Annotated in this window: 58 protein-coding genes and 5 pseudogenes; 27 read left to right on the forward strand and 36 right to left on the reverse strand. The window is 70.9% G+C overall.

The features are described 5' to 3' along the window. From EST54_RS07850 to EST54_RS07865, 4 genes and pseudogenes are all read left to right on the forward strand, one after another. Positions 1–269 (forward strand): annotated as a pseudogene (locus tag EST54_RS07850) (IS630 family transposase); the annotation flags it as partial. A 79-nt stretch (positions 270–348) separates the two neighbouring features. Further along, positions 349–1593 (forward strand): MFS transporter, encoded by a 1245-nt coding sequence (locus EST54_RS07855; protein WP_129246429.1) that lies wholly within the window; start codon positions 349–351, stop codon positions 1591–1593. Positions 1594–1759: 166 nt separating this feature from the next. Next, the gene (locus EST54_RS07860; protein ID WP_129246431.1) at positions 1760–2680 is read left to right on the forward strand and encodes an alpha/beta fold hydrolase; all 921 of its coding nucleotides are present in this window, start codon (positions 1760–1762) and stop codon (positions 2678–2680) included. Next, complete coding sequence (locus EST54_RS07865; protein ID WP_129246433.1) at positions 2674–3873, forward strand: cytochrome P450 family protein; 1200 nt, start codon at positions 2674–2676, stop codon at positions 3871–3873. Before EST54_RS07860 ends, EST54_RS07865 begins: the two co-directional genes overlap by 7 nt. A 481-nt stretch (positions 3874–4354) precedes the next feature. On the opposite strand, the gene EST54_RS07870 is transcribed toward EST54_RS07865, so the two are convergent. Further along, on the reverse strand, positions 4355–5545 hold the full coding sequence (locus tag EST54_RS07870; RefSeq protein WP_129246435.1) for a 3-deoxy-7-phosphoheptulonate synthase: 1191 nt from the start codon (positions 5543–5545) through the stop codon (positions 4355–4357). 1084 nt (positions 5546–6629) lie between these two features. Between EST54_RS07870 and EST54_RS07875 the strand changes: the two genes are divergently transcribed. Together EST54_RS07875 and EST54_RS07880 are read left to right on the forward strand one after the other, a co-directional pair. Then, entirely contained in the window at positions 6630–7088 is a 459-nt protein-coding gene (locus EST54_RS07875) for a BTAD domain-containing putative transcriptional regulator (protein ID WP_275416140.1), read from the forward strand. Between the two features lie 502 nt (positions 7089–7590). Next, positions 7591–10254, forward strand: a complete 2664-nt coding sequence (locus tag EST54_RS07880) for a LuxR family transcriptional regulator (protein ID WP_244942465.1) — start codon at positions 7591–7593, stop codon at positions 10252–10254. Between the two features lie 68 nt (positions 10255–10322). On the opposite strand, the gene EST54_RS07885 is transcribed toward EST54_RS07880, so the two are convergent. The 6 genes from EST54_RS07885 to EST54_RS07910 form a co-directional block, all read right to left on the reverse strand. Continuing rightward, a complete protein-coding gene (locus EST54_RS07885) occupies positions 10323–12362 on the reverse strand; it encodes an oxidoreductase (protein WP_239013661.1) in 2040 nt (679 codons plus the stop codon). Between the two features lie 58 nt (positions 12363–12420). Beyond that, on the reverse strand, positions 12421–13263 hold the full coding sequence (gene chcA, locus EST54_RS07890; RefSeq protein WP_129246439.1) for a 1-cyclohexenylcarbonyl-CoA reductase: 843 nt from the start codon (positions 13261–13263) through the stop codon (positions 12421–12423). Next, positions 13260–14426: an acyl-CoA dehydrogenase family protein gene (locus EST54_RS07895; RefSeq protein ID WP_129246516.1), complete on the reverse strand. Its 1167-nt coding sequence runs from the start codon at positions 14424–14426 to the stop codon at positions 13260–13262. Before EST54_RS07895 ends, chcA begins: the two co-directional genes overlap by 4 nt. Positions 14427–14449: 23 nt before the next feature. Further along, positions 14450–17461 carry a 3-phosphoshikimate 1-carboxyvinyltransferase gene (aroA, locus tag EST54_RS07900; RefSeq protein ID WP_129246441.1) on the reverse strand — a complete coding sequence of 1004 codons (3012 nt, stop codon included), beginning with the start codon at positions 17459–17461 and terminating at the stop codon, positions 14450–14452. A 129-nt stretch (positions 17462–17590) separates the two neighbouring features. Further along, a complete protein-coding gene (locus EST54_RS07905; protein WP_129246443.1) occupies positions 17591–27649 on the reverse strand; it encodes a type I polyketide synthase in 10059 nt (3352 codons plus the stop codon). Positions 27650–27764: 115 nt separating this feature from the next. Continuing rightward, positions 27765–35195: a type I polyketide synthase gene (locus tag EST54_RS07910; RefSeq protein ID WP_244942466.1), complete on the reverse strand. Its 7431-nt coding sequence runs from the start codon at positions 35193–35195 to the stop codon at positions 27765–27767. A gap of 465 nt (positions 35196–35660) precedes the next feature. Between EST54_RS07910 and EST54_RS07915 the strand changes: the two genes are divergently transcribed. Beyond that, positions 35661–36743 (forward strand): histidinol-phosphate transaminase, encoded by a 1083-nt coding sequence (locus EST54_RS07915; RefSeq protein WP_129246445.1) that lies wholly within the window; start codon positions 35661–35663, stop codon positions 36741–36743. Between the two features lie 95 nt (positions 36744–36838). On the opposite strand, the gene EST54_RS07920 is transcribed toward EST54_RS07915, so the two are convergent. From EST54_RS07920 to EST54_RS07970, 12 genes are all read right to left on the reverse strand, one after another. Continuing rightward, positions 36839–37486 (reverse strand): NAD(P)-dependent oxidoreductase, encoded by a 648-nt coding sequence (locus tag EST54_RS07920; protein ID WP_129246447.1) that lies wholly within the window; start codon positions 37484–37486, stop codon positions 36839–36841. A gap of 5 nt (positions 37487–37491) precedes the next feature. Further along, positions 37492–37659 carry a hypothetical protein gene (locus EST54_RS34010; protein ID WP_154074009.1) on the reverse strand — a complete coding sequence of 56 codons (168 nt, stop codon included), beginning with the start codon at positions 37657–37659 and terminating at the stop codon, positions 37492–37494. A gap of 45 nt (positions 37660–37704) precedes the next feature. Beyond that, positions 37705–38916 (reverse strand): MFS transporter, encoded by a 1212-nt coding sequence (locus EST54_RS07925; RefSeq protein WP_129246449.1) that lies wholly within the window; start codon positions 38914–38916, stop codon positions 37705–37707. Positions 38917–39129: 213 nt separating this feature from the next. After that, the gene (locus tag EST54_RS07930; RefSeq protein ID WP_129246458.1) at positions 39130–40341 is read right to left on the reverse strand and encodes a cytochrome P450; all 1212 of its coding nucleotides are present in this window, start codon (positions 40339–40341) and stop codon (positions 39130–39132) included. A 58-nt stretch (positions 40342–40399) separates the two neighbouring features. Next, positions 40400–41356, reverse strand: a complete 957-nt coding sequence (locus tag EST54_RS07935) for a phosphotransferase enzyme family protein (protein ID WP_129246460.1) — start codon at positions 41354–41356, stop codon at positions 40400–40402. Between the two features lie 193 nt (positions 41357–41549). Next, complete coding sequence (locus EST54_RS07940) at positions 41550–41783, reverse strand: ferredoxin (RefSeq protein ID WP_129246462.1); 234 nt, start codon at positions 41781–41783, stop codon at positions 41550–41552. Positions 41784–41827: 44 nt separating this feature from the next. Then, complete coding sequence (gene ccrA, locus EST54_RS07945) at positions 41828–43174, reverse strand: crotonyl-CoA carboxylase/reductase (protein WP_129246464.1); 1347 nt, start codon at positions 43172–43174, stop codon at positions 41828–41830. Between the two features lie 64 nt (positions 43175–43238). Next, entirely contained in the window at positions 43239–44954 is a 1716-nt protein-coding gene (locus tag EST54_RS07950; protein WP_129246466.1) for a 3-hydroxyacyl-CoA dehydrogenase family protein, read from the reverse strand. A gap of 483 nt (positions 44955–45437) precedes the next feature. Beyond that, entirely contained in the window at positions 45438–50885 is a 5448-nt protein-coding gene (locus tag EST54_RS35830) for a type I polyketide synthase (protein ID WP_307825526.1), read from the reverse strand. Between the two features lie 64 nt (positions 50886–50949). Next, on the reverse strand, positions 50950–55911 hold the full coding sequence (locus EST54_RS07960; protein ID WP_129246468.1) for a type I polyketide synthase: 4962 nt from the start codon (positions 55909–55911) through the stop codon (positions 50950–50952). A gap of 68 nt (positions 55912–55979) precedes the next feature. Continuing rightward, positions 55980–61559, reverse strand: a complete 5580-nt coding sequence (locus tag EST54_RS07965) for a type I polyketide synthase (RefSeq protein ID WP_244942468.1) — start codon at positions 61557–61559, stop codon at positions 55980–55982. A gap of 52 nt (positions 61560–61611) precedes the next feature. Next, positions 61612–66561, reverse strand: coding sequence for a type I polyketide synthase (locus EST54_RS07970; protein WP_372448270.1), 4950 nt, complete (start codon positions 66559–66561; stop codon positions 61612–61614). A gap of 238 nt (positions 66562–66799) precedes the next feature. Between EST54_RS07970 and EST54_RS07980 the strand changes: the two genes are divergently transcribed. Continuing rightward, positions 66800–67570: a thioesterase II family protein gene (locus EST54_RS07980; RefSeq protein ID WP_129246472.1), complete on the forward strand. Its 771-nt coding sequence runs from the start codon at positions 66800–66802 to the stop codon at positions 67568–67570. Between the two features lie 571 nt (positions 67571–68141). Here EST54_RS07980 and EST54_RS07985 read toward each other — a convergent pair. Further along, on the reverse strand, positions 68142–68783 hold the full coding sequence (locus tag EST54_RS07985) for a helix-turn-helix transcriptional regulator (protein WP_129246474.1): 642 nt from the start codon (positions 68781–68783) through the stop codon (positions 68142–68144). Between the two features lie 256 nt (positions 68784–69039). Continuing rightward, complete coding sequence (locus EST54_RS07990) at positions 69040–71964, reverse strand: AAA family ATPase (RefSeq protein WP_129246475.1); 2925 nt, start codon at positions 71962–71964, stop codon at positions 69040–69042. 166 nt (positions 71965–72130) lie between these two features. On the opposite strand from EST54_RS07990, the gene EST54_RS07995 reads away from it, so the two are divergent. Further along, complete coding sequence (locus EST54_RS07995; protein WP_244942469.1) at positions 72131–74956, forward strand: AAA family ATPase; 2826 nt, start codon at positions 72131–72133, stop codon at positions 74954–74956. Between the two features lie 112 nt (positions 74957–75068). On the opposite strand, the gene EST54_RS35835 is transcribed toward EST54_RS07995, so the two are convergent. From EST54_RS35835 to EST54_RS08005, 3 genes and pseudogenes are all read right to left on the reverse strand, one after another. Further along, positions 75069–75191 carry a hypothetical protein gene (locus tag EST54_RS35835; RefSeq protein ID WP_275416138.1) on the reverse strand — a complete coding sequence of 41 codons (123 nt, stop codon included), beginning with the start codon at positions 75189–75191 and terminating at the stop codon, positions 75069–75071. A gap of 81 nt (positions 75192–75272) precedes the next feature. Further along, a pseudogene (locus EST54_RS36125) lies at positions 75273–75455 on the reverse strand (NUDIX domain-containing protein); the annotation flags it as partial. Positions 75456–75702: 247 nt separating this feature from the next. After that, the gene (locus EST54_RS08005) at positions 75703–76299 is read right to left on the reverse strand and encodes a TetR/AcrR family transcriptional regulator (RefSeq protein WP_129246481.1); all 597 of its coding nucleotides are present in this window, start codon (positions 76297–76299) and stop codon (positions 75703–75705) included. 167 nt (positions 76300–76466) lie between these two features. Between EST54_RS08005 and EST54_RS08010 the strand changes: the two genes are divergently transcribed. The 3 genes from EST54_RS08010 to EST54_RS34020 all read left to right on the forward strand — a co-directional run bounded on the left by EST54_RS08010 (position 76467) and on the right by EST54_RS34020 (position 78474). Further along, a complete protein-coding gene (locus EST54_RS08010) occupies positions 76467–77426 on the forward strand; it encodes an alpha/beta hydrolase family protein (protein ID WP_129246483.1) in 960 nt (319 codons plus the stop codon). A gap of 204 nt (positions 77427–77630) precedes the next feature. Further along, positions 77631–78158: a GNAT family N-acetyltransferase gene (locus EST54_RS08015; RefSeq protein WP_239013666.1), complete on the forward strand. Its 528-nt coding sequence runs from the start codon at positions 77631–77633 to the stop codon at positions 78156–78158. A gap of 160 nt (positions 78159–78318) precedes the next feature. Next, complete coding sequence (locus tag EST54_RS34020) at positions 78319–78474, forward strand: hypothetical protein (protein WP_154074011.1); 156 nt, start codon at positions 78319–78321, stop codon at positions 78472–78474. 264 nt (positions 78475–78738) lie between these two features. Here EST54_RS34020 and ku read toward each other — a convergent pair whose 3' ends face one another. The 3 genes from ku to EST54_RS36015 all read right to left on the reverse strand — a co-directional run bounded on the left by ku (position 78739) and on the right by EST54_RS36015 (position 80544). Beyond that, positions 78739–79560, reverse strand: a complete 822-nt coding sequence (ku, locus tag EST54_RS08025; RefSeq protein ID WP_129246485.1) for a non-homologous end joining protein Ku — start codon at positions 79558–79560, stop codon at positions 78739–78741. A 118-nt stretch (positions 79561–79678) separates the two neighbouring features. Further along, positions 79679–79900, reverse strand: coding sequence for a DUF7489 domain-containing protein (locus EST54_RS34400; protein ID WP_129246487.1), 222 nt, complete (start codon positions 79898–79900; stop codon positions 79679–79681). A 335-nt stretch (positions 79901–80235) separates the two neighbouring features. Next, a complete protein-coding gene (locus EST54_RS36015; protein WP_307825530.1) occupies positions 80236–80544 on the reverse strand; it encodes a DUF6233 domain-containing protein in 309 nt (102 codons plus the stop codon). Here EST54_RS36015 and EST54_RS08035 point away from each other — a divergent pair. Then, a pseudogene (locus EST54_RS08035) lies at positions 80545–81375 on the forward strand (hypothetical protein); the annotation flags it as partial. A gap of 13 nt (positions 81376–81388) precedes the next feature. Here EST54_RS08035 and EST54_RS34405 read toward each other — a convergent pair. Then, on the reverse strand, positions 81389–81604 hold the full coding sequence (locus EST54_RS34405; protein ID WP_162606731.1) for a hypothetical protein: 216 nt from the start codon (positions 81602–81604) through the stop codon (positions 81389–81391). 296 nt (positions 81605–81900) lie between these two features. On the opposite strand from EST54_RS34405, the gene EST54_RS08040 reads away from it, so the two are divergent. Continuing rightward, entirely contained in the window at positions 81901–82308 is a 408-nt protein-coding gene (locus tag EST54_RS08040) for a RidA family protein (RefSeq protein ID WP_129246489.1), read from the forward strand. Between the two features lie 661 nt (positions 82309–82969). Here EST54_RS08040 and EST54_RS08045 read toward each other — a convergent pair. Continuing rightward, positions 82970–84532, reverse strand: a complete 1563-nt coding sequence (locus EST54_RS08045) for an alkaline phosphatase D family protein (RefSeq protein ID WP_129246490.1) — start codon at positions 84530–84532, stop codon at positions 82970–82972. 390 nt (positions 84533–84922) lie between these two features. Between EST54_RS08045 and EST54_RS08055 the strand changes: the two genes are divergently transcribed. Then, complete coding sequence (locus EST54_RS08055; protein WP_129246492.1) at positions 84923–85186, forward strand: hypothetical protein; 264 nt, start codon at positions 84923–84925, stop codon at positions 85184–85186. Positions 85187–85393: 207 nt separating this feature from the next. Here the strand turns inward: EST54_RS08055 and EST54_RS08060 are convergent, their stop codons facing one another. The 3 genes from EST54_RS08060 to EST54_RS08075 all read right to left on the reverse strand — a co-directional run bounded on the left by EST54_RS08060 (position 85394) and on the right by EST54_RS08075 (position 90356). Continuing rightward, positions 85394–86074: a hypothetical protein gene (locus tag EST54_RS08060; RefSeq protein WP_129246494.1), complete on the reverse strand. Its 681-nt coding sequence runs from the start codon at positions 86072–86074 to the stop codon at positions 85394–85396. 1201 nt (positions 86075–87275) lie between these two features. Beyond that, positions 87276–89246 (reverse strand): helicase associated domain-containing protein, encoded by a 1971-nt coding sequence (locus tag EST54_RS08070; protein ID WP_244942470.1) that lies wholly within the window; start codon positions 89244–89246, stop codon positions 87276–87278. Positions 89247–89432: 186 nt separating this feature from the next. Further along, positions 89433–90356, reverse strand: coding sequence for a transposase family protein (locus EST54_RS08075; RefSeq protein WP_129246526.1), 924 nt, complete (start codon positions 90354–90356; stop codon positions 89433–89435). A gap of 83 nt (positions 90357–90439) precedes the next feature. Here EST54_RS08075 and EST54_RS08080 point away from each other — a divergent pair, with 83 nt between their 5' ends. After that, positions 90440–90895, forward strand: a complete 456-nt coding sequence (locus EST54_RS08080; RefSeq protein ID WP_161989263.1) for an ASCH domain-containing protein — start codon at positions 90440–90442, stop codon at positions 90893–90895. Here EST54_RS08080 and EST54_RS08085 read toward each other — a convergent pair. Next, positions 90870–91337 carry a DEAD/DEAH box helicase family protein gene (locus tag EST54_RS08085; protein ID WP_392567419.1) on the reverse strand — a complete coding sequence of 156 codons (468 nt, stop codon included), beginning with the start codon at positions 91335–91337 and terminating at the stop codon, positions 90870–90872. The two genes, EST54_RS08080 and EST54_RS08085, sit on opposite strands and share 26 nt — an antisense overlap. Positions 91338–91540: 203 nt before the next feature. On the opposite strand from EST54_RS08085, the gene EST54_RS08090 reads away from it, so the two are divergent. Together EST54_RS08090 and EST54_RS08095 are read left to right on the forward strand one after the other, a co-directional pair. Beyond that, entirely contained in the window at positions 91541–91975 is a 435-nt protein-coding gene (locus EST54_RS08090) for a hypothetical protein (RefSeq protein ID WP_244942471.1), read from the forward strand. A 941-nt stretch (positions 91976–92916) separates the two neighbouring features. After that, a complete protein-coding gene (locus EST54_RS08095; protein ID WP_129246497.1) occupies positions 92917–95442 on the forward strand; it encodes a DEAD/DEAH box helicase in 2526 nt (841 codons plus the stop codon). A 381-nt stretch (positions 95443–95823) separates the two neighbouring features. Here the strand turns inward: EST54_RS08095 and EST54_RS08100 are convergent, their stop codons facing one another. Beyond that, positions 95824–99198 (reverse strand): pyruvate carboxylase, encoded by a 3375-nt coding sequence (locus EST54_RS08100; protein ID WP_129246499.1) that lies wholly within the window; start codon positions 99196–99198, stop codon positions 95824–95826. A gap of 733 nt (positions 99199–99931) precedes the next feature. Between EST54_RS08100 and EST54_RS08105 the strand changes: the two are divergent. From EST54_RS08105 to EST54_RS08115, 3 genes and pseudogenes are all read left to right on the forward strand, one after another. After that, positions 99932–100294, forward strand: a pseudogene (locus tag EST54_RS08105) (IclR family transcriptional regulator); the annotation flags it as partial. A gap of 7 nt (positions 100295–100301) precedes the next feature. Continuing rightward, positions 100302–100448 (forward strand): annotated as a pseudogene (locus EST54_RS08110) (ATP-binding protein); the annotation flags it as partial. A 272-nt stretch (positions 100449–100720) separates the two neighbouring features. Beyond that, complete coding sequence (locus tag EST54_RS08115) at positions 100721–101170, forward strand: SRPBCC family protein (RefSeq protein WP_129246501.1); 450 nt, start codon at positions 100721–100723, stop codon at positions 101168–101170. Between the two features lie 360 nt (positions 101171–101530). Here the strand turns inward: EST54_RS08115 and EST54_RS08120 are convergent, their stop codons facing one another. Further along, positions 101531–103789 carry a SpoIIE family protein phosphatase gene (locus EST54_RS08120; RefSeq protein WP_129246503.1) on the reverse strand — a complete coding sequence of 753 codons (2259 nt, stop codon included), beginning with the start codon at positions 103787–103789 and terminating at the stop codon, positions 101531–101533. 505 nt (positions 103790–104294) lie between these two features. Between EST54_RS08120 and EST54_RS08125 the strand changes: the two genes are divergently transcribed. Together EST54_RS08125 and EST54_RS08130 are read left to right on the forward strand one after the other, a co-directional pair. Then, entirely contained in the window at positions 104295–104468 is a 174-nt protein-coding gene (locus EST54_RS08125; RefSeq protein WP_203525501.1) for a hypothetical protein, read from the forward strand. 139 nt (positions 104469–104607) lie between these two features. Continuing rightward, positions 104608–105234: a PadR family transcriptional regulator gene (locus EST54_RS08130; RefSeq protein WP_129246505.1), complete on the forward strand. Its 627-nt coding sequence runs from the start codon at positions 104608–104610 to the stop codon at positions 105232–105234. Positions 105235–105358: 124 nt separating this feature from the next. Here the strand turns inward: EST54_RS08130 and EST54_RS08135 are convergent, their stop codons facing one another. Further along, complete coding sequence (locus EST54_RS08135; protein ID WP_244942472.1) at positions 105359–105973, reverse strand: hypothetical protein; 615 nt, start codon at positions 105971–105973, stop codon at positions 105359–105361. Between the two features lie 152 nt (positions 105974–106125). Between EST54_RS08135 and EST54_RS35840 the strand changes: the two genes are divergently transcribed. The 4 genes from EST54_RS35840 (at position 106126) to EST54_RS08150 (ending at position 107793) form a co-directional block, all read left to right on the forward strand. Beyond that, positions 106126–106257: a hypothetical protein gene (locus tag EST54_RS35840; protein ID WP_275416134.1), complete on the forward strand. Its 132-nt coding sequence runs from the start codon at positions 106126–106128 to the stop codon at positions 106255–106257. 131 nt (positions 106258–106388) lie between these two features. Beyond that, the gene (locus EST54_RS08140) at positions 106389–106568 is read left to right on the forward strand and encodes a ribbon-helix-helix domain-containing protein (protein ID WP_129246509.1); all 180 of its coding nucleotides are present in this window, start codon (positions 106389–106391) and stop codon (positions 106566–106568) included. Position 106569: 1 nt separating this feature from the next. After that, entirely contained in the window at positions 106570–106914 is a 345-nt protein-coding gene (locus tag EST54_RS08145; RefSeq protein WP_129246511.1) for a VOC family protein, read from the forward strand. A 21-nt stretch (positions 106915–106935) separates the two neighbouring features. Beyond that, positions 106936–107793 carry a class I SAM-dependent methyltransferase gene (locus EST54_RS08150; protein WP_129246513.1) on the forward strand — a complete coding sequence of 286 codons (858 nt, stop codon included), beginning with the start codon at positions 106936–106938 and terminating at the stop codon, positions 107791–107793. Positions 107794–107866 lie beyond the last annotated feature (73 nt).

A 107866-nucleotide genomic window follows, 5' to 3' on the forward strand; every position in this document is an offset into this window, starting at 1 on the left:
GGCTGCTGGCACATCCCCGATTCCACCTGCACTTCACACCGACGAGTTCGTCCTGGCTGAACCTGGTGGAGCGGTGGTTCGCCGAACTCACGCAGAAGAAGCTCAAACGTGGCGTCCACCGCTCCGTCCAGGCCCTCGAACGCGACATCCGCACCTGGCTCGCCGACTGGAACGAACACCCGAGGCCCTTCGCCTGGACGAAGACCGCCGACGAGATCCTCGACAAAGTCGCTGCATACTGCCGACGAATCTCCGACTCAGGTCACTAGGGGCTCGTAGGGGTTTGGGCCCGTCGCCGGCTCTGGTTGAGTCAGGGGCCCCACGTCGACCCTCCAGGAAGGACTCCACGTGGCTCAACCGATGAGTGGCGTCAAGGGCCTGATGAGGGTTCCCGGTCTGCCCCAGCTGTTCCTCTGGTCGATGCTGGGCCGGCTCAACGTGTCGGCTCTACCGATCGCGCTGTCGCTGATGCTGGTGCGCTGGAGCAACTCGTACGTCGTCGTCGGCCTGGTCGGCTGCGCACTGACCCTGGGACAGGGCGCGGCCGGGCCCCTGCGCGGACGGGCGGCGGACCGCGGTTCGACCGTCCGGCTGCTGGTGATCACGGGCGTCGGCTACACGACGGGCTTGGCCGTGATCGTGACGCTCGCGGCGAGGGCGCCCGCGTCATCGTGGCCGGTGGTCGTGGTCGTCGCGCTGGTGACCGGGCTCAGTGCCGTGCCGGTGTCACAGATCAGCCGGGCGGTGTGGCCCAAGATCGTCGGCTCGGAGCTGACCTCCACGCTCTACACGGCTGAGGCGACCGCGTCGGAGGTGATCACCACCACCGGGCCGCTGCTCGCCTCCCTGGTCATCGCCGTCGCCGGGCCGTACTGGGCGGTCGGTGTCACGGCGCTGCTGGCCCTGGTCTCGGCCCTCGTCTTCGCCGCCGCGCTCGGCCGCGCCGGCGTGGGCGGCGAGCCGTTGCCGCAGCGCGGCGAGCGGCTCGCCCAGCGGTCCCTGCTGACCGAGGGGCCCTTCGTCCGGGTGGTCGCCATCTCGATGCTGGTCACGGCCGCGATCTTCGCCGTCAACCTGTCGGTGGTGGCCTGGACGCAGAACATCGGCCGCCCCGCCTTGGCCGGGGTGCTGACCGCCTGTTGGACGGCCGGCTCGCTGGCCGGCGGGTTCGCACTGAGCACCTTTGCCCGGGAACTGCCCCGGGCGCTGCGGGTGGCCGGGATGGCTGTCGGGATGGCCGCTCTCGCTGTCCTGCTCCCGCCGGTTCTGGGCACGGTGCCCCTCTGGCTGGTCGTCGTGGTGCTGTTCCTCGGCGGGACGGCCATCGCGCCGACTCTGGCGGCTACTTACGAGCAGATCGCCGAGGCGTCCCCGGAGGACCGCAGGGCGGAGGCGTTCGGCTGGATGGCGACGGCAACCGCGGGCGGCGGCGCGCTGAGTGCGGCACTGACCGGGGTGCTGCTCGACTTCTCCGGGCCTGCGCTGCCCGTCGCCGCCGGCGCGGCGCTCGTCTTCGTCGCACTGGTGCTGACCGTATTCGGCCGCAAACCGCGCGCACCGTCGGCCGAAACTGTCGAAGAAGTCACCGCATGATCCGGCCTCGCCCCCCATCACCCCGTATTCCACCGGCCGGCCGGCATCCGCTGGTCCACCTGCCGACGTACGCCCGGAAGACGGTCGAGCAGGTTGGCGTGGACCCGCCCGCGGGCCGGCAATTCCCTCACCGTGCCGGGTCACCGGCGGATCGGAGAACGCAACCATGGCCGACAGCATTGCGGCCGAACAGGTCAGGCAACTCTCGTACCAGGGCTACGAATTCGCCTGCCGGATCCTTGAGTGCCCGGCACCGGTCACCGAGCCGATCGTCGTCATGTGCGCGGCGTTCCAGAACATCCGCAGCTACCACCGCTACGACAAGTACTGGCGCGACTCGGCCACCGTCATCTGCATGGAGCCGCCGGGCTCGTACTCGCCCGATCCGGTGCCGCGGACCGTCGGTTACGACTTCGACGCCGGCGCGCTGGCCTATCTGCTCGACGAACTGGATCTTCCCCGCATCAACCTGCTCGGCATCAGCCTGGGTGCCGCGCCCACGCACCGGTTCGCCCAGGAGTACCCGGAGCGGATCGCGCGGCTGATGCTCACCGGCGCGGCGTTGGGCGACACCGCACGTCGCGGGGCCGTCGAACTCGAACACTGGCTGAGGCTGCGCCGGGCGGACGCATTCGGGCGCAAGATGGTGGAACTGTGCGTGAACGGGGACCCGACCCGGACCGTACGCAATCGGGAGGCCGTCCGGCGCGCTCTGCTCGACCATCTGAGCACGGCGTCGGAGGCTGAACTGGTACGGTACCTCGCCGTCGCCCAGCGGTTGGTCGACCACCCGGCGACGCTGCCGGGCCGGATCTCCGGGATACCCGCCCTGTGCGTGACCGGGGAGCACGACGAGCTCGCTCCCCCTGACCTGACGCGGACGATGGCCGCCGGCATCGACGGCGCGGCGTTCACGACCATGCGCGAGACGTGCCACGTGTCCTTCCTGGAACGGCATGCCGACTGGGCCGACCTGGTGCTGCGGTTCTTCACCGACCAGCCGCTGGCCGGCCTCGACTACCTGACCGGCCTGGAACATCCGGCCGGCCGCCCCGAGCACGACGAGTCGGCGTCCTCCGTATGGTGACCGTCGACCTGAGCGCGTACGGCCCCGGTTTCTTCACCGACCCGTACCCCTACTACGCCCGGCTGCGCGAGGCCGGGCCGGTGCACGAGATCGTCTTGGCCGATGGGGACCGGTTCTGGCTGATCGTCGGATACGAAGAGGCCCGGGCGGCCCTGTCCGATCCACGTCTGGCCAAGTCCCTCGACCCGCCGAGCGAGGACGAGCGGCACGTCCTGATCACCGATCCGCCGGACCACACGCGGCTGAGACGGCTCGTCTCGCGGGAGTTCACCGCGCGCCGGGTGGAGGCGATGCGCCCGCGCGTCCAGGAGATCACCGACGGTCTCCTCGATGAGATGGTGGCCGGGCGGCGGCGAGCCGACCTGGTCTCGGCGCTGGGGTCCCCGCTGCCGATCACCGTGCTCTGCGAACTGCTCGGGGTCCCGTTCGCCGACCGGGAGGACTTCCGCGGCTGGACGGAGCGGGTTCTGGTGCCGGCCGAACCGGACACCATAGCCTGGTGGAAGAGCCGGGGATTCGCGCAGGCCGGGATGGCCTTGACGGACTACCTGAAGAACCTGATCGAGGACAAGCGCCGTTCTACGCCGACCGGCGACCTGATCTCCTCACTGTTGCGGACAACCGCGGAGGACAGCGACCGCCTGTCGGCCGCCGAGCTGCACTCGATGGTGTTCATCCTGATCGTTGCGGGCCACGAGACCACGGCCAACCTGATCACCAACGGCGTACGCGCGCTCCTGGCACACCCCGAACAACTGGCGGCGCTGCGTACCGACCCGGAGGGACTGATCGACCAGGCGGTCGAGGAGATGCTGCGCTACGACGGCCCGGTGGAGACGTCGACCAAGCGGTTCACCCGCGAGGCCGTCAGCTACGGCGCCACGACGATCCCGCCAGGGGAGACGGTTCTGGTCAGCATCGCGGCGGCGGGGCGTGACCCTGCGCAGTTCCAGCGACCCGACACGTTCGACATCCACCGCGGAACGACCGGCACCCGCAGTGGCCACGTCGCCTTCGGCCACGGCATCCACTTCTGCCTGGGTGCCGGGCTGGCACGGATGGAGAGCCGGGTCGCGATCCTGACCCTGCTGCGCCGCTGTCCCGACCTGGCGCTCGACATCGATCCGGCCGGTCTCGACTGGCTGCCGGGCATCAGAGTCAGGGGTGTACGCAGTCTGCCGGTGCGCTGGTGAGCGTTCCCGCACGCTGAACCGGCCCGGTCGTCCGGGTGGGCGACGGGGACGGTGCACAAGCGGGCGGTCGACCTCGGCTCCGCGCGTAAAGCGGGCGATCCGCCGATGCTGAGGGCCTCGGTTCGTCACGGCTGTTCGTGCGAAGGAAACCAGGCGCCCCGTCACGGCGGCCCCGGGCATGCCCGACCCACCGCAGACGGAACCTCGCCCGTGACCGCCGCCGACATCGCCCCCGCCTCGCTTTTGCCGAGCAGGGCACCGCCGTGGGATCAGCGGGGTATGAAGAACTCGCCGTCGCACGCCCATCCGCACGCCTGGGCTTCCGCCCCGCCGACACAGCAGCCTTCCGATCGCCAACCAACCCGCGCGATCGCGCATCAGACGCGGATTCCAGCGTTTCCGCAGAAACCACTGCTCACGACCGAGCGGCACCTACGGTCCCGGGGCTCGGCAAGGTGAAGGCCTTGCCCGCCGTACGTGTTCACCGGTCCTGGCGCCACCGGGAGACGAGTGAGACGGCCTGTTCAGGGTTGAGGCGGGGGTCGCACAGGGTGGTACGGCGGACGGTGGGGGAGTCGAGGGCGCGGAAGTCGGGGGCGCATTCGGTGACGTCGTCGGGTGTGGCCTCCAGGTGGAGTCCGCCGGCGATGCCACCGGCGAAGGTGACGGCCCAGCAGAAGGCCTGCATTTCCTCCGCCATGGTGGGCAGCAAGCGGGTCTTGTGGCCGTCGGGGGCGGTGACGGTGTTGCCGTGCATGGGGTCGCACAGCCAGATCACCGGGTGGCCGGCACGGTGGACGGTCCGGACGAGCCGGGCGAGGCATGAGCGTGCAGCATCGGCCCCCATGCGGGCGATGAGCGTGAGGCGGCCCGGACGGCGCTGTGGGTCGAGGCGGGCACACAGCGCGGTGAGGTCGGCCGGGGTTGTCGTGGGACCGACCTTCACCGCAACGGGGTTGAGCACCTCGGAGATCAGGTCGATATGGGCACCGTCGAGCTGATGGGTGCGCTTGCCGATCCAGGGCCAATGGGTGGAGCCGAGGAGACGTTGTCCGTCGTCCAGGTCACGGACCAGGGGGAATTCGTAGTCCAGGACAAGCGCTTCGTGGCTGGTCCAGGTCGGAATGGAGGTACCGGTACCGGGGTGGTGTGAGTCGCCGGCGGGGCCGCGCCAGCCGAGATGCTCCATGACATCGTGGGCCGCCCGGTAGGCCATCAGCATCCGCAGGGGGTCGTGGCGGCGGCCGGCGAGGTCGCGAGTGGGGGCGTTGACCATGTGTCCGCGATAGACGGGCAGGTCGACACCATCGACCGGTTCGACCCGGTGCGAGCGGGGCTTGGCGAACTGGCCGGCGATGCGCCCCACGCGCACAACCGGTTTGCCGGTTGCGGCCTGCAGGGTGTCGCCGAGCAGGTGAAGCAGGGCGGACTTGCGCGAGACATGTTCCGCCGTGCATTCGTCGGGGTGCTCCGCGCAGTCACCGGCCTGGAGGACGTGGGCCTCTCCTCGCGCCACCCCCGCCAACTGGTCACCGAGTCCGCGGACGTCCTCAGCCCTCACCAGAGGAGGCCGCTCGGCGAGGATCGTCCGTACCCGCTCTGCCTGGAAGGGGTCGGCCCATTCGGGCTGCTGCCTGGCGGGATTGCGTGTCTGCGTGACGGAGCTACCCACCACAGCCTCCAGAGTGTCGGGAAGGGAACGTAGGGAATGCAGAGAAACGGGCGAAGCGGCCTCGACGGTTAACCAGCCGGCACTCGCCTCGAAGAACATCCCGAAGTGCCATGAATCAGCCCTGCTCCCGGAATGCCTGATGGGGAACACCGGTACAGGCTGACTTGACTATAATCAGCCCGCGAATTGCGCACATCGCGCGCTGGCGAAACAGGGGGGTGGTGCGGGGAAATAGGGGGGAATCGTAAATATTAGGGGTGAGTAAGCCGGGCCTTCGAAATGACTGGGGGTGTGCCTTCCGTAGGCTCCGCCGAGTGGTTTCATGGTGGGAGCGCAGGCGCTCTTCGGCCTGCCGGCCTGTCTGGATCTGCCGTCCGTAGGTCCCCATCCGGTCCAACTCGGCATGGAGGGGGGTGGGTTAGTCTTCGGTGAGGTCTTCCTTGTTGCGACGTAGGAATTTCCCGGGTACACCCGGGTCCTGGCCGCCGCCCTGGCGCGGGCCTTCCGGCCGCCCGGGCGCTCGCCGCTCAGGCCCGCGGGGCGACACTACGGTCGTCCGCTGCCGCCTGCCGTGCCTCTCCCTCGCGGGGAGCGCCGGCATGTTCAAAAGGGCAAAGATCTTCTGGGAAGCTGGACTCCGGACCGGGCATCCATGCAATGTGACAGAGCGAGATCCGCCGAACCCGTCCGTCCGGTCCATTCCGGATCCGAGGAAGTCAGTCATCCACAGAAGTTCGGATGCCGCCACGTATCCGCACATCCTTTCTTTCCGAGTCCTCCGTGGCGACGCAGATCTCCAGAATTCCAGCCGAATCCGTAGCGATGAGCAGAGGGGGATGGAGAGTGGGCGTGCTGACACTGGGCTCAGCGTGGATCCGTTCCCGTCACCGCCGCACCCACGGTGAATTCTCGCCACCGCTTGCGTGGTGATGTCTCCGCGGTCGACCGGCCGTCAGGAACGATAAAAGGCGGGGGAAGAGGGAAATGAGGTTGACGTGCACTTACGCGTACAGGGCACTCCTCGGACAGGCGTGGACGGCGCGATGTCGCCGCTCGGTGGCCGGAGAGAACGCCGGCTGCTCACCTGTCTTCCGCTGAACGCCGACCGGGCCGTGGCCACCTCCACGCTGCTCGCCGGCCGGCGGGCAGCGAGCCGCACCGGCCGGGAAGGGGTGCTTTGGAGAGTGAGCGGCTGGGCCTGGAAGAGTGCTTCGGTGTCGGACCGGCGGTCGGCCACCACCGGCGGGCTCCGGGCGCGCTGCAGGAGGCCGTCGCCGAGTGCCCGCTGGGTGAGCGGCTGAACGGTCGGCTGATGCCGGCGCTCCACCGGTGCGGCCGGCGGACCGACGTGCTGTCAGTCTTCGGGCACCTCGGGGGCGAACTGGTGGAGCGGTTCGGACCGGAGCCGTCGGGGGAGCCGCTCGTCCGGAACGCGCCATCCTCGACACGCTCCCGGACCTGGAGGTGCCGACGGCCGGGTCCGCGGGGGAGAGTCGAAGGGCGCAAGAGCGGGCCGGGGTGCCGCCACCTCCTCGCACCGTAGGCGCCATGTCGGCCGGACGCCTCCGACGCCCGTGACGCTCCGTCCGTGAGCCGTGTGCCGGCGCGGGTCGGCAAGGGTCACAGGTGCGGGCACCGGGTGGTGTCCGACCGGGTGGAGGGCGGCGAACGGCAGAGTACGAACCACAGGTTGACGGCTCGGGGGAGGGGCGACATTTCCGAACTCGACCTCGGTATCCAGCCATTGAGGCATTCCAGGGGCGACAGGTCGGTTGATACGGTCCGTCGTCAATGTCGGATGTTCATTCCTCGATGCGCATACATCATCACGCGCATCCAAGCCAATAGTGCGCTGCTGACTTGCAGTTGTGTCTTGCGAGAGGACCCCCGTGAGCGACATCCTTAAAGTAGTCCTGTCGAAACATGCGACCCCGGAGTTCAGTAACTGGCAGAAAAATGGGGGACTCCTCTTCCTTCGTGGGCCGAAGTGCGCAGGGAAGACCACCACGCTCAACCGGATCTGCGCATCGGAAGCAGACTCCGGAGTGCTGAGCCTGTGGGCGACGGGCTGGCTGAACGAGTACGGTTCCCCGTTCGGGGTCCTGCAGCAGATCCTGGACCAGTTGGACGCCGCCGAGGAGGGCGGGGAGCAGCCGAACGGCGCCGGCCCCTCGTCGTCCCTCACGGATGGTCTACGGAACCCGTCCGGCCTGACCTTTGAGTGGGTGTACGCCCGACTGTTGAAGGTCGCGGCGAGACGTCCCCTGCTCATAGTCGTCGACGACATCAACTACGTCGACGGCCCTTCGCAGTTGTTCCTGCGCTTCGTGGCGCGACGGCTGAAGGGGACGTCCATCCGGCTGGCCATGGCCGAGCGAACAGGATGTGCCCTCTCGTTCTGCGACGACCTGCGCACCGACATCCTGCGACTGCCGTACACCAGCCTGGTCCGGATGCGGCTGCTGGGACGCAAGCAGATCGCCCGGTCCCTCACCGAGCACATCCCGGACTTCCGCGCGTCCTTCGCGGGCTCGGCAGCGAACGGCATGGCCGATGACATCCACGACCTGACCGGCGGCAACCTGCTCCTCGTCGACGTGCTGCTGCGGACATGGCTCACGTCGGCCGACCCGAACCCGAAGGAACTGACCGTCGACACGGCCTTCCACGACTGCGTCCGGGGCATGATCAGCGACACGGACATGCCCGGCATGGTCAGCGGCGCCCATGCGGTGGCCGTTCTCGGCGACTTCGCCTCCCTGCCACGGCTGGCCCGACTGCTCGGGATCGACATCACCAGGGCCAGCAGGATCTTCGGTGCGCTCAACGACCTCGGCATGCTGGCCGGCGACTGCCTGCGGCCCGACATGCGCCGGGCGCTGCTCCAGGACGAGAGCTTCACCGCGCGCGGAGAGCTGCATCTGCGGGCAGCACATGTCCTCTTCGAGGACAGCGCGCCCCTGACGCAGGTCGTGGAGCATCTCACCGCGGTGGGGAGGATCGGCGCGCCGTGGGATCTGCCACTTGTCCTGGGCCTCGTCAACCAGGCCCTGAAGAGCGGCAGCACGGAGGTGGCCGGCGGGTTGCTCAAGCTGGCCAAGATCTCCGCCGTCGGCCCCGAAGAGCGCTCCGCCGTGGAGATGATGCTGCTGCGCACCACCTGGCTGACCGACCCCGGGCTGGTGGCCTCCCTGCTGCCGACGCTGGGCCGCGCTGCCTTCCGCGGTGTCCTGAACGCGACGGACCTGGCGTTCCTGGTGCGAGCGGCGCTGTGGCACGGTTTGACGGAGCTGGCCGCAGAGCTGATGCCCCTGATGCGTGAGAAGGCTCCGCGGGCCCCCTATCCGGCCGAGGTCGGTCTCGCGGAAGCCCTCTACAGCCTGTGGAGCGGCACGCCGATGAACTGGGCGACGCTGGAACTGTCCTGTTCGAGTGAGGCCGACGAGCGCTATGCGCCGGGTGCCGACGTTCATTCGCTGCTCACCGGTCTGCGCAAGATCCATGACCCGGCGAACGAGGGAGACCGGGCCCAGGCGATCTTCTGGGCCGAGCAGGTGCTCCAGGGCATCCGGGTCCAGTCCTCGGCGGTGGAAACCCTGCTGTTCGCCTCCACCGTGCTGGAGAGCATGGGCTCACTGCCCGCCGCGCGGCCGTGGTTCACCCAGCTGTCGGAGGCGCTCGAAGCGCATCCGTCGCCGTTGTGGGAGGCCCTGGTGTCGGTCGTGGAGGCGAAGGTCTCGTTGGAGCTCGGTGACCTCGGCTCCGCGTACCGGCTGATCCGGAAGGCGCTCGCGCGCAAGCCCTGGCACGAATGGGGTGCGCCGATCGCCGGTATCGCCGCGCTGCTGGTCCAGACTCTGACGGAGATGGGCAGGCCGCAGGAGGCCGCGGAGGTGCTCGACCGGCCCATTCCCCCGGCGGCGTACCAGGGATGCGGCGGTCTGAAGTACGTACACGCCCGTGGCAGGTATCACCTGGCGACCAATCGGCTGCACGCGGCGCTGGCCGACTTCGAGTCGTGCAGGGACATGAGTGCCTCCCCGTGGATCGGGACGCCCGCGCGCGCCGACCAGAGCCATCTGATGGTGCCCTGGCGCTGCGGGATGGCGGAGGCGTATCTGGCACTCGGGGACGTGGCGGGCGCCCGGGACGTTCTCCGGCAACAGCTGCAGCAGCTGCCCGAGGAGGAGACGTCCGTCCACGGGACCACGCTGCGCCTCCTCGCCAAGACCACCAAGGACGACGCCCGGCGGCTCTCCCTGCTGAAGAGCTCCGCGGACACACTGGAACGCGACGGAAGCAGGCTGCAGCTCGCCTACACGCTGACCGAACTCGCCGCCGCGTACCGGGAGACCTCGCGACTGAACCTCGCCCGGACCACGTCGAAGCGGGCCCGGCGCATGGCCGAGCAGTGCGAGGCGGGCCGGCTGCTCGCTCTCGTCACCGCGGACGCCCACGGGCCGACACGGGACAAACAGCCGGTCTGCCACCACCCGGAGCTCGCCGAACTGAGCTCCGCCGAACGGCGCGTGGCGGTCCTGGCGATCCTGGGACACACGAATCGGGAGATCTCCGGGAAACTGTTCATCACCGCCAGCACGGTGGAGCAGCACCTGACGCGCATCTACCGCAAGCTCCGCGTGCAGCATCGCGAGGACCTGCTGGACAAGTTCTCCACGGTGTTCATGGCCCTCGAACAGAGCGGCTGAGTCCGACCCGTCCGGGAGTGTGGGGGAGCGGAGTCCGCTCCGTTCGCGTGCCCCACTCCCGCACGTTCTCACCCCACGGCGACGCGGGATATCCGGTGCGCAGCGCGCAGGCCTTCCGCTGTGGCCCGTACGGCGTTGAGCCCGTCCGTTCCCGCGGCGCCGCCCGCGGTGACGACGGGGACACCCGCCTCGCGCAGCAGCGGGGCCAGCTCGTCCACCGGGACCTGGCCAACGGCGAGCACGACATGGTCGGCGTCGAGGGAGCGCTCGCGGCCTTCCGCGTCGGTGAGGAGGACGCCGGTGGGTGTGATCTCCCGGTAGGTCACGCCGGTGAGCATCCGTACACCGGCGGCCCTCAGATTCCGCATGACGACCCAGCGGGTGCTGGGGCCGATGCCCGCCCCGATCCGCCGGCCACGCCGCAGCAGCGTCACCTCGCGCGGCGCGTCACGGACGGCGGGTTCCCTCCCGGAGTGCGGAGTGCTCCCGGCCACGGCGTGCCGGGCCAGGAACTCCTCCGGCGTCACCTCGGCATCCGGGTCGGTGGTCAGGGTGTGCGCCAGATCGATGGCGATGCCACCCCCGCCGATGATGACGATCCGGCCGCCGAGCCCTTCGGGGTCGGCGAACGCCTGCGCGTAGTTGCGGACATGGGGCAGCTCCGCGCCGGAGAGGGACAACCCGGCGGGGAGCACACCGGTGGCCAGCACCACACCGTCGAACGACCGCAGCTCCGGGACGTCCGCGCCGCCGATGCGACGGCCCAGGTGCAACGGCACACCGGCATCCCGCAGTTCCCGTACGTGGTGGTGGATGGTCCCGGCGAATTCCGCCTTTCCCGGCACCTGGGAGGCCAGCCGGAACTGACCGCCGGCGTGGGCCGCGGCTTCGTACACCTCGACACGGTGGCCGAGGCCGGCCAGCGTGCGGGCGGCCTCCAGTCCGGCGATGCCCGCGCCGATCACGGCGTAGCGGCCGAACGGCCCACTGCGCTGGCGGGCCGGCTGCGGAGGGGGGAACTGCCTTTCGTGTCCGGCTCTGGGGTTGACGAGGCAGGAGACCCTTTCGGTGCCGAAGGAGCGGTCGATGCACGCCTCGTTGCAGGCGATGCAGGCATTTACCCGGTCGGGGCGGCCGGCGGCCGACTTGGCGACGAGCTGAGGGTCGGCCAGGAACGGCCGCGCCATGGCCACGAAGTCCACCTCACCACCGGACAGGGCTTCGTCGGCCTGCGCGAGGTGCGGGAAGCGGTTGGCGGCGATCACCGCGACATCCGTGTGGCCGGCGGCCAGCAGCGTGCGTTTGAGTGCCTTGGCGCAGGCCGCCCAGGTACCGGCGGGGACCTCGGACTGCACGGTGGGCACCGGTGACTCGTGCCAGCCCACGCCGACGGAGAGCGCGTCGGCCCCGGCCCCGGCGAGCGCCACCGTGAGCGCGGTCACCTCGTCCGGCGGAGTGCCCCCGGCCACCAAGTCGTTCCCGGAGATGCGGAAGAGCACCGGGAAGTCCCGGCCCACGGCTGCGCGGACCCCGCGCAGCACCTCCAGCGGAAACCGGCGCCGCCGTTCGGCGTCACCGCCCCACGCGTCGTCGCGCAGGTTGGTCAGCGGTGCCGTGAACTGGTTGATCAGATAGCCCTCGGAGCCCATCACCTCCACGGCATCGAATCCGAGGGCGCGTGCGGCGCGCGCTCCCTCGGCGAAGTCGTCGATCGTGGTGGTGATGTCCCCGGGGGACATCACCCGGGGGGTGCAGCGGGCGAAGGCGCTGTGCACCGGCGACGGGGCGACGGGATGCCCGGCTCCCTCGCGGGCGCCGGGCCGAGCGTACCGCCCGGCGTGAAAGAGCTGCAGAGCGATCCGCCCACCGCGCTCGTGCACCGCACGCACCGCCGCCGAGAGGGCCGCCCTGTCCCGGGAGTCGCCGATCACCCCGTACCCCGGGCCGCCCGCGCCCACGGGGTTGACCGCCACGCCTCCGGTGACGATGAGTGCCGCGCCCGCGGCCGCGCGCTCGGCGTAGAACGCGGCCAAGGCCGCGCCGTCATCGTCCCCGGTCTCCAGATTGAGGTGCATCGCGCCCATGACGATGCGATGCGGAAGCCTCATGGTGCCGATGGAGCCGGCCCGGAAGACATGGTCGTACACGTCGCACGGCCCTCGTCTCTCAGGATTCCCGTGTCGGGCGGGGCGGCAGACGCAGTGCCTCGCCGGCGTCCGTGAAGAACGGCGGGGCGACCACGCTCAGGCCCCCGTCGACGACCAGGGTCTGGCCCGTGATGTAGCCGGCGCCCTCACCCAGCAGGAAGGCGACGGTGTCGGCCATCTCCTGCACCGTGCCGGGCCGCCCGGCGGGGATGCGGTCCAGGACACCGCGCATGTCGGGCATGCCCTCGATGCCGTAGAAGTAGGCGAGCGAGTCGGAATCGATCAGGCCGCCGTTCACCGCATTGACGTTGATGCCGTACGGCGCGAACTCGACCGCCATGTAACGCACCCACGCCTCGATCGCCGCCTTCATCCCGCCGAGCGCGGCGTACGTCGGGTAGGCGCGGACCGACCCGTAGGACGACAGCGCGACGATCCGGCCGCCGTCGTCCATGAGCTTGACCGCCTGCTGGGCGCCGAGCACGAAGGGGCGCAGGTTCATGGCGTAGGAGCGGTCCAGGTGGTGCTGGCCGAGGTCGAGGATGTTCTTGAAGACGCTGGCGGCGGCGTTGGAGACGAAGTGGTCCAGCCGTCCGTAGCGTCGTCCGACCTCGTCGAACAGTGCCGTGACGCCTTCCGTCGTCTCGACGTCGGCCTGGACGGCGACGCCCCGGCCGCCGGCCTCCTCGACGTCGGCGACGGTCTTCTCGGCCAGTTCGGCGTTCTTCTTGTAGTTGACGACCACGGTGCCGCCCTGGCGGGCCAGGGTGAGGGCGAGGGCGCGTCCGATGCCGCGCGAAGCGCCCGTGATGAGGGAGATCTTGGTGCCGCCGGCCGCGTCGTCGTGTCGGATGTCGTTCATCGCGCGCCTCCCGCGGTGACGGTCTGGGCCTGCCGCAGCAGTTCGCGGAAGACCACGGCCTTCTGTACCTCGTTGGGGCCCTCCTCGAAGCGCTGGGCGCGGGCGTCACGGTAGACGCGCTCGATCTTCTGGGACTTCCAGTAGCCGAGCCCGCCGTGGACCTGCAGCGCCTTGTCGGTGACGGTGGTCAGCATCGTCACCGCGTGCATCTTGGCCATCGAGGACTGCATGGACGCGTCGTCGGCGCCCTCCTCGAAGCGGCGCGCGGCGTGCAGCACGAGCTGTCGGGCCGCCTCGATGTCCGCCGCGTTCTCGGCGAGCATGAACTGAATGGCCTGACGCTCCGTCAGTGACTTGCCGAAGGTCACCCGGGAGCGGGCGTAGTCGACGGCGAGCTGCTGGGCGCGTTGGGCGAGGCCGACGCAGCTCATCGCGACGGAGATCCGCGACGGGGTGAGGAATCCGCCGAGGAACACCTCCAGCCCCTGGCCCTCCTCGCCGAGCCGGTGGTCCACGGGCACGGGGGTGCGGTCGAAGACGATCGAGGCGTGGTCGGTGCCGGTGACGCCCATGGTGTGGGAGGTGTCCTCGGCGCTCACTCCGGGCGCGTCCCGCGGCACCAGCAGGGCGACGGTGCCCTCGTGCCCCGTGGAGCCCGCGACGCGCGCCGCCAGGAGGTAGTGGTCACAGCGCATCCCGAACGTGATCAGGTGCTTGCGGCCCGACAGGTAGTAGGTGTCGCCCTCGCGGACCGCCGAGGTCGTGATGTCCGCTCCGGTGCCGTTGCCCGGCTCGGTCAGGGCGAACGCGATCTTGATCTCGCCCAGGACGGCCGGCACCACGAACCGCTTGCGCTGTTCGTCGGAGGCGTGACCGTCCATCGACCGCCAGATGCCGTTGACGACGTGCACGATCATGCGCAGGGACCCGTGGGAGCGGGAGAAGATCTCCATCAGCTCCATCCACTGGGTGAACCCGAGGCCCTGGCCGCCGTACTCCAACGGGGCGGCGAGCCGCAGGAACCCGAGCTCGTTGAGCTCGCTCCACACCGCCTCGGGCACCTCCCCGGTCTCCTCGATGCGTTCGGCCCAGCGCTCGCCCGGGCCCTCCACCCACCGCTCGACCACGTCACGGACTTCTGCGAACCGCTGCTCGTCCATCATCTTTCGCACTCCGTCTTCTCCTGTCACTGCATGTGGGGGCGCAGGTGGCGCGCCCTGGCCCGCAGTTCGAACTTCTGGACCTTGCCGATCGGGTTGCGCGGGAGATCCGCGACGAGCTGGAGCCGCTCCGGCCAGTACTGCTTGGCTGCCTGGTGCCCGTCCAGGTAGCGGCACATCTCCTCGAAGCCGAGCAGCGCGCCGTCCTTGAGCACCACGAACGCGCAGGCACGCTCGCCGAGACGCTCGTCGGGCATGGCCACGATGGCCACGTCGTCGACGGCGGGGTGACGGAACAGCAGCTGCTCCATCTCGCCGACGGGGATCTTCTCGCCGCCGCGGTTGATCACGTCCTTGACCCGGCCGGTGATACGGACATAGCCCGACTCGTCGAGCACCGCGAGGTCGCCGGTGCGGAACCAGCCGTCCGGGGTGAAGGCCTCGGCGGTCAGGTCGGGGCGGTCGAGATAGCCCTCGAAGGTCGTCTGCGAGAGGATCTCGAAGTTGCCCTCGGCGTCAGGTGCCAGCACCTCGCCCCGGTCGTCGGTGACCCGCAGCCGCACGCCCTCCAGGACGCGCCCGTCGGTGCCCCAGCGCCGCTCCGGGGCGTCGGTCGGCCTCGACAGCGCGCCGAGGCAGGTTTCGGTGGTGCCGAACGCGCCGCACACCTTCGTGCCCAGCACCTCGCTCGCGTGCTCGGCCAGCGAGCGCGGAACGGTGGCACCGGTGGCCACGAAGATCCGCAGATGCCGGGGCGCTTCGCCGAGCTCCTCGACCGCCTTCACCAGGTCGGCCAGGAACGGCGTGGCAGCCTGGACGAACGTCGCCCGGTGCGCGTTCAGCGAGACCAGGGCGCGCCGCGCGTCCCACTCGGACTGCAGGATCTGGGGCACACCCAGCACGGTCGCCAGCGTCATCCCGTACAGGAACCCGGTCTGGTGGGCGAGCGGAGAGGGCACCCAGACGGCGTCGTCGGGACCGAGGCCGAGATGCCGGATCTCCATCGACACGGCCCGGACCAGGTTCGAGGACGACTGCATGACCCCCTTGGGCTCGCCGGTCGTGCCCGAGGTGAACAACAGCTGCGCCGTCGCCCCGGCCGTCGGACGGATCGCGTCGAGGGCCGCCCGGTCGACCGTCGTCGCCTTCAGGGCGGTCTCCCAGTCGTGCAGGCGGACGCCGCCCGGGGGCGGCTGTGGCGGTCGGCTGCCGCCGCCCGACCGGGCCAGCACCACGACATGCTCCAGGTGCGCCGTGTCCGGGCCACCGGTGGCGGCGAGGGCGAGTGCCTCCTGCGCGGGGCGCCGGGACCGGTACTCGTCCATGACGACCAGGACGCGGGCCATCGAGCGGCGCAGGACGAAGCCGAGTTCGCGTGCCCGGAAGAACGGGATGACCGGGCAGCAGACGGCGCCGATCCGCAGCGCCGCCAGCGACAGCACCACGAACTCCAGGCGGTTGGGCAGCTGGTACGCCACGTTCTCGCCCGGCCGCACCCCGAGTTCGAGCAGCAGCGCGGCGGCCTTGTCCACCCGGCCGGCCAGGTCGCTCCAGGTGACGACGGAGTCGCCGTCCGGGCGTACGTCCACGAGGGCGGTGTCACCGGGGCGGGACGCGGCGTGCCGGGCCAGCCACTCCGGCAGGGTGACCTCGCAGGCGTGGTCCGGATCCGCGACGGACCGCACGGGTTCCCGGACGGTTTCGCGGGCACGGCTCCTGGCGGAGCGTGCGGGGCCCTTCTCCACGGAGGTCGGCACGCCGACGGTGTTCATCATGTCGAGGAAGCCCGGATACGAGATGCGGTAGGCGTGCGGGTACGACAGCGTGGAGTGGCCCCGGGCGCGCGAGGAGGCGACGGCCAGCGACATCAGCACCCGGTGGTCGTTGTACGAGGACAGCTCCGCGCCGACCAGAGAGTCCACCCCGGTCACCCGCAGGGTGTCGTCGGACAACTCCAGCTCGGCACCCATGGAGTTGAGCTGGAGCATCACGCCGGCCCGGTCGGACTCCTTCAGCCGCGTGTGCGCGACATTGCGGAACACCGACTCACCGTGCGCGAAGGTGGCGAGGGTGGTCAGGACGGGAAGCATGTCCGGCACGTCGCGGCAGTCGACGTCGACGGCCTTCAGCAGGGGGGCGTCCTGCTGGATCCGGACACCGCCGGCCACCGGGTCCAGTTCCATGGGGACGCCCATCGCGCGTGCGATGTCGAGGAAGTGGAACTCGGGGTGGTCGGCGGGGCCCCCGGTCAGGCTCGGCATACCGCGCAGGAGTACGTCGGAGGGGTGGAGCGCGGCGGTGGCGATGCCGAAGGCCGCGGAACCGATGTCGGGGGGCAGCGTCAGCTCGGTGGGCCGCACGCTCTGGTGCGGCGCCACGTCAAAGCGCCGCCAGTCGGGGGCCACGGTCACTTCCAGGCCGAACTGCCGCATCATCGCGACGGTCAGCTCCAGATAGGTGCGTTCGTTGAGCGCGCCCGTCACGGTGACGGTGGTGGGGCCGGTGGCGAACGGCGCGAGCAGCAGCAGTCCGGATATCCACTGGGACAAGGTGCCCGGAATGGTCACCTCGCCGCCTGTGGGCCGATGGCTGAGGACGTGAAGGGGCGGGCAGTCATTCGCCGACTCCAGACGTACGCCCATCTTTTCCAGTGCGCGCAGCAGCGGGCCCACGGGACGGTTCCGAAAGTATTTCTGCCCGGTGATCGTGACGGCGCGGTTCGACAGTGCAGCGAGCCCGGTCATGAAATAGAGGGTGGTGCCCGAGCTGCCGGCCGAGACGGTGTCCCGGACCGGCCGGTAGTGGCCGCCGAGCCCCCGCACCACGAAGGTGTCACCCTCGCGGACGATCTGTACGCCGAGGTCGCGCAGGAGCCGCACGGTGTACTCGACGTGCCGGGCGTCGGACAGGCCCTGGATCCGGCTCTCCCCGTCCGCGAGCGAGGCGAGGATCAGCGCACGGTGTGCATGATATTTGGAGTTCGGTACGAGGATTTCGCTGGAAATCCGGTGTTGAATTCCCTTGACGAGAAGATGCATGGGATCTGTTCACTCCTAGACATTTCGCAAATCCTCTTGATGAATGTTCTCCCGTATCGGATCGATTCACTATCCCCTAACGGCCCCTAAAGCTGCGGGGGTTGGCCCGCCATATGCGGGACCGGGGAACTAGTCGAAATGCTCCTCGACGAATGCGAGCAGTTCTTCGGCGGTCGCCGATTCGATGGCGTCCGCGGCCGGGTCCGACAGCCGGCTCTCGGGCGGGGCCGCCGTACGGTCGAGTCGGGCGAGCAGGGCATCGAGCCGGGAGCCGAACCGCGCGCGGGCGCCCTGGCTGTGCGCGGCGTCCAGCAGGGTGTTCTCCAGCCAGTCGAGCTTCTCCAGGATCTCGTGGGTGAGGGCGTCCCGGTCGGGTTCGAACCGGGCGCAGAGGAAGTCGGTCACCTCGGCGGGACTCGGGTGGTCGAAGACGAGGGTGGTCGGCAGCGCCAGGCCGCTGACCACGCCGAGCCGGGTGCGCAGTTCGACGGCCATGAGGGAGTCGAATCCCATGTCGCTGAAGGCGCGGTCCACGGCGACGGCCTGCGACGTGGCATGCCCCAGCACCCCCGCGACCTCCGCGCGCACCAGGTCCAGCACCGCGCCGCGCCGCGTCTCGGCGTCCAAAGCCGCGAGGCGCTCGGCCAGTTCCGTGCGGGCCGGGGCCTCGTCGGCAGGCGCGACGGGCTCCGTCAGGTGCCGGAGCAGGGGGCTGGGGCGGGTGCTGGCGAAGACGCGGGCGAAGCGGTCCCAGTCGATGTCGACGATCGTGACATCGGTGTCGTCGTGCTCCAGGGCCTGAGCGAGGGCGGCGGTGGCGCCGTGGGGCGGGAGGGCGCTGACACCGCGGCGCAGCATCTCCTCCTGGAAACGGTCGTCCGCCATGCCGCCCCCGCTCCAGGGACCCCAGGCGATGGCCGTGCCGACGGCGCCGCGGTCCCGGCGCCGCTCGACCAGTGCATCCAGGTGGGCGTTGGCGGCGGCGTACGGGCCGTTGCCGACGCTGCCCCAGGTGCCGGCGATGGAGGAGTAGACGACGAACGCCGCCAGGTCGTCCCCCAGCACGTCGTCGAGGATCTCCGCGGCCGTGACCTTCGCGTCGGTCACCGCCGAGAAGTCGACCCCGACGAGTTCCGTCAACGGCTGTTCGGCGGCCACACCCGCCGCGTGCACCACCGCGCGGACGGGGGTGCCCGCTGCGGCGAGACTCTCGGCCAGCCGGCCGACGGCCTCGCGGTCGGTCACGTCACAGGCCGTCAGGTCGACCGTCGCGCCGAGCGCCTCCAGTTCGGCGCGCAGCACCTCGGCGCCGGGAGCGTCGGGACCGCGACGGCTGACGAGGACCAGTCGGGACGCACCCTGCGAGGCGAGCATGCGGGCGGTGTGCGCACCGAGCGCTCCGGTACCGCCGGTGATCAGTACCGCCCCGTCCGTCCACCGGTACGCACCGGATGCATGGGCGTCGGCCCCCGGGGCGTCGTGCGTGCCGGCAGGGGTGAGGCGACGTGCGCGTGCGCCGTCCCCGCGCAGCGCCACCTGGTCCTCCCCGGCGGTCCCGGAAAGGACGGCGGCCAAGCCGGCCGGCTCCCCTTCGGCGGGGAGATCGATCAGACCGCCCCACAGCGCCGGGTGTTCGAGGGCGGCGACGCGACCCAGGCCCCAGACCTGGGCCTGCCAGGGGTCCGGTGCGGTGTCCGCCGGGCCGCTGCGTACCGCGCCCCGCGTCAGGGTCCACAGACGGGTCGGGATGTCCGCGTCGTGCAGGGCCTGCAGGAGCACCAGGGTGGCCAGGGCCCCGGCCGCGACGCCGCGGTGCCCGGTGTCCTCGCCGCCGGACTCCGCCAGCAGGGACACCGTCCCCGCCACCGTGCCGTCGGCTGCGGCACGTTCCTTGAGTTCCTTCGCCAGCGCCGCACGGTCCGTGCCGTGCGGATCGACGGTGAGGATGCGGGGGTTCGCACCTGCGGCCGCGAGCGCCTGCCGCACGGCGCCGGCCGTCGTCGTGTCGGCGGCATCCCTGGGGACGACGATCCACCAGGTGCCGTCGAGTGCGACGGCCGGGGCGTCCGTGGGCACCCGGTCCCAGGCGACGCGGTAGCGCCAGCCCGCGGCCCGGGCGAGCGTGGTGCTCGTACGGTGCCAGTCATGCAGCACCGGCAGCGCGGCCCGCAGGGACGTCTCCGCGTCGAGACCGAGGGTGCGGGTCAGGCCGTCGAGGTCCCGGTCCTCGACCACCTGCCAGAAGCGTGCCTTCGCCGGGTCGTCCATGGAGCCGGTGCCCTGGTCCGCCGCGGTCTCCTCGTCCAGCCAGTAGCGCTCGTGCTGGAAGGCGTATGTGGGGAGCCGGACCTGCCTGCCCGCCCCGAGCACCGCCGTCCAGTCGACGGATACGCCGTGGGCGTGCGCGGCGCCGAGCGCCGTGACCACGGTGCGTACCTCGGGGTGCTCGCGCCGCGCGGAGGGAAGAACCGGCCGGTCCGTCCCTGCCAGGGGCGCCAGCGCGGCGTCCGGGCCGAGTTCGACGAGCACGTCGGCGTCGTCCAGGGCGCCGAGGGCGTCGGCGAAGCGGACGGCGTGGCGGGCGTGGTCGAGCCAGTATCCGGCGGACGCGAAGGGCTGTGAGCTGTCGGCCGAGGGGCTGAGGGGGAGGGTCGGTTCGTGGAAGGTCAGCTCGGCGAGGAGGGCTGCGAAGTCGTCGAGCATCGGGTCCATCAGGGGTGAGTGGAAGGCGTGGCTGACCCGCAGCCGGGTCGTGCGGCGGCCCTGTTCACGCCAGTGGGCGTCGATCCGCAGCACGTCGGCCTCCGCCCCGGAGACGACGACGGCTTCGGGGCCGTTCACGGCGGCGATCGCCACGTCGGGTACGTCCGCGAGGCTCGCGGCCACCTCGTCCTCGCTCGCGGCGATCGCGACCATGGCGCCGCCCTCCGGCAGCGCCTGCATCAACCGGCCCCGCGCCACCACCATCCGCGCCGCGTCCGGCAACGACAGGACCCCCGCCACACACGCCGCGGCGATCTCCCCCACCGAATGCCCCGCCAGCACGGAGAACTCCACACCCCACGACTGCCACAACCGCGCCATCGCCACCTCGAACGCGAACAACGCCGGCTGCGCGAACTCCGTCCGCTCCAGCACCTCCGCGGGCCCCGACCACATCACCTCCCGCAACGATCGCCCCAACAACGGATCCACCACCGCACACACCTCGTCCAGCACGGCGGCGAACACCGGGAAACGCCCCGCCAACTCGCGCCCCATGCCCGGCCGCTGCGCACCCTGACCGGAGAAGAGACCCGCCACCCGCCCGGGGCCGCACGTCCCGGTGGACACCGCCCGGGGCGTCGTCGTCGCGGCCGGGTCCGCGAGTGCGGCGAGGGTGTCGAGCAACTCCTGCCGGTCCTCGGCCACCACGACCGCCCGATGGTCGTGAAGGGACCGGGTCGTGACCAACGAACGGGCCACCTCGGCCGGTTGGAGCACCGGGTGGTCGAGCAGGTGGGAGTGCAGGGCGCGGGCCTGTGCCGGGAGGCCGGCCGCGCTGCGGGCGGTCAGCACATACGGCAGCGGGGTCCGGGCCGCGGGGGAGTCCGGTGTGTCCGTGGGAGTGCCGCTCCCGACGGACCTGCCGTCCACCGGAGTTCCCCCGGCGGGCTCGCCGTCGAGGGGATCGCCCTCCGCCAGCACGATGTGCGCGTTCGTGCCGCTGATGCCGAACGACGACACGCCGGCCCGGCGCGGCCGGTCGCCCCGGGGCCAGGGGCGTTCCTCGGTGAGGAGTCGTACGGCCTGCGACGACCAGTCCACCTCGGGTGACGGCGTGTCGGCGTGCAGTGTGCGGGGCAGCAGTTCGTGCCGCAGCGCCTGCACCATTTTGATCACACCGCCGACCCCGGCCGCCGCCTGTGCGTGGCCGATGTTCGACTTCAGCGAACCGAGGTACAGCGGCCGCTCCGCCGCGCGCTCCCGGCCGTAGGCCGCGATCAGGGCATGGGCCTCGATCGGGTCGCCCAGCCGGGTGCCGGTTCCGTGCGCCTCGACGGCGTCGACCTCGGCGGCCGCGATGCCCGCCTGCGCGAGCGCGGCCTCCACGACACGCTGCTGGGCGGGACCGCTCGGGGCGGTCAGGCCGTTGGACGCACCGTCCTGGTTCACGGCGGAGCCATGGACCACGGCGAGGACCTCGTGTCCCAACCGGCGCGCGTCGGACAGCCGTTCCACGGCGAGCAGGCCGACGCCCTCCGACCAGCCGGTGCCGTCCGCGTCGGCGGAGAACGACTTGCACCGGCCGTCCGCGGCCAGCCCGCCCTGCCGGCTGAACTCGACGAAGATGTGCGGTGACGCCATCACGGTGGCTCCGCCCGCCAGCGCGAGATCACACTCGCCCCGGCGCAGCGCCTGGCAGGCGAGGTGCAGGGCGACCAGCGAGGACGAGCAGGCGGTGTCGAGCGTGACCGCCGGGCCCTGCAGCCCGAGAAGGTAGGAGATGCGCCCCGACATCACGCTGTTGCTGTTGGCTATGCCGATGATCCCCTCAAGGCTCGCCGGCGTGCTGCTCAGACGCGACAGGTAATCGTTGTACATGGTGCCGACGAACACACCGGTACGGCTGCCACGCAGCGTGCCGGGAGCGATCCCCGCATGCTCCACGGCCGCCCAGGACGCCTCCAGCAGCAGCCGCTGCTGCGGGTCCATGGCCAGCGCCTCACGGGGGGAGATGCCGAAGAAGTCCGCGTCGAATCCGGCGGGGTCGTCGAGGAATCCGCCCTCGCCGGTGCAGGTGGTACCGGCCCGGGAGCGGTCCGGGTGGCGGAGGCCCGCCAGGTCCCATCCCCGGTCGGTGGGGAAGTCGGTGACGGCGTCCCGGCCCTGCGCGACGAGCTGCCACAGATCCTCGGGGGACGCGACGCCGCCGGGGTAGCGGCAGGCCATCCCGACGATGGCGACGGGGTCGTCGGTGACGGTCGTTCCGGGGGTGGCGGGCCGCCGGGGGAGTGGCGACGGCTCGGTGGCCAGCGCGCTCTCCAGGTGCCGGGCGAGCGCGCCGGCGGTCGGATGGTCGAAGACCAGGGTCGCCGGCAGACGGACACCGGTCGCGGACGAAAGCCGGTTGCGCAGTCGCACGGACATGAGGGAGTCGAAACCGAACTCGCCCAGCGGGCGCTCCGCGTCGACCGCGCTCATGTCGTGGTGCCCGACCGCCGAGGCGATCTCGGCCCGTACGAGGTCGGACAGGGCCTTGCCGCGGTCCGCGGCCGGGAGGGCGGCCAGCTTCTCGGCCGTCGATCCGGGCGCGGCCGTCGCGGTGGACGCCGTCGTGCGGCGCGGCGCGGGACGCAGAGCCGTGAAGAGCGGGGCGGGCCGGGCGGCGGCGAACAGCGGCAGAAAACGCGGCCACGCCACGTCGGCCAGGACCCGGTTCTCGCCGAGGGACACCGCCGTCGACAGCGCCGCCATGGCGTCGTCGACCGGGAGCGGGACGAGGCCCTGGCGTCGCAGCCGTCGCTCCAGACCGGCGTCGACCATACCGCCGCCCGACCACGGACCCCAGGCGAGCGCCGTGCCGGCCAGACCGCGTGCCCGGCGCCGGGCGGCCAGCGCGTCCAGCACGGCGTTGCCCGCCCCGTAGGCGCTCTGCCCCGAGCCTCCCCAGATGCCGGAGACGGAGGAGAAGACGACGAAGGCGTCCAAGTCGGCTTCGCCGAGCACCTCGTCGAGGACCCGGGCACCGCCCGCCTTGCCCTCCAGGACGGCGTGGAACCGGTCGGGGGTGGTCTCCAGCAGCGGTGTCTCGTCGGCGACGCCCGCCGCGTGGAACACCGCGCGGACGGGGGCGCCCGACTCCGCCGCCTCGCGCACCAGCTCGGCCATGGCGGACCGGTCGGCGACATCGGCGGCGACGATCCGTACCGGGGTGCCGGTGGCGGTCAGCTCGGCCAGCAGTTCCTGCGCGCCGGGCGCCTTCGGACCCCGGCGGGAGACGAGCAGGAGGGAGCAGCCGCCCAGCCCCGCGACCCAGCGCGCGACATGACGGCCCAGCGCACCGGTGCCCCCGGTGATCACCACGGTGCCGGATGGCGTCCAGTCGGCGGGCGGTTGGACCGGCCGGTCCGGCTTGACCAGGCGGCGTACGGACACCCCGTCGGGCCGCAGGCGAAGGTGGTCCTCGCCGGTGTCCGCGGAGAGCAGCCCGGCCAGGCAGTCGAGCTGGGGCCGTACACCGGCCGGGGGCAGATCGACCAGGCCGCCCCAGCGGTCCGGGAGTTCCAGGGCCGCCGCCCGGCCCGCGCCCCACACGGCGGCCGTGTCAAGCGCGTCGTCGGACTCATGGGTCAGGCACCACACCGGGGCGTCCACACCGGCGTCGGTGAGCGCCTGCAGCGCGGTGACGAGGAGGTCCGGGTGGGCGGCGAAGAGCAGCACACCGTCCGGCTCGGTGGCGGTGTGTGTGACGTCGGTCAGCCGTGCTGCGAGACCGGGGCGGTCCAAGGTGGCGTCGAGGTTGACGTCGAGCGTGTGCGCGGCCAGGTCGCGGGTCCAGGAGACGTCCTTCGCCGGTGGCGCGAGGACGATCCAGGTGCCGGGGAGCCGGTCGGCACGCGGCGGGTCGGGCAGCGGCCGCCAGGTGACCTCGTAACCGAGGCGGTGGAGGTGTTCGTCCGCCCGTGCCGTCAGCAGGGTGGTGTCGGCCGCCCGCAGCACCAGTTCCCCGACAGTGAGGACCGGGTCCCCGGTGCTGGTGGCCGCGTCCAGGCGAAGGGTCTCGGTGCCGGTCCTCAGACGTACGCGCACTTCGCGGGCGCCGGGGGAGTGCACGGTGGCCCGGCCGAAGGCGAACGGCAGCCGGACCTGCTGACCGGAGTCGTCGGCGGCTGCCAGCGGGTGCAGGGCGGCGTCCAACAGCGCGGGATGGCAGCCGTAGCGGCCGTCGTGGGCCCGCTCGGGGAGGGCGACCTCGGCGTACAGCTCGTCGCCGGAGCGCCACAGCGCCCGCAGGCCGCGGAAGACCGGGCCGTAGCCGTAGCCACGGGCGGCGAGGGTGTCGTAGAGCTCCTCGACCGGCATCTCCTCGGCGCCCTGCGGCGGCCACTGTCCCGTGGCCCACTCGGCGTCGGTGGGCTCGGGGGGCTCTTCCGCGAGCCGTCCGGTGGCGTACTCCACCCAGTCGCCGTCGCCGCTCCGGCCCCGGATGACGAGCGCGCGCTCCGGCTCGCCCGGCGGTTCGACCCAGACCTGGATGTCGGTGCCCGCGGCGGGCAGCACGAGCGGGGTCTGCACGACGAGGTCGGCGACCTGGTGCCACCCCACCTGCCGGGCGGCCCGCAGGGCGAGTTCCAGGAAGCCGGTACCGGGGAAGAGCACGGCATCGGAGACCGCGTGGTCGGCGAGCCAGAGGTCCCGGTCGGGCGAGATCCTGCCGGTGAGCACCACGCCGCCCTGGCCCGGCAGTTCCACGATGCCGGACAGCAAAGGGTGGTCCAGCGCGTCGGCACCGTCACCCGTCAGGGCGGGGGGCGCGAGCCAGTAGCGTCGGTGCTGGAAGGGGTAGGGGGGCAGGTCGGCACGGGGAGCGGCCGGGAAGAGGGTCGTCCAGTCGACCTCGACGCCGTGAGCATGGGCCTCGCCGAGCGCGGTCAGCAGAGTCAGGGTCTCGTTCTGCTCACGGCGGCAACTCGGCAGCACCGTAAGACCGGTGTCGATCAGCGGTGCCAGGACCGCGTCGGGGCCGATCTCGACGACGACGTCCGCCTCCGCGAGTCCCGTGACCGCGTCGTGGAACCGCACCGCCCGACGGGCGTGGTCGACCCAGTAGGCCGCGGTGGCGAACGGATGCGTGGTCTCGGCCGACGCGCTCACCGGCAGCGTCGGCTCCCTCCGGCCCAGCTCGTCCGCCACCGCACGCAGCTCGTCCAGCACCGGTTCCATCAACGGCGAGTGGAACGCGTGGCTGACCCGCAGCCGACTCGTGCGCCGACCCCGCTCGCGCCATGTTCCGGCGACCCGCTCGACCTCCGCACGGGCACCGGAGACCACCACCGCCTCGGGGCCGTTGACCGCGGCGATGCCCACGAGCGCCGGGTCGCCCAGCGTCGCGGCGACCTCCTCCTCACCGGCGGCGACCGCCAGCATCGTTCCGCCCTCCGGCAACTGCTGCATCAGCCGGCCGCGCGCCACGGCCAACCGGGCCCCGTCGCCCAGGGACAGCGCCCCGGCCACCACCGCGGCGGCGATCTCCCCCACGGAGTGCCCGGCGAGCGCCGAGAACTCCACGCCCCAGGACTGCCACAGGCGCGCCATCGCCACCTCGAATGCGAACAGCGCGGGCTGCGCGAACTCCGTCCGCTCCAACTGCTCCGCGGGCCCCGACCACATCACCTCCCGCAACGACCGCCCCAACAACGGATCCACCACCGCGCACACCTCGTCCAGCGCCCCGGCGAACACCGGGAATTCCGCAGCCAGTTGACGGCCCATCCCGACGTGCTGAGCGCCTTGGCCGGAGAACACAGCCGCCACCCGGCCGCCGCCGGCGGCCACGGGAGTGACCTCGCCGAGCCCGGCCAGCACGGCCTCGCGGTCACCCGTGACCGCCGCACGGTGCTCGAACGCCGTCCGGTGCACCGCCGCCTCCCGCGCCGCCCGCACGAGGGACAGCTCCGGTCGGGCCTCCAGGTGCTCCCGCAGCGCCGCCGCCTGTGCCCGCACAGCCTCCGGCGTCCTGCCCGACAGCACCAGCGGTACCGAGGTCTGCGCCCACAGAGCCGGCGGCTCCGCCGCACTCTCCCCGGCGGGCTCGGGGACGAACTCCTCCACGATCACATGTGCGTTGGTGCCGCTCATCCCGAAGGAGGACACACCGGCCCGACGCGGTCGGTCCTCGACGCGCTCCCACGCCCGCTCTTGCGCCAGCAGCGCGACCGTCCCCGCGGACCAGTCGACCTCCGTCGACGGCTGCTCCGCATAGAGGCTCCGTGGAAGGACGCCGTGCCGCAGCGCCTGCACCATCTTGATCACGCCACCGACGCCCGCGGCCGCCTGGGTGTGCCCGATGTTGGACTTCAACGAACCGAGCCACAGCGGCCGTTGTGCCGAACGCCCCCGGCCGTACGTCGCCATCAAGGCCTGTGCCTCGATGGGATCGCCCAGCCGCGTTCCCGTCCCGTGCGCCTCCACCACGTCGATCTCGTCCGCGCTCAGACGCGCATTGCGCAGCGCCGAGTCGATGACGCGCTCCTGAGCGGGACCACTCGGCGCCGTCATCCCGTTCGAGGCACCGTCCTGGTTGACCGCGCTGCCCCGCACCACCGCCAGGACCTCGTGCCCCAGCCGCCGTGCGTCCGACAGCCGCTCCACCGCCAGCACGCCCACACCCTCGGACCAGCCGGTGCCGTCCCCGTCGTCGGCGAAGGAGTGGCAACGGCCGTCGGTGGACAGCACCCGCTGACGGCTGTACTCGACGAAGAAGGTGGGGCCGGCCATGATCGCGACACCGCCGGCCAGCGCAAGATCGCACTCGCCCGCACGGAGCGACTGGCATGCCAGGTGCAGGGAGACGAGCGAGGAAGAGCACGCCGTGTCGACAGTGACGGCGGGACCCTCCAGGCCGAAGTGGTAGGCGACCCTGCCGACGGCCATGCTGCCCGCGCTGCCCATGTGGACGTAGCCCTCGAACCCGTCGGGGGCCGTGGTGAAACGGCTGCCGTAGTCGTGGTGCATGACACCGGTGAACACGCCCGTGCGGCTGCCGCGCAGAGTGGCGGGGCGGATGCCCGCGCTCTCCAGCGCCTCCCAGGACGTCTCCAGCAGCAGCCGCTGCTGCGGGTCCATGGCCAGCGCTTCTCGTGGGCTGAGTCCGAAGAAGTCGGCGTCGAAGAGGTCGATGTCGGTGAGGAAGCCGCCTTCGCGGGTGTACGACTTCCCGACGGCGTCCGGGTCGGGGTCGTAGAGGCCGGCCACGTCCCAGCCGCGGTCCTGCGGGAAGCCGCTGATGGCGTCGCGCCCCTCCGTGACGAGCCGCCACAGGTCATCGGCACCGTGCACCCCGTCCGGGTAGCGGCAACCGATGCCCACGATCGCGATCGGCTCATGGTGCTTCGTTTCGGCGTCCCGCAGCCGCGATCGGGTCTTCTGCAGATCGGTGGTGACCTTGCGGAGGTATTCGACGAGCTGGCTGTCGTCAGTTGTCATGTCTAGCACCTATCGGCTTCGCGGCTGTCCGCCCGGAACAGGGCGCGACGGGAACAGGAGTGGTGGCAGAGGATCGGTGGCGGACCCGCCCGGGAGCCGGCGGGGCCGCCCGGCGTCAGATGTCCCCCAACTCGGTGTCGATGAACTGCATCAGCTCGGCGGCGCTGGCCGACGCGAGCCCGTCCGCCTCAGCGACCGGCCTGGCGTCGAGTGCGGCCAGCCGGTCCAGCAGCTCGGTGAGACGGCCGGCCAGGGCCTGGCGGGTGGCGGCATCGGTGAGCGGCGACAGGACCCGGTTCTGGAGGTCCTCGACCACCTCCAGCAGCGGCCGGTCGGCCGGTGCGGCGCCGGCCGCGCCGAAATCGAGGTGCCCCAGAAGATGCCGCGCCAGCGCGTTCGGCGTCGGATGGTCGAAGACCAGCGTGGCGGGCAGCTTGACGCCGATGAGACCGGCGAACCTGTTGCGCAGTTCCACGGACATCAGGGAGTCGAACCCGATCTCCTTGAGCGCACGGTCGGGACTGACCCGCTCGGGTCCGGACTCGCCGATGAGTGCCGCCACATTGGTCTGCACGACCTCGGTCAGGGCGGGGAGCCGCTCGGCGTCCGGCAGTGCGGCGAGCCGCTGTGTGAGGCCCTGCGTCTCACCCTCGGGACGCCGGCCGTCCGACGGTGCCTGGTGCTCAGGGGCGGCCTTCTCCTCGAACGAGCCGAGCAACGGACTGGGCCGGGAGGCGGTGAACGCGGGCAGGAAGCGCGACCAGGTGATGTCGGCCACCACCGGGTCTCCCGTGCGGTCCGACATGATGCCCTGCTCCATGGCCTGGAGGGCGGCGGGCACCAGGAGAGGGGTCAGACCACGCTTGCGCAGTTCCCGTTCGTCGTGCTCGGTCAGCATGCCGCCGCCCGCCCACGGACCCCAGGCGACGGAGACCGCGCGCTTGCCCTGCTCGCGGCGGCGCCGGGCGAGTGCGTCGAGGCAGGCGTTGCCGGCGGCGTACCCGGCCTGGCCCGCGGCGCCCCAGACGCCGGAGATGGAGGAGAACAGGACGAAGTCGTCGAGGTCCGGCAGTAGTTCGTCGAGCAGCAGGGCACCCTCGACCTTGGCCGCCATCTGGGCCGCCAGCTCCTCGGCCCCGGTCTCCGCGATCCGCACGTCCCGGACCACGCCCGCGGCATGGACCACGGTGCGTACCGGGGCTCCCTCCGCTGCCAGGGCGTCAATCAGGCCGCTCATCGCGGCACGATCCGTCACATCGACGGCGACGGCCTCCGCCGTGGCGCCGAACGCGCGGATGTTCTCAAGCAGTTCGGTGGCGCCGGGGGCCGCCGAACCCTGACGGGAGAGGAGGAGAATACGGTCGGCGCTGCCCTGCTCGGCGATCCGGCGGGCGACGTGCCCGCCGAGACCGCCGGTCCCGCCGGTGATCAGCACGGTGCCCTTGGGCGTCCAGGTACCGGTCTGCGGCGCGGGCGTGGTCACGAGCCTACGAGCCCACAGCTGTCCGTCGCGAACGGCGAGTTGGTCCTCGTCGTCCTGGTCGTCGGCGCCGTCGTCGGTGAGGATCCCGGCCAGCGCCCGCCGCGTTGCGTCGTCGATCCGCTCGGGCAGATCCACCAGTCCGCCCCAGCGGTCGGGCAGTTCCAGTCCGGCCACCCGGCCGAGCCCCCAGACACCCGCCGCCCGCACGTCGGCGGCGGGGTCGTCGACCGTCCCCACTCCGACGGCGGCGCTCGTGACGCACCAGACCGGGCCGGTCGGGTGCCCGGCGACCTCGTGCAGGGCGGCGAGCAGATCCTCCGCGGCTCCGGCGCCGACCAGCACCCCGTCCGGCGCGGTCGAGCGGTCCCAGGAAGCGGCGGTGAGCGGGTCTTCGAAGAGGGAGCCGAGCGCCGGGGGCACCTCGCCGAGCAGGAGCCAGTTCCCGGGCACCCGGTCGGCCGTGGCGGCCCGCCCCAGTTGCCGCCACGTCTCTGAGAACCACCCGGTGCGGCCGGTCGCCCCCGCCGCTTCCAGCTGTGCGCGCTCGATGGAGCGCAAGATGAGGCCCTCCATGGCGAGGACGGGGGACCCGGCGTCGTCCGCGATCCACACGGCGGCGGAGTCGGCGTCCGCCCGGATCCGCACACGCAGCCGCCGGGCATCCGAGGAGAACAGGGACACGCTGTTGAAGGAGAACGGCAGCCGGACCTCGCCGGCCTCGTAGAGGCTGCCGGTGATCGGCAGGGCATGCAGGGCGGCGTCCAGCAGTGCGGGGTGGATACCGAACCCGTGCGGCTGCCGCGCGGGGAGCATGACCTCCGCGAAGAGGTCGCCGGCACGCTCCCAGAGGGCCTTGGTGCCCCGGAAAGCCGGGCCGTACTCGTAGCCACGGGCCGCGAGCTCCTCGTAGAACGAGCGGCCGACGAGCTGCCGCGCACCGGCCGGGGGCCAGACCCCGCCGGTCCAGTCGCCGTCGCGGAAGCCTGCGGTGTCGGCGGTCCGCGCCGCGAGGAGACCGGTGGCGTGCAGCGTCCAGTCGCCGCCGGTCTCCCTGGTACGGATCTGCAGTTCACGCTCGGCGTCCTGGCCCGGCCCCACCCACACCTGGAGGTCGCGGGGCTTGCCCTCGGCGAACACCATCGGCGCGCGCAGGACGAGTTCGTCGACCGACCCGGCGCCGGCCGCGCGGGCCGCTTCGAGCGCGAGCTCGACGAAGCCCGTGCCGGGCAGCAGCACCGTGCCCATGACGACGTGATGCGACAGCCACGGATCGCTGCCGGGTGCCAGCCTGCCGGACAGCAGCAGGCCGCCGTCACCCGGCAGATCCGTGCGCGAGGTGAGCATCGGGTGCGGCTGCGGATCCGCTCCCGCGGCACCGGCGGTGGCGTCCGACGCGGAGTCCCAGTAGCGCTGCCGCTGGAAGGCGTACGTGGGCAGGTCGCCACGGGGAGCGGGCGGCAGGAGCGCGGCCCAGTCGACGTGGGCGCCATGGGCATGGGCCCGGCCCAGCGAGGTGAGGACGGTGTGCGTCTCGGACCGGTCGCGCCGGGTGCTGGCCAGGACGGTGTGACCGGTCTCGATCAGCGGGGCCAGGGCGGCGTCCGGGCCGACCTCGATCAGGATGTCGGCCTCGGCGAGCTGCCCTACGGCATCGCCGAACCGTACGGCGTTGCGCGCGTGGTCGACCCAGTAGGCGGCGGTGTCGACGGGGTAGGTGGTGTCGGCGGTGGCACGGAGCGGGACGGTCGGCGGCCGGAAGCGCAGCGCCTCCACCACCGAGCGGAACTCGTCGAGGATCGGCTCCATGAGCGGTGAGTGGAAGGCGTGGCTCACCCGGAGCTCGGCGACCCGCCGGCCGCGTGCACGCCAGATCTTGCCCACGCGTGCCACCTCGTCGCGGGCACCGGAGACGACGACCGCCTCGGGCCCGTTGACCGCGGCGATTCCGACGAGCGCGGAATCGCCCAGTGTGGCCGCCACCTCGTCCTCGCCCGCGGCGAGGGCGAGCATGGCGCCCCCGCCGGGCAGGGACTGCATCAGCCGGCCCCGGGCCACCACCAGCCGCGCCGCGTCCGGCACCGTCAGCACCCCGGCGACCACGGCGGCGGCGATCTCGCCCACCGAGTGACCCACGACAGCCGTGAACGACACGCCCCAGGACTGCCACAGCCGGGCCAGCGCCCACTCGAACGCGAACAGCGCGGGCTGTGCGAACTCCGTCCGGCCCAGTAGTTCCGGATCGTCGGACCACATCACTTCCCGCAGTCCACGTCCGAGCATCGGGTCGAGGTGGCCGCACACCTCCGTCAACGCCTCGTCGAACACCGGGAAGTCCGCGGCCAGTTGCCGGCCCATCCCCGCGCGCTGCGCGCCCTGGCCGGAGAACACGGCCGCCACCCTGCCGGACCCGGCGAGCACCGGGGAGACGTCGCCGAGACCGGCCCGGACCTCCTCCCGGTCGCCCGTGACCACGGCGCGGTGCTCGAACGCCGTACGGCGCGTGGCCAGCTCCCGGGCGACGTGCGCCAGCGGCAGCTCCGGGTGCGACGCGAGGTGCTCCCGCAGCGCCCGCGCCTGCTCGCGTACGGCGTCCGGAGTCTTGCCGGAGAGCACCAGCGGCATCGCCACGTCCGTCCAGGGGGCGCCGGACTCCGCGCCCCGGGAGGTCACAGGAGTCTGCGGCGCGCACTCCTCCAGGATGATGTGCGCGTTCGTCCCGCTGATCCCGAAGGCGGACACACCGGCCCGGCGCGGGCGACCGTCGGCACGATCCCACGCGCGCTCCTCGGCCAGCAGCTCGACCGTCTCCGACGACCACTCCACCTCCGTCGTCGGATGGTCCGCGTACAGGCTGCGCGGCATCACACCGTGCCGCAGCGCCTGCACCATCTTCACCACCCCGGCCACCCCGGCCGCCGCCTGCGCGTGCCCGATGTTCGACTTCAAGGAACCGACGTACAACGGCCGTTCGGCGGGGCGGTCGCTCCCGTACGTCGCGATCAGCGCCTGTGCCTCGATGGGGTCGCCCAGCCGCGTCCCGGTGCCGTGCGCCTCCACCACGTCGATGTCCGCGGCGCGCAGGCCGGCACTGTCCAGCGCGGCCCGGATCACCCGCTGCTGGGCGGGGCCGCTGGGCGCGGTGAGGCCGTTGGAGGCGCCGTCCTGGTTGACGGCGCTCCCCCTGACCACCGCCAGCACGTCATGGCCCAGTCGCCGCGCGTCGGACAGCCGCTCCACCACCAGCACGGCCACGCCCTCGGCCATGCCGAAGCCGTCGGCATCGGCGGAGAACGGTTTGGAACGGCCGTCGGGCGCGAGCGCGCGGAGCCTGCTGAACTCGATGAACAGTCCGGGCTCGGCCATCACCGTCGCCCCGCCTACCAGCGCCAGGTCGCTCTCGCCGCGGCGCAGCGACTGACCCGCCAGGTGCAGCGCCACCAAGGAGGAGGAGCAGGCCGTGTCGAGGGTGAGGGCGGGACCTTCCAGGCCCAGGACGTAGGACAGCCGGCCGGAGACCACGCTGGAGGTGGTACCCGTCATCACATAGCCCTCCAGGTCGGGCCGTGCCTGGTGCAGCGGCCGGCCGTACGGCAGGCTCATGACGCCGGTGAAGACACCGGTCCGGCTGCCCCGCAGGGTCGCACTGTCGATGCCGCCGCGCTCCAGCGCTTCCCACGACGTCTCCAGCAGCAGCCGCTGCTGCGGGTCCATCGCCCGTGCCTCACGCGAGGAGATGCCGAAGAAGGCGGCGTCGAACTCGGCGACGCCGTCGAGCAGAGCGGCTTCGCGCTGGTACGAGGTGCCCGGCTGCGAGGCGTCGGCGTCGTACAGCGCGGTGAGGTCCCAGCCGCGGTCGGCCGGGAAGGCCGCGACCGCGTCCCGCCCTTCGTGCACCAGCTGCCACAACTCGTCCGGGGACCTGACCCCGCCGGGGAACCGGCAGGCCATGCCGACGATGGCGAGCGGCTCGTCGGGGTCGGCCGGCGCCGTCGCGGCCGGGGCCGGGGCCGGTGCCTCGCCACCGAGCACCACGCGCACCAGTTCCTGCGCCAGCGCGCGCGGAGTGGGGTGGTCGAACAGGATCGTCACGGGCAGCCGCAGCCCGGTCACCTCGACCAGCCGGTTGCGGACCCGCAGGGCGCCCGCGGAGTCCACCCCCAGCGACCAGAACGCCTCGTCCGTGCCGATGGCCCTCGCCGTCGGCTCGATGTGCGCGGCCACGGCGTCCGTCACGAGGCGGATGGCCTCGTCGACGCGTTGTGCCGGGGCACACCCGAGCAGGCGCTCGCGCAGTCCGGTGCCGGGCCCGGTGCCGCCGCTGCCGGTGGCGTCCGCCGTGTCCAGGCCGAGCCGGTAGGAAGGCAGCGTGACGCGGCGGGCGTCGGGCAGAACGGTGCTCCAGTCGGGGGCGACGCCGTGCAGGTGTGCCTCGGCCAGGGCGCGCAGGTAGCGGTCGTGGCCCGCGTCGTCACGACGCATCGTGTCGAGGACGACGACGTCGCGGCCGAGGTGCGCGGCGGTCTCCTCGATCGGCAGGGTGAGCACCGGGTGCGGGCTCATCTCCACGAACACCCGGTGGCCCTGGCCGAGCAGTTCCTCGATGACCTGCTGGAACCGGGCGGGCTCGCGAAGGCTGAGGAACCAGTGCTCGGCATCCAGCTCGCCGGTGTCGAGCGGATCGGTCGTGGTGGACGTGTACACGGGTATCCCGGTGGCGCGCGGCCGTACCGCGGCGGCCTCCTGCACGAGGTACTCGTGGGCGGGCTCCATGCGCCACGAGTGCCCGGCGATCCCGATGGGCAGCAGGGTGGCCCGCACGTCCCGGGCGCGCAGCCGCTCCAACAAGGCCGCCGCGGACTCGGTGGTGCCCGCGACGACCGTGGATCCGGGGCCGTTGACGACCGCGATGTCCAGGTCCAGATCCCACTCGGCGACCAGCGCGGTGACCTGCTCGGCGGGGAGCGCCACGGCGACCATCTCCCCGTTGCCCTGGAGCCGCGCCAGCGCCTTGCTGACGGCGGCGACCAGCCGCGCGCCGTCCGCCACGGTGAGCGCTCCGGCGGCGGTCACCGCCGCGATCTCGCCGAAACTGTGGCCCACGACCGCCGCGGGCATGACGCCGTTCGACCGCCACAGCTCCGCGAGCGAGACCATGACGGCGAACAGGGCCGGCTGGATCACCTCGACCCGCTCCAGCGGGAGGGCCCCGGAGAGCACGTCGTTGAGCTCGAAGTCCACGAACGGGCGCAACTCCCGTGCACATTCGGCCAGTTTGTCGCGGAAGACCGGGGTCGTCGCGGCGAGTTCGCGCGCCATCCCCACCCACTGGGCGCCCTGGCCCGGGAAGACGAACACCGCGGACTGTGGTCCACCGCTCCCGGCCCGAACCGCCGCGTCGCCCGCCCGGCCCTCGGCCACCGCGCGAAGAGCTGAGACGACGGCATCCCGGTCGGCCGCGGCGACCATCGCCCGGTGCGGCCAGAGCGTGCGTGCCGTGGCCTGGGTGAAGGCGGCGTCGGCCACGGAGATGTCCGTACGCTCCTGGAGGTGGGTCGCCAGACGGCCGGCATGGGCGCGCAGACCGGCCTCGGTACGGCCGGACAGCAGCAGCGGGACGGTGCCGGCAGTCGTGGCATCCGGGGCGCTCGTGCGGTCCCGGGGCCTGAGCGCGCGCAGCTGCGCCGCGCGCTCCTCGGCATCGTCGGAGAGCGGGCCGTAGTGCTCGGCACCGGCCGTCTCCAGAGCCAGCGCCACCGCCACGCCGCCGGTCTCGTCGTGGACGACGACCAGCGCGGGGCGATCCGCGCGCAGACACGTCTCGGCCGCCGCGAAGATCGGCCCGGAGTCCCGCGGAGCACGCACGCTCACACCGGGGATGTCGTCCCAGTCCGGCTGGTCCTCCTCGTCCGTCCGTGCGACCAGAACCACCACACGGCTGCGGGCGGACGGAACCACGTGGGCGTCCTCGATCGCGGCCCAGAGCGCCGGCGACACCGAAGCGACGCCGAATTCCTCCTGGCGGCCCACACCCACGACGACGACGCGCTGCATTCCTGCTGTCATACCGAACAACCCAAGCAAGAGGCGCCTGGCCGCAACACCCCTATCACCCCCGAATGCGGTGCGCGGGCTGCGGTTTGCCCATTCACCGGTTCGGTAATGCGCCGTCAGGGAATCAGGCGTGGCCGCGAGCGAATTCCCACAGAGGCTGGAAAACGTAGTGGCAGTGCGTGACGTGAGGGGGGCATAGGGGGTTGCCCGGCAACGACGCCGACCGGCAGGTTGTGGACAAGGTCTGACGATACCGCTGCTGGGACGGCGGGGGGTGAAACCAACGGGCCGTCAGCACCGGACGCCGTCGGCCACGTGCCCATTCCACCATGTGCGGAAGCGAGCGGAATCCTCAACCGCCCGCAACTCCGGCATGCCGATGTCCGGCTTCCGTTGCGCCAACGCCATTCCCTTGGCTCAGCGTCCCCTTACGTGTCTTCCACTCCATTCGATCTCAGGGAAGGTGTGTGTTCTGATATGCCAGGACCACGGCCGCGTCCAGAACTGCACTCCATTGCCGTGCACGCGGCGAGCCGGTCGGGCGGCGCGCCCACTGCGGAATTCACGCACCTGCTGGCGGCGAACGAGAACCCCTACGATCCGCTGCCCGGCGTCCTGGACTCGGCGGTCGCGGCCGCCAGGCGGTTCAACCGCTACCCGGATATCGGCTGCGCACGACTGATAGCCGCACTGGCGCGCACGTTTGACCTGCCGCCCACTCGATTCGCAGCCGGCGCGGGGTCGGTGGGCGTGATCCAGTCGCTCATCCAGGCGATGGCCGCCCCAGGGGACGAAGTCATGTATGCCTGGCGGTCGTTCGAGGCCTACCCCGTCATCACCAAGGCCATCTGCGGCGCGACCCCGGTCGCGGTTCCGTTGACCGAGGAGGGATACCACGACCTCGACGCCATGGCGGAGCGTGTCACCGCACGGACCCGACTGATTTTCCTCTGCACCCCCAACAACCCCACCGGCAGGACGGTGGGCCGCGACGAATTGGCGGAGTTCCTCGCCCGCGTTCCCGAGGACGTGCTTGTTGTCCTGGACGAGGCCTACGCCGAGTTCGTGTCCGACAAGGACGCGGCGGACGGCATCACCGTATGCCGCGAATACCCCAATGTCGCCGTGGTGCGGACCTTCTCCAAGGCATTCGGCCTGGCCGGATTGAGGATCGGGTTCGCAATCGCCCCGGAACCCGTCGCGGCGGCGCTGCGCACGATGGCGACCTATGGGGTCAGCCACATCGGGCAGGAGGCGGCAATCGCTTCCCTGGCCGCAACGGACGACGCCATGAAGCGGGTTGACCTGGTCATTGCCGAGCGGCACCGGATGGAGGACGCCCTGATCGAGCAGGGCTGGCCGGTCTCACGCTCCCAGGCCAACTTCCTCTGGCTCCCGCTCCGCGAGCGCAGTGCGGAATTCGCCGGCGTCTGTGCCCGTGCAGGTATCGGGGTACGGGTGCTTGCCGAGGACGGGGTCCGGGTCACTGTGGGCGCCCGGGAATCCAACGATCTCTTTCTGGCCGCGGCGGCGAATTTCCGGCTGGAGCATGACCAGTAGCCGTTCTCTGCGTGAGTCGGGTGGAAGAGGTGAACAACTCCCCGGGCGGCAGGGTGACTTTCCCTCGCGGGCCCCGGGGGAGCAGGAAAGCCAAATCAAGCGCGAAACGCGTGCTCGATGGGTGTCGCCCCGGTCGTGGCGTGCCACACACCCGTGATTCCCTGCGTCAGCACGGTACGGATCGCCTCGGCGCAGTCGCCTCGGGAGAGTTCGTCGCCGACCGTCGGAACGCCGTCGGGCCGGGCCCGCACGGTCCCCAGTGGGGGATCGTCGGTCAGCATGCCCGGGCGCAGCACGCACCAGTCCAGATCCTGCTCGCGCACCACCTGTTCGGCGGCGCGCTTCTCGACCAGGTAGGCGTCGAGCTGGTCGCCGAGGGCGGCGCGGTCCCGGGCGCCGGGCAGGTGAGCGCTCACCATGACGAACCGGCGCACGCCGCAGTCCTCGACGGCGGCGCACAGCTGAGCCGCCGGCGAGGACACCGCCGCGCCGAGCGAGCCCGGACCGGTGCCGGTACCGGCCGCCAGCACGACGGCGTCCGCGCCGCGGAAGGCCCGCTTCAGTTGCACGTCGAGGTCGGATCCGTCGGTGTCGAGCACGAACGGTTCGATGCGGGCGGCCCGCATGCGCGCGGCGTCGCTGTCCCGCAGGACCAGTCCGACCGGCGTGTCCCCACCGGCCAGCAGGGAGGACGCGAGCCGGCCGCCGAGACCGGTGGTCACCCCGAGAACGACGACCCGCATCGCGCTCACCCCCGCGCCCCGGCGTCCGCTTCGGACACCTCGGAGAGCAGCCGCGCGACCGAGCCGCGGTCGGCGGCCCGGCCGCGGACCGGACCGGCCACGGCGATCTGGGACAGCGGAAGCAGGGCGCGCAGCGACGGCACGTCGGCGCACACCCGCGGCGGACGGAACATCGGTGGACTCCAGTCAGACGGTCGGGGCCGTCGCGCTCGGCGCGCTCAACGCACCGAGGACACGCGGTAGATCAGCAGGCCGCTGACGAGGCTGGTGAGCCCGGCCAGCGTGAACAGGACCTGGTATCCGCCCAGCCCGTCGATGACCAGGCCGGCCAGCAGCGGCCCCAGGGTCTGCGGTCCGAACAGGCCGATGTTCATGATGCCCAGGTCCCGGGCGCGGTTCTCGGCCGCCGGCAGCACCGCGGTGATGATCGCCTGGTCGACGGCCAGGAAGGCGCCGACGCCGACGCCGAACAGCGACGTCGCCACCAGCGCGCTGGCCGTACCCGGCGCGATCGCGACGGCCGCGCAGCCCAGCGCCTGGCCGGTCGCGCCGCAGGCCACGAACACCCGTCGCCGGCCGAGCCGGTCGGACAGCACCCCGCAGAAGTAGACTGAGACCAGCGTCCACCCCAGGTAGACCAGGGTCAGCAGCAGAAGCACCTGCTCGGGGTGGGCCACCCGCAGCACGTCGGTGATGAAGTACAGCTGGTAGCTGGTGGCCAGCGCGTTGGCCAGATTCATCAGCACCCGGGTGCCGAAGGTCCAGGCGAACGCGGGGTTGTCCCGAACACTGGCCACGAACTCGCGGAGGCCGACACCGCCGTCGGGCCGGGTCGTTGTGGTGTCGCGGTGCTTGAGGACGAACGGCGCGGCCAGCACGAGCACGCCCGCCGCGAGCAGCAGGTAGCGCGGCAGGTCGCCGGTGATCGCGGTCAGGCAGAACAGACCGACCACCACGCCGATCGTCTGCGGCCCGAACATCGCGCTGGAGACGGTGCCGCGCTGGGCCTCGGGGACCTGGTCGGCGACCAGTGCGGTGAAGCCGACCGTGGCCATGCAGAAGCCGATCGAACACGCCAGCCAGGACAGGCCGATCCCGGTCCAGTCGGATTGCAGGCCGGTGGCGACCAGGCCGCCCGCGAACAGCGTCGCGCCGCCGGCGACCCAGAGCCGCCGGCGGCCGAACCGGGACCGGGTCCGGTCGCACAGCGTGCCGAACAGCGGCAGCGTGAACAGGGCGACGACGCCGCACACGGCGTTGATGACGCCGAAGTCGGTGATCCGGCCGGCCGGGTCGACCCGGGCCAGCTGGTCGGGCATGGCGAACTGCTGCGGCACCAGGTAGGCCATCCACAGCCCGAGCCATGCCAGGGAGTATCGGCCTATCCAGGCCCGGGACATGGACCTGGCAGGAATGGTCTTTTCCATCATGACGGTAGTCCTCGGTCGACTCATCAGGCCGGCGGTCCGGCCGGCGCCCCGGCTACGCAGGAACGCGTACGGACCGGGACACAAACGCGTGCGGCCCGAGAGGGGAACATCAACGCGACCGGCAGGGCGCTCGGGTGCGCCCTGCCGAGGAGCGACAGCGGACGAAGCGCGCGCAGGTGCGATGCTTCGGAAACCACCGTCAACAGCCGTGCCTCACCACGTGACGGGAAGCTCCCGGACGCCCTGCACGTCGAACGTGTTGCGGAATACCAGCTGGTCGAAGGGGACCGCCAGCCGCAGCTCGGGGATCCGGCGGAACAGGGTTCCGTACACCACTTCCAGCTCCATGCGCGCCAGTTGCTTCCCGATGCACGTGTGGATGCCGGCCCCGAAGCCCAGGTGCTGTTTGGCGTCCCGCCGGACGTCCAGGCTGTCGGGATCGGTGAAGACCTTCTCGTCCCGGTTGCCCGCACTGATCAGGCAGATGATGCCGTCGCCCGCCTTGATGGTCTCGCCCGCGATCTCGATGTCCGCGGCCGCCACGCGCTTGGACGAGAACTCCGTGACCACCGTGTAGCGCAGGAGCTCCTCCACCGCCGCCGGTACGAGGTCCGGGTCCTCGATCAGCGCCGCCGCCTGCTCGGGATGCTGCAGCAGGGCCAGAATCCCGTTGGTGATCATGCTCCTGGTGGTGTCGAGAGCCGCCGCGATCAGCGTGACCGACTGGGTGAGCACGGACACCCGCGACAGCTCGCCCTTCTGGTAGTAGCCGACCAGGTGGCTGATGATGTCGTCGCCCGGTTCGTTCTCCCGGTGCGTGATCAACTCGTCGATGTACGCGAACAGTTCGGCGCGCGCCTCCATGGCACCCTCCAGCCCGGAGTCCTCGTCGAACAGCCGGGGAACCAGGCTGATGAGGCGCTTGTCGGCCGGGGGGACACCCAGCACCCATCCCAATGCGGTGGACGGCACCGGCATGGCCAACGCCGGGACCAGGTCCGTCGGCCGAGGACCCGCGAGAATGTCGTCGATGAGCCCGTTGACGAGGGCCTCCACGTCACCACGCATGTTCTGGATCTTCTTGACCAGGAATCCCTGGCCCAGCATGCGCCGCATGGCGGTGTGCTCGGGCGGGTCCATCCGGCCCACCGGCTTCACGCCCCCGGTCAGCACGACGGTCCGCGCTTGCTCACTCAGCCAGGGATAACCGGGCTGCGTGTTGTCGACACTGATACGCGGGTCGGTGAAGATCGAGCGGATCTCGTCATACCCGGTGATCAGCCACACTTCCTTGCCGTCCCACAGCCGCGCTTTCGCGACCGGCCGGTCCGACCGCAACTGAGCGTATTCGGGGGGCGGGTCCAAGGGACAGCCCTTCGCCTTGGACATGGGGAAAGCGGGGAGTTCGGACGAGCGCTGTGACATGGGTGTTCCGTCTCCTAGCGTAGGCAATGAGGAGTTGTCGGTCCGGATGCTGGGGTGCTCACTCGTACTGGCTCAGGAAGCGCTCGCCGTCCTGCTCGGCCGATGCGAGGTTCTTCCGTGCCCGGTCGAGGAGGTTCGCATTGCTGAGCTCGCCGATGTTCCCGATGTCATTGCCCACCCATGCGCGGCGGGCGTAGATCCAGGCCTCCGCGGCCGCACGGAACTTCAGGAGGGCTCCGAGGTGGGGAAGTTCCGACGGGGGCACCGGGGACTTCGCGATGTATCCCCGCAGCAGCGGGCCGACGTCCACGGACCTCTCCAGATAGCTGAGGGCGGTGGCGACATCGAAGAGGAGGGGGCCGTACATGACTTCGCCCCAGTCGAAGAGCCCCATCGAATCAGGCTTCACCCGGAACGTGTTCATGCTGGCATCGGCGTGCAGCAGGCCCACCGTGACCTTGCCGGCCACCGTCTCGTACGCCTCGCACATGGCCCGCTGGATCCATGGCTTGTCCTCAAGGAACGGCGCCTCGGCGACCATCATGACGTCCAGGTGGTCCCAGCTCAGGATGTCCGGCGGAGGAGGGGTGTCGACCAGCGCGGTATGGATGGCTCCCAGCGTCTCGCCGGCCCGGCGCATGTGCACAGGATCGTTCTCGTCGGCCCGCCCGCCGTCGAGGTGACGCAGCAGTGCCCAGCACCATTCACCGTGGTAGGCGGTGATCTCGCCCTGGGCGGTCGGCAGTGGCCCGCCGGCAGGAATGCCGTGCTCCTCGACCACCAGGGCGACCGTGAGGCCGCTGGTGAATTTCGGCCCCTGGGCGGCGGGCACACACTTGGCCACATACATGTCCGAGTCGGATCCGACCAGATACGTATAGGAGTGGAAGCCCAGGTCGACCGGATCGCGTTCCCATGGCAGGACCCGTAGATCGCTCCGTCCCCACAGGGAGAGCGGGATCTCGTCGATGAGCGGCTCGGCTGGTAGAGAACTGTTGGCTGCCAATGTCTTCATGCTCCGTACTCGGTGAGTGAGTATGTCTGTCGGAAACCGGAACTCGGACCACGTCGCGGGTGGTTCAGGATCCGCGCGCGGCCGTCCTCCGCCTCCCCCGCAGCGGTGCGGTGCCGTCACGTCGACATCGCGGTGAGGTCACCTCGACAAACGTGCCTGTCCGGCGCGCTGTCGGACACCCCCCTATGCCCCCTCAATCAGCCGCCGACCACCCGTCCGGGGGCTGGTGCAACAGTCGGATCGCCGCCGCGGGGCAGCCGGCCGCGGCCTCCTGCACCTTGTCGCGCAGCTCCGGGGCGGGGGAGTCGGTCAGCACGACGCCGACACCGTCCTTCTCCCGCTGATCGAACACCTCGGGGGCGGTCAGGGCGCACTGCCCCGAGGTGACGCACTTCGATTCGTCGAGGTGCACACGCGCAAACGCCATCTCTGTCTCCTTCTCGTCATGCGCGGCGGGCGCCAGGCTCGGCCTCAACTGCTCTGGCTGCTGAAGCGGTTGATGCCTGTCAGGTGGCGCGCTCGCAGCGCCTCGTCCTGGACGCCGAGACCCTCCGCGGGCGCCAGGCCCAGCACCCCGACCTTGCCGGCGTGCTGATTGCGGTGCACGGCTTGCGTGGCGATGCCGACGTCGGACAGCGGGTACACCGTGGACAGGGTCGGATGGACCATCCCCCTGGCGATGAGACGGTTGGCCGCCCAGGCCTCCCGGTAGTTGGCGAAGTGGCTGCCGACGATGCGCTTGAGCGACATCCACAGATAGCGGTTGTCGTACTCGTGCCGGAACCCGGACGTCGAGGCGCAGGTGACCACGGTGCCGCCGCGCCGCGCCACGTACACACTGGCGGCGAAGGTCTCCCGGCCGGGGTGCTCGAAGACGATGTCCGGGTCCTCACCCCCGGTCAGCTCCCGGATGTGGGAGCCCAGGCGCTTCCACTCCTTGGGGTCAGCCGTGGATTCGTCCTTCCAGAACCGGTACCCCTCCTTCGCCCGGTCGATCACCAGCTCGGCGCCCAGGGACCGGACGAGTCGGGCCTTGTGCTCTCCGGACACGACGCACACCGGAGTCGCGCCGCCGTTGAGCGCGAGCTGCGTGGCGTACGAGCCGAGGCCGCCCGCCGCGCCCCAGACGAGCACCACGTCGCCCTGCTTCATCTGCCCGCCGTTGCGCGAGACGAGCTGCCGGTAGGCGGTGGAGTTGACCAGTCCGGAGGCGGCGGCCTCCTCCCACGTGAGGTGCTTGGGCATCGGCATGAGCTGGTTGGACTTGACGAGGGACAGCTCGGCGAGCCCGCCGAAGTTGGTCTCGAACCCCCAGATGCGCTGTTCCGGGTCGAGCATGGTGTCGTCGTGCCCGTCCGGGGACTGCAGGTCGACGGACAGGCAGTGCGCCACGACCCGGTCGCCCGGCTTCCAGCGGTGCACGCCGGGCCCGGTACGCAGCACGATGCCCGCCAGGTCGGAACCCACCACGTGGTACGGCTGATCGTGCCGCTGCGCGCCGGGTTCGTTGGACCGCGCGTACCGCTGCAGGAAACCGAAGGTCGGCATCGGCTCGAAGATGGAGGTCCACACGGTGTTGTAGTTGATGGAGCTGGCCATCACCGCGATGAGGGCCTCGCCGGGAGCGGGCTCGGGAGTCGGCACCTCACGCACGCGCAGGGACTTCGCGGGCTCCTTGTCGGCGGTCGCCATGCCCTGGAACATCTCCGCCTCGTCCCGCAGGACGACGGCACCGCGGTAGGACTCCGGGACCGGCAAGGCGGCGAAATCCGCACCGACCGCATCTTCCGACAAGGCAGCGCTGACGATCTCCCGCATGAGGTTTCCTCCAAAAGTACGGTGTTTCACTGGTGTCGCTGACGGACGCGAAGTGCGAACCGGCTCAGAGCCCGTGGTTCCGCAGTCCCTTGCCCCGCTTGCGGCCCAGGTGGCCGGCCTCCACGAGCTGTTCAAGAGGGCGCGAGGGCAGGAGGCGTGGCTCCCGGAACGTGGTGTGCAGCGTGCGCAGGATGGCCACGGACACATCCAGACCGATCACGTCCAGCAGCTGGACCGGGCCCATGGGATAGCCCTGCCCCAGGGTCATCACCGTGTCGATGTCCTCGGCGGTGAGGATCCCCTCGTCGAGCAGGGCCACCGCACTGTTCAGATAGGGGAACAGCAGCGCGTTCACGATGAACCCGCTGCGGTCCGCGCAGCCCACGGGACGCTTGCCGAGCGCGGAGGCGGTCGCGTGCGCCACCGCGAGCGTCTCGCGCGAGGTCAGCGCGGTCCGCACCACCTCCACGAGTTTCATCACCGGTGCCGGATTGAAGAAGTGCATCCCGACCACGGCCTCGGGCCGACTGGTCGCCATGGCACATTCGATGACCGGCAGACTCGATGTGGACGTCGCCAGCACGGTCTGCGCCCCGCACCCGGCGTCGAGTTCCCGGAACACCGTCCGCTTGACGCCGATGTCCTCCACGACCGCCTCGACCACCAGATCGCAGCCGGCGACCGCCTCCAGGCCGGACACACCGGTCAGCGACTCCATCGACGAGGTGAGCTGCTCCGGGGTCAGCCGGCCCCGCCGCACCGCCCGGTTCAGCGAGTTCTCCACGGCGGCGAGCGCCTCTTTGGCGCGGACCTCGCTGCGCGCCACGAGAGTCGTCGGGTACCCCGCCCGTGCGCAGGCCTCCGCGATGCCGGTGGCCATCGTCCCCGAACCCACGACACCGATACGCCGTACGGGGCGCGCCGTCGGCAGCTCGTCGCTCGGGTCCGCGGCACCGTCGGCGTCCGGGGCGCCGTAGTCGTAGAAGCCACGCCCGGCCTTCAGCCCGAGCAGGCCGGCGGCGACCATGTGCGTCAGGACGGGGGCGGGCAGGAACCGGCGGTCACCGGTGCGCTCGTAGAGGGCGTCCAGCGTGTCCCGTGCGACATCCAGCCCGATCGCGTCCAGGTGGGCCAGCGGCCCCCGCGGCAGCCCGCAGCCCAACTTCATGGCGGTGTCGATGCCGTCGCGTGAGGCGTAGCGCTGTTCGTACATCGTCGCGGCGTCGTTGAGATAGGCCATCGTCAGGGCCCCGCCGACGAATCCCGCGCGATCGGGCACCGACACCGGGACCTGCCCGAGGTGTCGTATCAGCGCTTGGACGTCCGTGAGTACGGACCCGTCCGTCAGGGGCGTACCCACGACCTCCACGGCGGTCGTCCGGTCCATCGGCCCCTGGGGGAACAGGTGCAGCCCCACCGTGCGACTGGGCCGCCCCGAGCCGAAGGCGATGTCGGTCACCGCCAGTCCGGTGGTCGTCGTCGCGAACACCGTGCCCGGGGCGCACGCGTTGTTCGCGTGACCGAGCACCTCGCACTTGGTCGTCATCCGCTCGGGTACCGCTTCGATCACCAGGTCCGCCGCCATGATGTCGGCCGGGCGCGAGGTGAGGTCGATGGTGCCCGGGCCGGTGTCGGCCAGCCGGGCACCGGCCCGGTCCAGAGCTGAGGCGTCGGTGTCGACGGCGATCACCCGGCGGCCGCTACGGGCGACCATGCTCGCGAGCGCCGACCCGGTGGTCCCGAGACCTGTCACCGCGATGGTGGAGAAGCGCTTAGCCATGCCGTTGAGTCCTTCGAGTCGTTTCATGGGCGGCCGGTGTGGGCGAGTGCGGGTGCCCTCGGTGACGAGACCGTTTCAGCGAGAGAATGCGCGCCGGTGCCGAGAATTTCGGTGGCGGTATCGGACCGTGGCCCCATTACCCACCACCTGTGCACAGGACGGGCACGGGTGAACGAGTGGAGGAGACATAGGCCTTACTCCCGGTTCCCTGCCTGGCGCCAAACAGTACGGACCGGGTCGTGGCGGAGATAACCCCTAGCTTCCCCTAGCCTTTCCTCCCTTTTCCCTTCCGGTGCGGGTCTTGGCACCGTGGCCCGCCCAGGCGCTCCCGCACAGCTCACCCGCCCCTTCGGGCCTCGCTCTGCGCTGCGACAACTCCCGTGCACCCGGCCTTGTTTGGCAGTCTGTCGATCAGTGCGGCACAGGAAGCCGGCCCCGTCGTCCATACGAGGGCGACGGGGCCGGATCGGGGCAGGGAGCCGGTCAGAGGGTGTCCAGCCAATCGTGGACCAGGGCCGCGGTGGCCTCGGCGTTCTCCGCCACGATCGTGCAGTGGTCGCCCGGGACCGTCGCGTCGGTGTGCGGCAGCGGCCAGTGCGTACGCCACTCCGCGGTGAGCGGCGGGAGCCCGGGATCGCCGGGGATGCACTCCTCGGGCCGGATGAACAGTGTCGGCGTGGAGACCGGCTGCGGACTCCAGCCGCGGAACATCCTGCGGTAGGTACCGAGCGCGGTGATCGTCGTGAAGTTCAGTTTGGTGAACCGCGACCGCCGCTCGTTCACCTCGTACGTCATCGCCTGGCGCAGCGCCACCGACATACCGTCGGGGAGATATGTGTCGAGCAGCACCAGCCCCTGGGCCGGTGTGCCGAGCGCTTCCATACGGGCCGCGACGCAGTGTGCGAGCCAGCCGCTCGACGAGTACCCCAGCAGTGCGAAGGGCGAGCCGGCCGCGCATTGCCTGGCCGACTCGGCCAGGACGTCGATGAGCACCTCGACGCTCTCGGCCAGTGGTTCGCCCTTCAGGAAGCCCGGCACGGTCACCATGCTCAGATCCCGCCGGTCACGGAAGAAGCTGGCCAGCCGGACGAACTGCAGGGTCTGCTCCACCGGCGCGAAGGGCGGGAAGCTGATGACCGCGGGCCCTTGACCGCCGGTGGCGAGCCGTACGAAGCGCGTGCCGCCCGGAGCCTCGGCGGCGTCGGAGAAGCGCGCACGCAGACCGGACGCGCTGCCCAGCAGGTCTTCGACCTCCTCCATCCGACCCCGCAGCGCGACCTTGCGGTAAATGGCGGCGAAGGACTCGTCCGCCCCGGAGGCCAGGTCCGCATGTTCCCCGCCCGTCTTCTGTGCCGTCCGGTCGCGTCCCGCGCCGTCGAGCTCGGCAGCCAGGAAGTCGCGTACGGCGGTCACCGTGGGGTGGTCGAAGACGAGCATCGCGGGCAGTGAGAGCCCGGTGGCGAGGCCCAGCTTGTTGCGCACCTGCACGGCGGAGAGCGAGTCGAAGCCGAGTTCCACCAGGGGCTGGTCCAGAGCGAGGGCGGACGGGTCCGGGTGACCGAGCACCTCGGCGAGAGTGGCGCGCACCAAGTCGTCCAGGAGGGTCCCCCGCTCGGCCGGCGACAGCCCGGCCAGCCTGCCCCGCAGGTCGTTCCGGTCTGCGGCGGAGGTGGTCGCCTCCTGCGGGCGCCGGGCCCGCACCTGCGGCAGCTCCTCCAGCAACGGGCGCCGACGAGCCGCGCCGTAGCCGGTCATGAAGAGGTCCCAGTCCATGTCGGCCACGACTGCCGTGAGCTCGTCGGCGTCGAGAACCCGTTCCAGCGAGGCGATCGCCTGGGACGCGGGCATCGGTATCAACCCGCGTCGCCGGTACTGCTGTTCGGCCTCGGGGGTGACCATGTGGGAGTCCGCCCACACGCCCCACGCGACGGACGTCGCGGTCAGCCCGCGGGCGCGGCGCATCCGGGCGAGGGCGTCGAGGTAGGCGTTGCCCGCGGCGTACCCGGCGTAGCGACCGCTGCCCCACACCCCGGAGACGGACGAGAAGAGGACGAACAGGTCGGTCTGCGCATCGCCGAACACCTCGTCGAGCACGGTGGCGCCGGTGATCTTGGCGGAGTAGACGGTCCGGAACTCCTCCAGAGTCATGTCCATGAGCGCGGTGTTCTGGCCGACGCCCGCGGCGTGGAAGACCGCGCGCACCGGTTCGCTCCTGGCTGCGAGTTCGGCCGCCAGGGAGGACATCCGTGCGTGGTCCGCGACGTCGGCCGCGACGACGCGGACCCGGGAGCCGGCCTTCTCCAGCTCCTCGACGAGTTCGGTGGCCCCGGGCGCGTCGGGCCCGCTGCGGGAGAGCAGGACGAAGGAGCACGTTGCGCGCTCAGCGAGCCAGCGGGCCACGTGCGCGCCGAGTGATCCGGTGCCGCCGGTGATCAGCACGGTGCCGGACGGGTTCCAGGCGCGGGTCGCGGGCAGGGCGGGGGCCTGCACCAGCCGGCGCAGCAGCACGCCGCTGTCCCGCAACGCCACCTGATCCTCGATCACGTCGCCCGCGAGGATGCCGGCGAGCCGGCCGATGGCGCGCTCGCCGAGCCGGACCGGCAGGTCGAGCAGTCCGCCCCAGCGGTCGGGGTGTTCGAGGCCGGCGACCAGGCCGAGCCCCCAGCACGCCCCCGCGTGGGCGCTGCGCGGCGCTTCGCCGTCGCTCGTGCCCACCCCGCCCTGGGTCAAGCACCACAGCCGGGCGCCCGTCCCCGCGTCGCCGAGTGCCTGAAGGAGGGTCAGGAGCGCGTCCGGGTGCTGGATCAGACTGACGACCCCGGCCAGCATGGGCGCGTCGGCGAGGGCGCCGGCCAGCGCTGCCTTCGCTTCCTCGCGGTCGGTCCCGGTCTCCACGATCACCGTGTCGGCGAGGATCCGCGTCAGGACACGCAGCGCCGCGGTGGTCTCCCCGGTGCCGTCGCCCGACTGCACCACCACCAGCCAGGTACCCGGAACCTGTGCGACGGACCGGGGCTCGGCCATCGGCTGCCAGACGATCCGGTAACGCCACGAGTCGAGCGTGCTCTGCCACCGGGCCTCACGATGCCACCGGGCCAGCGCCGGGAGAGCCGGGGCGAGTTCGGCCGGTGCGCCCAGGCTGGTGAGCGTCTGCTCGTCCTCCTGCTCGACGGCTGCCCAGAATCGCTCCTCCTGGCTGTTGCCGGACGCCGAACGGGCGCCGTTCGAGGCGGTGGGGGAGGCCGTGCCGCCGAGCCAGTACGTCTGCCGCTGGAAGGGGTACGTCGGCAGCGGCACCCGCCGTCCGGCGCCCAGCAGGGACGGCCAGTCCATCGCCACACCGTGGGTGTGTGCCGTGCCCGCGGCCTGGAGGAGGGTGAGCGCCTCGGGCGTGTCCCGGCGGGCGGTGGCCAGCGCGGGGCGGTCCGCGCCCAGCAGCGGGGTCAGTGCGGCGTCCGGGCCCAGTTCGAGAAAGAGGTCGACCGCGGGCATCTTCTGGACCGCGTCGGCGAAGCGGACGGCGTGGCGGGCGTGGTCGAGCCAGTACTCCGCGGACGCGTAGGACCGCGAGCTGTCGGCCGACGGGCTGACCGGGATGGACGGCTCGTGGAAGGTCAGCTCGCCGAGGACCGCCGCGAAGTCGTCGAGCATCGGCTCCATGAGCGGCGAGTGGAAGGCGTGGCTCACCCTCAGCCGGGAGGTACGGCGGCCCTGTTCCCGCCAGTAGTCCGCGATCCGCAGGACGGCTTCCTCGGCACCGGAGACCACGACCGCCTCCGGGCCGTTGACCGCGGCGATCGTAGCCGCGGGTTCCCCCGAGGCGAGGAGTTCGACCTCGACGTCGCTCGCGGCGATCGCGACCATGGCGCCGCCCTCCGGCAGCGCCTGCATCAACCGGCCCCGCGCCACCGCCATCCGCGCCGCGTCCGGCAACGACAGGACCCCCGCCACACACGCCGCGGCGATCTCCCCCACCGAATGCCCCGCCAGCACCGAGAACTCCACACCCCACGACTGCCACAACCGCGCCATCGCCACCTCGAACGCGAACAACGCCGGCTGCGCGAACTCCGTCCGCTCCAGCACCTCCGCAGGCCCCGACCACATCACCTCCCGCAACGACCGCCCCAACAACGGATCCACCACCGCACACACCTCGTCCAGCACGGCGGCGAACACCGGGAAACGCCCCGCCAACTCGCGCCCCATGCCCGGCCGCTGCGCACCCTGACCGGAGAAGAGACCCGCCACCCGCCCGGGGCCCGAGAGCACCGGGGTCACGGACGGCAGCGCGTCGAGCAGGGCTTCCCGGGTCTCGCCGACGACGACGGCGCGGTGTGCGAACACGGTCCGCGTGGTGGCCAACGACCAGGCCACATCGCACAGCTCGTCGGCGGGGCGGCGCAGCAGGTGGGCGCGCAGCGCCTCCGCCTGGTCCCGCACCGCCTGCTCCGAGCGGCCCGAGAGGAGCAGCGGGACCGGACCTTCCGGGGCCGCTTCGTGCACCTCCGGCTCGGCTTCGGCTTCGGCTTCTTCGAGGATGACGTGCGCGTTGGTGCCGCTGATCCCGAAGGAGGAGACCCCGGCCCGGCGCGGGCGCCCCTCGCTCTGCCACGGACGGGACTCGGTCAGCAGCTGGACGGCTCCCGCGCTCCAGTCCACCGCTGTGGTCGGGGTCGCCGCGTGCAGAGTCGGCGGCAGCGTGGTGTGCCGCATGGCCTGCACCGTCTTGATGACGCCCAGCACGCCTGACGCGGACTGGCTGTGCCCGATGTTCGACTTCAGTGAGCCCAGCCAGAGCGGCCTGTCGGGATCCCGGTCCCGGCCGTAGGTCGCCAGGAGCGCCTGGGCCTCGATCGGGTCACCCAGCGTCGTGCCGGTGCCGTGTGCCTCCACGGCGTCGATGTCCCGCGGTGCCAGTCGCGCGCCGGCCAGGGCGTCGAGGATGACGCGCTGCTGGGACGGGCCGTTCGGGGCGGTCAGGCCGTTGGACGCACCGTCCTGGTTGACCGCGGAACCGCGGATCACGGCGAGGACCTGGTGGCCGTTGCGGCGGGCGTCGGAGAGCCGCTCCAGGACAAGGACGCCGGAACCCTCGGCCCAGCCGGTACCGTCGGCGTCGTCGGAGAAGGACTTGCACCGGCCGTCGGCGGCCAGGCCACCCTGCTTGGTGAACTCGACGAACACACTCGGCGCCGCCATCACCGTCACTCCGCCGGCCAGCGACAGATCGCTCTCGCCACGGCGCAGCGACTGGACGGCGAGATGCAGCGCCACCAGCGAGGACGAACAGGCCGTATCGATGGTCAGGGCCGCTCCCTCCAGGCCGAGGGTGTAGGCGATGCGCCCGGAGACGAGGGAGGTGGTGACGCCGATGATGCTGTGGTCCTCGGCGTCGGTGTCCCGGTCGTCGGCGTACATGTTCCAGCCGTAGCCCTGTGTGCCGGCGCCGACATGGACCGAGGTGCGGCTGCCGCGGAGGTCGGCGGGGAGGATCCCGGCATCCTCAAGGGCCTCCCAGGTCGTTTCCAGCAGGAGCCGTTGCTGCGGGTCCATGCCGACCGCTTCACGCGGTGAGATGCCGAAGAACCCCGCGTCAAAAGCGCTCGCGTTGTACACGAAGCCGCCCTCCAGGACCCGGGTGGTGCCGGGCTGTTCGCCCAGCGGGTCGTAGAGCCGCTCGGTGTCCCAGCCGCGGTCGGTGGGAAAGGCTCCGATGGCGTCCGTGCCGGTGGAGACCAGTTCCCACAGCTCGGCCGGGTTGCTCGCGCCGCCGGGCAGCCGACAGCCCATCCCGACGATGGCGACCGGCTCGTTCTCCTCGGCCTCGTACGCGCTGATCCGCTTCTTGGCCTGGCGCAGCTCCGCGGTGAGCTCGGTCAGGAAATGCCGCATCCGTCCGTCGGCGGACGCGCTCTTGTCTTGGGGCACGGGAGAAGCCTTTCGTGGCGGTGCCTGTTCGGGACACACGGATGTCGGGCCGGGAGACGACGCGTCAGGAGATGCCGAACTCGCGGCCGAGGGCGTCGAGCATGTCGTCGTCGGAGGCGTCGGCGAGATTCGCGTCCGCCGCGTCCTCATCGGCGGACGGCCGGGCGGCGGACGGCCCGGTCTCCTTCCAGCGGGCGAGGATGCTCGACAGGCGCATGGTGATCCGAGCCCGGCCGACCGATCCCGCGTCCCAGCCGGCGAGAGCCGCTTCCAGACGGTCGAGCTCGCTCTCGGCGTTCACCGCCGGGTCGCCGTCGGCACCCTCCGGAAGCAGGAGTGCGAGCAGGAAGGCGGCGGCTTCGGCGGGTGTCGGGTGGTCGAACGCGAGGGTCACCGGAGTTCTGAGCCCCGTCTTGCCGTCCAGCCGCTTGCGCAGGCCGACCGAGGCGAGGGAGTCCAGCCCGAGGTCCCGGAAGGCGCGGTGGGGTTCGATGCGCTCGGCGTCGCTCCACCCCAGCTGCGCCGCCGCCTCGGTACGCACGAGATCGGTCATCGCCGTCAGCCGTTCCGCCGGTCCCCGAGCCAGCATCTCGCGGCGGAAGACCTCAGCCGGTACGGACTCCACCTGCGGCCCGGCCGCACCGCCCAGGGCGGCCCGCCGCACCTCCGCCAGGTCCTCGATCAGCGGACGGGGCCGAGCCGCGGTGTAGGTGGCGGCGAACGGCTCCCAGTCGACCTCGGCCACCGTCACCGCCACATCGTCGTTCGCGAGGGCGAGGTGGAGTGAGGCGATGCCGTCCTGCGGGCTCACCGGGACGAGGCCGATGCGACGCAGCAGCGGGGCCGTTTCGGCGTCCACCATGCCACCGTCGCCCCAGAACCCCCAGGCGACCGAGGTGCCGGCCGCGGCGCGGGCGCGGCGTTGCTCGACGAGGGCGTCCAGAGAGGCGTTGCCGGCGGCGTAGGCGCCGCTGCGGGAGCTGCCCCAGACCGCGGCGATCGAGGAGAACACGACGAACGCGTCCAGCGCGGTGTCGCCGAGGAGCTCGTCGAGCACCCGGGCCCCGTCGACCTTGGCCGAGACGACCTCCTGGAATTCGTCAACCGTCATGTCCTCCAGCGGGGTGCTCTGCGGGACACCGGCGGCGTGGAACACCGAGCGCAACGGCCCGAACTCCTCGGCGACGTCGCCCAGCACCCGCGCCATGGCAGCGTGGTCGGCGACATCGGCGGCGATGATCCGGACCGGCGTGCCCGTGTCCGCCAGTTCGGCCGCGAGCTCCGCCGCGCCGGGGGCGTCCGGGCCACGGCGGGAGATCAGGACCAGCGAGCAGCCGCCCTGCTCGGCGAGCCAGCGGGCCACCGCCCCTCCGATGGCCCCCGTCCCGCCCGTGATGAGCACCGTGCCGGACGGCTTCCACTCGCCCGGCGACGTGGCGGTGGCGGCGTGGGCGAGCCGCCGGGCCCAGACGCCGTTCGACCGGACGGCGAGCTGGTCCTCATCGTCGGCGGTCGCCAGCACTCCGGCGAGCAGCCCGGCGCTCCGGTCGTCCAGCGAGCCGGGCAGGTCCACCAGGCCGCCCCAGCGGTCCGGCCGTTCCAGCGCGACGACCCGGCCGAGCCCCCAGAGGGCCGCGCCGTGGGGATCGGCCGGCGGGTCGGACGGGCCGGTACTGACCGCGCCCGTCGTCAGACACCACAGGGGTGCGGTGACGTCCACGTCGCCGAGGGCCTGGACGAGTACGAGCAGCCGTTCGGCGTCCCGGCCGACGTAGGCCACGGCGTCGAACGGGTCCGCCCCGCCGAGCCGTTCGACGAGTTCGGCACGGTCCGCGCCGACCGAGGACAGCACCTCGGCCACCTCGAACAGCCGCGCCACCTCCTTGGTCCGGTCGTCGTCGCCCACCAGCAGCCAACGGCCCGGGACCTTGGCCGCGGACGGCGGTTCGGAGACGGCCCGCCAGGTGATCCGGTAGCGCAAGGAGTCCAGGCGCGACCGGCGACGCCCCTCGCGCCGCCAGCGGGCGAGCGCGGGCAGGACCTCGGCCATGCCCGCGTCCGTGCCGAGTTCGCCGGCCAGTTGCTCCAGGTCCTCGCGCTCCACGGCGTCCCAGAACCGGGCGTCGGTCTCCGTCACGGCGCCGACGGTGTCCGCGGCGGTGAGCCAGTAGTGCTCGTGCTGGAAGGCGTACGTCGGCAACGGCACCCGCTCGCCCGGCTCCAGGACGCGGGTCCAGTCCACCGGGAGGCCGTGCACGTAACCCTCCCCCAGGGAGAGCAGCATCTGCTCCGGGCCGCCCGAGTCGCGGCGCAGCGAGCCGAGGACCGTGCCGTCGGACTCGGCGGCCTTGAGAGTCTGGTTCGTGCCGACCGTCAACTGCGGGTGCGGGCTGGCCTCGACGAAGAAGCCGAACCCGTCGGCCACCATCGCCTCGGTGATGTCCAGGAACCGTACGGTCTCCCGCAGGTTCCGGTACCAGTACTCCGGGTCCAGCTCCCGGCCCGTGAGCCGGGTGCCGGTGACCGTCGAGTAGAAGGGCACGGCCGCCTCGCGCGGTTCGATCCCCTGGAGGGCGGCGACGAGTTCGTCGCGTACCGACTCGATTTCGGCCGAGTGCGCGGCGATGCCCGCGACGTCGACGCGCCGGGACCACACCCGGTCGGCCTGGCAGCCCTCCTGGAAATCGCGCAACGCCCCGGCCTCGCCCGAGACGACGACCGAATCCGCCCCGTTGACGGCGGCGATGGACAGCCTTCCTTCCCACGGCGTGATCCGGTCCGTGGCGGCCTGTGCGGAGAGCCCGACCGCCAGGGCACCACCACGGCCGGCGACCTTGGTCAGGAGCCTGGACCGGGTGACCACGATCCGAGCGGCGTCGGCCAGCGACAGCGCGCCCGAAATGTACGCGGCCGCGATCTCCCCCTGGGAGTGGCCGACGACGCCGTGGATGTCGATGCCGTAGGACTGCCAGAGTTTCGCCAGGGAGACCATGACCGCGAACAGCGCGGGCTGCAGGACGTCCACCTCGTCGAGGCGCTGTTCGTCGGCGCCGGTCACGACGCCGATCAGCGACCAGTCGACCATCTCGTCGATCACCCGGGCGCACTCGTGCAGCGACTCGGCGAACACCGGGGAGGACGCGAGCAGTTCGCGGGCCATGCCCGGCCACTGCGAGCCCTGGCCGGGGAACATCAGGGCCACCTTCCGGCTCGCCGTCACCGTGCCGGTGACGACGTTCCGCGGCAGGTCGAGTCCGTCCGCCAGGCACTGCAGGTCGGCCAGCAGAGCCGTACGGTCCGGGGCCACCACCGCGGCCCGGTGGTGCAGGTGCGCGCGGGTCGTGGCAAGCGACCAGGCGACGTCGGCCGGCTCCGCGTCGGGCGTGGCCAGCAGGTGCCGGCGGAGCCTGGCCGCCTGTGCGGCGAGACCGGCGGACGACCTGGCCGACAGGACGACGGGGACGGGACCCGGCGACGCGGCCGGTGCGGTGGATTCCGCTTCGGTGTCGCCGTCGGTGTCGGTGTCGGTGTCGGTGTCGGGCTCGGCGGTGCGGGCGTCGTATTCGAGGATGACGTGCGCGTTGGTGCCGCTCACACCGAACGCGGACACCGCGGCCCGGCGGGGCCGGTCGACCTCCGGCCAGGTCAGTGCCTCGCGGAGCAGTTCGACATGGCCGGCCGACCAGTCGACCTGGGTGGTCGGCCGGTCCACGTGCAGGGTTTTGGGCATGACCCCGTTCCGCAGCGCGAGGACGGTCTTGATGACCCCGGCGATGCCGGCGGCGGCCTGGGTGTGGCCGATGTTGGACTTCAGCGAGCCGAGCCGCAGCGGGCGGTCGGCGCCGCGGCCCTGGCCGTACGTCGCGAGCAGTGCCTGCGCCTCGATCGGGTCGCCGAGCGGGGTGCCGGTGCCGTGCGCCTCCACCATGTCCACCTGGTCGGCGGAGACCCTGGCGGCGGTGAGCGCGGCCTCGATCACCCGCTGCTGCGACGGGCCGTTCGGCGCCGTCAGGCCGTTCGACGCCCCGTCCTGGTTGAGGGCCGAGCCCCGGACGACGGCCAGTACCTGGTGGCCGTTGCGGCGGGCCGCGGAAAGCCGCTCCACGACGAGCACACCGCACCCCTCCGACCAGCTGGTGCCGTCCGCGTCGGCCGAGAACGCCTTGCAACGGCCGTCCCGGGCCAGCGCGCGCTGCTTGCTGAACTCCGTGAAGACCATCGGGGTGGCGATCACGGCCGCCCCGGCGACCAGGGCGAGGTCGCACTCGTCCCGGCGCAGCGACTCACCGGCCACATGGAGGGCGACCAGCCCCGCCGAGCAGGCGGTGTCGACGGTCATCGCCGGTCCTTCGAGACCGAAGAGGTACGAGATCCGTCCCGAGGCGACGGCCGGCGCACCGCCCGTCACGACGTGACCCTCGGCGTCGGCGGGGACCTCCGCGGACTGGGGGCCGTAGCCGAAGGGCGACAGCCCGACGTACACGCCGGTGGTGCTGCCCCGTAGCGAGGTCGGCGGGATTCCCGCGTGTTCCAGTGCCTCCCAGGAGGTTTCGAGCAGCAGCCGGTGCTGCGGGTCCATCGCCCGGGCCTCGCGCGGTGAGATCCCGAAGAACTCGGCGTCGAATCCGGCGGCGTCGTGCAGAATCCCGCTCTCCATGACGTAGCTCTTGCCGGGGCGGTCCGGGTCGGGATCGTAAAGGGTGTCCAGCGGCCAGCCCCGGTCGGCGGGCAGCGGGCCGATGGCGTCGACCTCGGCGGCCACCAGCTCCCACAGGTCCTGGGGCGACTGCACGCCCCCGGGGAAACGGCACCCCATGCCGACGATCGCGAGGGGTTCGGCGGCCCGTTCACGCTCGGTCCGCAGACGCTGCTTGGTCTGCCGCAGATCGGCGGTCACGCGCTTGAGGTAGTCGCGGTACTTCTCCTCGGTCGGTTGCGGGGACGCGGTGGACCCAGTGGATCCGGTGGACCCGGCGGACTCGCGGGAACCACCGGGTGCGTCGGACGCGGTGGGCTCAGTGGACACGGGTGGGCTCCTTGTGTGTTCGGTGGGAGACCGGAGGGCGGCCGGGCTCGAAGGGCGCGGAGCCGGGCTCACGCCAGGCCCAGCTCCCGGTCGGCGAGCGCGAAGATGTCGTCGTCCGTCTCCGCCTGGTCCGCGGCGTCCTCCGTGCTCTGTGCCCCGCCGTCGTCGAGCCGCCACAGCAGGGAGCGCAGTCGGGCGGTGACCTGGCTGCGTTCCAGGTCCCCCACGTCATGGGTGGTGAGCAGTGCCGTGAGGTGGTCGACGGCCTCGGCCACCGGGGACTTGCTCTCCTGCGACCCCATGCGGGTGAGCAGGTGGTGGGCGAGCGCCGACGGCGAGGGCAGATCGAACAGCAGGGTGGCCGGGAGTGGGAGACCGGTGGCGGAGGCGAGGCGGTTGCGCAGCTCCACAGCGGTGAGGGAGTCGAGCCCGAGGTCCTTGAACGGCTGTTCCTCGTCCATCGCCCCGTCCTGACGGAGGCCCAGCACGGCTGCCACGTTCTCGCGTACGACGTCCAGCAGCATCCGGCGGCGCTCGTCCTCCGACAGCTCCGACAGACTCGTCCGCAGCGCGGCCCCGGAGACCTTGCCGCTCTTCGCCGCGCGGGCCGGACCCGCGGGTGTGCGGACCACGTCGGCGAGCACCGACGGCAACGCTCCCGAGGTGGCGCGGTCCCTGAGCACGGGCAGGTCGAGACGGACGGGCAGGACCACGGGGCCGTACTCCCCGCTGATCGCCGCGTCGAACAACGCCAGTCCCTCGGCGGGGGACATCGTGACCAGTCCGGAGCGGTTCAGGCGGTCGACGTGCGTGGTGCCGATCTCGGCGGCCATGCCGGTGGTGTCGCTCCACAGCCCCCAGCCCAGCGAGAGCCCGGGGAGTCCCTCGGCGCGGCGGCGGTGGGCGACCGCGTCCAGGAAGGCGTTCGCGGCGGCGTAGTTGCCCTGGCCCGGACCGCCCAAGGTGCCTCCGACGGAGGAGTAGAGCACGAACGCGGCAAGATCCAGGTGACGTGTCAGCCGCTCCAGGACGACGGCGGCGTCGGCCTTCGGACGCAGTACCGTGTTCAGCCGCTCCGGTGTCAGATCCTCGATGAGACCGTCGTCCAGGACACCGGCCGTGTGGATCACCGCGGTGAGCGGATGGCCGGCGGGGAGCGAGCCGAGGAGTTCCCCGACGGCGGCGGAGTCGGCCATGTCGCACGCGGCGACCGTCACCTGCGCTCCCAGCTCGGTCAGTTCGGCGGCGAGTGCAGCGGCTCCGGGCGCCTGCGGACCACGTCGGCTGGTCAGCAGCAGATGCCGTACACCGTGCTCGACCACGAGATGACGGGCCAGCAGACTGCCCAGTCCTCCCGTACCGCCGGTGACCAGCACGGTTCCCATGCTGTCGAAGGGGGTGGGCCGCTCCGCGGCGGCGCGGGCCGGGGTCAGGCGGGGCACGTGGGCGACCCCACGGCGCACGGCCACCTGGGGTTCCTCGTGGGCGAGTACACCGGGCAGCACGGACCAGGACGCCGGATCGTCGTCGAGGTCGGCCACCAGGACCCGCCCCGGATGCTCGTTCTGCACGGTCCGGACGAGGCCCCAGGCGAGACTGCCCACTTCGTCGCTGAGGGGATGGTGGCCGGCGTCGGGCGTGACCGCGCCTCGGGTGAGCAGGAGGAGTCGGGACGCCTCGAAACGCGCATCGCCCAACCATGTGCGCACGAGGTCGAGGACGGTCGCGGCGTAGTCGTGCGCCCGCTCGACGAGGTCGGCGGAGTCTTCCGGCGGGCAGCCGGGGGAGTGGGGGAGGAAGCAGGGGACGAGGACCGCTTCGGGCACGGGTACGTCCGTGGCGTCGAGGGCGGCGGCGAGCGCCGGGAGACTCGTGCAGTGGCTCAGCTCGACGCCCTTGACCTCGTACCCGTCAGGCTCGGCGGCTCCGATCAGCGCCCAGGTCCGCGCCGCGGAGCCCTCCGTGCCCTCGGGCAGCTCCTTCACGGGCCACTCCACCGTGTACAGAGAGGTGGCGTCGGCGCCGGGGGTCCGCAACTGCTCCTGGGACACCGGACGGAGGGCGAGTTCACCGACGGTCGCCACGGGCCGGCCCGTACCGTCGGCCAGCTCCAGGCTGACGCTGCTCGGTCCCGTGCCCCGCACCCGTATGCGCAGCGCGTCGGCCCCCGAGGCGTGCAGCCGTACCCCGCTCCAGGAGAACGGCAGGTGCGCCTGGCCCGTGTGCAGGATCGCGCCGGGCAGGGCAAGGGAGTGCAGGGCAGCGTCCAGCAGCGCGGGGTGCAGCGTGAACCGCTCCACGTCGGACAGCAGGGGAAGGTCGATGTCGGCGTAGAAGTCCTCGCCGAGCCGCCATGCGGCCCGCAGTCCCCGGAACGACGGTCCGTAGTCGACGCCTCCCTCGGTCAGGCGGAGGTAGAGGTCGTCGACGGGGACGGGGACGGCCCCGGTCGGCGGCCAGGCTTCCGAAGAGGTGGCCGGCTCCTCCTCCTGCGGACCGGTGGCGAGCAGCCCGGTGGCGTGCCGCGTCCACGCAGCGTGCGGGTCGCCGTCCTGCGGCCGCGAGTGGATCGTGATCGCGCGCTGCCCGGAGTCCTGGGCCGCGCCGACCAGGACCTGCACGGAGCGGGCTCCCTGTTCGGGGAGGATCAGCGGGCTCTCCAGCGTGAGCTCCTCGACCTGGGTGCAGCCCGCGTGCCCGGCGGCGGTCAGGGCCATGTCCAGCAGCCCCGCGCCGGGCACCAGCACCACGCCCAGCACGGCGTGGTCGGCGAGCCAGGCATGGTCCCGCAGCGACAGGCTGCCGGTGAGGACGACACCATCCGTGCCCGGTAGCGCGGTCTGCGCCGGCAGGAGCGGATGGCCGATGCCGGTCAGGCTCGTGCCCGCGACATCGGTCTCCGCCACGCCGTCCAGCCAGTGGCGCTCCCGCTGGAAGGCGTAGGTGGGCAGGTCCGGCGATTCGACCGGCGTGGTCGCGGCGGGCCAGCGGACGGGGATGCCACGGGCGTGCAGCCGGGCCAGCGCCGTCAGGAACGTGGACGTCTCGTCGTGCTTGCGGCTGAGAGTGGGCACGAAAGCGGCTGTGTCCTGGTCGAGGATCTCGCCGCCGAGCGCCGTGAGTGCGGCGTCCGGGCCCAGTTCGACCACGGTGTCCACCTGCTCGCGGGCCAACGCCCGTACTCCGTCGGCGAACCGGACCGTGGCGCGGATGTGGTCCGCCCAATAGGCGGGGTCCGCGAGCCGGTCGTCGCCGGCCAGGTCCCCGGTCACGTTGGAGACGACGGGGATCGTCGCCGGCCGGAAGGTGACCGACGCCGCGATCCGGGCGAACTCGTCCAGAACCGGATCCATGAGCGGGGAGTGGAACGCGTGGCTCACGTCGAGGTACCGGGCGCGGCGGCCACGCCCGGCGAACTCCTTCTCCAGCTCGTGCACGGCCTCGGTGCGGCCCGAGACCACCACCGACTCGGGCCCGTTCACCGCGGCCACAGCCAAGCCACCGGCCTTCTCCGACAGCTCGGCGACCAACGGCAGCACCTCGTCCTCCGACGCCTGGATCGCGAGCATCCGTCCGTCCTCGGGCAGGGATTGCATCAGCCGCCCACGGGCCGCCACCAGCCGTGCCGCGTCCTGAAGGGAGAGCACCCCGGCCGCGTGGGCGGCGGACAGCTCGCCCACTGAATGCCCGATCAGCAGATCCGGGTGGACGCCGATCGACTGCATCAGGCGGAACAGCGCCGTCTCCACGGCGAACAGGGCCGGCTGTGCGTACGCCGTCGTCTTCAGCGCCTCGGCGGCGGGATCGTCAGCGAAGACCACCGACGCCAACGGGCGCTCCAGGTGCGGGTCCAGTGCCGCGCACGCCTCGTCGAACGCCTCGGCGTACGCGGGAAAGGTCTCGTACAGTCCGCGCCCCATGCCCGGGCGCTGGGCTCCCTGCCCGGTGAACGCGAAGGCGAGACCGCCCCCGGCCGCCGTCTCCAGACGTACGCCCGGCGCCGGCCGGTCCTCGCTCAGGGCCGACAGCCCGCTCAGCATGTCGTCATGGCCGGCGCCGGTGATCACCGCCGTGTGCTCGAACACCGACCGCCGCGTGGCCAGGGCCAGGCCCACCTGCTCCGGCGCCACATCCGGGTGTCCCGCGGCCCAGTCCCGCAATCGGGCCGCCTGAGCCCGCAGCGCCTGCCTGCCCCGCCCGGACACCACCCACGGCATGCCCGGGAGGCGGGGTGCTGGGGCAGCCGCATCTTCGGGAGCCTCTTGCGGGGCTTCTTCGAGGATGAGGTGGGCATTGGTGCCGCTGATCCCGAAGGCGGACACGCCCGCCCGGCGCGGCCGGCCCGCACGCGGCCAGTCCCGCCGCTGTGTCAGCAACCGCACCTCACCCGCCGACCAGTCCACCTCCGGCGTCGGCGCATCCACATGCAACGTCTGCGGCAGCACCCCGTGCCGCAACGCCATCACTGTCTTGATCACACCACCGACGCCCGCGGCAGCCTGCGCATGCCCGATGTTCGACTTCAACGACCCCAGCCACAAAGGCCGATCGGCGGGCCGGCCCTGGCCGTACGTCGCCAACAACGCCTGCGCCTCGATCGGATCACCCAGCCGCGTCCCCGTACCGTGCGCCTCCACCGCATCGACCTCATCGGCCGTCAGCCGGGCCGCGGTCAGTGCCCGCCGGATCACCCGTTGCTGCGACGGTCCGTTCGGTGCCGTCAGACCGTTCGAGGCGCCGTCCTGGTTGACCGCCGACCCGCGCACGACGGCGAGCACCTGGTGCCCGTGACGCCGCGCGTCCGACAGCCTCTCCAGTACGAGGACACCCACGCCCTCCGACCAGCCGGTGCCGTCCGCGTCCGCCGCGAAGGACCGGCACCTGCCGTCCGGGGACAGTCCGCGCTGGCGGCTGAACTCCACGAACATCACAGGGGTGTTGATGACCGTCGCCCCTCCTGCCAGGGCCAGCGAGCACTCTTCGGCGCGCAGTGCCTGGACCGCGAGGTGCAGCGCCACCAGCGAGGACGAGCAGGCCGTGTCCACGCTGACGGCGGGGCCTTCGAGCCCGAGGGTGTAGGCGAGCCGGCCGGACACCACCGAGATGGCGTTACCGGTGCCGACGAATCCCTCGGCCTCCTGCCGGGACTTCTGCAGGTGGATGATGTGGTCCTGCATGCCCGTACCGATATAGACACCGGTGTCGCTCCCGCCGAGCGACGCCGGGGGGATTCCGGCGCGCTCCAACGCCTCCCAGCCGGTCTCCAGGACCAGCCGCTGCTGCGGGTCCATCGCGGCGGCTTCCCGCGGTGAAATCCCGAAGAACCCCGCGTCGAAATGGGTGGCGGTGTCGACGAACCCACCGCCGCGGGCGTACGTGGTACCGGGTGCCGTCGGATCGGGGTCGTAGAGGGTGTCGAGGTTCCAGGAACGGTCGGTGGGCAGATCTCCGATGACGTCGCGTCCCTCGGCGACCAACTGCCACAGATCCTCCGGCGAGAACACGCCGCCCGGGTACCGGCACCCCATCCCGACGATCGCGATCGGCTCGCGGGACGCCTCCTCCGTCGCCTGGAGCCGCACCCGGGTGTCGTGCAGGTCCGCGGTCACGCGCTTCAGGTAGTCCAGCAATTGTTCTTCGGATCGCATTTCGTGCTCATCTCTGGAATATGGGCCGACGACGGTTCCTGGCTATTCCTGGCTACGAGATGCCGAGCTCTCGGTCGATGAAGGCGAGGACCTCGGCGCGGTCGGCGTCCGCCAGCGTCTGTGCGACGTCTCCGGCGCCGCTCGACGGGCCGACGTCCCATCGGGAGGCCAGAGAGCGCAGTCGGGTCGCGACGAGGTTCCGTTCCGCTTCGTCCAGGTCGGCGGAGCCGAGCGCGGAGCCGAGGCGTTCGATCTCGGTGAAGAGGGAGGACGACGTGTGCGCTCCGTCACCGAGGATGGTCCGGCGCAGATGGCCGGCGACCGCCTCCGGTGTCGGATGGTCGAAGACGAGCGTGGCCGGCAGCGCGACTCCGGCCACGGCCTGCAGTCCGTTGCGCAGTTCGAGGGCGGTGAGGGAATCGATACCGAGTTCCTTGAACTGCTGCCGCGGGGACACGGCGTCGGGCCCGGGATACCCGAGCGTGCTGGCCACCTGGGCACGGACCGTCGTGAGCAGGAGCCGGTCCCGCTCGGGGCCGGTGAGGCCCGGAAGGCGTTCGGCCAGCGTGGGGCCGGCCCCGCCGCCGGGCGTGCCGTCATGCCCGTCGGTCGCGCCGGGGTCCGCGTGCGAGGGCTGGTGCAGTTCCTTCAGCAGGGGGCTCGGCCGGGAGGCGGTGAACGAGGGCAGGAACCGCCGCCAGTCGACATCGACGAGCGCCACGTTCGCGGGGCCGTCGGGGCCGTCGGAGAGCAGCGCGGACAGCCCCAGGACGGCCAGACGGGGTTCCATGGCGGTGAGGCCGCGGCGCAGCAGGCGCTCCTCGATGCCCTCGTCCACGAGACCGCCTCCGGTCCACGGCCCCCAGGCGATCGAGGTGGCGGGCAGTCCGTCGGCCCGACGCCGCTGGGCCAGGGCGTCGAGGTGCGCGTTGGCGGCGGCGTAACCGGCCTGGCCGCTGCTGCCCACGGTGGCGGCGAAGCCGGAGAACAGCACGAACGCCGACAGCTCGGTGTCGCGGGTGAGTTCGTCCAGCAGACGGGCCCCCTCGGTCTTCGGCGCCAGGACGGTTTCCAGGCGTTCGGTGTCCAGGTCGGCGGTCATGCCGTCGTCGAGCACTCCGGCAGCGTGGAAAACCGCTGTCAGCGGATGCCGGTCCGGAATGCCGTCGAGTAGTTCCTGTACGGCCTGGCGGTCGGCGACATCGCAGGCGGCGACGGTCACGGTGGTGCCCGACGCCTCCAGATCGGCCCTGAGTTCGGCCACGCCGGGCGCGTCGGCCCCGCGTCGGCTGGTCAGCAGCAGATGGCCGACTCCTTGGGCGGCGGCCCAGCGGGCGACGTGGGCGCCCAGAGCGCCGGTACCGCCGGTGATGAGGACGGTTCCGGCCGGCCGCCAGGGGGCGGTCCGGGCGGCCGGGCGAGCGCCGCCGTCCGGGACGAGTCGGCGTCCGAGGATGCCGACCGGGCGCAGCGCCAGTTGGTCTTCGTCCGTGTGTGCGCCGCCCAAGGCCGCGCACAGCTGGGTTCGTACGTGCGGGTCGAGGGTGCTCGGCAGGTCGACGAGTCCGCCCCAGCGGTCGGGGTGTTCCAGCGCGACCACCCTGCCCAGGCCCCAGATCTGGGCCTGTTCGACAGCACCGGGCCGGTCGCCGGTTCCGGTGGTGACCGCGCCCTGCGTCAGGCACCACAGGGGTGCCGTGATCCCGGCGGCGCCGAGCGCCCGGACGAGGGCGAGGGTCGCCGCGGTGCCCCGGGGCACCGAGGGACACGCGGTGTCGTGCCGCCCGTCGAAGGCCAGCAGGGACACGACTCCGACCGGCTCCGGCCCGCCGCCCGCGCAGGCCTGCTTCAGGCGCTCGGTGACCGCCGCGGGGTCGGTGTCCGTCGTGTCGACCAGGAGGTCGACGACCGAGCAACCCGCCTCCAGCAGGCTGTCCCGCACCCATTCCGTGGTGGCGTCGGACTCCGTGCCCGGGTGGACCAGCAGCCACCTGCCGTGCGGCCCCGTGGCGGGTACGTCGAGCGGCCGCCACCGCTCGACGTACCGCCAGCCGTCCACTCTGGCCTGTTCGAGCCCCTGGCGGTGCCAGGAGGCCAGCTCCGGGAGGACGTCCTTGAGCGGGGTCTCGTCGTGGAACCGTACGTCCGGACCGAGGCTGCCCAGGTCCCCGTTCTCCACGGCCTCCCAGAAGTGGGCGTCCACCGTCCCTTGGCCGACGGTCGCGGGAGCGCCCGCCCCCGGTCCACGGCCGCCGTTCGACGCGGCCGCCGGACGGGGCCAGTAGCGCTCGCGCTGAAAGGCGTACGTGGGCAGGTCGACGTGCGCGGCGCCGGCCAGGTCCGGCAGCGCCGCCCAGTCGACGGTGACGCCGCTGACGTATGCCTTGGCCAGGGAGGTGAGGAAGGCCCGCCGGTCGCTCGTATGGCGTCGCAAGGTGCTGAGAACGGCTGCCTCCCGGCTCTCTCCCTCCACGATTTCGGACAGCGCCACCTGCAGCACCGGGTGGGGGCTGATCTCGATATAGACCTTGCTCCCGGTGGCGGCGAGCCGCTGGATGGCCGGCCCGAACTCGACGGTCCGGCGGGTGTTGCGGTACCAGTACGCGGCGTCCGGGACCGTTTCGGTCTCCGGTGACTCCCCGGAGACCGTGGACAGGAAGGCGATGCGCGCCGGCGTCGGCGCCACGTCCGCCAGGTCCGTCAGCAGCCGCTCTTCGAGGGCTTCGACGGCGGGGTAGTGGGAGGCGCAGTCGGTGGCGACGCGCCGGGCACGTACGCCCCGCTCGGCACAGACCGCCAGCAGCTCGTCCACCGCCTCGTTGTCGCCGGAGACCACGCTGATGGACGGGCTGTTGACCCCGGAGACGAACAGCCGGTCCGGCCAGGCGGCGATCAACTCCTCGACCTGCGCCCGCCCGAGAGGAACGGACACCATGCCGCTGCGTCCGGACAGTTCCAGCAGGGCCCGGCTGCGCAGCACCGCCACCTTGGTCGCGTCGGCGAGCGACAGCGTGCCGGCCGTGTAGGCGGCCGCGATCTCGCCCAGGGAACTGCCCACCACGGCCGACGGCTCGATGCCCAGGGAACGCCACAGGTCGGCGAGGGCGACCGTGACCGAGAACAGCACTGGCTGGATCACATCGACCCGGTCCAGGCCCGGCGCCCCCTCAGCCTCGCGCAGGACGTCCAGCAGGGACCAGTTGACGTGGTCGGCGAGGGCGTCGGCGCAGGAGTGCAGGGTCTCGGCGAAGACCGGGAACTCCTCCATCAGCTCCAGGGCCATGCCTGCCCACTGGCCTCCTTGACCGGGGAAGACGAAGACCACTTCTCGGCCGCCGACGGCGGAACCGGTGACCGTCCGTGCGTCCGGAACGCCTTGGACGACACTGTCCAGTCCGTCCAGCAGTTCGGCCCGGTCCGTGCCGAGGACGACGGCCCGTTGGTCGAACGTGCTCCGGGTCGTCACCAGCGAGCCGGCGACCTGAGCGGGTACGAGCCCGGGGTGGTCGGTCAGGTGGCTGTGCAGCCTGCGGGCCTGCTCCCGGAGGGCGGCGGCGGTACGGGCCGAGAGGACCAACGGCAGCGTTGCGCCGCCGCCGGTGTCCGTGCGGTCCCCGGCAGCGTCGTGTGGGGGAGCTTGTGGGGCTTCTTCGAGGATGAGGTGGGCATTGGTGCCGCTGACCCCGAAGGAGGACACACCGGCCCGGCGCGGCCGGCCCGCACGCGGCCAGTCCCGCCGCTGTGTCAGCAACCGCACCTCACCCGCCGACCAGTCCACCTTCGGCGTCGGCGCATCCACATGCAGCGTCTGCGGCAGCACCCCGTGCTGCAACGCCATCACCGTCTTGATCACGCCACCGACGCCCGCGGCAGCCTGTGCATGTCCGATGTTCGACTTCAACGACCCCAGCCACAAAGGCCGATCGGCGGGCCGGCCCTGGCCGTACGTCGCCAACAACGCCTGCGCCTCGATCGGATCACCCAGCCGCGTCCCCGTCGCATGGCCCTCCACCGCGTCGACCTCATCGGCCGTCAGCCGGGCGTCGCGCAAGGCCTGCCAGATGACACGCTCCTGGGAAGGCCCGTTCGGGGCGGACAGGCCGTTGGAGGCCCCGTCCTGGTTCACCGCCGATCCACGTATCAACGCGAGGACGGGATGGCCGTTGCGTTCGGCGTCGGACAACCGCTCCAGCACGAGTACGCCGACGCCCTCGGCCCACGCGGTGCCGTCCGCAGCGGCGGCGAAGGACTTGGCCCGGCCGTCGGGGGCAAGATTGCGTTGCCTGCAGAACTCGGTGAAGGTCGTGGGCATCGACATCACCGTCACCCCGCCGGCAAGGGCCAGCGAGCATTCCCTACTGCGCAGCGACCGGGCCGCCAGGTGCGCGGTCACGAGCGACGAGGAACAGGCCGTGTCGACGGTTACGGCCGGACCGACCAGACCGAGGGTGTAGGACAGCCGACCGGAGACCACGCTGCCGGTGTTGCCGGTTGTCAGGAAACCCTCGAAATCCTCGATGGACTCGTGCAGTCGGACGGCGTAGTCCTGGTTCATGGCCCCGGCGAAGACGCCGACGTCGCTGCCGCGCAAGGCCTGTGGAGAAATCCGGGCCCTTTCCAAGGCTTCCCAGGCGACTTCCAGCAGCTGTCGCTGCTGGGGATCGATTGTCACGGCTTCGCGCGGAGATATCCCGAAGAACGAGGCATCGAACCATCCGGCGTCGTAGAGAAATCCGCCCTCGCGCACATACGACGCTGCTTTTCCGTCCGCCGCCTCACTGAACAGCGCGTCCAGATCCCAGCCCCGGTCCACAGGAAACGAGCCGCTCGCTACCCTCCCTGACGACACCAACTCCCAGAGTGCTTCCGGGGAGTCCACATGACCGGGGAAACGGCAGCTCATTCCCACGATGGCAATGGGTTCGCCGTTCCTGTCCTCTTCCACCTGAAGCCGTCGCCGTGTATCGCGCAGGTCCCGCGTGACCTTCCGGAGCGCGGTCACCAGCTGGTCCGACCGACCTTCACCTGTCATGACCATCCGTTCTCTCCACTGACGCTGCGGGTTCCGCAAGAAGGGTTCACCGGTCCGCAGCAGCAGGACAATCCCCTAACCACCCCCTATGGCCCCTGACTTAAAAAGCTCCGCGGGGCGGGGGTTGAATCGGCAGAAGGCGACTGCGATTCTCTGAATACTTCAAGGCAAGACGCAACTTCACCACAGCGGCGGAAGGCGTAGTGAGTTGAGTTCAGAAACAGCCACCGAGTCGGACCGATGGATCCGCAGCTATCTACCGGGCCCCGCCGAGGCGCTCCATCTCGTCCACTTTCCCCATGCAGGTGGTTCCGCCAGCTATTACCGGCCCTTCTGCACCTCCCTGTCGGACCGGTTCAACGCGCTCGCCCTGCAGTATCCGGGGCGTCAAGACCGGCGCGATGAGCCTTGTGTGACCGATCTGCACGTCCTGGCGGACCTCCTGTTCGACCGGCTGCGGCAATGCGCGGACCGCCCGATGGCGTTCTTCGGCCACAGCATGGGGGCTCTCCTGGCGTTCGAGGTGACACGGAGGTTCGAGCGGGAACTCAACACCTCACCGGTGGCGCTCTTCCTGTCCGGGCGGCGCGCTCCGTCCCGTCATCGGGACGAGAACGTCGACCTGAGCAGCAAGGAGAGCCTGCTCGCCGAGATCCGGGAGCTGAGTGGCACGGATCCCCGGCTGCTGGGAGACGACGAGATGCTTGAGATGATCATGGAGCCGCTGCGCGCCGACTACCGAGCCCTGGGCGCCTACCGCTTCGCGCCGCAACCGCCCGTCCGCTGCCCGGTCACCGTTCTGACCGGCGCCGACGACCCCCGTACCTCCCAGGATGAGGCAGCCGCCTGGCAGGAGCACACCACTGGCGCCTTCGAACTGCGGGTGTTCCCCGGTGGTCACTTCTTCATCAGCGAGAACGTCGCCGATGTCACCGGCTTCGTCGCCGAGCGGCTCTCCGCTGTCCCACTGCCTGGTTGACAGGCCCGCCCGGGCCCGGGGAAAACCACGAGGTGACGCGTCGGCGGCCCACCGTGACCAAAAGCACGTCAGGTGCGCCGCCGCTTCGAGGCACCTCTTCAGGGAGATCGAGCCGTGAGCTGCGGCAGGCCCGGTCCGTCCGATGGCTCGGACGGCTCCGGTGAACGCACATCCTGCAGGCCATGACCTGCGCCGGTCCGGATGCGGAGCGCTTCCCAGCCATCCGGCGGCTCGGGGCCCAGGTGGTACGAGATGTGCGATTCCGTCGCCTGGCGCGTGACCTCACACACCCGCACCTGCCCTCGGGGCGCCATCGCCAGCAGCCGGATGCCCCGGTCCACCACGTCCCCCGTGACTGTCGGGACGCCGCTGTGCGCCGGCAGGTACGACAAGCAGGCACCACCGGTGACCACAGCGACGTGCACACGGAGGGCCTTTGCCCTTTTGAACAGGCCTGTGCATACCCCGGGACACCGCAGGCGGCAACGCGCTGCCATGGTGAGCGATCCGGGCGCCGTTGCCTTCCGATGCAGGTCGTGTCAGGCCGGACCGGCACATGTCGTGCCGTTGATCAGATGAGGCCGGCGCGGATGGCGTAGGAGACGGCGTGCGAGCGGTTGCGCAGCTGTAAACGCTTCATCAGGCCGTAGAGGATGTACTTCACGGTGCGCTCCGAATAGCACAACTTGGCTGCGATCTCGGCGAGTTCTTTTCCCTCCGAGACCAGGCGGAGGACATCGAGTTCGCGGGGGCTGACGCCTGAGTCGGTGAGGCCGCGCGGCGCAAGGGCCTCCCGGTGGGTCCACCGGACCTGTTCCACCAGCGCCCCCTGCAGGGTGGGCGGGAAGCTGCCGCCGCCGTCCGCGACGGTGAGCAGGGTGCGCACGAAGGCGGAGGGAGTGAACGTGTCACGCCACAGCACGGCGCGCACTCCCCGGTCGATCGCCTCGGAGACGTCTGCTCGCCAGTGTCGTCCGGCGACGAGGAGGAAGCGCGTGTCGGGGCTGTCGGACAGGGCGCGCAGCCGGTCCAGTGCGGTGGCGTCGACGGTGTCGAAGGCCGCGACGACGGCGTCCGCCTCGTGGATTCTCTCCGGTGGGACTTCCTGGACGCGGCGGTCGTGCTTGAGGGAGCTGACAAGTCCCGCGTGGACCACGGCGTCGGGTGAGTGGACCGCCACACGCACGGTGCCGGTGAGTATCTGCTCAGGCATTTCGCCTCCCCATCGGTAATCGCCCATGAGGTAGATGATCATGCCACGCACATTTGCCCACCGGCTTTCCGCACGCCTCGATCGCTTAAGGACAGGGAAACCTGTCGCATCGATCCGCAGGAGACCCCCGGCGTTCAGGAGAAGTCCGCCGGCGGCCCAGGAGAGTTCCGCGGAAAGGGATTTCCCCGCCGGGACTCCCCGGGCCTCGCTCCGCCCCGGCCTGCCCTGGGGGAGAAACGGGCGCGCGGCGGGACGTTCAGCGGTCCGGAGCGGTCAGGGGGTTGCCGGTGAGCATGGCCGAAACGACCTCGGTACGAGACCGAAGACCGGTGCGTGCGAACAGCCGTGACAGGCGATTGGCGACGGCGTCCTCGCTGAGCCGCAGCACGGTGGCGATCTGGCGGTTCGCGAGCCCCTCGGTAACCAGGGTGGCCAGCAGCTGCGCGTTCTCGGCGGCGGCCTGTCTGCGGCCGGGGACGGTCAGCCCGGCCTCGCGCATCGCGGCCCGGGTGTGGAAGCGGCTCAGCAACGAGCCCGTCTCCCCGTACAGTTCGTACGCCTCGTGCAGCAGCTCCGGGGGGCCCGCGTCCCCGGCCGCCGCCGCCAGCGTGACCGCGGTCTCGAACGGCTGGCACCGCGAGCGGGCCAGCTCCACCGCCTCGTGCAGCAGCTCGCGCGCGGCGCCGGAGCCCTGCTGGCGCACCCGCGCCGATGCCAGCAGGTACAGCAGCCGGGTGCGTCCGCTGCCGGTACGCCCGGCGAGTTCCTCCAGGCGCCACAGACAGCCCGCCGCCGCATCGGCCCGGCCGTCCTCCGCCCGGAGCATGGCGAGGGCAGCGGCCAGCTCGTCGGTTCCGTAGACATAGCCGCGCGCGTCGGCGTCCCGCAGTCCGCGCCGCAAGATGCGGTCGGCCGCGTCGGGACGGCCCATGGTCCGCAGCACCGCGGCCTCGGCGACGTCCAGGAAGATCTCCACATGACCCTCGTGGGTCCCGCGCTCACCGGCGATCAGACGGGCGGCGCCGGTCGGCTTCCCCCTGGCCAGCAGGATGGCGGCCGTCCCCGCGGCGAACAGATGGTGCTGGGGCGGCGCGATGAACGTCTGATCCTTCGCGACCATGCCGCGCGCCAGCGCCAGCGCGTCGTCCCACCGGCCCTGGAGGTGGAGCAGGAGGAAGTGGCTGGTGGGGGGAAGCGCCTCGGGCGGCATCCCGCGGTCCCTCAACAGGTCCATGGCGCCGCACAGGTCCGCGTTGCCGAGCAACTGGAGGGTGTACCCGGCTGCTATCGAGTACAGCGCCTCCGGGGGGAGGCCGGGGTCCGGCGGTGTCTCCAGGGCCCGGGCGAGCATGTCGGTCCGGCCCTGCACCAGGTTCCCGACGGCCTGCGCCAGCTCGGGTATCAGCCGGATGTGCGGGTCCGGGCGCCATACCGGCTCCGTCCGCGAGAGCAGGTCCAGGCCCTCCGGCCACCGCCCGCTCATGCACAACGCCAGGGCCCGCGCCGGCAATGCGGCCTCCGGGGGCAGCGGCAGACGGTCCCACCACTCGGCCGCCCCCATCCGGGACAACTGCGGCCAGTCCTTCACGGAGGTGACCGCGACGACCTGGAGGACGGCGAGCTCGTGGAGATCCGGGCCGCTGACGACGTCGGAGGGGTCGCGCAGAATCGTCTCCACCGCCTGGCCCGCCGCCGGGTGGTCGCCCACGACCCAGGCGGCCTTCACACACCGCAGCAACGCCAGTTCGCGGGCCGCCGGTTCCTCGATCAGGCGCAGCGCCGCCCGGAACCACCGCAGCATGCCGCGGTCTTCGGGGTCGGGGTGCAACGCCTCGGCGGCGGCGGTGAGTTCCGCTGCCGCGCGCTCGCGGTCGATCAGCACGCCCGCGTCGGCCATCCGCTCGGGCAGGTACGTCACGGTGTCCGCCTCCTCAAGGAGCACGGCCGGACGCCGCGGGGACGTCGCTGCGGCCGTGCCGTCCCGAGCCGCCCAGAGAGCCTCCACCGCGGCGGCGGACATCCGGGCGCGTTCCAGGGGCCCGAGCCGTTCCCGGACGGCGTGCTCCATCAGCGGTGACCGGAACACCCAGCCCCGGGGGCCGCCGCCGTCCTCGCCGGGCAGTTCGTCGAGGAGGCCCGCGGCGATCAGACGGCGCACGCTGTAGCCGACCTCCCGTTCGGAAAGACCGGTGGACCCGGCCACCAGCGCCACCGCCGTCCGGCCGAGCGGCCACAGGACGCTCAGTGCCGCCGCCGTCGTCCGGCACGGTTCGCCGAGCTCGTGCAGCGCCCTCATGAACCGGTCCTCATCGGGCAGTACCGGCACCGGCGCGCTCGCGGCGAGGAAGGCGTGCCCGTCGGCGATGCGCACCGCGTCCCGCCGCGACCACTCGGTGAGCAGCGCGTCGGCGGCTGCGGGAATCCCGCGGGTCAGCCCGAGGACGCGCGCCACCAGGGCCGGGTCGGGCGCCGCCTGCGACCGCCGCGCCACCATGTCGGCGAGCTGCAGCCGGGTCAGGCGCGGCAGGGCAATCGTCCGCGCCGTGCCCGCTTCCGCCGGCAGTCCGACGGCCTGGTCCTGCCGGCGGCCGGACGCGGCGTCACCGGCCCCGCCGGTGTGCCGCACCGACGTGATCACCAGCCGGACCTCCGGGGGGCACCGGGCGGCGACGGCTCCCAGTACGCCGAGGGATGCCGCGTCGGCGTACTGCGCGTCGTCCACCACCACGGCGACGGGCGCCGCATGCGTCAGCGCGGACAGCAGTGCGTCGGCGAGCGCCGCCCGATCGCCCCTCTCCGTGGCGGGCAGCACCTCGGCCTCCAGGTTCGCCCGGCCGGCCGCGGGCTGCCTCCCGGTGACCGACCGGTGCTCCCGCACGGCGGTGACCACCCGCAGCGCCAGCAGGAGCGGACGGTCCTGGTCCCCGCGCACGCAGACCAGCGGCAGGACCACATGATCCCGCGTAGCCAGCCGTTCGGCGGCCGCATGCGCGAACGCGCTGCGCCCCGCTCCCCGTTCTCCGTGGACGAGCACCAGGCCGGGACCGTCCGGGTCGTCCAGGCAGCGCTCCAACTCTGCCAACTCCTGCTCGCGACCCACCAGTTGCCCGCTCGCGCCATCCGCCCACGTCGCCGTGGCACCGCGCACCACCCCGGTTTCCGCCCCCCGGCCACTGTCCACAGAACCTCCTCAACGCCGTGTCACCGGCGGGCATTCCGCCTGGTACGCGCGACGGGACCGGTGCGCCGGTCCCGTCGGAGCCTGCATTATGGCCGTCTCCCGCGACGACGTCACGATCAGCGGGAGGGCCCCGGTCGACGTGGGCCGCAAGCGAGTGAGGAGTCCAGTGGAACGCCGTGCATCTCTCGTCGGCAGGGACCACCAAGTCGGCGTGGTCGCCGACGCCCTGCGTCCGGCCGGTACGGCGCGGACCCTGCTCGTGACCGGCGAGGCCGGAGCGGGCAAGACCGCCGTGCTGGACGAGGCGCGGTACGCGGTGGTCCAGGAGGGGGCCAAGGTGCTGCGGTTGTCCTGGGAGACCGCCACCGGGCCGACCGGTGCCGCCACTCTTGCCGACGCCGTCTGCGGCGTGCTCGCCGAGATCCAGCACGCCCGGCTCCCGGCCCACATCACCGCCGTGCGCCGGGCGCAGTCGCGTTCCGGTGACGGCGGCGAACTGACACTACTGTCCACGCTGGGCGAGACCCTCGCGGACGCGGCGTGCCACGTGCCGTTCGCCCTCGTCCTCGACGGCGTCGAGCGCATGCACCCGTCGACCGCGTCCGCGCTCCAGCTGATGCTGCGCGTGTTCCGGCCCGCGGGCCTGCCGGTGGTGATGGCCGGGCGCCCGGTGCCCCGGGGCCCGGCAGGCGCGCCCGACCTGGCGACGGCGGCCGACCGGGTGCTCGACCTGCCGCCGCTGCGGCCGGAGGACGTCGGCGAGCTCGTCGGACAGCGCCTCGGCCGTCCCGCCGAACCCGCGCTGCTCGCGGCGGTGCGGCGTGCCCTCGGCCCCCTGGCCGGCAACCCCGCGGCCGTGCTGTCGGTGCTCACCGCGCTGGACGAGGACGACGGCCTCGTCGACCTCGACGGCCGTGCCTGCCTGGCCGGAACGGAGGACAACCTGCGGCTCACCGTGGACGCGGAACCGCTGCGCCGGGTCACCGCCGACGGCACGGACGCCGCCGTCGCCCTGGCCGGCCTCCTGCACCGCGCGGAACTGCGGCTGGAGGACCTGCACCGCCTGATCCCGGCGTGCGCGGTGCTCGCCGCGGACCTCGGCCGGACGGTGGACCGGCTGGTGCGGGAGCGGGCGTTGACCATCGACGGGGACGGCCGGCTTGCCTTCGCCGTCCCCGCGCTGGCGGCGGCGCTGCGGACGCTGCCGCCCCGCCGCGACGTCCGCTCGATGCACGCCGCCGTCGTGCAGACGGTCGCCGAGCGGCTGGGCCCCGCCGCCACGGGCGCCTGCCATCCGCTGCTGGCCGACCACGTCGCGGCCGCGGGTCCCGCGCTGAACGACGGCGTGGCGGTGCCGCTGCTGCTGGCGGCCGCCGCCAAGGACGCCCGGTCCTACCATCCGCGGGCGGCGCGGGCCTACCTGTCCGTGCTGCGCCGTCTGCCGCCCAACTACCCCGCGACGCTGGGCGTGCTGCGCGAGGCCGCCGAACTGGGACTGTGGTGCGGCGACCACGCCCACGTCCTCGGGCTGGGCGAGCCGATCCTCACCAGCCTGCGGGACCCCGGCCCCACCGACGGCGGCGGGCTGGAGTTCGCCACGCACGCCTGGGGGCTGTCCGCACTGCACGAGCACCGGTCGCCCTTCGACGACGGCGCCGTGGCCCGGGAGGTGTTCGCGCGGATGCCGCGGGCGGCGATGCTGGCCGCGCTCGGCGGCCGGTACGGGATCGGCCCGCTCACCCCCTGGCCATCGTCCGCGGAACCCGCCCCGGACAGCGGCCGGCTGCACGACGGGCACGGTCCGCTGCCGTCCTGGGCCGAGCTGCGGACGCTGGCCGCCGCCGTGGGCGGCCACGAGGAGCTGGCGAGGGCCGTCCACGGCCTCCAGCGGGAGGACGTCTGCGAGGCGGCCATCGGGCGGCTGCGTGACGCCGCGGCCTACGGCGACCTGGCGGGCGCCCTCGAATCCGTGCTGGGCGAACGCTACGTACGCGCGGGCCACAGCGCCGCCGGCCGCTACCACGCCATGGTCCGCGACTACCTGGCCGGGCGCTGGGACGACGCCCTGTCGGCAGCCCGCGGCATCGAGCGGCGCAGCGGGGCCCCCGGCGGGACGGGCGGCCAGTTGGCCCGGGCGCTGGCGGCCGAGATCCACTGCTTCCGCGGTGACCTCGTCCGCGCCCGCGAGTGGCTCGACCTCATTCCCGGCACGGTCGTCCACCCGTTGGTGGCCCGCGCCCGGCTGGGGGTGCGGTACTGGTCGGGACAGCAGGACGCGGCGCTGGAGGAGGCGTGGCACGACGTGCGGCGGGCGCGCGACAGCGGCCTGCTCACGGGGGCCGAGAGGGTGCTGCTGCGCATCCTGGAGTTCGCCGAGGAGACCCGGCCGCGGCAGGCGCGGCAGGCGCTGGAGCAGCTCGCGGCACTGCACGCGGAGGCGGACACGGCCATGACCCGGGAGGCGCTGCTCGTCGCCCGCGGGATGCTGGACCGCGACGCGGACGGCGCGCACGACGCCTACCGCTCGGCCGGGCGGCGGGGCGACCGGCACATGATGCTGTACTGCTGCCAGGTCCTCGCCCAGGTCGGCGACGATCCCCAGCCGTGGCTGACCGAGGCGGCGCACCACACCCACCTGCTGTCGCTGGGGCGTCCCGGGCGCGCCCTGCTCGGCCGGTCGGCGCAGCGCCGCAACGTGCCGCTGCCGAGGGGCCGTTCGGCCCCCGAGGGGCTGAGCGAGGCGGACGTGCAGCTGATCGGCATGGTCGGCGAGGGCGGGACCAACCGGCAGATCGCGGCCCGTCTGGCGTGCAGCGAGAAGACGGTCGAACAACGGCTGGCCCGGCTGTTCCAGCGCACCGGCCGACGCTCGCGGGTGGAGCTGGTGGCAGCCTGGCTGGACGGGAGCCTGGCCGGGCTCGGCCCGGTGCCGGACGTCCCGCCGGGCGGTGCGCCGGGACCGGGAGCGGGGTTCGGCCCGGCCGGCGGGTGAACGCGCGGGCGGCACAAGAGGCGTTCACGGAGGTGGCGTGCACAGGCCACGCGATCGAACTCCTTGGCCTGGGCTACGGGGCGCCTGCGTTCAGGATGATGTCCCTCGTCCTTCATGGGGGTGAGCAGCGAGCGTCCGGCCAGGGCAGCGGCCAAGGCGTGGGTGTGTCCGGGAAGGCGAGCTCCACCGCCTCGCTGAGCACACAGCAGCCCTGGGTCTCGGTCGTGCGCGCCATCTCGGTCAATCCCGCAGCCGCACGCGTCGGCAGCAGCGCGAAAACCTCCAGAGAATTTCGTGTGCTGTGCGCTGCGAAAAGACGCACACCGTGCGCAGAGGCCATGAGCCCGATTTCCTCCCGGAGTTCGCGCACGGCCGCCTCCCGCCAGCTTTCCCCGACTTCCAGGTATCCCCAGGGCAGAGCCAATCGGCCACGCCCCGGGGGGGGAGAGCACGGCGGATCACGACGATCCCCCCCCCGAGAGCCGTCCTCCTGTGTCACGGGCTGTAGTGCGACCCCGGCAGGTAGCGGGTTGCGCGCTGCCGGGCGTCAGCTGCAGCATCGGCTCGGTCGGCGACGCCACCTGCCGTACATGCCTGACAACTCCAAGGACCCTAGTCACGGCTGCCAAGGGGCTGGCGCTGCCCCCTACTGGGCGGGCCTGGTCGAGATGCTGCTCCCCCTGACGAGCGGTCCGATTCGCTCGATGTCGTCGAGGAGGGCCTGGTCGCGATGTCGCTCGTCGGTATCAGGACGTCTGCGGTCGCTGGAGCCCCTGGAGGAGGAGGGCGACCAGGCGTCGGGGGTCGTATCGGGGGTCGTTGTCGCGTCCGATGCACAGGTTGCCGATGCCGCGCATCAGCTCGTAGGGCTGTGTGCCGGGCTTGATGTCGCCGGCCTCGACCGCGGCGTCGAGCAGTTGGGCGCAGACGGGCAGCAGGCGGTCGAGGAAGTAGGCGTGCAGCGCGGCGAAGCGGTCGCTGTCGGACTGCAGGGCGTCGGCGAGGCCGTGCTTGGTGACGAGGAAGTCGACGAAGAGGTCGATCCATTGGTGCAGTGCGTCGAGCGGGGAGTCGGCGTTGGCCAGCAGGGTCCGGCCGGCTTCGGCGCATGCCTCGATCTGGTGCTGGTACACGGCGGTGACGAGGTCCGCCCTGGTCGGGAAGTGGCGGTAGATCGTGGCCATCCCGACGCCCGCCTGCGTCGCGATCTGGCGGATCGGCGCGTCGACGCCGGAGGTGACGAACACGCCGGCTGCGGCAGTGAGCACCGTTTCCCGGTTGCGCTGAGCGTCAGCCCGCTTGCTTCGGGACGGCGAAGCCCCTGCAGGACCCTCGGCGGCCATCACGTTCTCCTTCGACACCGATTGACAAAACGGAGCAGCGCTCCAGATACTAAATGGAGCAGCGTTCCGTTTCAGGGTAGCCGAAACGGACGCCCCTGACTGCCTTGCCTGCCCGCCGGCCGCAGGAGACCGGCGGTGGCAGGCGCCACCGAAAGGGAATCCACACCGTGAGCACACCCACTACCACCGACGCCTTCGGCACGCCCGTGCCGGTCCTGTCCTTCAGTCCCGTAACCCTGCCCGTGCCCGGACGTCCCGTGGATCTCCAGGTACGCGTCTCCGCACCCGCGACCGGAACCAGTCTCCCCGTCATCCTCCTCTCCCACGGCCACGGCCCCTCGAACAACCTCTCCTCACTCAACGGCTACGCACCGCTCGCCAACTTCTGGGCCGCACACGGATTCGTCGTCGTCCAACCCACCCACCTCACCTCCAGCACCCTGACCCACCTGGTCGCCGACGCCCCCGGCGCACCCGACTTCTGGCGCTCCCGCGCCGAGGACATGGCCCACATCCTCGACCGGCTCGACGCGATCGAGAACGCCGTGCCGCAACTTGCCGGTCGGATCGACCACACCAAGATCGCCCTCGCAGGACACTCGCTCGGCGGCTTCACCGCCGCCCTCCTGCTGGGTGCCGGGCTCACCGACCCCGACACCGGGAACGTAGTGCACCTCGTCGAGCCTCGAATCAAGGCGGGCGTACTGCTCGCCGCACCCGGCAGGGGCGGCGACGTCCTCAATGGGCCCATGGCCGAGCTGTGGCCGATCATCGGAGCCGTCGACTTCTCCACCATGACCGCACCCGCGCTGGTCGTCGCCGGCGACAAGGACGACTCCCGGCACTTCACGGACATGGGGCCGGACTGGCACACCGACCCCTACAGCCTCGCCCCCGGCCCCAAAACCCTGCTCACCCTGTTCGACGCGGAACACGGACTCGGCGGAATCGCCGGATACGACGCCGCCGAGACCACCGACGAGAACCCCGAGCGAGTCGCCGCCCTTGCCCAGCTCACCGCGGCCTACCTCCATACCCAACTCCACCCCGGCGCCCCTACCTGGCAGATCACCTGCGAGGCGCTGACGAACGGACCCGACCCCGTAGGACACGTCGAATCCAAGTAGCCCGCAGCCACGTCCCGCATCCGACGGCCCGCGCCGGTCGTCGTTCGGCTCGCCGCGTCCGGGTCGCGCAGGGCGCCACAATCCCCCGCGCAGCACGAACGCGCTGAAGCCCAGGCCCGGGAGCCGCGAGAAGCGAGGCGGCGCAGCAACTGCTGCTGGTACTCGGGTTCTGGCTCAACTTCCGTGATGCCGTAACTTTCCGTCATGCGTGCGCTTCCAAGTCGAATTGGAGAGTGGCTGATGGTCGATGGAGTAGCTCTCGACGGAGTGCTGACCCGTCTTGTCCCGACGACCGAGGATGATTTGGACCTGCTGGCCCAATGGTTCGCTTCCCCAGACTTCGTCGAGCGCTGGGGCGGCGTACCGAAATCGCGTGACGAGGTGGCTGAGAAGTACGTCGGGCGGCGCCGGCCGCGTGTGGAGTCCTTCCTTGTACTGGCACAGAGCACACCGGTGGGCTACGCGCAGTACTGGCACGCTGGCGTGGCTGAAGGCGGCATCGACATGGTGCTGGGACCGGAGGCGCGAGGCCGGGGCTTGGGGCCGGATGCCGCTCGCGCGCTCCTTGCGCACTTGGGCGGGAATCTTGGATGGCGGCGCGTGACGGTCGATCCCGTGAGAGGCAATGTGCGGGCAGTGCGCGCCTGGGAGAAGGCCGGCTTCCGGCAGGTGTCGAGCGAAGCTGAGAACCTCCTCATGGAGTTCAGCTTTTCCGAGGGTCGCCAAGGCTGACCGCTGTGCGTAATGGTCGACCGTCACTACTGGTTACGACAGCAGGACTCGTTTTCGGAGGAATTGGAAGCCAGCCCGGCCGAACATTTGGCGCTTGAGCATCTTGATCCGGTTGACGTGCCCCTCGACCACACCTGACTGCGTGTTTCTAATCCGTGGTGTGTCGGGCGGCGTTGCCGCCCCCACGGTCGGCCTCTTCGCGGGCGAGGGCACCTACTACCAGGTCATGAACAACTATCGCGTCGGTGCCACCGTCCCCTTCACCGTCCAACGCGGAGGCCAGACCATCACCGTCCAGGTCACCCTCGAGCCCTGACGCACCTTTGAGTTCCAGGGCAGCGTCAGACCGGCGATCACAGCGTCGCGGTCACGGTCGATGCCCGTTGCGAGGGTGTGAAGGCTCGGTAGGTCGTCCTGGCGGACGGCGTCGAGCCATTCCAGGAGTCGTTCGCCTCAGCCAGGAATCCTGCGTGGTCTGCGCCAGGCGACGGGAAGGAAGCAGCCCGCAGCAGTAGTCCGTCCGCTCGCACCACCCGGGGTGTGGCGGCGGGAGATCATCGGCCGGGCACCGGCCGGACCGTCACCCGGTGCGGCGGGGGCCCGGCCCCTTGGGGGTCTTCTGCGCGGTGGACCGTGCTTCCTGTGCAGCCCGGACGCTCTCCTGCAGCATCTCCATCAGGTCCACCACCGGGCCGGCCCGGGCTGCGGGAGCATGCGGTGGCTCCTGGCCGGCGAGCTTCGCCGTCACCACCTCGTCGAGGGCCTCGCGGTAGTGGTCGCGCTGGTCGTCGAGCCGGAAGTCCTCGGAAAGGGACTGCATCAGGGTCTGCGCCATCTGCAGCTCCTGCCGCCGTGGCTCCGGGGCCGGCTCGACCAGGCCGTCGGCCGCCCGGATTTCATCCGGCCACAGCAACACCTGGGCCACGATCACGTCGTCGCGGACTCTGAGGACGACCAGCCGCTCCCGGCCGCGCAGCGCCATCCGTGCCACGCCCACCAGCCCGCTGTCGGCCATCGCGTCGCGCAGCAGCCGGTAGGGGCGGGTGCCGGCTCCCTCCACGCCCAGGTAGTACGGCCGGTCCAGCGCGATCGGGTCGACGTCGCCGGCCGGGAGGAAGCCCACCACCTCGATGGCTCGCATGCTCGGCAGCGGCAGGTCCGCCAGGTCGCTGTCGCTGAGCACCACGGTGCGGCCGTCCGGCGCCTCGTAGCCGCGGGCGACCTCGTCCAGGGGCACCTCGGTGCCCTCGGCCTCGCAGATGCGGCGCTGCCGGATCCGGGCGCCGTCCCGCGCGTGCACCTGGTGCAGCGGGACCGCCTGGCGCTCGGTGGCGGCGTGCACCGAGACCGGGATCGACACCAGGCCGAACGTGATGTGCAGGCGGGCGATTGCAGGGACCATGCCCCTATGCCACCTCCGCCGGCAGTGATCGCACGCGGGCGGCGCTCAGCCGGCCAGGGGCCTGCGGCGACCCCGGACCGGCAGGAGCGGATTGCCGCACCTCCATGCTTCTGAAGGGCTACTCCCTGGCCGGGTCGGCGCCCGGCCGCTTGACGATCCGGTCATCGACCACGATCGACTTCCAGAGCCGGCGGCTGATCCGGACCTTCACGGATTCACCGTCGGCAAGGCGGACCTCGACGAAGTGATACATGTTCGAGCCATCGAGCATGCCCCGGGACTTCTTGATGACGATGCCTTCCCAGGAATCGTCTCGGCCGACTTTGCGAGATTTGAACATGATGTGGAGCCTACGAGGATCGGCAGCCGACCCTGCAGGGCCGTGAGTCGCATCCTCGCGATGACATATGTCCTGCCGGGACGTTGAACCCGGAACGCAGGTCAGGCGGCTCGGGCGGGGTTCTGCTTCTGCCGGACGTCAGACAAACACGGAATGCACAAGGGGCTCCCGCCGACGCCGTACCGGTGGCACGGCTGCTGGCATCGCGCGCATCTGCCCAGCTTGTCGGACGGGCAGAGCAACGGCACCGCGGCGGGGCGCGGATCGGGTGTGGTCATCGAACGTCCCCTGTTCTTGCTGTGCAATCCCGGCGGGCCTGGCGTCATTCCCGGTCGTCAGTCGACCTGGAGCTCCCTGTCCGGGCGGCACAGCGCGCACGGCAGGATCCCGGCGGTCAGGGCCTCGATCGCGTCCCGCCGGGTGATCCGTTTCAGTCGCGCACCGCCCACGGTGCACTCCCCGAGGTGGACAGCGACCGGACGCGGATCAGCCCCCACATCCACCTGCAGGGTCCACTCAGGCGGATTGCGCGGGCGCGCCGACGCGGCACGGGATTTCTCCCACTGCTGGACCTCGACGACCCGTTGCTGGACGCGCTGCAGCTGCAGGTAGATCTCTATCGCCCGGAGTCCGCAACATGGCACATTGTGGCTATGACTTCTTCCCCTTCTGTTGTCGATCTGCGTGCTGAACCGGTCGACGAGGTGCTCGACCGGGTCGAGCGGTCTTTGGACGTTCGGTTGGAGCGGGGGAGTGTGGTGCGCAAGCGTCGCTCGGTCGGTGCGCGCACGGACCGCGGGACCTGGGTGCGGTTGGAGCGCCGGCCTTTGGCGCGGGTCGACGGCCAGGGGTGGAACGGCATGGAGGCCGCGGCAGCGCTGGAGGGCGCCGCTGTGCCGCGGTGGCTGGCTGGTGTCGCGTGGCGGGACGCGTCAGGCGAGGCGATGTGACGGGCGGATGAGACGACCCTGCTTCCCGGTGCCCCGGTAAAGCCCGGGGGAACTCTCACCGTCGATCCTCAGGTCCTCGGAGCCTGGTGGGGGCAGCTGAACAGGTCACTGGATGCCCTGGCCGGCCAGACCACCACCCGCATCGCGACGCCGGACACGGTCACCATCACGCAGGCTCGGGTCACACAGGAGGTCACTTCGACCTTCGGCGACCTCGACACAACCCTCGCGGACTGGAGGCCGGCCCACGCGGACCTGAACTGGGCGAACGTGACGGGCCCGACGTTTTGCCTGTTCGACTGGGAGAACTGGGGCATGGCTCCCAGGGGTCTGGACGCTGCCTCGTTGTGGAGGAATTCTCTGGCGGCCCCCGGCCTTGCGGAACGGGTGTGGCGGGAGCGCCGCGAGGACTTGGAAAGTAGGGACGGGCTGTTGATGGCGCTGTTCTACTGCACGAAGGTCGTCGGCCACTGGGCTGACGAGGCCGATCCCAAGCTCGTGCCCGCCCGGATCGCGGCTGAACGGTCGTGGGCGAACTTCAGGCCCGTTCACGACGCGAGTGGTCGCGCAGCAGCTTCCGGTATTGGCGCACTGTCGCCTCGCTGGCATTGAGGTGCAGTGCGTCGACCAGCTCACGCAGGTGTTCTGCGTCGTCCGAGCCCACCGTGACCGTGGCAGCAGGAGGTAGGAGGTAGGCGGCGCGGAATGCGGCCTGCACCCGCGAGGCTCCGCGGTGTTCAGGCTGCAGGAACATACGGGCGTCCACCGCTTCCCACACCGCACTGGTCGTACTGCCGACGAAGGCCGGACGGCTACGCCGCGGCCGACTTCGACCTTGGAGCGGTAGGTCTTGCGCCGCCGTTCTGGTCGATCGGGAGTTCATTCCGGTCGGCATAGTGGCAGCGACCGCCCGGAAATCCCCACCACCGGCGATGCCGCGACCAGCAGCCGCCGAGGTGATGCGGCCGAGGTGTGGCGCCCGGTGGGTAGAGTGCATCATGAGGCCGGTGTGTGTTCCGGCCTGCTCCATGGCTACTGAGGAAGTGTGCTGTGCCGCGTACGACGTTTCAGCCCGAGGCCCTATTCCCCAGCCGTCCATGGGGGTTTTCCCAGGTTGCGGTTTCGCCGCCCGGGAAGATCGTCAACATCGCGGGGCAGGTCGCGTGGGACAGCAACCACGAGGTGACGGCGGTGGGGCGGGAGGCGCAGCTCCGCCAGGCGCTCCAGCATGTGTTCATCGCTCTCGAAGCGGTCGGCGGCAGCCCGGATGACATTCAGATCCTCCGGCTCTACCTTCCGAACTTCGAGTCCGGTCCCGAGGCGGATGTGATCGGCCGCGTCTTGGTCGACGTGTTCGGGACGGAGAACCCGCCCCCGTCCTCATGGATCGGGGTGCAGGGCCTGGCGCAGCCCGAGTACCTCGTCGAGGTCGAGGCCATGGCGGTCGTTCCGGAGTAGAAGCGGGCGGGATCGGCGACACGGCCTCGCACGGTTTCCGACGAGGCGGGGCGAGCCCGCGCGTGTATGCCGGGCTCCCGTGCCCGCACCCTGTGCTTGCCGGTCCGAGCACAGCGGACCCGATCACCGGGGAGGCTGGCCAGGAGGCCAAGCCCACGGCGCGGGGCCGGTGCCCCCGGCCACCCGAGGCCGGCTGTTACGCCGAGTACGTCAGCGGCAGAGCGTTGCCGAAGGCCGGGCACACGGTGCCGCGCAGCAGCCGCGGGAGCAAGGCGGTCACTCTGGCTGGGGCCGTGCCCGCCGCCACTGGCTCGTGCGAGCGAGGGAGGCGATGGTGCCGATGAACCACGACTGGACACGACTGGATGAGTACGGAAGCCACCGCGGAAACGAAGGAGTCGTGTGACCCAGGTTGTCCAGACTTCCAGAGCTCATCGGTGAATCAGGCGGCGCCCTGGAAGTGGATGAAGTCTCTCGCGAGGTAGTGCAGTAGCCGTAGAGGTGTGACAGAGCCGGCTGTCTGGACAAGGAGCGGTTGTCCGGAAGTAGGTGGCCGCCTGGTGGTCCTTGCTTGGGTACTGGAGTGAAATAAGCCGGCAAAGCAAGGCCGGGACGCGAGGGGCGCGTCCCGGCCTGCGGCCTTCCTGGTCCTGCGGATTCCTCAGCGCTGCGGGTCGATTCCCACGGAGTAGAGCGCCTTCCCGTCGATGTCGCGCAGCCGTACGGTCATGATCTCGGACGAGCCGTCGATGTCGACCTCGCCGAAGTACTGGTAGCCGTACGCCGGATTGTTGTGCTCCGTGTCGGGGGCGAGGGACTGGAAGCGCACCTGCGGGCCGAAGGTGCCGTCGAGCTTGTTGGGCTGGTTCGCGACGAGGGCGTTGAGCGGTCCGGAGACGAACTCCCAGAACGGCGTGAAGTCCTGGAAGGCCGCCTTGTCCGGGTCGTAGTAGTGGGCGGCGGTGTAGTGCACGTCCGCGGTGAGCCAGACCGTGTTGGTGATGTGCCGCCGGTGGATGAAGGACAGGATCTGGGCGATCTCCCCTTCGCGGCCCAGCGGAGCGCCACCGTCGCCCTGCGCTATCGCCTCCTGGGCGGCGCCGTCCGGCACCACGAGCGCCAGCGGCATGTCCGCGGCGATCACCTTCCAGGTTGCCCGCGAGGCCTCCAGCTCGCGCTCGAGCCATGCGACCTGCTTTGCGCCCATGATCCCGCTGTCCGTGGCGGGTCCGGTGTTCGCGCTGTTGGCGTCCCGGTAGGTGCGCATGTCGAGTACGAAGACGTCGAGGAGCGGCCCGTGCCGGATGACCCGGTGGACGCGGCCGTCGGCGCTGGGACCCGTCTCGATCGGCAGGTACTCGAAGAGCGCCTGCCGGGCATGGGCGGCGAGGACGTCCACGCGCCGCTCGGTGTATCGGGTGTCGGTGAGCACTTCGCCCGGGTACCAGTTGTTGAGGACCTCGTGGTCGTCCCACTGGTTGATCTGCGGGACGGCCGCGGCGAAGGCGCGGAGGTTCTCGTCCATGAGGTTGTACTTGTGCTGGCCGCGGAACTCGGCCAGGGTCTCGGCGACCTTGGACTTCTCCGGGGTCACCAGGTTGCGCCAGATGCGGCCGTCCGGGAGGGTCCGGGTCTCGGGGATCACCCCGTCGGCATACCAGAAGTCGCCGCTGCACAGGAAGAAGTCGGGGTCGTGCTCCGCCATGGCCCGGAAGATGCGGTAGCCGCCGGCGTCCGGGTTGATGCCCCAGCCCTGGCCTGCCAGGTCAGCGGACCAGACGAAGCGCACGTCGTCGCGGACCGCGGGCGCCGTGCGCAGCCGGCCGGTCGCGGGCTGGCTCACGAGCGAGGCGTCGCCGGGGTCGGCGAGCCGCACCCGGTAGTGGACGTCGCTCCCGGCGGGCAGTCCGGACAGCTTGACCTTGCCGGTGAAGTCGGTCTCGGCCGTGAGGACTGGGCCGGGTATGGTCACCGACCGCGCGAAGTCGGGGCGGGTGCTCACCTCGACGGCCATCCGGGCGGGCCGGTCGGCCCGGGTCCAGACGACGCCGCCGTGCGCGGTGACGTCGCCGCTCTGTACTCCGTGGGTGAGGGCGGGGCGCCCGCTCCGTACGAGGGCTGGCGTGGCGAAGGCGGGTCCGGCGCTTGCGAGGGCGGGTGACAGGGCGGCTCCGGCGCCCAACAAAAGGCCGGATCGCAGGAGTTGGCGTCGCTGGATTGCCATGGTCAGTGCTCCCTGGGTGGCTCGACGGCACGCAAATCTGCACGACTTCGCGCCTTTCTACTCACCCGCGGGAGCCGACACCCCTCGGCTCGGTGAATGGGCGGGGGCGCCGGGCCCAACTAACCCGAGCCACACGAAGAAACGGACAGCGACCGATGACCTGCGGATCGCACCCGACGAGGGAGTGTGCCGAGTTCAGATCCTCACAGCGCCGGCTTCGACACTCTGATCGTCTGGCCGTCAGAGCGCAGCAGCCCCCTCTGGCAACGGTCCGGATTCCAGCCCTCGGAAGAACTGTTGGAACTGCCGCTCGACACCTGATGAGATCCACTCCCGATACACGGCCTAGGTGAGGCTGCTGGCGAGCAGTGAATCCAGACGAAGTGGGCCTTGGCCTACTGGCTCGCCGGGTGCACGGTGGACGGTTCCCTCGACCCTGCGACCGGCGCCTTCCGGATCTGGCGCGACGTCGCCTGGGACCTCGATTACCCGGACGCACTTCAGCCGCTCGTCGTGTGCGCCTACAACCTCGACGACTGGATGACAGCTGGGGTGTACCAGTTGAAAAGCTCAAGAAAGAAGCGATCGAGCCAGCAGCACACTGCCTGGCCCAGCAACCACAGGCTGAGCACGACTGAGCCCCGGCTCCGGTGACAGGCACGCCAACCGCAGGTATGAGGTGCCGACCGCACGCCAGTGGAGGATCAAATGGGGCGGTACACGGCCTGACATGCGACGTCACCGCGAAACCACTGCGGACCAGAGGAATTACGCTCGTAGTTCTCGCTGGTCCGCAGTGTTGTCCATGCACTGTGCCCTGGATGCCCCCGCCGAGGGCACATCCAGGAGGGGCGCCGGACGTCAGTGCTGCTGGGCCTTGCGGCGGTGGCGGAACGCGAGGTAGCCGCCAGCTGCGAGGAGCATGGCAGCTGCCGTGGACAGCAGGCCGACGGGAGCGCCGTTGCCGGTCTCGGCGAGGTTGCCGCCGCCCTGTGCGGACGGGGAAGCCGAGGGCGCAGCAGGCGCTGGGACGGCGCTCGAGGTGGCGGACGACGTGGGCGAGGCGATCGACTGCGCGGGGCTGGACGGGGTAGCGGATGCCGACGGCTTGCCGCTGCCAGGCTGGGTGGTGTCGTCCTCGCAGTCGGTCCAGAAGACCTTGTGCTTGGCCCGGCCGTGCTCGCCGTCAAAGTTCCAGAACAGCTTGTAGTGGCCGTCGGGCAGGGACAGGTCCTGCGTACGGCTGTGCCCCTCGTCGTCGAGTGTCAGGGAACCGGTCTTCACGGTCGTGCCCTTGACGTCGGCGGTCGGGGCCCAGGCTTCGATGTGCCAGTCGACCTGCTGGCCGCCGTCGAAGCCGAAGGCATCGAGGTAGAAGGTGCACACGTGGGGCTCGTTCTTGCGGAGTTCCTCGCCGGTCTTGGCGTCGTGGATCTTCACGGTGCCGTTGTCGCCGGGCGTAGTGGCGTGCGCAAAAGGGGCGAGTAGCAGGGCCGCGGCCACGGCGGCCGTGAGCGTGCCTGCGGAAACAAACGGGCGCATGGGCATTCCATCGGGGGAAGAGGAGGGTTGCCGTGGGGGGCGGCTCAGCTTCCTGCGCCCCCAGGAGACCGTCAAGGCACCTCAAAACACTTATGCCACATGGCGCATCACTCGCCCCATTAGTCCCGCATAACGATTGGGTACGGGCACCGCTGCCCTCAACTGCGTCCTCGTTAGGTGCGATGTGCCGGTTTGGTGTCAGTGGGTGAGTGTCAGTGACGGCATGTCAGGTCGGGATTTTTTCGCTGGTCGGGCGTTGAGGAAGAGCGAGGTCCGCACCGTGTGGCGCTGGCTGGATGCGGCGCGGACGGAGGGCCGTGTGGAGCCCAGGCCGCGGCCACGGCTGGAGTTGTCCGACCAGGCGTGGGAGGTCCTTGCGCAGGCGGGCGGGAACGTGTCCGTGCTGCACCGGCATTTGAAGGCTGCGGGGGAGAGGTGCCCTCTCTGGCGTCGTTGCACCGGGAGGTGCGCCGGGATTTGGAGGCCGGCAGGGTCCTGCCGGACCGCGCGGTGGTGCGGCGGGAGCGGGAGGAGCAGCAAACGCGGCAGGCGCTGGCGGCGGCGTCCCCAGTCCTGCCGTCGGGGGAGAGCGGTGCGGTGGCGGGTGTGGCGTTGCCGGCGGAGGGCGCGGTGTGCGTGTTCGGCGATCCGGGCCGGGGCAAGACCGCAGCCGCGCGGATAGCGCTCCGTGAAGTACCCCCGGGCTGGAAGGTGACGTGGGTGCCGGTGTGCCCGTCGGTGGCTGGCATGAGCGGGCGGTGTTCGACGCTCTGGCGCTGCTGGGCCGCTTCCCGCACACATCTGCGCTGGCCGACGCCGCGGTCGCGGAGGCTCTGGGCGAGGCGCGGGTGCTGGTGGTCGATGAGGCACAGCGCCTGCCCGTGCCGTGCCTGGAGTACCTGCAGAGCATGTGGGACCACCCCGGCACACGGATCACCTTGGTGTTGTGCGGAGCGGGCAGCGAGCGGGCGCTGTCCCGGCTGCCGCAGTTGGCATCGCGCATCGGCGCGTGGCAGGAGGTTCCACGCCTGGCCGCAGCGGAAGCAGCGGACGTGATGACCGGCTTCCATCCACTGTGGCGTACCGTCCCGGCCGCATTAATCGTCATTGTGACGCGTATGGGGGTCTTCCTCGCCGCGCGAGGTGAAACACGAAGGTCCGCACAGAGCCTGTGCGGACCTTCGATGATGATTATCGAGGGCTACGACCACCGCATCCCGATCGCGGACAGCTGCTCCACCCGCTCCGGTGACAGTGTCGCGGCCCGGCTGCGCTGGTTCCCGATCCATGCCCCGAGCCGGTGCTCCCGTTCCTCCTGGCTCTCGCCGACGGCGATCCGTTCGACGTGCTTCCTCGGCACCCGTAGGTGTCCCTCGCGTTCGTAGAACTGCTTGGCGGCCGCGTAGTTCATCGCCCATTTGTCGGCCTGTGTACGGCGCGGGGGCGGCTTCTCGTCCTCGGCCGCGGGCTCTATCCCGAGGACCTGCTCACACATCCACTGCTGGACGATGGTGAGGTTGTCCCAGCCGAGCCGGACCGAGCGCACCCACCGGCCAAGGTCCTCGCCCTGGTGCACGACGTCGCCGGGCTCGGTCGGCAGCGGGCGGCCGGCCTCCAGGTGGAGCCGGACGAGGTGGAAGGCGCGCTGCCACTCCACCGGCCAGGCCGGGCACCACGACGCGTCGATGTCCTCCAGCTGCTCGTGCCGCTCGTCCGACAGCGCCCCGGCCGACGACTCCACCGGCAGGCCCTCGGCATGCCGTTGCTCGTTCTGCTGCGCCTTGCGGGCGGCGGCCCGCGCGTTCTTCAGCCAGATCCCCACCCGGTAGCCCTGGAAGGTGGCGTCCAGCGGGGCCAGGAGGTGGCCCGCCTCGGCCGCCCACCCGCGCGCCGCTGCGAGACCTTCCTCCCACGCGACGTCGAAGTGCGACCAGACCATGCCGAGCTTCTCCAACTGCCGCGCGCGGTCGGCGTCCATGTCCCCACGGGCGTAGAAGCGGCGTGCGTCGGCGATCCATTGCCCCAGCGGAAACCCGGCGAGGGAGGCCGGCCACCCCTCGGCCTCCACCGCCTGGTCGTCGCCGGCGGGCACGCGGTAGGTGAATGGCACCTTCAGGTCGCCGTGTTCGCGGACGTAGATGGCGGCGGCCTCCACCCCGCGGCGCCAGTGCTGATGTTCGGGGTTCACCACGCGCAGGTTGATGAACGCAGCCAGCTGTGCTGGGTCGCGGGGTGTGCTGAATTTCAGCAGTGCCCGGGCCGGCGCCGAGAGTCCGTGCTCGCGGCTCTCCTCCCCGCCGCCGTTGCCTCCCGAGCGGCTCTGCACGCCCGTGGAGCGGCTTTGCGCCTGCGGCTGGGCCAATGCCTCCACCACGCGGGCGTCGTGCGCTCTGAGGGCTTCCAGCAGCTTCGCCAATCCGTCGAACGCCCGGGAGGTGAGCATGTTGTCCGCTGTCTCCCCGGGCCCGAGCAGGACGGGCACCACGAGGGATGCGACCTTGCCCTCACCGGGCTGCATCCGCAGCGCGCGGCCCACGGCCTGGACGAGGTCGGGCATGGAGCCGCGGACATCGGCGATGTACACGGAGTCACAGTGGCGCGTGTCGACACCCTCCCCGAGTACCTTCACCGACCCCAAGTAGCCCTTCTCCACAACTGTGCCATCCGTGGCGATCCCGGCCGCGAACTCGCCCAGCACCCGGCGGCGATGGTTCGGCTTGTGCTCGCCGCACAGCCAGTCCGCCCAGATCATCTTGGGGCGCGACTCGGGGTCGGCGGCATGCAGCTGCGCGGCGACGTGCGGGAGGCCGGCCGCGAACGCCTCGGCCTCCTTGACGACGTGGTGGAAAACGAGCGTGCGTCGGAAGTTCTCCTCCGAGGACGCCTTGACGAGTGCGGTCTTGAGCGCGGCGAGCCGGGCGCCGCGGACCTGGTCCGAGCGGCCCTCGGCGCCCAGGAGCCGGGCTGCTTGGAGCTGGGTGTCGGTGATGTCCACGCACACCACCTGGTACGGCGCGCAGATGCCCCGATCGATCGCCTCGGAGAGGGTGAGGGTGTAGCAGCGAGCCCCGAACGGCCCGTCCGGATCGTCCTCCATGCTCGCCACCAGCTCGCCCGGCGCGCCCCGCTTGAAGTCCTCATCCAGCTGCCACAGCCGGGGCGTGGCCGTCATGTACAGCCGCCGGAGGGAGGGGATGCGGGTGTTGTCGTGGACGACCGCCCAGGGCTTGCCGATCCGTCCGGAGGTCCGGTGCGCCTCGTCGACGACAATCAGGTCCCAGCCCGGAAGGCCGTCCTTACAACGTGGTGCGCGATTGAGGGTGGGGCGTGCTGGCCTGGAGAGTCGTCGGGTGGGTGATCACCTCTCGGCGGCACGGTCGGAGACCAGGCCAGCGATGGCCGAGTGAATCTCGTCGTAGTACTCGCGGCGTCCGATCCAGCGTTGCAGGGGCCGCCACTGCTTGTGCTCGGCGTTGCCGTGCTCGACGCAGATCCGCTCCGAGGACTGCTGGTGTCGGGCCCTTTCCCAGACGGCCAGTTCCTCGGGGGTGGCGTCCTTGTTCGGTTTCTTCGGAGGCGCCTCGACCTGGTTGGGGAAGTCTCTGGCCAGGCCCAGATAGCCGGCGTCGACCTTGGCCCTGACCCCGGGGAACTGCTCGAACAGATCCCAGATGCCCTCGGTCTTCAACGCCGTCTGATCATGCATGCGGCCGGGCCGGAACGCCCCGGTCCACAGCGTGCGGCCCTTCCCGTCGGTGATGACGGTGGCCTTCTTGGTGTTCTGCCTGCGCTTGCCCGAGATGAAGGTGCGCCGGCCGGGCTTGTTCGCCCGCGGGCGGCGGACCTGGACCTCGGTGCCGTCGATCCGCAGCTCGACGCCCTTGGCAGCGGCGTACGCGAACACGTCCGCAAGCGTGCGAAGCCGCAGGTCGGGCTGGCCGGGAACGACGAAGCCCCGTGCGGCAAGCAGTGGACGGATCTCGTGAACAGCGCGGGTGATTGTGGAGCGGTCCACGTCGTAGAACAGGGCCAGGGCGGCGTGTGGGAGTTGAAAGCGCAGGATCACCAGGGTGGCGATCATTCGATCGGTGAACACCAGCTCGTGGTTCGGTCCGGCACCGGCCGCGCGCAGACGCTCGTGGCCTCGACGTTTGTGAAGCCGCCCTGCTTCGGAGGCCATCCAGGGGCCGGCCAACTCTCCGATCAGTGCACCGAGTCGACGCCGGGACAGACCGGTGCAAATACGATGGGAAAGGGCCGTGCGGGCCAGGTATTGCGTCACAACAACACCCAATCCGCGCGGTCCCCACCACGTCACGGCCCACTCCTGCCGGCCCGCGCAGCATGGGCAGTTACCGTGACCGCATGACGACTGACGCCACCCCACCCGCGAACCTCGCATCGATGCCCAGGGCCGAGTTCGCCTTCCCCGGCCCGCTGCGCGACCAGCTCGTCGCAGCGATCCTCAACGGTTCCAAGACCTCCACCACAGGACTCCTTGTCGACTACGAGCATGAGAGGGAGCCCTTGCCGAAAGTCGGGAGCCGTTCGGTGGTCATCGACTCGGATGACCGTCCGGTCGCGGTCATCGAGATCACCGGCGTGCGTGTCGTCCCGCTGGCGCAGGTGGATCTCGCTCACGTGGTGGACGAGGGGGAGGGGGACACCAGCGTGGCCGAGTGGCGGGCGGGCCACGAGCGGTTCTGGCACAGCGAGGAGGTGCGCGCTGCGTTGGAGGACCCCAAATTCACCGTGGACGACACGACGCTAGCGGTTCTGGAACGCTTCCGTCTCATCACCGACCTTCGCCTCGCCGATTAATCATCCGCCTATCGCTCACCACGTCGTTATGTGCGCGCTCCAGCGTCCCGAGCCCGAGCGAGGCGTACGTGGCGAACACCGTGACGCGGTCGAACGGGCGCACCCAGTCGACCAGCTCTTCCACCTCCGTGGTGTTGGGGAAGGCCACCTCATCCCCGCGCAGGGACGAGACCCCGATCATCGGGCCTCTACGGCCGCCCTCGCGCCACGCCACCTCGGTTTGGGCCAGCAAATCCAGCGAGGGCACCAGCACCAGCACTCGGCCCGCCCGAAGCTCCTCCGCGCTGCGCACAGAGACGAGGCTCTTGCCCGAGCCGGTCGCCAAAACCATCTGAGTACGCAGCCCACGCGCGGACACCCACGAGCCCACAGCCGGTTCGAGTGCACGGCGCACCGCGTCCACGGCCTCCCGCTGATGAGCCCGCAAAACCACCTTCGTCACGCTGGCTCCCTTCATCCTGAACGATCTCGCCCATTCGCCGGCATCCGACCGCTGGAGTGGTGGCCGTCTCGCATTCCATAGCCTATCTGCCAATGAGAATGATGCAAAAGAAAGCCGCACCCATGACAACCCGGCGCCACCTCGCCACGGGTTAGGCTCGCCGGATGCAATGGGGGCCACTTATAAGCACGGTAGTAGGCGCGGTGATCGGTGTTCTGGCGACCCTTGCCGCTGACCTGTCCCGCGCAAAGCGCACCCGTCAGGACAGTGAGCACAACGCCCGGCGCCAGCTCTACGCCGACTACCTTGCCGCCCTGGCAAGCACCAGGAATCATCTCCGACTGGCCGCACGCTCCGCCCATACGCCACCCGAGGAGCGGGCTCGCAAGGCCATCGAAGCCTTCAAAGAGGGAAACGCCTACGAACTGCGGTACCAGGTAGCGCTCATCTCCCCGCGATCCGTTATCGAAGCATCCACCGCAGCCTTCCGGGCCTTGAGAGATCTACGAGACCTGATCGAGGAAGGCGCACTCCACACCGAGCCCAGCTACCTCGATCTGAGGGACTGTTGGGAAGAGCGCTTCGCTGAACTCCGCACCGTCATGCGCAACAACCTCAACAGCTCCCCACCCCGATAGCCAGCCGCCCGCGTCAGCGGGCTGGCCTGGAGGCGGAGCCGGAAGGCCAAGGGGAGCGAAGCGACCCGTTGCGCGAAGCGCAATCAGATCCCAAGCGGAGCGCGGGATCTGACGGCCCGAAGGGCCAGCTCGCGGCGAAGCCGCGAGCAACTGGGGTGCGCAGCACCCCAGCCCGACCCGCGGAGCGGGTCCCACAGCGCTGCGCGCTGTGCAAGCGAACCACCTCGCTCCGCTCGGTGGTTCCGACCCGCTCCGCGGGTCGGGCTGGGGTGCTGCGCACCCCAGTTGCTCGCGGCTTCGCCCGCGAGCTGGCCCTTCGGGCCGTCAGATCCCGCGCTTCGCTTGGGATCTGAGTGCGCTTCGCGCAGCGGGTCGCTTCGCTCCCCTGGCCTTCCGGCTTCGCCTTCAGGCCGGCCCGCTTGCGCGGGCGGCTGGCTAGGGGGCTGGGGGCGGTCAGGGTGGGACGTTGGATCTTGCTGGCGTATTAGGGCGAGTCCGTTGCTCAGGTACTTGTCAGCTGATGGCTCATCAATGCGTATGGGGTGGGTCAGTTCGCCGCCTGCTGCGGCGAGGGTCCAGCAGCTGCGGGGGCGCTGCGCGTCGAATCGGATGAGGGCATTAATTCCCTGTTCCCCGAGCCATTTCAGGATGGAGTGGGGGTGTCTTTTGTAGTCGCTGTCGGAGTCTGTCGGCCGGTTCTTTGCTCTGGCCATGCCGGTGAGCATACTGGTCGCCGGGTGTTTGATGGCTTCCTTGAGGTATTTGCTTCAAAAGATTTAGTAGATAGACTCTGGAAAGAGAGTACTCCACCGATGAAGCGTTCGGGCCCGCCGGAACCAGCTTTTCGCGGGACTGCTCAGAGGAATCTACATGCAGGTTTCTTGCCGTTCTTTGCCCGACTCGACCCGACCCTCCGTCAACCAGGAGAAAGCAGACCGGATATGGCAGCAAAGAGGCTTCGTCCTCATCAACGGGAAGCCGTCGATGCCGTTCTCCGCGCCCTGGAATTGCCTGCAAGATCGCTTGTGCCTGAGCGGGGGCTCCGCACTCAGGTGATCATGGCGACCGGGTCCGGGAAGACCCAGGTGGCGGTCTGCAGTGCGGAGGAGCTCCATGCGAGCCGTGTGCTGGTGCTCGTGCCCTCGCTGGATCTGCTTGCCCAGACCGAGGCCGCGTGGCGTGAGGGAGGTCGCCGGGGCCCGGTGATTGGGGTCTCGTCCCTTCGGGGTGAGGAGGTGGGCTTCTCCAACACCACTGACGCGGATGAGTTGGTGGAGTGGACGAGAGGCCTGGAGAAGGTCACCGTGTTCGCCACGTACGCCTCGCTCGGGCTGGGCACGCTGGAGCGCGCGCACGCCGCCGGCCTTTCCGCCTGGGACCTGATCGTGGTCGATGAGGCGCATCGCACCTCGGGCCGGCTCGGGAAGCCGTGGGCGGTGGTCCACGACAACGCCCGGATCCCCTCGTTGCGCCGCCTGTACATGACGGCCACCCCGCGGCTGTGGCAGCTCGGGGAGGAGGAGGGCCGAGAGGGCGCGCCCGGCGCGCTGGTGGCGAGCATGGAAGATGACCCCGCCTCGCCTTTCGGCAGCAGGTGTTTCACTTTGACACTCTCAGCCGCCATCGACAGGGGGATTTGTGCCCCTTATCAGGTGGTGTGCGTGGATGTGACGGATACGCAGTTCCAGGCGGCGCAGCTTCTGGGCGCGGAGGGCCGGTCGGACGAGATGCGCGGGGCCCGGCTCGCTGCCCTGCAGACTGCTCTGGTGAAGGCATCGGCGGAGGAGAGCTTCCGGCGCACGCTGGTGTTCCACCACCTGACGAGGGAGGCTGAGGCTTTCGCGGCCGGCTTGCCGGGCGTGGCGGCGCAGTTGCACGCCAGTGACCCGGAGTTCTACCCGGAGACTGTGTGGGCGGACTGGTTGTGCGGGGAGCACAAGCCGCTGCACCGCCGCCGTGTGCTGGGCGAGTTCGCCGAGGGGGTCGCTGCGGACGGCACGGTGGTGGAGAAGGGCTATCTGGGGTCGGTGAGGGTGCTAGGGGAAGGTGTCGACACCAAGAATTGCGACTCGGTGTACTGGGCGGATGTGCGCGGCTCGATGCCGGATCTGGTGCAGGCGGTGGGACGGGCGCTGCGGATGCAGCCGGGCGAGGGGAAGGTTGCTTCGCTGGTCGTGCCGGTCCTGCTCGCCCCCGGCGAGACGGCCGACAACATGCTCACGTCCAAGGCGTTCGGCGGGCTGGCCAAGCTTTTGGAAGCGCTCCGGGCGCACGACGCTCGGGTGGTGGAGGCGTTGGCCGAGGAGCAGGCGCCCAGTCGCTCGCCCAAGGGCCGGGAGGCGGGCGAGGGCGGGAAGAGTGGTAAGGGGAGCGGTGAGGGCTCCGGAGGCGTCAGCGAGCCCGCCAGGCAGCTCCTGAAGTTCTCCACGCCGCGCGACCCGGCCGCGCTCGCCGCGTTCGTCAACCTGCGCGTCCTGAATCCGGAACGCGAGCACTGGCGGCGCGGGGTGGAGGCCGCCGTCATCTATGCCCGGGAGCACGGTGACCTGCGTGTGCCGTTCACGTATCGCGTCCCGGCCGGGGACGAGGCCGAAGCCGAGAAGTGGCCGGCCTCGCTCGCGGACTTCCCGCTGGGCCAGTGGACCGCCGACGCCAGGCGCTTCTACGCCCGTGGGGACATGGACGCCGACCGCGCGCGGCAGTTGGAGAAGCTCGGCATGGTCTGGTCGCACTTCGACGTCGCGTGGGAGGAAGGTCTCGCAGCGGCGCGCGGGTGGGCCGCCGAACACGGTCACCTCCTGGCCCCGCTGGACGCCACCTACCAGGGCGCGAAGGTGGGCATCTGGCTGAAGAACGCGCGCGCTGCCGCCCGAAGAGCGGTGGAGAGCGAGCAGCGGCGGGCCGAGGGGCTGCCGGTGGAGTCGTCGGCGGGCGCGCTCACCGAGGCGCGGCGCGAACAGCTGGAGGACATCGACCCGTCCTGGTGCCCGGCCTGGCCGGTGGCATGGCAGCGCTGCTTCCATCTCACCCGGCTGCACCTGGACGCCGGTGGGAGCCTGCCCACCGCGGCGGGTCACGTCGTACGGCAGGGCGAGGATCTCGGGCGATGGGTCACATCAGCCCGCCTGGGGTGGGACAGCCTGAGCACCGTGCAGCAGTGGATGTGCGAACACGTCCTCGGCATCGAACCTGCGACCGAGGACGAGAAGCCCAAGCCGCGCACCAGCCAGGCTGACAAATGGACCGCCCACCTCGCGGCCGCCCGGCAGTTCTACGAACGCGAGGGACACCTTCGAGTGCCGCGCAAGCATGTCGAGACGATCACCGTGGGTGGGGCCCACGGCGAGGACCAGGAACAGCGGCCTCTCCGGCTGGGTGCCTGGATCAGTAACCAACGGTCCCGGGCTGCGACGCTGGCCCCGGAGCGCGTGGAACAGCTCTCCAAGATCGGCATGCGGTGGGCATGACCGGTCTTCGCTGAGGAGAGGAGGCGGGTCGTGCCCGCCCGCCCAGGAGCGACGTAAGCGTCCCCGTGCTCCAGGTGCCTGTCGCCGGATCGACGCGGTGGCGGCGGCTCGTCGTAAGGGAGAGGGGGCAGTGAGCATGGCACCGGGTCTGGATACCCCGCGGCGGATGCCACGGGGTATCCGCGCGGGGGCAGTTCATGCCCGGGCCGCCACGCGTTCGGTCAGGAGCCGCGTTCCAGCGGGCTCCGGCGCGGACGGAACGGCGAGGCGGGGTGCGCCCGGCCCGCCGGCGGGCCGGGCGGGCTCGACCGGTGTGAAGACCGTGGCCGGCCCGGCCGCCCGCTGCCGGCGCCTTGGGTCGCCTGCGTTCGGGGAGGCGGTTCACCCGAGGGCGACGAGGAGATCGCCTCCCTCGACCTGCTGGATCTGGTTGATGGCCAGCCTGGTCACCCGCCCGGCCTTCGGGGCGGTGATCGCGGCTTCCATCTTCATCGCCTCGATGGTGGCCACGGTGGTGCCGGCCGCCACCTCGTCGCCCTCGGCCACCGCGAGCGTCACCACTCCGGCGAACGGCGCGGCGATATGGCCCGGGTTGGCCCGGTCGGCCTTCTCCGTCACCGGTACGTCGGCAGCCGCAGCGGTGTCGCGTACCTGGATCGGCCGCAGCTGGCCGTTGAGGGTGGACACCACGGTGCGCATACCGCGTTCGTCGGCCTCGCCGACGGCCTCCAGCTCGATCAGGAGCCGTACCCCGGGCTCGAGATCGACGGCGTACTCCGTTCCGGAACGCAGCCCGTAGAAGAAGTCCTTGCTCTCCAGGACACTGGTGTCGCCGTAGGCCTGACGGTGTGTCTCGAAGTCGCGCGCCGGCCCGGGGAACAGCAGCCGGTTGAGCGTCGCGCGCCGGTCCTGCTCCAGTCCGCTACGGTCGTCCGCGGTTAGTTCCTGCACGGGCCTGGGTTCGGCGCGGCCTTGAAGCGCCTTGGCGCGGAACGGCTCCGGCCACCCGCCGGGCGGGTTGCCCAGCTCTCCGCGCAGGAAGCCGATGACGGAATCGGGGATGTCGAACTCGTTGGGCGTCGCCTCGAAGTCCTTCGGCTTCACCCCGGCGCCCACCAGGTGCAGCGCCAGGTCCCCGACCACCTTGGACGACGGGGTCACCTTCACCAGACGGCCCAGAATCCGGTCGGCGGCGGCGTACATCGCCTCGATCTCCTCGAAACGGTCGCCCAGGCCGAGCGCGACTGCCTGCGTACGCAGGTTGGACAGCTGCCCGCCGGGGATCTCGTGGTGGTACACACGGCCGGTCGGCGACGCCAGACCCGCCTCGAAGGGCGCGTAGATCCTGCGGACGCTCTCCCAGTACGGCTCCAGGTCCCCGACCGCCTTCAGATCCAGCCCGGTGGGCCGTTCGGAGTGGTCGGTCGCGGCCACGATCGCCGACAGCGAAGGCTGCGAGGTGGTGCCGGCCATGGACGCCACCGCACCGTCCACCGCGTCCGCGCCGGCCCGGATCGCGGCGAGGTAGGTGGCCAGCTGACCGCCCGCGGTGTCGTGGGTGTGCAGGTGCACCGGCAGGTCGAACTCGCGGCGCAGGGCCGATACGAGCGTCTCGGCGGCCGGAGCGCGCAGCAGCCCTGCCATGTCCTTGATGGCCAGGACCTGGGCACCGGCGTCCACGATCTGCTCGGCCAGGCGGAGGTAGTAGTCCAGGGTGTACAGCCGCTCGGACGGGTCGGACAGGTCGGCGGTGTAGCACAGGGCGACCTCGGCGACGGCCGTTCCGGTCTGGCGTACGGCGTCGATGGCGGGCCGCATCTGGCCGACGTCGTTGAGCGCGTCGAAGATCCGGAAGATGTCGATACCGGTGGCCGCGGCCTCCTGCACGAAGGCGTCGGTCACCTCGGTCGGGTACGGCGTGTAGCCCACGGTGTTGCGGCCGCGCAGCAGCATCTGCAGGCAGATGTTCGGGACGGCTTCACGGAGTGCGGCCAGGCGCTCCCAGGGGTCCTCGGCGAGGAAGCGGAGCGCCACGTCGTAGGTGGCGCCGCCCCAGCACTCCAGGGACAGCAGCTGCGGCATCGTCCGCGCCACCACCGGGGCGACGGCGAGCATGTCCTTGGTACGGACCCGGGTGGCCAGCAGTGACTGGTGGGCGTCGCGGAAGGTGGTGTCGGTGACGCCGATGACCGGTGACTCCCGCAGCCACCGGGCGAACCCTTCCGGGCCGAGCTCGGCGAGCCGCTGCCGGGAGCCGGCGGGCGGTTCGGTGGCGGGCAGGGGCGGCAGTTTGGTGATCGGGTCGATCAGCTCGGGTCGTGCGCCGTGCGGCTTGTTCACCGTCACGTCCGCGAGGTAGGTGAGCAGCTTCGTGCCGCGGTCGGCGGAGTGGCGTGCGGTGAGCAGGTGCGGTCGCTCTTCGATGAACGACGTGGTGACGCGCCCGGCCCGGAAGTCCGGGTCGTCGAGCACGGCTTGCAGGAACGGGATGTTCGTGGCCACGCCACGGATGCGGAACTCGGCCACCGCGCGCCGGGCCCGGCCGATGGCGGTGCTGAAGTCCCGGCCCCGGCAGCTGAGCTTGACCAGCATCGAATCGAAGTGCGCGCTGATCTCCGTACCGGCGTGCGTGGTGCCGCCGTCCAGACGGATCCCGGAGCCGCCCGGCGAGCGGTAGGCGCTGATCCTGCCGGTGTCCGGGCGGAAGGCGTTGGCGGGGTCCTCGGTGGTGATACGGCACTGCAGAGCGGCGCCGTGCAGCGCGACCGTGTCCTGCGCGAGGCCGAGATCGGCCAGCGTCTCCCCTGCGGCGATCCGCAGCTGCGCCTGGACGAGGTCGACGTCGGTGACCTCCTCGGTGACCGTGTGCTCGACCTGGATGCGCGGGTTCATCTCGATGAAGACGTGGTTCCCGTCGCGATCGAGCAGGAACTCCACGGTGCCCGCGTTGCGGTAGCCGATCTGTTGGGCGAACCGCACGGCGTCGGCGCAGATCCGCTCGCGCAGCGCCGGGTCGAGGTTCGGCGCGGGCGCGAGTTCGATCACCTTCTGGTGCCGGCGCTGCAGCGAGCAGTCACGCTCGAAGAGGTGGATGACCTCGCCCTGCCCGTCGGCGAGGATCTGCACCTCGATGTGGCGGGGATCGACGACGGCCTTCTCCAGGAAGACAGTGGCATCGCCGAACGCGGACGCCGCCTCGCGGGCCGCCGCCTCGATGGACTCGCGCAGCATGCCGGGGTCCTCGACGCGGCGCATACCGCGTCCTCCGCCGCCGGCGACCGCCTTGACGAACACGGGGAAGCCGATGTCCTCGGCGGCACGGACCAGTGCGTCCACGTCGCTGGAGGGCTCCGAGGAACCGAGCACCGGTACGCCGGCCGCGCGTGCGGCGGCCACCGCGCGCGCCTTGTTCCCGGTCAGCTCCAGCGTCTCCGCACTCGGCCCGACGAACGTGATACCCGCCTCCTCGCAGGCACGCGCCAGGTCGGGGTTCTCGGACAGGAACCCGTAGCCCGGGTAGACCGCGTCCGCGCCCGCCTGGCGCGCGGCACGGACGATCTCCTCCACGGAGAGGTAGGCACGCACCGGGTGCCCCGGCTCGCCGATCTCATGGGCCTCATCGGCCTTCAGCCGGTGTAGTGAATTGCGGTCCTCGTGCGGGAAGACGGCAACGGTTTTCGCGCCCAGTTCATAGCTGGCGCGGAAAGCGCGAATCGCGATCTCACCACGATTGGCGACCAGTACCTTGCGGAACATGCTCGATCCCTTCAGCCTGCCGTTGACGGACACCGTAGTGTCCGCGACGGGCAGGTCAGCCACCGGGCCCGCAGTGACTTGTTACCTGACCAGGCCCATTGCACCTCGGCAATCGGTCGGCATGCCCCCTGTCGGAGGTGGCGAAACACGCTGACCCCTGGAAACCGGGCGTTCCCTCCGAACCCCTTCTGAACTACAGAAACACCGGTCAGTCCACCAAGGCGGTACGTGGGGTGAAGTCCGGTGTGAGTGGAGCCGAAGAAGCACTGCGTCCAGCTTCCGACCGGGTTGCGATACCCCTGCACATCCAGCTGTTCCCAGCCTCTCGCGTCCTGCACACCGAGCTCCTACCCCAAGCTGTGGGGCTGACGCGTACCACGAAGGACAGTGGTAACGGTCACGGTCGAGCCAGCCGAGGATCGCCGCGCCGCGCTGCCAGCAGGGATGGCCTGGTGGCTGTCGCCCTCCTGGGCACCGCCGACAGTCCTGGCCCAGCTATGAGGCAGCTGACACCAAGATCCGGACCATGCACGGACCAACGCCCGCCCGAAAGCCATCACAACCGCCATTTCAGCAGGTCAGCACCACCGGCCTCCGCGCTCCCCCATCCAGATCAGGTCCTCGCAGGCCCGCAGGCGGCATTGAGCCGGCCGAGAAGGGCCGGCATCGGGCATCCCATGGCTTCCTCTCCCGCGCTGGCTGTCGCAGCCAGGCCTCGCGGCATCTCCAGGAGTCCCGTATCGGCGGCAGCCTGCCGTTGAGCTGCACCGCCGTGGGCAAGGCTCTGCCTGCCTTCTGCGGCGACGAGCTGACCGAGGAGGTGCTCGCCTGGCCGCTGCCGAGCCTCACGCCGCACTCGATCACCGACCCGGCACGGCTGCGCATGGCCCTGGAGAAGATCCATGTCTCGGGCCTGGCCTACGAGGAGCAGGAGGCCGCACTCGGGGTGAGCTGTATTGCGGCTCCTGTCTTCGCCAGCGGCACCATGGTCGCCGCCCTCTCGGTCGCCGTACCGCGCTCCCGTTTCAGCCCTGCGCAGCCGGCTCCCGCGGTGCGGACGGCGGCCCTGGGGCTGTCCCGCGTGTTGCGCGGTGGAAGCGCCGTGGACCAAGACGTTCACGGATCCTCGCCTCCGCGCGGCCATCGTCGACCGCCTGACCTTCAACGGCACGATCATCGATACCGGCACCGACTCCTACCGCCTCGCCAGCACCCGGGCCCGAGCAGAAGAGCCTGCTGCTGCCAGCTGACTCCTGCGGGGGTTCCGTCTCGACGGCCCGCCGCCCTCACGGGGACGCTGTTGGTTGATTCGGGCCGAGCGTGACGTCGGGCTCGTAGACCTGGTTGTGGTCTTCGAGCCCGACGTTGTTGTGCCGGAGCGGGTGCCGTGTCGTTGCAGCCGAGGGTGTCGGGGAGATTCCGCCACCTCGCGCGGTCCTGGAGAAGCGCCGCCGAGTCGGAGATGAGACCTGCGTTCGACCCGGGCAAGGGCCCGGGAATACCCGGCGTCTAGGGTGAGCTTGTGCAGCATTTCGAGGTCGTGACAGCCGTCGCCGCACCCCCGGACCAGGTGTTCGCGGTGTGCCTGGACGTGGAGGCGCATACCCGCTCGATGGCCGATTCGTCGGAGCGAGCGGTTGGCGGCAAGACCCGGGGCGAGCTGGCGCTCGGTGACACGGTGACCTTCCAGGCTCGCCATCTCGGCAGGACCTGGCGACTCAAGGCCCGCATCACCTCCTACGACCGGCCCCGATGTTTCGTGGACGAGCAGGAGTCCGGACCCTTCAAACGATGGCGTCACGCCCACCACTTCGAGCCGGACGGCACCGGCGGCACCATCATGCGAGACGTCATCGACTTCGCCTCACCACTGGGGCCCGTCGGACGCATCGTCGACAGATTCCTCCTGCGCCGGTACATGCCCCACCTCATCAGAATCCGCAACGCCTACCTGGCGAGCACGTTCAACTGAGTGGCCGGGCCAGGCACTCCCTGCTCCACTGCAAACACCCCGCGCCGCCGGTGGACCGGGGCGGACGCGATGCGTCTCTGCCCAGCCGAGCAACCCGACGGGACAGAGCACCGGGGCCCGAATTGACCATCAGCGTCCCCTCACGGGCGGCGGCCATCCCCTGCGCTGACGTCATTTCTCGTGAACATTCCCGAGCCCGTCGACCTCCAGATGCTGCCCAAAGTGCCGGACAAATGCTGCTGCTGAACGAAGGGGCCGCAGTGGTGCGGCCGAGCGAGAATCCGGCTCCCGTAGCGTGCCGCTGCTCGCGCTCGCGGGCCGTGCCGGCCCGTCCGCCGCGCCGGATCCCGCGGCACGGGTTCACGGCGTGCTGAGCTCGAACCATGTCGTCTTGCCGCGCCCGGCAGGCGAACTGCCCCAGGCTTCCGCGAGGGCATCGACGATCAGCAGTCCGCGTCCGGACTCGGCCTCCTGGTTGTCAGTCTCGCCGGCGGTGAGGATCTCGGTGGGCACAGGTGGATGCGGATCGCTGTCCCGCACTTCGACACGGAGCCTGTCCGGGTACTGCCGCAGTCGCAGATCCACCTCGCTGTGCGCATGGATGAGTGCGTTGGTGACCACCTCGCACGCCAGCAACTCCATACTGTCCAGCAGCGGCATCAGGTCCCACTGGTCGAGCGTTTCGCGCATGAAATGGCGTACGTGTGCCACACCGCGCAGGTCATGACGCTGGATCGAGGTGCGTGCCACCCGGCCTTGACCATCGGGCCGAGCTCCTTCGTAACGCATCACCAGCAGGGCGACATCGTCGGCCTGCGGTGGGCGCGGAGTGCAGTGCTGTGTCAGACGGTCCGCCAACACCTCAAGGTTTTGCGTGCAATTGTCGGCCAGCACACGGGTCAGCCGCCCGAGGGCCGTATCCACCTCCACCCGACGCGTGTCCAGCAGACCATCGGTGAACAAGGCCACAACCGACCCCGGCGACAGGACGATCTCGCTCTGCCGGTACGCGGCATGCGGGTCGACGCCCAACGCCGGTCCCACGGGCGGCTGCACCGGGGTGATCCGGCCGTGCGCGTCACTGATCAGCGGCCCCGGGTGGCCGGCAGTGGCCAGGCTGGCGCTTCCGAGTGCCAGATCCAGCCAGAGGCAGCAGCAGGTGGCGTACAGGTCGGTGTCCAACCCCGCGAGCAGGTGGTTGCTCCGCTCCAGCACCCCTACCGGGTCGTGCCCCTCGGCGGCGTAGGCGCGTGTCGCGCTGCGCAGCTGGCCCATGGTGCCCACTGCTTCCAGGCTGTGGCCTTCCACATCTCCGATGACGAGCCCGATGCCGCCTCCGGGCAACTCGAGGATGTCGTACCAGTCGCCACCCACCTCTGCGCCTTCGTTCGCGGGCAGATACCGGGATGTGGCGACCACCTCGGGCAGGTGCGGCAGGCTGCGGGGCAGCAAGGTGCGTTGCAGGCTCTGCGTGAGGGTGTGCTCGATCTCGTAGGAACGGGCCCGCTCCAGGGACAGCTCCACCTGCTCCAGCATCATGACCAGGACGGCCAGTTCCTCGGAGGTCAGGGTGGTGCCGGGGGTGTCGAGGTCGAGGGCGCAACAGCCCACCGCTCCTGTGCTGGAGACCAGGGGAAGGTAGGCGCGGGCCTGGAAGTCAGGAGGGCGGCCGGCGTGGGGGTACGCCGTGGAGAACTCATCCACCGTGGGGAAGAGTTTGGCTTCGGCCTGGGTGATGGTGTCGGTCTCGGGGGTGTGCTCGGACAGGAGCGTTCCTTCGATCTGATGGACCGCCTCCCGCGGGAAGCCCGCGGCACCCACGACGTGCACACGGCCCTTTTCGGCGAGGGACAGCATGAGCCCCCGTACTCCCAAGGGCCGCACATGGGCCTGTACCGCCGCGACGATGTCCCGGATGCCCCGTGCCGCGGTGAGCTCGAAGGCGAGCTTGTGCAATTGGTAGAGGTAGGTATTGCTCGCTATCAAGCCATCGGCCGGTTCTTCCCACAGCTCCTGGACGGCGGCGTTCTGGACGTCCGCGGTCAGCCGGCGGGGCGCGGTGTCGGGGGACGGCGAGACGAACCCGGGGACGAAGGGGGGATCCGAGGTCGCTCCTTGTTCGGCCAGCTTCTCGAGCTCGGCTGCCAGCTCGTCCGCGACCGCCAGCAGGTAGTCCAGGCTTTCCGCGGAAATCGTCCGCGCAGGCGTCCAGCGCAATGTGAGAGACCCGAATCGCCGCCGTGGCGTCCGCACCGGCGCGGACGCCAATACCGTGGTGAACGGAATATGCAGGAGAACTGCCGGCGCTTGACGAGCGTGATTCCGCACCTCCGGATCATCGATGAACACCACCTCGCCCGACTGGTGGGCTCTGGCGCTGGCGAGCGAAAGATCGTCTGCCGCCATCGACGGCAGGATGGTGAAGCTCAAGGGCGTGCTCATGGTCATCGCCGCGACCAACGACCGGGCGTCCGAGGTCAGCAGATAGGCAGTACACGTCGCGGGACCCAGGCGTGCGTCCAGGCGGCGCAGCGCGGATGCCATGACCTGGTCCCACTGCGCCTGCAGCCGTCCGGCAACCGCCTGAGCGGCTGATTCGGAGAATTCGGAGGCCACCATGAGGTCCACCTTGGGGTATGCAAGACGCCCAGCGTGAAGTGCCGAAAGTGGACACCCTGGCCACGCTGTCTTCTTCCATTATGGGTCCGCCCCGGTCGGCACGACTTCGGTGCGACGCATCGGCTTCCCGGGTTTCGGCGTCCGATGATCCGCCTCACCGACCGCCGCCCGGCACCGGTCGGCCGTCCCCCGCACTGGTTCACACCGGCGCCGCAGACGGCTGCACCGAGCCCGCATCAGGCGCTTCCCATGTCTCTGAGCGCGGCACCTGCCGCAATTTTCTATGTAACTAATTACATAGTGACAGGGCGATGCTTACCATCGGCTCACGCTCATCGCGCGGGGCGCCAGGAGGTCGACGAGAAGCGCAGGGCGTCACTGGAGGCTTCTCCCCCAGGTGGATTTCATCTTCGTTCCAGACGACCAGTCTCGACGTTCCAGCAGGCAGTGACTGAATTTCGAAGTTCTCTCCCGCCTGGAGGTCCCGGTGCTCCTGATCCACGGCATGCAAGACGTGGTCATCCCACCGTCCAGGACCTACGAGCTGCTGGACATCCCGACTGCGGACGCGCATCTCTTCAACCGATGCGGCCATTGGTCCCAGGTCGAGCGTGCAGCCGACTTCAACGCGGTGGTACGCCAGTACCTGGAGGCACACGGCGTGCTGTCCCCGACATGATGACAAGTGCGGGATGTACTGGTTCCCGATCGCTTCTGCAGGTTCCCATCAAGTACTTCCAGGGCTCCTGTCGACCATATGGGAGCGAGAACGGAAATAGCATACGTCCTCGACCCGTCGAGAAAGGTTGTCCTCATCCATGTCGCTGGAACATGCCATTCTTGGCTGGCTGACCACCGGTCCCGGGACCGGCTACGACATCGCCCGTCAACTCGACCAGGGACTGGGGTGGTTTTGGACGGCCCCCCACAGCCAGATCTACCCGAGGCTGAAGGACATGGAGGCCCGAGGCCTGATCACCTCGACCAGCGAGCGGATCGGGGCCAAGTCTGCGAAGCGAACCTACGAAATCACCCCGGACGGGCGCCATGCCATCCGGGAATGGGCGGAGGCGTCTCCAACATATCCCCCTAACAGGGACGGAGAGCGCCTTCGGCTCATTTTCGGTGATCACGGCAACCTCACTGCCCTGCGTGCCCACTTCGAGACCCATCGGCAGCACTATCAAGAACGTCGTGACAGCCTGTCGCGGTTCCTCCATGAGGTCTCCAGCCGCCAACACCCGAGAATCGAGCGACGAGTCGCCAACGCTCCGGACGAGGCACAGCAGGAACTCGTCCTCGCCTTGCGCGAGATGGCCTATCGCGGAGATCTCCACCGAGCCGAAAACGAGATCCTGTGGGCCGCCGACTGTCTGCGCTGGCTCGATGCGTTCGAGGTACGTCACCGGCTCGCTGCGCACGGATCCGGAACAGAGGAAGAATAGGCGCCCGCGCCGCCAGGAAGGCTGTATCGCAGCAGAGGGCGGCGGGAAACGGTGACGCGGTGGATCACAGACGGCAATTTCCGGGAATCCAGCCGCCAGTTCGCCGCCACAGGGACTGCCCCGGTCAGCTGTGCCGGGACCCGTCCTGACGATCAGGGCTGCGAGGGTGTCCGGCCGCTTGTCTCCTTGCCCGGGCACGGCCGATGAGCCACGCGCTCAGGCATACCAGTACCGCTGCCCCGGCTCCGTACACGGGGAGCCAACGGGTCGTCGTGGCTGCCAGGCAGTCGGCCACCGCGTTGTGGCGCTGGAAATGGGCGTAGGCCAGCGCGGCTGCTTCGTCGCCGGTCGGATTCGTCAAGGCCACACGGCTGCCCTCGTAAGCACCCACCCCCACACACCCACTACGGGTGCCTGGCATCGGGAACAGCCACTTCCAGCGCTGCATCATGGGAGCCACCGTGATCGCCGCGCACAGGCCAACGACCAGCGAATAGGCCGCCAGATTCCGTGCGTAGGCAGGCTTGAGGCCGGGCGTCCAGGCCGGGAGTCGGTAGAAGGAGAAAATCACGGCAAGGAGCGTGACTCCGATGTATGTGGCGAACCACTCCCAGGCGCCCTGCGCGAGGGCGGCTGTCAGCACGGCGGCGAGCGCGATGCCGATGACTCCGTACGGGGCACTGTCACCGGCGCGGGAAGATACGGAGTTCCGGGCTCCTTGAGGGCTTGGCGCGTTCACGGTGTCTCCTGCCTCCTCCAAGGCCCTCAGTGTGCGGGCTCGCAGCGCCTGGACCTGACACCGTGCGGGGACTGTCCCGCAAACCCGCCCGATTGGCGGGGTGCGCCGTGGTACGGGGAGCCGGTCTTGCGGGGCAGTCTTCAGGTGCCGTTGTGGCCATCGGCTGCCTCGGCAAGGAGGCGCGGACCGTGGTGCGCACGTCGTTGACCATGATCGTTCCGAGTGAGGTCGAGGAGTCCGGCAGCGGGGACTGCCGGCGGGCGCATCACTCGGCGGGGCCCTGAGGCCGGGACACGCCCAGCGGCGGTGGCGCCGGTGACCCGCGGCTACGGCACCGGGACGAAAATCACCGGCTCGGGTTGGTTCGCCGCATCGACGCCTAGTATCTAGCTTGCTAGGTTGCTAGCATCTGCTTGTGGGCGACAAGGAAGTCAAACAGTTCAACGTGTACCTGCCGATCGAGCTGATCAAGCAGGTCAAGTACCGCGCCATCGAGTCGGGCATGTCGTTGTCGGCGCTGGTCGCTGACGCGCTGCGTGCCTACCTCGACAACACCCCTGAGCAAGGACAGCAATCGACCGAGAAGGAGACCTGACATGGCGACCGAAGGCATCGAGGCCGTGTTCCTGACGACCCACAACTGGGGTAAGGCGGCGAAGTTCTTCCAGGCACTGGGCTACGAGTTGGAGTTCTCGACCGACCACAACTCCGGCCGGCTCCGCAACGGCCACGGTCCGTACATCTTCATCGCCGAGATCCCTGAGGACCAAGAGCCCCAGACGCAGATCGTGCTGAAGGTGCCCGACGCGGACGGGTTCCGTCCCGATCCTGCCGTCGAGGTGGTCACGCCGTTCGAGGACACCCATTTCGGGACCAAGGAGATGACCGTCCGCGACCCCGACGGGCGCCTGTGGAGCCTCCAAGCTCCCGCCAAGAACTGACCACCACGAAAGGGGAACACCATGGCAGAGGAGCAGACCCAGGCACCGGACAGCACCGCGGTGCGGACCGCCCTCTGGCGGGCCATGCACGTCCAGGTCGACCCACCGCCGCACGTACTCAAGGACGAGATCGGTCTGCAGCTGGCGGCCCCGGGCGATGACTGGCGGCGCCGCCCCGACATGGACCCGCGCGCCACCAGCGCGTTCCGGGCGGCCATGGTGGCCCGTGCGCGTTTCATCGAGGATCTGATCACTGAGCAGGCCGACCGCGGAGCCGCCCAGTACGTCATCCTGGGAGCGGGCCTGGACACCTTTGCCCAGCGCAGGCCGGAGGTCGCCTCCCGCCTACGGATCTTCGAGGTCGACCAGCCCGGCCCGCAGGCCTGGAAGCGCCATCGCCTGGTCGAACTCGGCTACGGCATCCCCGACTGGTTGCACCTGGTACCGGTCGACTTCGAGGCGAGCGAAGACTGGCTGAAGCAGCTGGCCGCCGCCGGCTTCGATGCCGGCCGGCCGACGGTCATCGTCTCCACCGGCGTCTCCATGTACCTCACCAAAGAGGCCACCACGGCCACCCTGCGCCAGATCGCCGGGCTCGCACCCGGCTCGACACTCGCCATGACCTTCCTCCTGCCCACCGAACTCCTCGACGACGCCGACCGCCCCGGCCTCCGGGCCAGCAAGGAAGGCGCACAAGCATCCGGAACACCGTTCATCAGCTTCTACACCCCACCCGAAATGCTGGAACTGGCCCACGAAGCCGGCCTCAAAAACGCCCGACACATCTCGGGAGCCTCCCTGGCCCACCGCTACTTCGCCGATCGCACCGACGGCATCCGCCCCTCAAGCGGCGAGGACCTACTACTGGCCACCACCTAGTGACCTGAGTCGAAGATTCGTCGTTGGTTGGGTATGAGTCGTCCAGGTCCGAAGATTCCGCCGTTGTCGGTCA

This window comes from Streptomyces sioyaensis (assembly GCF_004122735.1).
GTDB lineage: Bacteria > Actinomycetota > Actinomycetes > Streptomycetales > Streptomycetaceae > Streptomyces > Streptomyces sioyaensis.

What these genes read in the sequence shown, in the direction of transcription:
- EST54_RS08125 (WP_203525501.1), top strand. Translation starts at nt 104,295, where the DNA reads ATGCAAGACGTGGTCATCCCACCGTCCAGGACCTACGAGCTGCTGGAC.
- EST54_RS07930 (WP_129246458.1), bottom strand. Translation starts at nt 40,341, where the DNA reads ATGTCACAGCGCTCGTCCGAACTCCCCGCTTTCCCCATGTCCAAGGCG.
- ku (WP_129246485.1), bottom strand. Translation starts at nt 79,560, where the DNA reads ATGGTCCCTGCAATCGCCCGCCTGCACATCACGTTCGGCCTGGTGTCG.
- EST54_RS08080 (WP_161989263.1), top strand. Translation starts at nt 90,440, where the DNA reads ATGACGACTGACGCCACCCCACCCGCGAACCTCGCATCGATGCCCAGG.
- EST54_RS07910 (WP_244942466.1), bottom strand. Translation starts at nt 35,195, where the DNA reads ATGACAGCAGGAATGCAGCGCGTCGTCGTCGTGGGTGTGGGCCGCCAG.
- EST54_RS08145 (WP_129246511.1), top strand. Translation starts at nt 106,570, where the DNA reads ATGGCGACCGAAGGCATCGAGGCCGTGTTCCTGACGACCCACAACTGG.
- ccrA (WP_129246464.1), bottom strand. Translation starts at nt 43,174, where the DNA reads ATGCGGGAGATCGTCAGCGCTGCCTTGTCGGAAGATGCGGTCGGTGCG.
- EST54_RS07920 (WP_129246447.1), bottom strand. Translation starts at nt 37,486, where the DNA reads ATGCGGGTCGTCGTTCTCGGGGTGACCACCGGTCTCGGCGGCCGGCTC.
- EST54_RS07885 (WP_239013661.1), bottom strand. Translation starts at nt 12,362, where the DNA reads ATGAGGCTTCCGCATCGCATCGTCATGGGCGCGATGCACCTCAATCTG.
- EST54_RS08060 (WP_129246494.1), bottom strand. Translation starts at nt 86,074, where the DNA reads ATGCGCCCGTTTGTTTCCGCAGGCACGCTCACGGCCGCCGTGGCCGCG.
- chcA (WP_129246439.1), bottom strand. Translation starts at nt 13,263, where the DNA reads ATGAACGACATCCGACACGACGACGCGGCCGGCGGCACCAAGATCTCC.
- EST54_RS08100 (WP_129246499.1), bottom strand. Translation starts at nt 99,198, where the DNA reads ATGTTCCGCAAGGTACTGGTCGCCAATCGTGGTGAGATCGCGATTCGC.
- EST54_RS08070 (WP_244942470.1), bottom strand. Translation starts at nt 89,246, where the DNA reads ATGACGGCCACGCCCCGGCTGTGGCAGCTGGATGAGGACTTCAAGCGG.
- EST54_RS08005 (WP_129246481.1), bottom strand. Translation starts at nt 76,299, where the DNA reads ATGGCCGCCGAGGGTCCTGCAGGGGCTTCGCCGTCCCGAAGCAAGCGG.
- EST54_RS35835 (WP_275416138.1), bottom strand. Translation starts at nt 75,191, where the DNA reads ATGGCGCGCACGACCGAGACCCAGGGCTGCTGTGTGCTCAGCGAGGCG.
- EST54_RS08150 (WP_129246513.1), top strand. Translation starts at nt 106,936, where the DNA reads ATGGCAGAGGAGCAGACCCAGGCACCGGACAGCACCGCGGTGCGGACC.
- EST54_RS08045 (WP_129246490.1), bottom strand. Translation starts at nt 84,532, where the DNA reads ATGGCAATCCAGCGACGCCAACTCCTGCGATCCGGCCTTTTGTTGGGC.
- EST54_RS07905 (WP_129246443.1), bottom strand. Translation starts at nt 27,649, where the DNA reads ATGACAACTGACGACAGCCAGCTCGTCGAATACCTCCGCAAGGTCACC.
- EST54_RS34010 (WP_154074009.1), bottom strand. Translation starts at nt 37,659, where the DNA reads ATGTTCCGTCCGCCGCGGGTGTGCGCCGACGTGCCGTCGCTGCGCGCC.
- EST54_RS34405 (WP_162606731.1), bottom strand. Translation starts at nt 81,604, where the DNA reads ATGTTCCTGCAGCCTGAACACCGCGGAGCCTCGCGGGTGCAGGCCGCA.
- EST54_RS07915 (WP_129246445.1), top strand. Translation starts at nt 35,661, where the DNA reads ATGCCAGGACCACGGCCGCGTCCAGAACTGCACTCCATTGCCGTGCAC.
- EST54_RS07985 (WP_129246474.1), bottom strand. Translation starts at nt 68,783, where the DNA reads ATGCCTGAGCAGATACTCACCGGCACCGTGCGTGTGGCGGTCCACTCA.
- EST54_RS08120 (WP_129246503.1), bottom strand. Translation starts at nt 103,789, where the DNA reads ATGGTGGCCTCCGAATTCTCCGAATCAGCCGCTCAGGCGGTTGCCGGA.
- EST54_RS34400 (WP_129246487.1), bottom strand. Translation starts at nt 79,900, where the DNA reads ATGTTCAAATCTCGCAAAGTCGGCCGAGACGATTCCTGGGAAGGCATC.
- EST54_RS07895 (WP_129246516.1), bottom strand. Translation starts at nt 14,426, where the DNA reads ATGATGGACGAGCAGCGGTTCGCAGAAGTCCGTGACGTGGTCGAGCGG.
- EST54_RS07935 (WP_129246460.1), bottom strand. Translation starts at nt 41,356, where the DNA reads ATGAAGACATTGGCAGCCAACAGTTCTCTACCAGCCGAGCCGCTCATC.
- EST54_RS08095 (WP_129246497.1), top strand. Translation starts at nt 92,917, where the DNA reads ATGGCAGCAAAGAGGCTTCGTCCTCATCAACGGGAAGCCGTCGATGCC.
- EST54_RS08130 (WP_129246505.1), top strand. Translation starts at nt 104,608, where the DNA reads ATGTCGCTGGAACATGCCATTCTTGGCTGGCTGACCACCGGTCCCGGG.
- EST54_RS08015 (WP_239013666.1), top strand. Translation starts at nt 77,631, where the DNA reads ATGCGTGCGCTTCCAAGTCGAATTGGAGAGTGGCTGATGGTCGATGGA.
- EST54_RS07860 (WP_129246431.1), top strand. Translation starts at nt 1,760, where the DNA reads ATGGCCGACAGCATTGCGGCCGAACAGGTCAGGCAACTCTCGTACCAG.
- EST54_RS07940 (WP_129246462.1), bottom strand. Translation starts at nt 41,783, where the DNA reads ATGGCGTTTGCGCGTGTGCACCTCGACGAATCGAAGTGCGTCACCTCG.
- EST54_RS07965 (WP_244942468.1), bottom strand. Translation starts at nt 61,559, where the DNA reads ATGCGATCCGAAGAACAATTGCTGGACTACCTGAAGCGCGTGACCGCG.
- EST54_RS07950 (WP_129246466.1), bottom strand. Translation starts at nt 44,954, where the DNA reads ATGGCTAAGCGCTTCTCCACCATCGCGGTGACAGGTCTCGGGACCACC.
- aroA (WP_129246441.1), bottom strand. Translation starts at nt 17,461, where the DNA reads ATGCATCTTCTCGTCAAGGGAATTCAACACCGGATTTCCAGCGAAATC.
- EST54_RS07925 (WP_129246449.1), bottom strand. Translation starts at nt 38,916, where the DNA reads ATGATGGAAAAGACCATTCCTGCCAGGTCCATGTCCCGGGCCTGGATA.
- EST54_RS07865 (WP_129246433.1), top strand. Translation starts at nt 2,674, where the DNA reads ATGGTGACCGTCGACCTGAGCGCGTACGGCCCCGGTTTCTTCACCGAC.